Origin of the sequence: Mycolicibacterium arenosum (assembly GCF_024320865.1) — a bacterium.
Taxonomy (GTDB): Bacteria; Actinomycetota; Actinomycetes; order Mycobacteriales; family Mycobacteriaceae; genus Mycobacterium; species Mycobacterium arenosum.
In genome coordinates this window covers 210,198-325,540 of sequence record NZ_JANDBD010000009.1, presented here as the reverse complement: position 1 = coordinate 325,540, position 115,343 = coordinate 210,198, and the positions used below count along the sequence as shown (strand labels likewise).

Below are 115,343 nucleotides of genomic sequence, written 5' to 3'. Positions count from 1 at the left end.
GACTACATGTACAAGTTCGTGTCGAGCAAGAAGGTGCAGCCCGGTACCACGCCGGAAGCCATGGCGCACAACATGTCCCTGCTCGACGAGGGCACGCTGTACGTCGCGAAGCTCAGCAGCGAGATCCCGGCCGGCGAGATCGACGGTTCCGGCACGCTGCCCGCCGGCGGTGCGTTCGAGGGCAGCGGGACCTGGCTGCCGCTGCTGACGTCCGGCCCGAACGGGCAAGGCGAGTCGATGGTCGACGGCTTCACCGCACAGGAGGTCGCCGTCTTCACCCGGCTGGCCGCCGATAAGGCGGGTGCGACCAAGATGGACCGGCCCGAGGACTTCGAGGCGAACCCGAAGACCGGCAAGGTCTACGTCGCGCTCACCAACAACAGCGAGCGCGGTGCCGAGGGGGAGGCCGGCGTCGACGCGGCGAATCCCCGCAACGACAACAAGAACGGTCAGGTTCTCGAGTTCACCGACGACCACGCGGGCACGACGTTCCAGTGGAACCTGCTGCTGGTCTGCGGTGATCCCGCCGCCGCCGACACCTACTACGGCGGGTTCGACAAGACCAAGGTCAGCCCGATCTCCTGCCCCGACAACCTGGCGTTCGACAGCCACGGCAACCTGTGGATCTCCACCGACGGCAACGCGCTGGACTCCAACGACGGACTGTTCGCCGTCGCGCTCGACGGCCCCAACCGCGGTGAGACCAAGCAGTTCCTCACCGTGCCGCTCGGTGCGGAGACCTGCGGCCCGGTCGTCACCGACGATCTGGTGACGGTGTGCGTGCAGCACCCGGGCGAGAACGACGAGAACAGCATCGACGACCCGCTGTCGCGCTGGCCCGAGGGCGGCAACGGCACCGCGCGGCCCTCGGTGGTGGCGGTGTGGCGCGACGGCGGCAACATCGGGGTCTAGTTTGCGTCTGTTCGCGGGAGATGGGGTAAGGAGAGACACATGACCTCCACTCCCCGGCCGATTCGCATCGGCGTCCAACTGCAGCCTCAGCACTCCCCCAACTACGGACCGATGCGCGACGCGGTCAAGCGCGCCGAGGACATGGGTGTCGACGTCGCGTTCAACTGGGATCACTTCTTCCCGCTGTACGGCGACCCGGACGGCGCGCACTACGAGTGCTGGACGATGCTCGGCGCCTGGGCGGAGCAGACGTCGCGCATCGAGATCGGCGCACTGGTGACGTGCAACTCCTACCGCAATCCGGAGTTGCTCGCCGACATGGCCCGCACCGTCGACAACATCTCCGACGGTCGGCTGATCCTCGGCATCGGCTCGGGGTGGAAGGAGAAGGACTACGAAGAGTACGGCTACGAGTTCGGCACCGTCGGCAGCCGACTCGACGACCTGGCCCTGGCGATGCCCCGCATCGTGTCACGCCTGGGTAAGCTGAATCCCGCTCCGGTGCGCGATATTCCGATCCTCATCGGCGGTCAGGGCGAGCAGAAGACGCTCAAGCTCGTCGCGCAGTACGCCCACATGTGGCACGGCTTCACCACCCCCGAGACCTACCCGCGCAAGGCCGAGATTTTGGCGCAGCACTGCGAGCAGATCGGCCGCGACCCCGACGCCATCGAGCGCTCGGCCGGAGTGGAGAACAACAGCGGCGTCGCCCGCGGCGAGGGCCTCGACGCGCTGATCGCCAACGCGGAGGCCCTCGTCGGCCTCGGCGTCACGCTGCTGACCGTGGGAGTCAACGGCCCGGACTACGACCTGTCCACCGCCGAGGCGCTGGTGCGCTGGCGCGACGCGCGGAGCTGATCACCACATCAGTCCGCGGATCATCTCCACCGGCGGAACATCCTCCACCGCAACGATGCCCACGGGCGCGCGGCAGACCCAGTCGATGACGTTGACCACACGGGCGGCCGTCGACATGCAGCCGGCATCGGTCGTGTCGTACACGGGATGCGAGACGTGCGTGTTGACCTCGACGCGCGGCTCCCCCTCCACGAGGACGCGGTGCACACCGGTCTTGCCGTCCGGTGGGTAGTCCCACTCCGGTGCCGCCGCGGCGGTGAGGCGATTGATGTGCTCCATCGTGATGACGGGCACCCCGTTGCGAACGCCCTCCACCGCGAATCGCGCGGCGGCCATCCCGCCGGGTTCGACCGTGGTCATCGTGCAGTCGATCCGTTCGGTGGCGAACCAGGGTTCGACACGCTGCCGGAGTTCGTCGAGTTCGATCCCGAGGTGCCCGGCGAGGCTGCGGACCGGGCCGCCCCACATCGAGGTGAGCACCCCCGGCAGGAACAGCATCACCGATTCCATCGCATCGGCCGGCATGCCGAATCCCATTGCGTTGCCGGTGAACTCGTAGTCGTCGTAGTTGGCGTAGTCGAAGATCTCCTGCACGGTGATCGACCGCGCCCTGGTCACCAGGCTCAGGGCGGTGTACACCTCGGTGTCACCGGAGAAGCCGGGGTCGATGCCGTTGACGTACAGCGACGTTCCGCCCGCCTCGCACGCCTGCTGCAACGGATCGCGCAGCCAGCCGTCGGCCTGCCGCGGAGCGACGAGCCACACCATCGACGTCGCCACCACGTTGACTCCCGCGGTGAGGAAGCCCGCCATCTGTTCGATGGCCTCCATCGGCCGCGTCTCGCCCTGCGACGTGTAGACGACGCAGTCCGCGCCGAGCGTCAGCAGTGCGTCGACGTCGTCGGTCGCGATGACCCCCGTCGGGTCGGGCCACCCGCACAGCTCCGCGGCGTCGCGGCCGACCTTACCGGGATTCGACGCGTGCACGCCGACGAGCTGCAGGTCTGGCCTCCCGATGATCGCCCGCAGCGAGTGCCGCCCGACATTGCCAGTCGAGAACTGGATGACCCTGCGAGCTTCGCTGACCATAGTCAGTGAGTCTATCCGCTGGTAACTTCTGGGGAGCAGGGTTCAGTCAGGTCGGCAGGCGGGAGGCACGCGATGGCGACGTCGGAGGGCCTGTCGGTCCGAGAGGCGAAGCGGCTCCAGACGCGTGAACGACTCTTCGGCGCCGCGGTCGCCGAGTTCAAGCGCGCGGGAATGGCCGAGGCCGACGTCGGCGCGATCGTCGCGTCCGCGGGCGTCGCGCACGGCACGTTCTTCTTCCACTTCCCCACGAAGGAACACGTGCTACTCGAGATGGAGCACCGGGAGGAGGAGCGCATCGCCGGCCAGTTCGGCCGTTTCGTCGCCAAGGACCACGACCTGGCCGACGCGTATCGGGAGGCGGTCCGGCTGGTCATCGCGATCGAGCGGAGATTCGGCGCGGTGCTCTTCAAAGACCTTCTAGCCCTGCATTTCTCGCCCACCCGTCCGCAGTCGGAGGGTGCCGAGGACCACGCGCTCATCGTCCTGGTGGCCCGCGAGCTCGACCTGGCGAAGGAACGCGACGAGGTGGCCGCCGACGTGATTCCGATCAACAGCGCGGTGTTCTTCCTGCTCGGTCTCTACGCGTTGTTGACCACAACGGCGAACTGGGAGCTGCGCGACGACATGATCGCCGACTACGTCAAGCGCAGCCTGCAGGCCGTTCGCGCTTAACCGCCCATCAGGGGCTGCCCGGCTGCTGAGCGGCGGCCTCCCGCGCCACCCGCTCGTCGTGCCGCCGCACCAGTTCGCGGAACCCGAGCCGTTCGTACTGCGGCGTCGGCTGGATGCCCCACTCGTCCCGGGCGGTGTCCTTGCCCTCAGCGCCCTCGGGCGGGCCGAGGATCGGGTAGGGGAACTGGCACTCCAGCGCGTCATCGGAGTACCGGACCTTCAGCAGTTCGCTGCAGATCTGGGTGAGGCTCAGCGTCGGATAGCCGTAGTAGACCGCCATGAAGGGCAGCGTGAAGGCGCCCTCCAGGACGAGCGCGACGAGGCACACCAGGACCGCGCGCTTGATCCACTTGTGCATGTTGGCGTAGTACGGCGTGGTGCCGGGCGGGAGGTCGTCGGCCGACTCCTGGGTGGTGTCCGGGGCAGTCACAGTGTCTCCTTCAGTCCGAGAAGATCTCGCGGTTGACGGTGTGCAGGTACGGGATGGCCAGGAACGGCGTGATGTAGAAGATGTCGTAGAGCCACCAGCCGATGACGGGGAAGATGGTGCCCGCGTAGCGCACGTCGGCGTACATGGTCATGTTGAAGACGTAGAGGATCCAGATGAGCACGCCCATCCAGCAGGTGACGATCATCCACTGGTGGCCCCAGCGTTTCAGCTGCAGGAAGCCGATCGCCGCGGCACATCGCATCGCGAACACGGTGAGGATCATTCCGAAGACCATCGACTTCTCGCCCGGCCCCGCGGCGCCGCCCACCCACGCCTCGTTGTAGTGCCAGAAGTAGCCGGCGTCGAACATGTAGCCCCAGCCCACCATCAGGACCCGGTTGATCAACGTGTGGTTGGCCACCAGGTCCAGCGCCCAGCCCAGGCTGTTCAGCATGCCGTCGATCAGCACCAGATAGCCGATCAGCGTCACGATCATCGGCCGCACCGACAGCCCGGCCCGAAGCGCCTGGCGCTGCAGGTACACCCCGCGCAGGAAGATCGGCAGCCCGATGACGCCCGGCGCCCACATCCCCATCAGCCCGGCACCGACGATCATCCACTTGTCGGCTCGCCGCTGCGCGCTGCGCGATTCGTCGTGGTGCTCGTCGTGGCCGACGGATTCCCCTGTGTCGCTGCGTCTTCGAAGCAGCGGCAGGTTCACAGGTCCCACCACCCCCGCGCGAACGACATGTACAGCTGGATGCCGAACATGATCAGCAGGTAGCCGTAGATGAAGATCTGGAAGACGATGAGCGCGCGCTTGCGCTTGCGTTCCCTCTGATCGACCACGGGGGCTCCCTTCCTAGAGCAGGCTGGCCGCCGCGACTTCGCGGAGACCCTCGGTGATGGCGCCGTCGGTGCTGAGCGGCGCGAGGATGCACGCCTCGGCGGCGTCGAGTTCGCTTGCGCCCGCGGTGATCAGCTGGGCGGCGGTCACGAGCACCCTGGTGGACGGCGGCTCGAAGTGGAACGCCGCGTCGGCGGTTCGAATGGCGTTGGCGCACTGAACCAACCGGTGCGCCGCGGCGAGCTCGATGCCCGTCTCCGCGACGACCACCTCCGCCTCGCGGTCGCTCGGCAGATATCCCATCGGGAGCGTCGCGAAGCGCTGCCGGAACGACGGCTTGAGCTCCTTCAGCGAGCTGCGGTAGGCGGGGTTGTACGAGCACACCAGCATGAACTCGTCCGGTGCGTGCACCACCTCGCCTGCGCGGTCGAGGTAGAGCGCGCGACGGTGATCGGTCAGCGAGTGCAGGATCGCGAGCGAGTCGTGCCGCGCCTCGACGACCTCGTCGAGATAGCAGATCGCGCCCGTCTTGACGGCTCTCGTCAACGGACCGTCGGTCCACACCACGTCGCCGCCGGTGACCGTGAAGCGCCCGACCAGGTCGGAACTCGTCAGGTCGTCGTGGCAGCTGATGGTGACGACGGGTCGACCCAGCAGGGTGCCCATGTGCTCGACGAGTCGGGTCTTCCCACATCCGGTCGGGCCGGTCAGCATCACCGGAACCCTGCGGTGGAACGCCTGCTCGAAGAGCCGAACCTCGGTGCCGCCCGCGTAGTACGTGTCGTTGCTCATCGTTCCTCCTCAGGCCGAGACCAGTTCGCGGTGCACGTGCGCCAACACCCGAGGCAGTTCTTCGACGCGCCGAATGCGTTGCGAGCGCCTGGGTCCGAACACCTCGGGCAGCGGATCCACCCGGGTCGGTCCGACGCCGACGTAGTAGACCGAGACACCCGCGTCGTTGGCCTCCTCGACGGCGTGCGCGGCGTCGGCCCAGGCGTAGCGCCCCTCGTATCCCTCGTCGGAGATCATGCCGTCGCCGATCACGATCAGCAGCCGGCGTTCGGACTGCTGGGCGAGGAGCCGACTGGTGAGGTGGCGGATGGGCGCGCCGAGACGGGTGTATCCGCCGGTGACCAGACCCGCGCCACTGGGCGGGAGGAAACGCGGGTCGGTGAAGTCCTTCAGACACGTCACCTCGACGCGGTGCCGGGTGTTCCCGGTGAACACGAAGACGCCGTGCCTCTCGCGAGCGCGCGTCATCGCACGGGAAAGGGCGTCAGCACAGGACAATTCGAGCCGGAACACCCGCCCGCCGTGCACTCCGAGCGACGAGCTGCCGTCCAGGAGCAGCGCGGTGGTGACGTCGCGATTGCTCGGCAGCAGCTCGCGGAACACCCGCGGCTCCCCCGCCTCCCCCGTGCGCACGTCGAGGTAGTGGCTGACGTAGCGATCGACGTCCAGGTCCGAGCCGTCCTCCAGGCCTCCCGTCATCGAGCGGTGGGTGTGCTCCTCGAACCACTCGCGCAGGTCGGCCGAGGACGTCGTGGCCCGCCCGACCGCGGTGTCGCGAGGGCGTTCGAGCACCGCGACGTGATCGGTGAGGAACGTCTTCGTCCACGCGTTCCACTCCGGGTACGGAATCCCCGGCCGGTGCTCGGGGGTTCGGTCGATGTCGTTGTCCTGCGGCCGACTCGGCGGCGGCAGGTTCGGGTTGCGGACTCCGCCGTCGCCGCCGACGGGCACCGAGTACGGCTGCGGCATCCGTTTCTGCGTCGTGGTCCACGGCATCCTGCCGAAGCGCCGCACCAGCTTGTCGGTCCATCCTGTGGGCGCCGTGGCGGCCGTGGACAGCCGGCCGAGCAGTGGGTTGACGTCCTGGCCGTCGTCGTCGGCGCGGGCCAGGTCGATCGCGCGCCGGACCATGGCCTCGGCGTCGGTGTCGGCGTCCCCCGGCTCCAGCTCGGGTGCCACGCGCTGCACTTCGGCGACCAGTCCCGGCCATCTCGCCGTTATCCAGCCGAGTGCGACGCCCGCCTCGACGCGGGTCAGCGCACGCAGTTCGCGTGCGGACAGCTCGTTGAGGTGGAACTGCGCGAGCCGTTCCTTGGACGGTGAACACTGCAGGGCGACACCGCACGTCACCGTTCTGCGAGTCCAGCCACGGGGTATCGGATACGGCACGTGCACGGTGTGGCCCGACGCGTTGAGGCTGAAGGCGCGGTTCGTCCCGGTGACCAACCGCGCCCCGTCGCGGCGTTCGCCGCTCAGCGCGACGGCAGTCAGAGCGCAGCTGCGTTCGAACGCCATCGCCGACGCGTCCGCGAGCTCAGCCACGGTTCGCTCCCCGTGGTGTCAGAACGTCCCGATGTTGGAGAACATCCAGTACCAGAACCAGATGATCAGGCCCGTTCCGCCCCAGGCCGCGACGTAACGCAGGATCTCCCACACGTAAGCCATCTATCGACCTCTCCACGATCGCTTCTTTGTAGTCGTGTCAGTGACTTCAGTCAATACAACCACTCCGGTCAGTCCGAGAAGATCTCGCGGTTGACGGTGTGCAGGTACGGGATGGCCAGGAACGGCGTGATGTAGAAGATGTCGTAGAGCCACCAGCCGATGACGGGGAAGATGGTGCCCGCGTAGCGCACGTCGGCGTACATGGTCATGTTGAAGACGTAGAGGATCCAGATGAGCACGCCCATCCAGCAGGTGACGATCATCCATTGGTGGCCCCAGCGCTTCATCTGCAGGAAGCCGATCCCCGCCGCGATCCGCATCGTGAAGACGGTGAGGATCATTCCGACTTCCATCGCCTTCTCGCCCGGCCCCGCGGCGCCGCCGATCCAGAGCTCGTTGTAGTGCCAGAAGTAGCCCGCGTCGAAGAAATAGCCCCAGCCGTTCAACAACACTCGCGCCAACAGGCTGTGATTGGCCATCACGTCCAGCGCCCACCCCACGGTGTTGATCGCGGCGTCGATGATGACGAGGTACCCGATCAGCGTCACGATCATGGGCCGCACGGAGAGGCCTTCGCGCTGCGCCTTCCGCAGCAGCCAGATGCCGCGCAGGAACAGCGGAAGCCCGAAGAGCCCCAGCACCGCGGTGCCGATCAGCAGCGACCCCGCGATGAGCCACCTGTCGGCCTGCCGCTGGGCCGCCCGCGACCGTTCGTCGTGATCGTCGAAACCCGACGAGTCGACCGGACGCCGTGAGGCGGAGTCGGACGCGCGCCACGGCGTAAGAGATGCCAAGGGGTTCCTCCGGAGTGTCGTCAACCGCTTCGATTGCTGACCTTAGTCAACGACTTGGCGTTCGGGAAGCACCATCAGGGGTTGCGCGTCGGGCGCGGCAGCGTGAGACACTTCAGCGGCCATGCCCAAGAAGTACGGGGTCAAAGAGAAGGACCAGGTCGTCGCGCATGTCGTGAACCTGATCCTGACGGGGAAACTGCGCTCCGGCGATCGGTTGGACCGCAACGAGGTCGCCAGGGAACTCGGGCTGAGTCGCGTCCCCGTGTCGGAGGCCGTCGTCCAGCTCGAGCACACGGGCGTGCTGTCGACGCGCTACCACCGCGGTGCCTACGTCGAACGCTTCGACGAGAGCGTCCTGATCGAGAACCACGAACTGCACGGGGTGCTGAGCGGCATCGCGTCGGCGAGGGCGGCCGCCCATCCCACTCCCAAGATCGTTCATCAACTCGAGAAGCGTCTGGACAAGCTGCAGGCGAGCGTCGAGACACGCCTCTTCCACGAGAACGCGTGGCGGTACCGCAAGGTCATCAACGAGGCGTACGCGGGTCCCCGGCTCACCGCGGCGATCAACGCCGCGCAGATCTTCATGCCCCCCGAGTTCTGGTCCACCTATCTGGGCAGCCACGACGAGATCCTGCCCTTCTACGAGGCCGAGACAGCGGCCATCGCCGCCCGCGAACCAGGTGCCGCCCGCGCGGCGTGCGTCGACCGCTCCGAGGTGCTCGGCCGGATCATGCTGAGCGAACTGATCAGGCGGCGCGTCCTCGGTCCCGACACGATGACCGACGGAGCCCTCGCCGGAGTGCTCTGAGTGAGCCCAACCCGTGGCACGCGCCGCGCGGGACGCTACGTTTCGAACATGACGCGACTACGGAAGTCGGCTGTCCTGGCGCTGATCGCGCTGGCGGTCCTCACCCTCACCTGGGCGCCGCCCGCCGCGGCCGACGATCAGTGCGCACCGCCGGGCGTCGAGAGCGCGAGCGCGCTGCCCACCAACCTCGCCGCCGCGGCGGGTGGGCCCGGTGAAGATAAATACACGACACCGAACGTCCAACCGCTGGCCTCGGTGAACCGCGACGCGCTCGGCCTCGGCACGCCGGGGGTGCTCACCGTCGGCACGCTCTCGGACGCGCCGCCCAGCATCTGCATCGACGCCGCGGGGCAGTTCACCGGGTTCGACAACGAGTTGCTGCGGGCGATCGCCGAGAAGCTCGGTCTGCGCGTGAACTTCGTCGGTACCGAGTTCTCCGGGCTGCTCGCCCAGACGGCGTCGCGCCGCTTCGACGTCGCCTCGTCGTCGATCACCACCACCGACGCGCGCCGCCAGACCGTCGGATTCACCAACGGCTACGACTTCGGCTACTTCTCGCTGGTTGTGCCAACGGGTTCGGCGATCACCGGGTTCGACGAGCTCGCGGCGGGCCAGCGCATCGGCGTGGTGCAGGGCACGGTGCAGGAGGCCTACGTCGTCGACACGCTCGGCCTCGATCCGGTGAAGTTCCCCGACTACAACACCGTCTACGCGAGCCTGAAGACACGGCAGATCGATGCGTGGGTCGCGCCGTCGCAGCAGGCGTCGGGCACCGTGCAGCCGGGCGACCCCGCAGAGATCATCGAGAACACCTTCAGCCTGGACAACTTCGTCGCCTACGCGGTCGCCAAGGAGAACAAACCGCTCATCGACGCGCTGAACTCCGGCCTCGACGCCGTGATCGCCGACGGCACGTGGGCCAGGCTCTACTCCGACTGGGTACCGCGTGCCCTGCCACCCGGCTGGAAGCCCGGCTCCAAGGCGGCCCCGCTGCCGCAGTTACCGGACTTCGCCGCGATCGCCGCCGAGCAGCAACCCGGCGCCGGCACCGACACCGCCGTCGGCCCCAAGTCCACACTGTCCCAACTGAAGGACTCGTTCCTCGACTGGGACCTGTACAAGCAGGCGATCCCGGACCTGTTCCGCACCGGGCTGCCCAACACGCTGATCCTCACGGTGTGCGCCAGCGTCATCGGCCTCGTGCTCGGCATGCTGCTTGCGGTGGCGGGCATCTCGCGCTCGCGGTGGCTGCGCTGGCCGGCCAGGGTCTACACCGACGTGTTCCGCGGGCTGCCGGAGGTGGTGGTCATTCTGGTCATCGGGCTGGGGGTCGGCCCGGTCGTCGGCGGGCTCACGGGCAACAACCCGTATCCGCTCGGCATCGCCGCGCTCGGCCTGATGGCGGGCGCCTACGTCGGCGAGATCCTGCGCTCCGGTATCCAGAGCGTCGAGGCGGGACAGCTCGAAGCCTCTCGCGCACTGGGTTTCAGCTACTCGGTGTCGATGCGGCTGGTCGTGATCCCGCAGGGCGTGCGCCGCGTGCTGCCCGCCCTGGTGAACCAGTTCATCTCGCTGCTGAAGGCGTCGTCGCTGGTGTACTTCCTCGGCCTGATCGCCAGCCAACGCGAGCTGTTCCAGGTCGGCCGCGATCTCAACGCGCAGACCGGCAACCTGTCCCCGCTGGTCGCCGCCGGGCTGTTCTACCTGATGCTGACGATCCCGCTGACACACCTCGTCAACTACATCGACAACCGCCTGCGCCGGGGGCGCGCCGTCACCGAACCCGATGACCCATTGGACCCGGCCAGCCCGGCACGAACCCAGGAGATGGTGTGAGCGCGCCAACACTCGAGCCGGTTTCGCTGGCCGCCAACGACATTCACCTCTCCTTCGGTCCGAACGCGGTGCTCCGCGGCGTCGACCTCGACGTGCCGGCCGGGACGACGACCGCGGTCATCGGACCGTCCGGCTCCGGGAAGTCAACGCTGCTGCGCACGCTCAACCGGCTCTACGAGCCGGATCGCGGCGACATCCTGCTCGACGGTCGCTCGGTGCTGAAGGACAACCCCGACGAGTTGCGGCAGCGGATCGGCATGGTGTTCCAGCAGTTCAACCTCTTCCCGCACCGCACGGTGCTGGACAACGTGACGCTGGCACCCCGCAAGCTCAAGGGCATGGCCGTCGATGCGGCGCGCGAACTCGGCCTCGCCCAGCTGGAGCGAGTCGGACTGCGCCACAAGGCAGATGTCCGGCCGGCCACGCTGTCGGGCGGCCAGCAGCAGCGCGTCGCCATCGCCCGCGCCCTGGCGATGAGTCCGCAGCTGATGTTCTTCGACGAGGCCACCTCGGCGCTGGACCCCGAGCTCGTTAAGGGCATCCTGTCGCTCATCGCCGAGCTCGGTGCCGACGGGATGACGACGGTCGTCGTCACCCACGAGATGGGCTTTGCTCAGTCGACGTCGGACGCGGTCGTCTTCATGGATCGCGGCCGAGTCGTCGAGTCGGGGCCACCCGCCAGGATCTTCGAGGCCGCCGAGACGGATCGGCTGCAGCGATTCCTGTCACAGGTTCTGTAAACCCGGTCATTCAGCCTCGCTCGGACGACAACAGGTTAGACTGCCAAAATTATGGTGGACACCGAACCGCAGGTCACTGAGCTGGCAGGAGAGCTCCAGGCGACGCTGTCGAAGCTCTTCTCGGTGCTCCGCCGTACCGACTCCAATCGCAGCGCGAGCGAGCCCGGCGCGGATTTGACGCTCGCGCAGCTGTCGATCCTGCTGACCCTGCTGGACCAGGGTCCGATGCGGATGACCGAGCTGGCCGCCCACGAGCGGGTACGGACCCCGACGACCACCGTGGCTATTCGCCGCCTCGAGAAGCTCGGCCTGGTGAAGCGCTCCCGTGACCCGTCGGACCTGCGCGCCGTTCTCGTCGACGTGACGCCTCGCGGACTGGTCCAGCACCGTGAGGCACTCGCGACCCGGCGTGCCGCGCTCGGAGCGATGCTGGGCAAGCTGACGACGGAGGAGCGCAGCACGCTCGCCGCCGCCCTGAAGCCGCTGGCCCGGTTGGCCGAGCAGGCCGAGGGCTGAGCCCAGCAGCCGAAATGTGCGGCTAGCCCAGCCAATCCAGGACGGCAGCCGCGGTCCACGACTGCTGCATGCTGCCGAGCGGCTCGCCGGAGAACGGCTCGTAGTACTCGGCGAAGGTCCCGTCGCTGGCCTGCCGGAGCCCCTCGCGGCGCAACATCGCCGACCGTTCGGCCCAGCCCCGCCGCGCGAAGCACCAGGAGAACAGCCATGTCGTCACCGGCCACACCGGGCCGCGCCAGTACTCGCGCTGCCGGAAGTCACGGGACACCGGCGACGTCGACGGGATGCACGCGTACTTCAGGTCGGGATGTCCGCAGAAACGCGGTCCCTCCAGCAGTCGCAGCAGCGCGCGCTCCCTGTCGTGCGGCAGCCCGCCGCACAACAGCGGGGCGAACTGCGCGATGGTCTCCGTCGCGATCCACCGCTCGGCGCGCAGATCGTAATCCCTTGCCGCACCGCTACGTTCGTCGGTCGTCTCGACTACTCCGCGGCGGAATCGCTCGGCCCAGCCGTACAGGTCGCGCACGTCGGAGTGCGGACGCTTGTAATCCTCGCCGATCTCGGCGAGGACGGTGCACGCCACCGAGAGGATCGCGGAGACGAACACGTCCTCTACCGCGAAGCTCATCACCTTGGGCAGCAGTTCGTCGTCGTAGCGCGCCGACTTCATCTCCTCGAGCAGCCACAGGTACCGGTCGTACTCGGTGTCCGACGGACGCTGCGAGGCGTCGGTGTTGATCTTGTTGTCCTCGCGCTGATACTCGGGCACGTTGCCGGGAATCACGTTGGCGTAGGCGCTGTCCCACCGCGGCGAGTTGTCCATGCCGGATTCCCAGCCGTGGTACACGGTGACGCGGCCGCGGCCGTTCGGATCACGGGCCTCGGCCAGCCAGCGATGCCAGCGCACCAGGTCGCTCCACCGCCGGTCGAGGAACGACTCCGCCACCGCCCGCGTGGACCGGCCGCGGGTCTTCGCGTGGTCGAGGATGCGCTGGACCGCGATCGCGTGCACGGGAGGCTGCGTGATGCCCGAGGTGTGCCTCGTCTTGGGTGCCGCAGCGGCCAGCGCCGACGTCGCCCAGCGCGCCGGGCCGGGAAAGTACCCGTCGACGCCGTTGGCGAACACGATGTGCGGGATCATCCCGTTGGACCACTGCGCCGAGAGCAGCGTGTCGAGTTCCACGACCGCCCGCTCCACACTCAGCGGCGCCAGCCCGATCGAGACGAACGCCGCGTCCCAACTCCACATGTGGGGGTAGAGCAGCGGCGCCGCGGTGGTCATGGCGCCCAGGTCATTGCCGCGCAGCAGATAGGCGGCGCGGGCCGCGAGCTGGGTGGGCGCGAAGCTGGGATCGGGTGGCATTCCCTCAATGATGCGACGTGCGGGCGGAAATCGCAGGTCGGTAGGGTCGGTTCTATGCCTACCGCGATGATCACGGGTGCCTCCGCGGGCCTTGGCAGGGCCATCGCGACCGCGCTGGCGCCCACCCACACCCTGTTCCTGGCCGGCCGGCCGTCGAGTCGGCTCGATCGTGTCGCCGAGGAGTTCGGCGCCACGACCTGGCCCGTCGACCTGGCGAACACCGAGGACATCGAGACGGTCGTCGAGCCCATCGTCGAGCTCGACGTGCTCGTCCACAACGCCGGTGTCGCCTATCCCGGCCGCGTCGGCGAGTCCGCGGTCGAGGAGTGGTCGGCCACCATGGCTGTCAACCTGCTCGGCCCGGTGGCACTGACGCTGGCGTTGCTGCCCGCGTTGCGCGCTGCCCGCGGGCACGTGGTGTTCATCAACTCCGGATCGGGCATCAACGCGTCGCCGGGGCTGGCGTCGTACTCGGCGAGCAAGTTCGCCCTGCGCGCCTTCGCCGACTCGCTGCGAGCCGACGAACCGGCGCTGCGCGTGACGTCCATCCACCCCGGCCGCATCGACACCGACATGCAGCGCGACCTCATCGCCTACGAGGGGCGCGAGTACGTGCCCGAGCAGTTCCTCACCCCGGAGACGGTCGCGGCCGCGGTCGCGCAGGCGGTGGCGACGCCGCTCGACGCGCACGTCCACGAAGTGGTCATCCGGCCGCGATGAACGTTCACGAGGCCTCGATCGCGGAGTTGCGCGCGGCGCTGGAATCCGGGCGGACCACGGCCGTCGCCCTGCTCGACGCGTACCTCGCTCGCATCGCCGCCTACGACGCCGAGCTCACCGCGATCGTCGTCGCCGACCCCGGCGCACGGGCCGCCGCCGAGGCGTCCGACGAACGCCGCCGCGCCGGCAACGTGCTGAGCCCGCTCGACGGGATCCCCTACACCGTGAAGGACAGCTACCTGGCTCGTGGGCTGATCATCGCGGCGGGCAGCCCGGCGTTCGCCGAGCTTGTCGCGCAGCACGACTCGTTCGCCGTCGGCCGGTTGCGCGCCGGGGGTGCGGTGCTCATCGGGCTGACCAACATGCCGCCGATGGCCAACGGCGGTATGCAGCGCGGCCTCTACGGCCGTGCCGAAAGCCCCTACAACGCATCGTTTCTCACCGCGCCGTTCGGCTCCGGCTCGTCGAACGGCTCCGGCACCGCGACGGCGGCGTCGTTCTGCGCCTTCGGCATCGGCGAGGAGACGTGGTCGTCGGGACGCGGGCCCGCGTCGAACAACGCCCTGTGCGCCTACACCCCGTCGCGGGGCGTCATCTCGACACGCGGCGGGTGGCCGCTGGTTCCGACGATGGACGTCGTCGTGCCGCACACCCGCTCGATGCCCGATCTGCTCGAGGTGCTCGACGTGCTGGTCGCCGCCGACTCCGACACCCGCGGTGATTTCTGGCGGGCCCAGCCGTGGCTGTCGATCCCGGCAGTCGACGACGTGCGGCCGGCGTCGTACCCGGCGCTCGCGTCTGGGCCGGAAGTGTTGTCGGGCAAGCGGTTCGGCGTGCCCCGGATGTACGTCAACGCCGACGCGGACGCGGGTGTGGGCGCGACCGGCATCGGCGGACCGACGGGTCAGCGCATCGAGACGCGGCCGTCGGTGCTCGACCTGTTCGAGGACTCCAGGGCCGACCTGCGCGCCGCGGGGGCCGAGGTCGTCGACGTCGACTTCCCGGTCGTGACCAACTACGAGGGTGACCGCGCGGGTGCGCCGACGCTCGCGACGCGGGGCTGGGTGACGCCGGAGTACCTGCGGCGCGAACTCGTCGACCTCTCCGCCTGGGCGTGGGACGACTTCCTCGCCGCCAACGGCGATCCCGCACTGAACCGGCTCGCCGACGTCGACGGCGCCACTATCTTCCCGCATCCGCCCGGCGCGCTGCCCGACCGCTACACCGGATTCGACGACGACATCGCCGGTTACCCGGCGTTCGTCCGGGCCCATCCGCGGTCGTCCTTCGTCGACATCCCCGACCTGGCAGCGGGATTGACGGCGCTGGAGCGAACCCGGCGCGCCGACCTCGAGGACTGGATGGACGAACTGCGGCTCGACGCGGTGATCTTCCCCGCGGTGGCCGACGTCGGGCCCGCCGACATGGACGTCAACCCGGCGTCAGCGGACCTGGGCTGGCGCAACGGCGTCTGGGTCGCGAACGGCAACTTGGCGATTCGGCACCTCGGCATCCCCACCGTCACGGTCCCCATGGGCACGATGGCCGATACCGGCATGCCGGTCGGGCTGACCTTCGCGGGCCGCGCCTACGACGACAACACCCTGCTGACCTACGGCACCGCCTTCGAGGCGCTCGGCAGCCGCCGCACCGCACCGGCGCGCACACCACCCCTGTGATCAGAGGACGATGTTCACCATGCGTCCGGCGACGACGATGATCTTCTTCGGGGTCTTGCCGTCGACGAACGCCACGACCTTCTCGTCCGCCAGTGCCGCCGCCTCGACCGCGTCGGCGTCCGCGTCGGCCGACACTGTGATTCGGCTGCGGACCTTGCCGTTGATCTGCACCGGGTACTCGACGGTGTCCTCGACGAGGTACGCCGGGTCCGCCACCGGGAACGGGCCGTGCGCCAGCGACGTGTCGTGACCCAGCCGTCGCCACAGCTCCTCGGCCAGGTGCGGCGCCAGCGGCGCGACCATGAGCACCAGCGGTTCGATCGCGGCGCGCGCCGTCACCCCCTCCTTGGTGAGGTGGTTGGTGTACTCGATCAGCTTGGCGGCCGCCGTGTTGTTGCGCAGTGCCGCATAGTCTTCCGAGACTCCGGCGATGGTCTTGTGCAGCTGGCGCAGCGTCTCGTCGGTCGGCGACCCGTGCTCGGCGACGCGCTCCTCGCCGGTCTGCTCGTCGACGACCACGCGCCACACCCGCTGCAGGAAGCGGTGCGCACCGACGACGTCCTTGGTCGCCCACGGTCGCGACGCCTCCAGCGGTCCCATCGACATCTCGTAGACCCGCAGCGTGTCGGCGCCGTACTCGTCGCAGATCTCGTCGGGTGACACCGAGTTCTTCAGGCTCTTGCCGATCTTGCCGAACTCCTGGTTGACCTGAATGTCTCCGGATGATCCTGGTAGATAGAACTTCCCGTCGCGCTCAACGACGTCCGCAGCGGGCACATAGCTGCCGCGCGAATCGGTGTAGGCGAACGCCTGGATGTAGCCCTGGTTCACCAGCCGGCGGTACGGCTCGCGCGACGTGACGTGGCCGAGGTCGAACAGGACCTTGTGCCAGAACCGCGAGTACAGCAGGTGCAGCACCGCGTGTTCGACGCCGCCCACGTACAGGTCGACACCGCCGGGGTCGTCGGGGCCGTGCTCGGCGGGCCGCGGCCCCATCCAGTAGGCCTCGTTCTCCTTGTCGCAGAACGCTTCCGAGTTGTGCGGGTCGGCGTAGCGCAACTCGTACCAGGAACTGCCCGCCCACTGCGGCATCACGTTCGTGTCGCGGGTGTACGGCTTCAGACCGTCACCGAGGTCCAGTTCGACGTTCACCCAGTCGGTGGCCTTCTGCAGCGGCGGCGACGGTTCGGTGTCGGCGTCCTCGGGATCGAACTGCACCGGGGCGTAGTCGGGGATGTCGGGCAGCTCGACCGGCAGCTGCGACTCCGGCAGCCCGTGCGCGCGGCCGTCGGCGTCGTACACGACGGGAAACGCTTCGCCCCAGTACCTTTGGCGGGCGAACAGCCAGTCCCGCAACTTGTACTCGATGCGGGCGCGGCCGTGGCCGTCGGCCTCCAGCCGGGCGATGATCGCCTCCTTGGCCGAGGTGACGCTCAATCCGTCGAGATAGCCGCTGTTGACCATGGTGCCGTCCCCGCCGTAGGCCGCCAGGGAGACGTCGCCACCCGTGACCACCTCGACGATGGGCAGCCCGAACTCGGTCGCGAACTCCCAGTCGCGCTGATCCCCGCTGGGCACCGCCATGATGGCACCGGTGCCGTAGCCGATCAGCACGTAGTCGGCGATGAAGATCGGGATCCGCGCGCCGTTGACCGGGTTGGTGGCGTAGGCGCCGATGAACACGCCGGTCTTCGACTTGTGTTCCTGGCGTTCCAGATCCGTCTTCGCGGCGATCGACGCGCGGTAGGCGGCGACGGCCTCGCCCGGGGTGGCGGCCCCGAACGTCCACCGCTCGTCGGTGCCGTCGGGCCACCGCGCGGCGACCAGGGTGTCGACCAGCTCGTGCTCGGGCGCCAGCACCATGTACGTCGCGCCGAACAGCGTGTCGGGCCGAGTGGTGAACACCTCGATGTCCGAGGCGTCGGTGCCGAACCGGACCTCGGCACCCGTCGAGCGGCCGATCCAGTTGCGCTGCATGGCCTTGACCTTGTCCGGCCAGTCCAGCACGTCGAGATCCTCGAGCAGCCTGTCGGAATACGCGGTGATGCGCATCATCCACTGCCGCAACCGCTTCCGGAACACCGGGAAGTTGCCGCGATCGCTGCGCCCCTCCGAGGTCACCTCCTCGTTCGCGAGCACGGTGCCCAGGCCGGGACACCAGTTCACCATCGAGTCCGACCGGTAGACCAGCCGGTAGCCGTCGATCAGATCGGCGCGCTGCCCCGCCGACAGCTCCGCCCAGACACTGCCGTCGGCCGGGGTGCGGGCACCCGAGGAGAACTCGTCGATCAGCTCGTCGATGCGGCGGGCGCGGTTGAGCTCGGGATCGAACCAGGCGTTGTAGATCTGCAGGAAGATCCACTGTGTCCACTTGTAGAAGTCCACGTCCGTGGTGGCGAAGCTACGCCGCGAGTCGTGGCCCAGCCCCAGCCTGCCGAGCTGGCGACGGAAGTTGACGATGTTGGCCTCGGTGCGCGTGCGCGGATGCGTACCGGTCTGCACGGCGTACTGCTCGGCGGGGAGACCGAACGCATCGAACCCCAAGGCGTGCAGGACGTTGCGCCCCGTCATCCGGAAGTACCTGGCGTAGACGTCGGTCGCGATGTAGCCGAGAGGGTGCCCGACGTGCAGTCCCTCACCCGACGGGTACGGGAACATGTCCTGGACGAACATCTTGTCGGCGGGCACCGCGGACGGGTCGTCGGGCGCCAGCGAGCCGACGGGGTTGGGCACGTGGAAGGTACCGAGGTCGGCCCAGGCCTCCTGCCAGGTCCGCTCGATCTCGCCCGCTAGCGCCGCGCTGTAGCGGTACGGCGGTGTGTCCTGCCCAGCGTCTTGCCCGTCTGTCACGCGATCAGGGTAGTCAACGGCGTTGGTATCGGTTCCATTGCAGACCGGTCAGAGCATGGTTGCAGGTCCGGTGCGCACCTAGTGACGGGCGGTTCGGCCTGGTTACAGTCGGCGCCTGACCTTGGGTACGCGTGCCCGTGTAGACCGTGGAGAGCTCGGAAGGACCGCCACCAGATGTTCGAGAACCCCCGCCGATGGCGACTAGTGGCAGGCGGAGTCGCAGCCGGGCTGGCGGGCGTCGTCGGCTTCGCGGGCACCACGGCCTCGGCCGAACCGGTCGCGCCACAACCCCCGCTGCCCGCCCCCGCGACGGTCACGCAGACGGTGACCGTGCAGGCCGCGGCCCCCGGCCTCAGCCCGCAGCAGCCGGCGGCGACCCCGGCCTCGCTCCCGGCGGCCGGCGCGCTGACCCCGGCGGCACCGGCGGCCCCCGCCGCCCCGACGATCGTGCCCGCGACGTCGCAGTCCATCGCCGAGTTCCTGCGGAGTAAGAACGTCGCCATGGAGCCGCAGAAGGCCCCCGGCTTCACGGCGCTGAACATCGTGCTGCCCATGCCCACCGGCTGGAGCCACGTCCCCGACCCGAACGTGCCGGACGCCTTCGCCGTGATCGCCGATCGCGTCGGCGGCGACGGCCTCTACACGTCCAACGCCGCGCTGGTCGTCTACAAACTGGTCGGCGATTTCGACCCCAAGGAAGCCATCAGCCACGGCTTCATCGACAGCCAGCAGCAGCCGGCCTGGCGCGCCACCGACGGCTCGCTCGCCGATTTCTACTCGATGCCGTCGGCGATCATCGAGGGCACCTATCGCCAGAACAACATGACGCTGAACTCCTCGCGCCGCCACGTGATCGCGCAGTCCGGCCCGGACCGGTACCTCGTCACCCTCACGGTGACCACCAGCGCGCAGGTGTCGGTCGCCTCCGGTGACGCCACCGACGCGATCGTGCGCGGCTTCCGCGTCGGCTCGCCCACCGCGGCGCCACCCGCCGCGCCGCCGGCCGCCGCACCGGTGCCGGCAGCCCCCGCCGCGTCGACGGCCCCCTCGCCGGGGCTCGGTGCACAGCCCGTCAACCGGCTTTTGGGGCTGCCCAACTAGGTCTCGTATTCTGAGGCCATGCTGATCGCCGCGCTGTTGACCCTCTGCGCATCCGTGGCGACCGCCGCTGCAGCGCTGTGGTCGCTGGCGCGCATCCCGGCGGACAGTCCGGACAGGCAGGTGCTGCGGGCCGTCGCTCCCACCCAGCTCGCCGCCGCCGTGATGCTGGCTGCGGGCGGCGCGGTGGCGTTGGCCGCGCCGGTGCACATCGGCGTCATGATGCTGGTGATGTGCGTCGTCGGCGCCGTCGGCACGGTCGCCGCGGGCTGCTATCAGAGCGCCAAGACGGTGGCCCGGCGCGAGATCGCCGAGTCCTGCGCGGGCGCCTGCGCGTCGTGCACGCTGTCGTGCAAGTGATCCGAAGCGGCTAGTTGCGGCTGACGTCGATGGGATGGGTCGCCAGCATCGACAGCGGAAGCGGCTGACGACGCAGCACCCGTGCCCACAGGTCGACGCGCGGCTCAACCAGCACGTCGGAAGGCAACGCCGACAACACGATCCAGTCGTCGCGCTCGATCTCGCCGTCGAGTTGGCCGATGGTCCACCCCGAGTAGCCCGCGTAGATGCGGACGCCCTCGACGGCGGGCGCGATCGAGTCCGGATCGGCGTCGAGGTCGACCATCGCGATCCGGCCCTGGACCGGCCGCAGCCCCGGAATCCCGCTCGCGTCGATCCCGACGCGCACGGTCGCCAGGCACAGCGCGGCGTCGCGTTTGACCGGACCGCCGATGAACATCGTCTTGGGCTTCGTCGCGAGCTTGGTCCACTGCGGCAGCACGTTGTAGACGGCGGTTTCGCTCGATCGGTTCAGCACCACACCGAGGGTGCCGCCGTCGTTGTGCTCGACGATGTAGATGACACTGCGCCGGAACGTCGGCTCCAGCAGATCGGTGTTGGCGAGCAGCAGGGTGCCCGCGCGCACCCGGTGCGCGGCGGGGGCGAGATAGTCCTCCGGGTCTTCTGACTGCGCCACCCGTCCATCATGGCACCAGCGCACATCGGTTGCCGCGAACGGGCGCAGGCACGTCGGGATTGTTACGAAATCATTTGTAGGCTGGATCGGGTTCCCCCGAGATCGGATTCATCAGTGGCCGCCGCCAGTGCACCCGTCGCCCTGTGGCGCACGGTCAGCGCGTTACCGGAATTCCGCCGCCTACTCGAGCTCCGCGCGGTGAGCGGCTTCGGCGACGGCGTGTTCCAGGGTGGTCTCGTCGGTGCCCTGCTGTTCGATCCGGAGAGCGCCGCGAACCCCTGGGAGATCGCCGGATCCTTCGCCGCACTGTTCCTGCCCTACTCGCTGCTCGGCCCGTTCGCCGGAGCGCTCCTCGACCGATGGGACCGGCGCGGTGTCCTCATCGTCGCCAACCTCGCCCGAGTGGTGTTCATGGTCGTGGTCGCGCTGCTGCTCGCGTTCCACGCCAACCAGCTCTGGATTCTGTTGGGCGCGTTGATCGTCAACGGCTTCACGCGGTTCGTGACCTCCGGACTGTCCGCCGCGCTGCCGCACGTCGTGCCCCGTGAGCAGGTGTTGACGATGAACTCCGTCGCCACGGCCGTCAGCGCGATCACGCTGTTCCTCGGGGCGATCTTCATGCTCGTGCCGCGATCGCTGCTGGGGGCGGGCGCAGCCAGTTCCGCGGCCGCCGTCTTCCTCGCCGCGGCGGCCGTGTCGGTGGCGCTCTACCTCTCGGTCCGCTTCCAGCCGCACGTGCTGGGTCCCGACGACTCGGCCCGCGCCGTCCACGGCTCCGTCGTGTACGCGGTGGCAACGGGATGGGTGTACGGCGTGCGCACCGCGGTCGCCGTGCCGAGCGTGGCCGCGACGCTGTCCGGCGTCGTCGCGCACCGCATCGCGTTCGGCATCAACACGCTGCTGGTATTGGTGATCGTGCGCCACACCGGCTCCGTGAGCGTCGCGGGCCTCGGCGTCGCGGTGCTGTTCGCCTCCGTCACCGGACTCGGCTCGTTCCTCGCGAACATGCTCGCGCCCGTCGTCGTTCGGCGGTGGAGCCGGTACACGGCGGGCAACCTCGCACTGGCCGCCGCCGCGGTGATTCAGCTGAGCGCCGTGGGACTTCACCTGCCGGTGATGATGGTCTGCGGGTTCCTGCTGGGGATGGCCGGCCAGATCGTGAAACTGTGCGGCGATTCCGCGATGCAGGTCGACGTCGACGACGCTCTGCGCGGCCACGTGTTCACCGTGCAGGACGCGCTGTTCTGGGTCGCGTTCGTCACCTCGATCACCGTGTGCGCGTCGATCGTGCCGGTCGACGGACACTCGCCCTGGCTGGTCGTCGCCGGTGCCGCGGTCTACCTCGCGGGACTCGCCGTTCACGCCACCGTGGGGCGCAACCGCCGCGGGCGCGCCATCCCCGGCGAGTTACTGTGACGGCATGGCAGGCGCTGACGCGGTGGTGGCCGACCTCAGGGCGGAAAGCGACCAACTCGACGCGCTGGTCGCGGGGCTGACCCCGGAGGGTTGGGCCACCGACACCCCGGCTCCCGGCTGGACCATCGCCCACCAGATCGCGCACCTGTGGTGGACCGATCGGGTCGCCGTCGTCGCGGTCACCGACGAGGCCGGCTTCGGTGCGCTGCTCGCCGAGGCGGCGAAGAACCCGACCGGTTTCGTCGACGCGGGCGCGGAGGAGTTGGCGGCCACACCGCCCGCCGAGCTGCTCGCCGAGTGGCGCTCGACGCGCGCCCGGCTGCACGACGAGCTGGTGCGCGTCGAGGACGGCCGCAAGCTGCCGTGGTTCGGGCCGCCGATGAGCGCCACCTCGATGGCCACCGCCCGGCTGATGGAGACCTGGGCGCACGGTCTCGACGTCGCCGACACGCTCGGAGTCACGCTTCCCGCCACGGCGCGGCTGAAGTCCATCGCCCACATCGGCGTTCGGACAAGGGATTTCGCGTTCACCGTGCACGGGCTCGCGGTACCCGCCGAGCCCTTCCACGTCGAGTTGCGCGCGCCCGACGGGTCGACGTGGTCGTGGGGGCCTGCGGACGCCGCGCAGCGCGTCACCGGCTCGGCCCTCGACTTCTGCGAGCTGGTCACCCAGCGGCGGCCGCGCGCTGACCTCGACGTCACGGCCGTCGGTGCCGACGCCGAGACGTGGCTGACGATCGCGCAGGCGTTCGCGGGCCCGCCGGGCGCCGGCCGCGGCTAATCGGCGTGCTCAGCGAGGCCGTCCCCGTCGGTGTCGCTGAGCGTGACGTCCCACCGTCCGTCGCCATCGGTGTCGACGTAGGCGCGCTCACCGGCGAGCACCCGATCGGCGGTGCCGTCACGGTCGCCGTCGAGCAGTCGATCGAGTGCGCCGTCGCCGTCCACGTCGACGACCGGGCCACCCGTCGCCTCCACCCCGTCCAGGCCGAAGAACCTCAGCTGACCGCCCCGCTCGACGCTGACCGCCCACGTACCCGACCCGTCGTCGGTGAACGCCGCCTCCCCGTCGGCGCCGACGTCGAACACGACGTGGTCCGCCAGACCGTCCCCGTCGAAGTCGGCGATGGCGTCGTCGAGGTGGTTGTCGGCGTCGAAGTCCAGCGCGATGCCGTCGAGAACACCGTCACCGTTGACGTCGAGATCGGGTTCGGCCGACCAGACGCCCGCCATGCCGTCGCCGTTTCCCAAGCAGTAGTCCATGACAGTTGGACGCACCGCTAGCCCGTGGCGTTCCACCACTTCAGAAGTTCGGCCGTGGCCTCGTCGCGGCTCAGCGGACCGCGCTCCAGCCGCAGCTCCTTGAGGAACGTCCACGCCCGCCCCACCTGAGGCCCCGCGGGGATGCCGAGGAGCTCCATGATCTCGTTGCCGTCGAGGTCGGGCCGGACCCGCTGCAGGTCCTCCTTCGCCGCGAGCTCGGCGATGCGGTGCTCGAGGTCGTCGTAGTCGGCCTGCAATCGGGCCGCGCGCCGCTTGTTGCGCGTCGTGCAGTCGGCCCGGACCAGCTTGTGCAGCCGGGAGAGCAGCGGGCCGGCGTCGGTGACGTAGCGCCGGACCGCCGAATCGGTCCACTTGCCGTCGCCGTAACCGTGGAAGCGCAGATGCAGGAACACCAACTGCGAGACGTCGGACACCATCTGCTTCGAGTACTTCAGCGCCCGCATCCGGTGCCGGGTCATCTTGGCGCCGACCACCTCGTGGTGGTGGAAGCTGACGCCGCCGTCCGGCTCGTGCTTGCGGGTCGACGGCTTTCCGATGTCGTGCAGCAGCGCGGCCCACCGCAGGACCAGGTCGGGGCCGTCGTCCTCCAGGTCGATCGCCTGTCGGAGCACGGTCAACGAATGCTGGTACACGTCCTTGTGCTGGTGGTGCTCGTCGATCGCCATCCGCATGCCGCCGACCTCGGGCAGCACCACCTCGCCGAGGCCGGTGTCCACCATCAGCTCGACGCCCGCGACGGGATTGCGGCCGAGCAGCGTCTTGTCGAGTTCGGCGGCCACCCGCTCGGCGGTGATCCGGCTGAGCTCCGGCGCCATCCGCTCGAGCGCCTCTCGGACGCGCGGCGACACCGTCACGCCCTCGAGCTGGGCGACGAACCGCGCCGCCCGCAGCATGCGCAGCGGGTCGTCGCCGAACGACACCTCGGGCTCGGCCGGCGTGTCCAGCACCATCGCCCGGACGTCGGCTAAGCCGTTGAGCGGGTCGACGAATTCGCCTGCGCCACTGGGGATCACGCGGACAGCCATCGCGTTCATCCTGAAGTCGCGACGGACCAGATCGCCTTCCAGGGTGTCGCCGAACCGCACCTCCGGGTTGCGCGTCACGCCGTCGTAGGTGTCGGCCCGGTAGGTGGTGAACTCGAACTGGTTGCCGCCCTTGGCCGCGCTGATGGTGCCGAACGCGATGCCGGTATCCCACAGCGTGTCCGCCCAGGCGCCGATGATCTGCTGAATCCGTTCCGGCCGGGCGTCGGTGGTGAAGTCGAGATCCATGTTCAGCCGCCCGAGCAGGGCGTCGCGGACGGTACCTCCGACGAGGAACAGGTCGTGGCCGGCGTCGGCGAACAACCGCCCCAGCTCGCCGAGCACGACGGAGTGCCGGTTGAGGGCGACTGCCGCCGCTGCGAGCAGTTCGGCGTCGGTGGACGTGTCGTTCGGCACGCCTGGTGATCTTTCCATCCCCGTCCAAGCGGCTTCGCACACTGCTCACAGCACCGTAACGACTCTGCATAGGTAGCGCGTCGCGGTCGGCGCGAGTGCAGTGGAAACGCGAGTGGCAGCTACTCTGGCTTGGGTGTCGGAGGGCGAACGAGCCAAACCAAGACGGCGCCGTGGGCGGCGTCGCGGCCGACGCTCCGCCGGTCCGGCCGATCCCGCTCAGCAGGCCGGCTCCCCCACCCCGGCAGCACCCAACGGCGACCGCGCCAAGGCCGGTCCGACCCCCGGCGAACCCAAACCGCGACCACGACCCAACCGGCAACCGCAGGTTCGACTGCGCACCGTGCACGAGACGTCCGCGGGCGGACTGGTCATCGACGGCCTCGACGGACCCAAGGACGGTCAGGTGGCCGCCCTCATCGGTCGCATCGACCGCCGCGGCCGTACGCTCTGGTCACTGCCGAAAGGGCACATCGAGATCGGGGAAACCGCAGAACAGACCGCCATTCGCGAAGTCGCCGAGGAGACCGGCGTCCGGGGTGACGTCCTCGCGGCACTCGGCAGCATCGACTACTGGTTCGTGACCGAGGGCCGGCGCGTGCACAAGACGGTGCACCATTACCTGATGCGATTCCTCGGCGGTGAACTCTGCGACGACGACGTCGAGGTCAGCGAGGTGGCCTGGGTACCGCTGGCGGACCTGCCGTCGCGGCTGGCCTACGCCGACGAACGCAAGCTCGCCGAGGTGGCCGGCGAGCTCATCGACAAACTTCACGAAGGCGGCCCCAGCGCCCTTCCGCCGCTGCCGCACTCCTCACCCCGGCGTCGGCCCCAGACGCACTCGCACACACGCAACCGTCGCCCCGACGACTCCACTCAGCCCCAACCCGGCCGACGGGCGAACGGCTGCGGCCAGGGACCATGACGCGCCAGGGCGCAGCCTCGGTGCTGGCGCGCCTGCTCGCCGCCGTCGCGCTGGTGACTCTCGTCGTCCTACCCGCCGTAGTGCCGCGTGCCGCCGCCGGAGAACCCGGTTCAGGCTCCTTCGTTCAGATCCGCATCGACGACGTGACCCCCGACGTCGTCAGCACCACCAGCGACCCCGTCGTGACCGTCGTCGGCACGGTGACCAACGTCGGGGACCGACCGGTCCGCGACGTGATGGTGCGCCTCGAGCACGCCGCCGCCGTCACCGCGTCTCCGGGACTGCGCACGAACCTCGCGGGTTCCGTCGAGCAGTACGAGGCGGTCAGCGACTTCATCACCGTCGCGCCCGAACTCCAGCAGGGCCAGCGCGCGTCGTTCACGCTGTCCTACCCCGTGCAGTCGGCCGACCTGCCGTCGCTCAACATCGAGGAGCCGGGCGTCTACCCCGCGCTGGTCAACGTCAACGGCACCCCCGACTACGGCGAGCCGGCCCGGCTCGACGACGCCCGCTTCCTGCTCCCGGTGCTCGGAGTGCCCCGCGATCCGGCGGCGCCCGCGGGTGACTCGCTGTCGGCGGTGACGCCACCGGATACGTCTCGTCCCGTGCGGATGACCGTGCTCTGGCCGCTGGCGGACAAACCCCGGCTGGCTGCCGGCGTGCCGGGTGGCACCACCCCCGTGCGGCTCGCCGACGACGACCTCGCCACGTCGCTGGCCAGCGGCGGCCGGCTCGAGACGCTGCTCGGGGCCGCGGAGTTCGCGACCAGCGACCCGGTCGACCCCGGTGGGCAGTTGCGCAGCTCCCTGTGTCTGGCCGTCGATCCGGACCTGCTGGTCACGGTCAACGCGATGACGGTCGGCTACGTCGTCAACGAGAACCCGTTCGGCGGTATCGGGTCACCCACCCGGCCCGGTACGGGCCAGGCCGCCGCCGCCGAGTGGCTCGACCGGCTCAAGGCGCTGGCACAGCGGGTGTGCATCGCACCGACGGTGTACGCGCAGGCCGACCTCGGCGCACTTCGTCGAGTGGGCGACGCGGGGCTCACCGCCACCGCCGTCACCGAGCCGAACGACATCGTCGATCAGATCCTCGGGGTCACGTCGGTGCGCGGCGCGACCCTGCTCGGGGACGGGGCGCTGACCGGGTCGGTGGTCGGGCTGCTGTCGGACGCCACCCCGGTGGGTCAGACCGTCGCCGTGTCGGCCGCCGCGCCCAGCCCGCAGGACGCCGCGAGCGACGTGGTGCCGCCCGTCGACGTGACACCCCGCCGCTACTCCCCTCAGGTGGTCGCCGCGCCGTTCGATCCCGCGCTCGGTGCCGCGCTCGCCGGGGCGGGCGCCGAACCGCGCACGCCGTCCTACCTCGACTCGGAGCTCGCCGTCCCGGTGCGACAGGACTCGGAGGTCGCCCGCCGCCAGGATGCCCTGGCCGCGCTGCTCTGGCGCGGGCTGCGACCCGACGCCGAGCCCCGCACGCAGATCGTCATGCCGCCGCTGACGTGGAACCTCAGCGCCGTGGACGCGCAGGCGATGCTGACGACCGCCGCCACGGCCATCCGCTCGGGCCTCGCCGTGCCGCGACCGCTGACGGCCGTGATCGCCGAGACGGCCGCGCTGCCCCCGGCGGCCGCTCCCCCGCCGGAGGAGCCCGCGGGCAACCCGAATGCGCGCTTCTCCGATGGAGTCATCGGCGCGATCGGCGGAACCACCGGCCGGCTGTGGGGGTTGACGGCCGCGCTGACCGTCGACGAGCGCACCGGCCTGACCGGCCCGCAGTACACCGCCCCGCTGCGTGAGGACATGCTGCGCGCGCTGAGCGAGTCGGTGCCGCAGAACGCCCGCAACGGCCTGGCCGAACAGCGGGTGCGCACGGTCACCGACACCGTCGACGACCTCTTCGGCGCCGTCACCGTCGTCAACCCCGGCGGTTCCTACACCCTCGCCACCGAGCGCAGCCCGCTTCCGCTCGCCTTGCGCAACGACCTGCCGGTGCCGATCCGGGTGCGGCTCGACATCGACGCGCCGCCCGGCATGACCGTCGACGACATGGGCGTGATCGAACTGCCGCCGGGGTTCCTGCCGCTGCGCGTGCCGATCGAAGTCCACTTCACCCAGCGGGTCGCCGTCGACGTGTCGCTTCGGACGGCCGACGGGTTGCCGCTCGGCGAATCGGTCCGGCTCTCCGTGCACTCCAACGCGTACGGCAAGGTGCTGTTCTTCATCACCCTGTCCGCCGGTGCCGTTCTGTTCCTGCTGGCGGGCCGCAGGCTGTGGCACCGCTTCCGCGGCCAGCCCGACCGTGCCGATCTGGACCGGCCCAGCCGGCGTCCCGATCCGGTCGACACGGCGCTCGCCCACAGCCCGGACGATCCGTGACGGCCACCCCCTCCGAGCGCAGGAGGCCGCAGGAACTGTCCGACGCCGCAGTGGTCTCCCGATCTTGGGGAATGGCGGTCGCGACGCTCGTCAGCCGAATCACCGGCTTCGTCCGCATCGTGCTGCTCGCGGCCATCCTGGGCGCCGCGCTGTCGAGCGCGTTCTCGGTGGCCAATCAGCTCCCCAACCTGATCGCCGCACTGGTGCTCGAAGCGACGTTCACGGCGATCTTCGTGCCGGTCCTCGCCAGGGCCGAACGCGACGACCCCGACGGCGGCACGGCCTTCGTGCGCCGCCTCGTCACGCTGGCCACCGCGCTGCTGCTGGTCGCGACCGTGCTGTCGGTGGCGGCCGCACCGCTTCTCGTCCACCTGATGCTCGGCGACGACCCGCAGGTGAACGAGCCGCTCACCACGGCGTTCGCGTATCTGCTTCTGCCACAGGTGATCTTCTACGGGCTGTCGTCGGTGTTCATGGCGATCCTCAACACCCGCAACATCTTCGGGCCGCCGGCGTGGGCGCCCGTCGTGAACAACGTGGTCGCCATCGCGACGCTGCTGGTGTACCTCGTCGTGCCGGGCGAGCTGTCGCTGGATCCGGTCGAGATGGGTAACGCCAAGCTGCTCGTCCTGGGCATCGGCACGACCCTCGGCGTGTTCGCGCAATCCGTCGTGCTGCTCGTCGCGATCCGCCGGGAGCGGGTCAGCCTGCGCCCGCTCTGGGGTCTCGACGAGCGGTTGAAGAAGTTCGGGACCATGGCCGCCGCGATGGTCCTCTACGTGTTGATCAGCCAGGTGGGCCTGGTCGTCGGCAACCAGATCGCGAGCACCGCGGCGGCGTCCGGGCCGGCCATCTACAACTACACGTGGCTGGTGCTGCAGCTGCCGTTCGGGATGATCGGCGTGACGGTGCTGACGGTCGTCATGCCCCGGCTGTCCCGCAACGCCGCGGCGAACGACGTCCCCGCGGTGCTCGCGGACCTGTCCCTGGCCACCCGGTTGACGATGGTGACGCTGATCCCCGTCGTGGCGTTCATGACCGTCGGCGGCCCCGCGATCGGCAGCGCGCTGTTCGCCTACGGCAATTTCGGCGACACCGACGCCGGCTACCTCGGGATGGCGATCACGCTGTCGGCGTTCACGCTGATCCCGTACGCGCTGGTGCTGCTTCAGCTGCGCGTGTTCTACGCGCGTGAGCAACCGTGGACGCCGATCCTGCTGATCGTCGTGATCACCGCGGTGAAGATCGTCGCCTCGCTGTTCGCCCCGCACCTCACCGACGACCGCGAACTCGTCGCCGGCTACCTGGGGCTGGCCAACGGACTCGGCTTCCTGGCGGGTGCGACGGTCGGCTACCTCCTGCTGCGGAACAACCTCAAGCCGCCCGGCGGCAAGCTCATCGGCCTGCAGGTGGTGCGCACGATCCTCGTCACGATCTCCGCGTCACTCGTCGCCGGGCTCGTTGCGCACGTGATCGACCAGCTGCTCGGGCTGGAGGAGCTGACCACGCGCTTCGGCGGGCTCGGCTCACTCCTGCGACTGATGATCCTGGGCGTGATCATGGTGCCGATCATCGTGGGCGTGCTGTGGGCGGCGCGCGTCCCCGACGCCCACGCCGCCGTCGAGGCGGTGCGACGACGGTTCAACCGACGTGGCACACCCGCCGCCACCACGGCCAAGACGAGCATGGCGGCACCCACCGCACACTCCGTCACGCACGCCGACCGGCCTCCCGGGCTGGTGCCCCTGCCGTACGCTGATGACATCACGCGCCCGCTGTACCTGCGGCCTTACCTCGGGACCGACGGGCGAGTACCTCCGGCAGAAGCTGCCGGAGGCCCTACTCGGAGAGGACGGCCGGTGACCGACGACTCCGCGGGCGTGCCAGGCTCCGAGAGCGGTGCCACGACGCGCATCCCCGTGCCCTCTGCTGACGACTTCCAGCCCGACGTGCCCGACGAGCCGTCGTTCCCCGACCGCGCGCCCTCCGACTACACCGGCGGCTCGCGTCGCGAGGCCCTGCCGTTCGAGGCGCCGCACGACGCCGCACACGACGACGACCCCCACCTGATTCCCGGCGCCACCATCGCGGGCGGCAGGTATCGCCTGCTGGTGTTCCACGGCGGCCCACCGCACCTGCAGTTCTGGCACGCCATGGACATCGGTCACGACCGTCAGGTCGCGCTCACCTTCGTTGACCCCGAGGGTGCGCTGCCCGACCGCGAGGTGTCCGAGATCCTCTCCCGGACCATGCGGCTGAGCCGGATCGATCACCCAGGTATCGCCAAGGTGCTGGACGTCGCCCAGACGGGTACCGGCGGGCTGGTGGTGTCCGAGTGGATTCGCGGCGGCTCCCTCGCCGAGGTCGCCGACACCCAGCCGTCCGCCATCGGCGGTGCCAGGGCCATCCAGTCGCTCGCCGCCGCCGCCGACGAGGCGCACCGGTCCGGCGTGGCGCTGTCGATCGATCACCCCGGACGCGTCCGAGTCAGCATCGACGGCGACGTCGCGCTCGCGTTCCCCGCCACGCTCGCGTCGGCGTCGCCCGAAGACGACATCCGCGGGATCGGCGCGGCGCTGTACGCCCTGCTCATCAACCGCTGGCCGCTCGCCGAGTCGGGGGTGCGCAGCGGAATGGAGGCCGCGGACCTCGACCCGGCCGGACAGCCCGTCGAACCGCGCTCCGTCGACCGGTCGATTCCGTTCCAGATCTCGGCCGCGGCCGCGCGCGCCGTGCAGGAGAACGGCGGCATCCGCAGTGCGCCGACGCTGCTGAACCTGTTGCAGCAGGCGACCGCCGTCGCCGATCGCACCGAGATCATCGAGCCCGTCGACGAACCCGAGGACCAACCGCGCGCCCGGTATCGCGACGACCCGCCGTCCGAGCATCCACCCGTGCGGCGCAAGGGGCTCCTCATCGGCATCGCCGCGGGTGCGGTGGTGCTGGTAATCGCCCTCGTCGTGCTGGCGTCGGTGCTGAAGGGGATCTTCAGCGACGTCGGCGGCGGTCTCGAGGAGGGCCTCGGGCTCAACGACTCCGACAGCAGCGAGACCTCGCCGGCCGAGAACACCTCCGTCGTGAAACCCGTTCGCGCAACGGTGTTCTCGCCCGGCGGCGAGGCTGACAACCCGCAGGACGCCGGCCTCGCCATCGACGGCAATCCCAGCACCGGCTGGACCACGGACACCTACACCGACGCGGTGCCGTTCCCCAACTTCAAGAGCGGCGTCGGGCTGCTGCTGCAGCTGCCCTCGCCCACCACGGTCGGCGAGGTGACCTTCGACCTCAACAGCACCGGCACGTCGGTCCAGCTGCGCTCCGCGCAGTCGGCGACGCCCGCGTCGCTCGAGGAGACGACCGAGCTCACGCCGCCTCAGCCGATGAAGACCGGCGCCAACACGATCACGGTGGCCAATCCGACGTCGACGACCTACCTGCTGGTGTGGATCACCACACTCGGCTCCGTCGACGGCCGCAGTGAGGCGATGATCTCCGACATCACCGTCACGAAGGCCGGCTGACACCGTTCATCCCCAGGCGGTGAAGCACGTTGCCGCAGGCCAGTCGGCCGCGCGAAAACTGGTGTCGGGACGCCCGCCCCGGCCTCGTTAACGTTCGGCCGTGGGGAGCTTCGGGGGCGTCGACCAACCTGGACCGTCGGATGAGGAGTTACTCGACGCGCACATCGCGGGCGATCCCTACGCCTTCGAGGCGCTGCTGCACCGCCACCGTCGGCATCTGTCCCGACTCGCCAGGGTCACCAGCTGCAACCCGGACGACGCGGACGACGCACTGCAGGACGCGCTGCTGTCGGCGCACCGCAACGCCACCCGGTTCCGACGAGACTCCTCGGTGAGCAGCTGGCTGTACCGCATCGTCGTCAACGCGTGCCTGGATCGTCGGCGCCGCAACAGGTTTCACTCGACGGCCGCACTCGAGGACGACGTGCACACCGACGGCGACCCGACCGCGGGCATCGACACCGCCCTGGCCGTCGAACGCGCCCTGCGGGGGCTGCCCGAGGACCAGCGGGCGGCCGTCGTCGCCGTGGACATGCAGGGCTACTCGGTGGCCGAGGCCGCGCTGCTGCTCGGGGTTCCCGAGGGCACCGTGAAGAGCCGCCGCGCGCGGGCGCGCAGCAAGCTGGCGCAGGCGCTGGACCACCAGTCCTGACCGCGTCTTCGGCTGCCCGCTGCACTCACTCGCTCCCACCCAGCCGCCCGCAGGGAACAGCTACACCTACGCTGGTGTTATACGCGTGCCGGAGAAGCGCCGTAGAACGGAGAAAGGTAGGTCATGACTCTCAGCGAGACCGTCCATGACGTGATCATCATCGGTTCCGGACCGGCCGGTTACACGGCGGCGGTGTACGCGGCCCGTGCCCAGCTCAAGCCCCTCGTCTTCGAGGGTGTGCAGTTCGGTGGCGCGTTGATGACCACCACGGAGGTGGAGAACTACCCCGGCTTCCGCGAAGGCATCACCGGACCCGAGCTCATGGACCAGATGCGGGAACAGGCCCTGCGATTCGGCGCCGACCTGCGCATGGAGGACGTCGACGAGGTGTCCCTCGAAGGCCCGATCAAGACCGTCACCGTCGGCGACGAGACCTTCCAGGCCCGCGCGATCATCCTCGCGATGGGTGCGGCCGCGCGCCACCTGGGCATCCCAGGTGAAGAGGAGCGCATCGGTACCGGTGTCAGCACCTGCGCGACGTGTGACGGCTTCTTCTTCCGCGACCAGGACATCGCCGTGGTCGGTGGTGGCGACTCCGCGATGGAGGAGGCCACGTTCCTCACCCGCTTCGCCAGGAGTGTGACGTTGATCCACCGGCGCGAGGAGTTCCGCGCGTCGAAGATCATGCTCGAGCGCGCCCAGGCCAACGAGAAGATCACCATTCTCACCAACACCGTTCCCACCGAAGTGGAGGGTGCGCCCACCGTGTCGGGGCTACGGCTCAAGGACTCCGTGACGGGCGAGGAGTCGAAGCTCGCCGTCACCGGCGTCTTCGTCGCGATCGGCCACGACCCCCGTTCGGAGCTGGTGCGCGGACAGATCGAGCTCGACGACGAGGGTTACGTCAAGGTCCAGGGCCGCAGCACCGCGACGTCGATCGACGGCGTGTTCGCCGCGGGCGACCTCGTCGATCACACGTACCGCCAGGCCATCACCGCGGCCGGCAGTGGCTGTGCCGCGGCGATCGACACCGAGCGTTGGCTCGCGGACCACGAATAGCGATCCACCTCAACGCTTTTCAGCTACGACAAAGGAGCAACAGATGAGTGAGACAGGTGCGACGGTTGCCGTCACCGACGATTCCTTCAGCGACGACGTCCTGACCAGTTCGACCCCGGTACTGGTCGACTTCTGGGCAACCTGGTGCGGGCCGTGCAAGATGATCGCTCCGGTGCTCGAGGAGATCGCCACCGAGAAAGCCGGCGAGCTCACCGTCGCCAAGATCGACGTGGACGCCAACCCCGGCACTGCGCGCGACTTCCAGGTCGTGTCGATCCCGACGCTCATCCTGTTCAAGAACGGCGAGCCGGTGAAGCGGATCGTGGGCACGAAGGGCAAGGCCGCGCTGCTGCGCGAGCTCGCTGACCACCTGTAACGGCGTTACGAGGCGGCATATCGCGGATCGCCCGCTGTCCTGGAGTTTTCCGGATTCGCGCCGACGTCTGCGACAATACAGACGAGTTTCTGTCCTGCCACTGACGTCGCCGTGGCACCCCCACGGCGTGGATCACCGAGAGGCCTGGTTATGTCGTTGCTGCGTCGCGGTGACCGCGGGGGTGCGGTCACCGAGATACGGGCGGCACTTGCAGCGCTCGGGCTGATCGGCAGCGCCGACGACGACATCGTCACCGGCAGGCACGTCGCGCTGGACGCCTTCGACGACGAGCTCGACCACGCTGTCCGCGCATTTCAGCAGCACCGCGGTCTCCTGGTCGACGGCATCGTCGGCGAAGCCACGTACCGCGCCCTGAAAGAGGCCTCCTACCGGCTCGGTGCGCGCACGCTCGCCCACCAGTTCGGCGCCCCCATGTACGGCGACGACGTCGCGACGCTGCAGGCCCGGCTTCAGGATCTCGGTTTCTACACCGGTCTCGTCGACGGCCACTTCGGACTGCAGACGCACAACGGGTTGATGTCCTACCAGCGCGAGTACGGGCTGTACCCCGACGGGATCTGCGGCCCGGAGACCCTGCGCTCGCTGTACTTCCTCGGCTCGCGTGTCACCGGCGGCTCACCTCACGCCATCCGCGAAGAGGAACTGGTGCGCCGGTCCGGTCCGCGCCTGTCCGGGAAGCGGGTCATCATCGATCCGGGCCGCGGCGGTGACGACCACGGACTCATCGTCAACGGCCCCGGCGGTCCGATCAGTGAAGCGGACATGTTGTGGGACTTGGGTAGTCGCCTCGAAGGCCGGATGACCGCGATCGGCATGGAGACGTTCCTGTCGCGCCCGGTCGGGCGTAGCCCGTCGGACGCCGAGCGAGCGGCCACCGCGAACACCGTTGGCGCGGATCTGATGATCAGCCTGCGGTTCGCGAGCCTGCCCGGCGAATCGGCCAACGGCGTCGCCTCGTTCCACTTCGGCAACTCGCACGGCTCGGTGTCGACCATCGGCCGCAATCTCGCCGACTTCATCCAACGGGAAGTGGTGGCCCGCACCGGTTTACGTGACTGTCGGACGCACGGCCGCACCTGGGATCTGCTTCGGCTGACCAGGATGCCCACCGTCCAGGTCGACGTCGGCTACATCACCAACCCCCACGACCGCGAGCTCATAGTGTCACCGCAGGCGCGCGACTCGATCGCCGAGGGCATTCTCGCCGCGGTCAAGCGTCTCTACCTGCTCGGCAAGAACGACCGCCCCACCGGGACGTTCACGTTCGCCGAACTGCTGGCCCACGAGCGGACCGTCGAAGCCGCACGCGGCCAGGCGTAATCCGCTCTCACGCACAGGACGCGGCGCCGGCACCCACCGGCCGCAACTGAGCACTCTCCAAGAGCCGCTCGAGCGCAGCCTCGACATCGGCCTTCCAGCCGAGCCCCTGCTCCAGCTCCAGCCGCAGTCGGGGGAAGTACGGATCCGGGGCCACCACCACGAAGCCGGCATCGAGAAGGAAATCGGAATCGATGACGCACTGCTCCACCGAGCAGTCGCCGAGTGCCACGACCGCGGGCCGCAGTCCCGGCGACACCACCAACGGGTCCGACAGCTCAGCGGCATCGGCGGTGCGCCCGAACGCTTCGAGCGCGCGCACCCCGCGGCGCACCAGATCGCCGACGACCGCCGCCATCAACTGTCGGGTCAGCCCGTCGGCCTCCGCCGGCGCCTCGACTCCCAATGACGTCAACAGCACGGCGTCGGCGCTGACGGGCGCCGTCGGGAAGAGCGTCGCGCGCGGCACGGCCCGCGGCGGTGCGTAGAACGCATATCCAAGGCAGGGCGCGTCGGTGGAGACCGCGGCGTCGTCGGCTCCACACTCCACGGCCAACTGGCCGCACGACCCCCACTCGAGCATGACCATCGACAGCCACGCTTCCTTCTCGAACTCGGGGTCGGCGAGGTGATCCCCGCGTGGGAGCGTCGACGGATCCAGTTCCCAGAACACACAGCGCCGCGCGTGCTTGGGCAGCTGCTCGAAAGACTCGAGCCGGAGCGGCGTGATTCGAGCTGGCACTACGTACTCCGGTCTTCGGTGGGTTCCGCCGTCGATGGCACCTCCAGAATAGGAGAGCGCGACGCATCAAGCCCGTTTTCGGACGACGGTGCCACTTTCATCACCGCGACTTTCGAAACATGTTGATACACAAGCGGATTCCTTCAGGAGAGCGCGTCGCGGTGCGGGTGTGTCACAGTGACGTAATTACCTCGTGTGGTTGGTCACGGCTTCGCAGCGTTCATAAGGTCGACTATGCGTTGTAGGTCGTCGACGGACCCGAACTCGACGACGATCTTGCCTTTTCGTTTGCCCACGCTCACGGTGACCCTGGTGTCGAACGCCGTCGAGAGCTTCTCAGCAACGTCCTGCAGGCCCGGCATCTGAATCGGCTTACGGCGCGGAGCGGTGGGACCCGTCGACCCGGAGTCGTTCCGGTTAGCCAGCGTGACGGCCTCTTCGGTGGCCCGCACCGAGAGCCCCTCGGCGACGATCCGCGCCGCCAGTTCCTCCTGCTTGTCCGACCCGCCCTCCAGGGAGAGCAGTGCCCGCGCGTGCCCGGCCGACAACACACCGGCGGCGACACGGCGCTGCACCGGAACCGGCAGGCGCAGCAGGCGGATCATGTTGGTGATCACCGGACGCGAGCGCCCGATTCGCGCTGCGAGTTCATCGTGGGTAACCCCGAACTCGTCGAGCAGCTGCTGATAGGCCGCCGCCTCTTCCAAGGGGTTCAGCTGTGCCCGATGGATGTTCTCGAGCAGTGCGTCGCGCAGCATGCTCTCGTCCGCGGTCTCGCGGACGATCGCGGGAATGGTGGCCAGCCCCGCCTCCTGCGCGGCCCGCCACCTCCGCTCCCCCATCACCAGTTGGTAGCGGGATCCGGAATCGGCTCCCGAGAGTGCACGGACGACGATCGGTTGCATGAGCCCGAACTCGCGGATGGAGTGCACGAGTTCCGCGAGCGCATCCCCGTCGAACACCTGGCGCGGCTGCTTCGGATTCGGCTCGATGGCCGTCGGATCGATCTCGCGGTAGACCGCGCCGACGTCTGACGCCGGCGGGATGACGGCCGCGGGCGTGCTGCCCCCGAGCACCACATCGGCGGCGGCGTCGCCCATTCGCGGACCCATCTGACCCGCGCCGGACTCACCCTCTCCCGGTCCGGTCGGGATGAGCGAGGCGAGACCGCGACCCAATCCGCTGCGCTTCTTCTGGGGCTGCGTCACGACTGATTCCTTCCGCGCTCGGCCAACTCGCGGCTCGCGTCCAAGTAACTGAGCGCACCACGGGAGCCGGGGTCGTAGTTCAAGATGGTCATTCCATAGCCCGGCGCCTCGGACACCTTCACGCTGCGCGGAATCACGGTGCGCAACACCTTCTCACCGAAGTGCGCGCGAACGTCCTCCGCCACCTGATCCGCGAGCCGGGTGCGTCCGTCGTACATGGTCAGGATGACGGTCGTGACGTCGAGTAGAGGATTGAGGTGCGCCTTCACCATCTCGATGTTGCGGATCAGCTGACCCACCCCCTCCAGCGCGTAGTACTCGCACTGAATCGGGATCAGCACTTCGGGCGCCGCAACAAGTGCGTTGATGGTGAGCAGCCCGAGAGACGGCGGGCAGTCGATGAACACGTAGTCGAAGTCGTAGGCGTGCAACGAGGCGAGCGCGTTCCGCAGCCTGCCTTCGCGCGCCACCATGCTCACCAACTCGATCTCGGCACCGGCCAGATCGATGGTGGCCGGAACGCAGAAGAGCCGCTCGCTGTGGGGGCTCTGCTGCAGAGCCTCCTCGAGGGTCATCTCCCCGATCAGCACTTCGTACGAGGACGGGGTGCCGGGGCGGTGTTCGATGCCGAGGGCGGTGCTGGCGTTGCCCTGGGGGTCGAGATCGATGACGAGCGTCTTCAAGCCCTGGAGCGCCAGCGCCGCTGCGATGTTCACCGCCGTCGTCGTCTTGCCGACGCCGCCCTTCTGGTTGGCGATGGTGAACACGCGTTGCTGTGCCGGCTTCGGTAGTTCGCGACCCTTGGCGCCGTGCAGAATGCGAACCGCCCGCTCGGCCTCCGCCCCGATGGGAGTGTCCGCGGCTGGGTCCGGCCAAGCCGGCTCGGCGGCACCGGCCGGCCATGTTTCACGTGAAACATCGGGTGTGGGTGATGGGGAACCCATCGGTGTTTCAGGGCCGTCCTGAGGTGGCGGCATCATCCCGACTTCCTCCGTGACCGTGAGGCCCGGTTGGTTGTATCCGACCGTCTCGCGCGATGCGCTACGACCACGGTTACGGGTGGAGTCAAATAGTCCACGCCACATTTCACCACCTTCACGTCGACTGCACCTAACGAGCTGAGCGCCCTCTGGTGTTCGACGATTTCCTCCGCGGCACGCTCACCTTTGAGGGCCAACATCCGTCCGCCGTCCCGCAGGAGCGGCATCGACCATTTCGTCAACTTGTCCAGCGCGGCGACCGCCCGGGACGTCACTGCGTCCACCGCTCCGACCTCAGCCCGCACGGCGCGATCCTCCGCCCGGCCGCGAACGACCGTGATCGGCAGGTCCAACTCGGCGACCGCTTCGCGCAGGAATTCAGCACGGCGCAACAGCGGCTCGACCAGAATCACGCGGACGTCCGGTCGGACGAGCGCCAGCGGGATGCCCGGCAGCCCGGCTCCACTCCCGACGTCGGCGACGGACTCGCCCTCCTCGACGAGTTCGCCGAGTGCCGCGCAGTTGAGGAGGTGGCGCTCCCAGAGTCGGGGCACCTCCCCCGGTCCGATCAGACCGCGCTCGATACCAACACCGGCGAGAAGCGCGGCGTATCGCTGTGCCTTCTCGAAGCCGTCGCCAAAAACTCCGGCGGCTGCCGGGGGTGGCTCCGGAGCCTCGTCATGTTTCACGTGAAACATTCCTCCGAATCCACGACCCGGCAGCCGCCGGAACTACATGGGTGTAACTCGGTGCTGACGATCAGTCCGCCAACACGACGACGCGGCGCGACGGCTCAGCGCCCTCGCTCTCACTCCGGACGCCGTCGACGGCCGCGACCGCGTCGTGCACGATCTTCCGCTCGAACGGTGTCATCGGCTGCAGCTCTTCCCGTTCACCGCTCTCGAGGACGCGACGGGCCACCTTCTCACCGAGCGCCGCCAGTTCGTCCCGACGACGACGACGCCACTTCGCGATGTCCAACATCAGCCGGCTTCGCTCACCCGTCTTCTGGTGCACGGCCAACCGGGTCAGCTCCTGCAGCGCGTCGAGCACCTCGCCCTTGCGGCCGACCAGCTTGGTGAGGTCGTCGCCTCCGTCGATGCTCACGATGGCGCGGTCCCCTTCGACGTCCAGATCGATGTCGCCGTCGAAGTCGAGGAGATCCAACAGCTCCTCCAGGTAATCGCCGGCGATCTCGCCCTCGGCAACCAAGCGATCCTCGGGGTCCTCCCCCTTCGACACCTCGGTGTCGCGCTCGGCGGTATCTGCGTCAGTCATGGTTGTTCGTCCTTCCTAGTGATGCACCTGCATCTCGGCGGATGGCCGCCTCAGCGGCGTCCGCGGGGTTCTGAGGCGAAGCGCTGCACCCTGGCTAGGGCTTTCGCTTTCCCTTGCTCGGTCGGTTGTTCCGACGCGGGGCGTTCTTCGCGGGCGCCGAACGACTACCTGCCGCCTTAGCCGCGGGCTTGGCCGGAGTCGCGGGCTTGGCCGGAGTCGCGGTCGACTCCTCGGCGGTGCTCTCGGTGATCTCCTTCGCCAACGACGGCGTCTTGCTCGCAGCCCCGTCGGCCGCCGCTGTCGGCTTCACGCCGGGCTTCGGCTTGCGCGCCGGCTTCTTGCCCGGTGCCGGAGCGTTGGCCGCACGTCGGGCCAGTTCCTCTTCCTTCTTCTGCTCTTCGCGCTTCTCGATCTTGCCGAAGACGTAGTGCTGCTGACCGAAGGTCCAGATGTTGTTGGCCACCCAGTAGAGGATGATCGCCAGCGGCAGGAACGGACCACCGACGACGACGCCGAGCGGGAAGACGTACAGCGCGAGCTTGTTCATCATCGCGGTCTGCGGGTTGGCCGCGGCCTCCGGACTCTGACGAGCCACCGACGCACGGCTGTTGAAGTAGGTGGCGATACCCGCGAGGATCATCAGCGGCACGCCCACCCCGATGATCGCGGCGCGGCTCACGTCGAACCCGATGAAGGCCTGCCAGCTGCTCTCCGACTGAATCATCGTCGCGCCCAGCGGGGCGCCGAAGAAGTTCGCCTGGAGGAAGTGCTGTACGTCCGCAGCGCTGAAGACGTAGTTCGGCAGTTCCTTGTTCAGCTCGACGTTCAGTCCGAGCTCACCGAAGTTGTTCCCGGTCCGGTTGAAGGACCGAAGGACGTGGAACAGGCCGAGGAACACCGGCACCTGCGCGAGCATCGGCAGGCAGCCCAGGATCGGGTTGAACCCGTGTTCCTTCTGCAGCTTCTGCATCTCCAGGGCGAGCTTCTGCCGGTCCTTGCCGTACTTCTTCTGCAGCGCCTTGATCTGCGGCTGCAACTCCTGCATCTGGCGCGTCGTCTCGATCTGACGGACGAACGGGCGGTACAGGATGGCACGCAGGGTGAACACCAGGAACACCACCGACAGTGCCCACGCGAAGAAGTTGGTCGGGCCGAGAATGAAGGCGAAGAGCTTGTACCAAACCCACATGATCGCGGAGACCGGGTAATAGATGTAGTCGAGACTCAACGGATTAAACAAGCGAATCGCTCCTCATGTCGGGGTCGCTGTCGATCCCCCGGGTCTCTTGCCGGATCGCCGTCCGATCCGGAATGGGATCCCATCCACCACGATGCCAGGGACCGCACTTGGCCAACCGCACGATCGCCAGCCACGACCCGCGGAACATCCCGTACTCCTGCAGCGCGTCGACGGCGTACTCGCTGCACGTCGGCATGAACCGGCACGAGGCGGGCCGAAACGGCGAGATCATGTTGCGGTACAGCTGCACGACGAACACCATCGCGCGAACGACGGCCCGCGGCCGGTTGGCTGTGCTCATCGTCGGCTCGTCTCAACCTCGGTGACGCGGCGCAGTGCGGAACGCAACTGCTGCTCCAGGCGCGCTGAGATCGCGCGGGTGCTGCCCGGCAGCGCCCTGATGACGATCCGGTCACCGGGTCGCAGCTCCGACAGAACCGTGCGTGCGACGTGCCGGAGCTTCCTCGACACCGCGTGACGTTGCACCGAGGAGCCGACGGACTTGGAGACGACGAGCCCGATCTTGGGCGCGCTCGACACGTCGTCCGGCGTACGCAACGCATGGACGACCAGATCGGGTTGGGCGGCTCGGACTCCTCGGTTGACCGTGAGGCCGAAGTCTGCGGACCGCGTCATCCGGTATTGAGCCGGAAGCACCTCGCTAGTCCTGCGTCAGATCACGCAGTGAGCGAGCGACGGCCCTTGCTGCGGCGGCTCGACACGATGGCGCGACCAGCACGCGTGCGCATCCTCAGCCGAAAGCCGTGCACACGTGCGCGACGCCGGTTGTTCGGCTGGAAGGTCCGCTTGCCCTTGGCCACGGCAGTATCTCCTCATTCACACCATGCGGCCGAGTCCAACACCAACGCGCGGTGCAGACACGGCCACGGATAGGCTCGTTCGTCTTGCTTGCTAGCCCCGGCGCGGTGCCCCGGAACCCCGGGTCGCTGCCGTATCGCCACGTGCGGGCGACTGTTCGAGGGTACTGACGAGATTTCCCTAGGTCAAACCCACATCGGGAGGCAGGCGAGCGACCACACCAGTCACATCGTTCACCCTCGATCAGCCGCTGTCGAGCGCCGTCCAGATGATCACCGGAGAATGTTGCAGAACTGTTGGCACCCGGCTGGAAACCTGTTAGCTTCTGGCAGTGCCGATTCGGAGACGAAGCGGCGATAGACAACACAGCGAGGATGGACACCCAACCGCGAGCCCGCAGAACACTGTGACGAGCCCCGGGGCGTGACCGCCGCGCACGTACCATTGACGACGCGAAGACGACCGTCCGCTATCCACAGACTGTGGATAACCATGTGGACACTTCGTCTTCGGCTATTCGGCCATTGACCGATCCGGCCGCGAGGGGGTCCTGTTGGCAACGGACCCCGACCCACCATTCGTGGCGATCTGGGACCAGGTCGTCGCTGAGCTCAACGGCGATCTGCCGCTCAACGGTCACGACGGAACCACCCTCACTCCGCAGCAAAGAGCATGGCTCAAGCTCGTCAAACCCCTGGTCATCACCGAGGGATTCGCCCTGCTCTCGGTTCCCACCGCCTTCGTGCAGAACGAGATCGAACGTCACCTCCGCGAGCCCATCGTCAACAGTCTCAGCCGCCACCTCGGACAGCGTGTCGAGCTGGGCGTCCGCATCGCGTCGCCCGAGCCGACGGCCGAGTCCGACGCTCCGCAGGCCGACGTGCTTCCGGACCCCGATGAGGTCGACGAGGACGAGGAGGCCCTCGCCAGCGCTGAGGCCGCCTGGCCGAGCCACTTCACCAACCGTCCGCAGAAGGACTCCACCGACGACGTCAGTCTGAATCGGCGCTACACCTTCGACACGTTCGTCATCGGCTCGTCGAACCGCTTCGCTCACGCGGCGACCCTGGCGATCGCCGAGGCGCCGGCGCGGGCGTACAACCCGCTCTTCATCTGGGGTGAATCCGGACTCGGAAAGACACACCTGCTGCATGCGGCGGGCAATTACGCTCAGCGCCTCTTTCCGGGGATGCGGGTGAAGTACGTCTCCACCGAAGAGTTCATGAACGACTTCATCAACTCGCTGCGCGACGACCGCAAGGCCACGTTCAAGCGCAGCTATCGCGACATCGACGTGCTCCTCGTCGACGACATCCAGTTCATCGAGGGCAAGGAAAGCACTCAGGAGGAGTTCTTCCACACCTTCAACACGCTGCACAACGCGAACAAGCAGATCGTCATCTCCTCCGACCGGCCGCCCAAACAGCTCGCGACCCTCGAGGACCGGCTGCGCACGCGCTTCGAGTGGGGCCTGATCACCGACGTCCAGCCGCCCGAACTCGAGACCCGAATCGCGATTCTGCGCAAGAAGGCTCAGGTCGACCGGCTCAACGTGCCCGACGACGTGCTGGAGCTGATCGCCAGCAGCATCGAACGCAACATCCGCGAGCTCGAGGGCGCGCTGATCCGCGTCACGGCGTTCGCGTCGTTGAACAAGAGCGCGATCGACCGGTCGCTGGCCGAAATCGTGTTACGCGATCTGATCTCGGATTCCAGCACCATGCAGATCAGCATCGCGACCATCATGGCCGCCACCGCCGAGTACTTCGAAACCACCATCGAGGAACTCCGCGGCCCTGGAAAGACCAGAGCGCTGGCGCAGTCCCGGCAGATCGCGATGTACCTGTGCCGCGAGCTGACGGATCTGTCCCTGCCCAAGATCGGCCAGGCGTTCGGGCGCGATCACACCACGGTGATGTACGCCGAGCGCAAGATCCGCGGCGAGATGGCGGAGCGCCGTGAGGTTTTCGATCACGTCAAGGAACTCACGACGCGCATCCGGCAGCGCTCCAAGCGCTGAACCGCGCTCGGTTACCGCCCGCTTCGTCCGGCAATCGCGAAAAACTTCAGTCGCGTTCGCACCACTGGTCACACTCCAACGCTGTGGATCACTCGTGTACAACCGGTGGGCAACGACCCGCAGGAATTCCCCGTCGATGCACGAGCGGCGACCTGTGCACAGTCATCCGCAGTCGGCCCCCGAATACTCCACAGCTGACTCACACCCTTTCACCGCGCCTCACCTGCCAACCAGCACGTCCATCCCCGGGTTGCACAGCCCCTATTACTGTTACTTCCTTCATCACTAGATATCTCTTACAGAAGAACAGGCCCGGGGAAGGACTGAAGCAAGCGGTCAGAGCCACCCTCGGCCGCCGAATGTCTGCTCGATCGATTAGCTTTCAAGTTGGAGCGGAAGGCTCTACGGTGGTTCTTCGGCAGCCAGTGCGGTCATCGAATCGAGGCGCGGTGAGACACCCGTAGTTCGCTGCTCCGGGGTTGAGAGTTTGGTGTTTCACCGAAGGGACGCTATGGACGTGGTGACGACGACTGTCGGTCTCACCGATTTGAAGTTTCGCCTGGTGCGAGAGGACTTCGCCGAAGCGGTGGCGTGGGTGGCCCGCATCCTGCCGAGCCGGCCGACGGTCCCGGTGTTGTCGGGCGTCTTGCTGACCGGCTCCGAGGACGGGCTGACGATCTCGGGCTACGACTACGAGGTGTCGGCCGAGGTTCGCGTGGCAGCTGAAATCGCTTCTCCCGGAAGCGTTCTGGTGTCCGGACGGTTGCTGTCGGACATCACCAGGGCACTGCCCGCGAAGCCCGTCGACGTCAGCGTTGAGGGCACCAGGGTCGCGCTGAGCTGCGGGAGTGCACGTTTCTCGCTGCCGACCATGGCGGTTGAGGACTACCCGACGTTGCCGGCACTGCCGGATGACACCGGCGTCGTCGGTTCCGAGGTTTTCTCGCAGGCGATCAGCCAGGTCGCCGTCGCCGCAGGGCGCGACGACACGCTGCCGATGCTGACGGGCATCCGCGTCGAGATCTCCGGTGAGAAGGTCGTGCTGGCCGCGACCGACAGGTTCCGCCTCGCCGTGCGGGAGCTCACCTGGTCCACCGAGGCGGCGGGGGTGGAGGCGGCCGTGCTGGCGCCGGCCAAGACCCTCGCGGAGGCCGCGAAGGCCGCCACCGACGGCGGTGACGTGCATCTTTCGTTGGGGTCCGGGGAATCCGTCGGCAAGGACGGACTGCTGGGCATCCGCAGCGGGGGCAAGCGCACGACGAGCCGTCTGCTCGACGCCGAGTTCCCGAAGTTCCGTCAGCTGCTTCCGGCGGAGCACACCGCGATCGCGACGATCGGCGTCGCCGAACTCACCGAGGCGATCAAGCGCGTCGCCCTGGTGGCAGACCGCGGCGCCCAGGTCAGGATGGAGTTCTCCGAGGACGCCCTGCGCCTGTCGGCGGGTGCCGACGACGTGGGTCGCGCGGAGGAGGACCTGCCCGTCGAGTTCTACGGCGAGCCGCTCACCATCGCGTTCAATCCGACGTATCTCACCGACGGGCTGGGCTCGCTGCATTCGGAGAAGGTGACGTTCGGCTTCACGACACCCAGCCGTCCCGCAGTGTTGCGCCCGACGGGAGATGATGATGGTCAGGTCGGCTCGAGTGGTCCGTTCCCGGCCGCTCAAACCGACTACGTATATCTGTTGATGCCGGTTCGGCTCCCCGGCTGACCGGCCGATCTCCACGGGAGAGGCGCACATGCAACTGGGCTTGGTCGGACTCGGCAAAATGGGTTTCAACATGCGCGAGCGGTTGCGTCAGGGCGGTCACGAGGTCGTCGGGTACGACCCTCGCCCCGAAGTCACCGACGTCCCGGACCTCGCAGGGCTGGCGGCCGCGCTGTCGGCGCCCAGGGTGGTGTGGGTGATGGTGCCGTCCGGCGACGTCACGCACGACACGATCGTGTCGCTGTCCGAGGTGCTGTCCGAGGGTGATCTCGTCGTCGACGGCGGCAACTCGCGGTACACCGAAGACGGACCGCACGCGGAACTGTTGGGAGCCAAGGGAATAGGCTTCGTCGACGCCGGCGTGTCCGGTGGTATCTGGGGCCTGACGGAGGGGTACGGCCTCATGGTCGGTGGGTCGGACGCGGACATCGCGACGGTCATGCCGATCTTCGACACGCTGCGACCGCCGGGGCCCGTGGAGGACGGCTTCGTGCACGCCGGTGACGTCGGTGCCGGGCACTTCACCAAGATGGTGCACAACGGTGTCGAGTACGCGCTGATGACGGCCTACGCCGAGGGTTACGAGATGCTGTCCGCCGAACCGCTCGTCAAGAGTCCCCAGGCGGTGTACCAGGCGTGGACCAACGGCACTGTGGTGCGGTCGTGGTTGCAGACCCTGCTGGCGAAGGCCCTCAAGGAGGACCCCGACCTCGCGGAGATCAGCGGTTACACCGACGACTCCGGTGAGGGACGCTGGACGGTCGAGGAGGCCATCCGGTTGCGCGTGCCGGTGCCGGGCATCGCCGCTTCGCTGTTCGCGAGATTCCTGTCGCGACAAGAAGATTCGCCGACGATGAAGGCCGTCGCGGCGCTGCGGAACCAATTCGGTGGGCACGCGGTCCAGCGGGTAAGTAAGTCGGGATAGTTGTACGTTCGGCATCTCGGACTGACCGACTTCCGGTCGTGGCCACGCGTCGACGTGGAACTGTCGCCTGGGCGCACGGTCTTCGTCGGCTCCAACGGCTACGGGAAGACGAATCTCGTTGAAGCGCTGTGGTATTCGGCGACACTCGGATCGCATCGAGTGGGGACCGACGCTCCCCTGATCCGGGAGGGCGCCGACCGGGCGGTGGTGTCCACGATCGTGGTCAACGAGGGCCGGGAGCTGGCGGTCGATCTCGAGATCGTCGCGGGGCGGGCGAACAAGGCGCGGTTGAACAGGTCGCCGGTGCGCAGCGCGCGGGAGATCCTCGGCGCGATCCGCGCGGTGCTGTTCGCACCGGAGGATCTGGCGCTGGTTCGCGGCGACCCCGGCGAACGCCGCCGATATCTCGATGAACTCGCCACGACGCGGCGTCCGTCGATCGCCGGGGTCCGCGCCGATTACGACAAGGTACTCAAGCAGCGCACCGCACTGCTGAAGTCGGCATCCGGTGCCCGATTCCGCAGTGATTCAAGCGCATTGGACACTCTCGACGTGTGGGACCGCTATCTGGCGGCCCACGGGTCGCGGTTGATCGCCGCGCGGGTCGAGCTGGTGCACGCGCTGGCGCCCGAAGTCGAGAAGGCCTATCAGACGCTGGCACCGGCGTCGCGGTCTGCCGGTATCCGGTACCGGAGCGGAGTCGAGGCCGTCGAAGCCGACGCCGCGGCCGGTGGTGTGGACAGCGAGCGCTACGAGGCCGCGTTGCTCGACGAACTCGCGCGCAAGCGCACCGCCGAACTCGAACGCGGGGTCTGCCTCGTCGGGCCCCATCGCGACGATCTGGAACTGCGGCTCGGCGATCAGCCGGCGAAAGGCTTCGCGAGTCACGGGGAATCGTGGTCGATGGCGTTGGCACTGCGACTCGGCGCCTACGAGCTGCTGCGGTCCGACGGCGGGGACCCGGTGCTGCTGCTCGACGACGTGTTCGCCGAACTGGACGTCTCGCGTCGCCGCGCCCTGGTGACGGCTGCCGAGTCCGCCGAGCAGGTACTGGTGACGGCGGCGGTGGCCGATGACGTCCCCGGCGACTGGGATGCGCGCAGAATAGAGATCGGCATGCGCGACGGAGACTCCGGACGCTACTCGGAGGTGATCGGGTGACATCCCAGGACGACGACGATCCGACCCCGATCGGGCCACCGGATTCACTGGCCGGACTGCACGGGATGGACCTGGTCCGTCGGACCCTCGAGGAAGCCCGCGGCGCCGCCCGCAGCCAGGGCAAGGACGTCGGGCGGGGTCGCGCGTCGCAACCCCGTGCGAGGAATCCCGTGCAGGGAAAGCGCCGCAGGTGGTCCGGCCCCGGACCGGACGCCAGGGATCCCGAGCTGCTGGGTTCGGCGACGATGGGCCTGGCACACACCCGGGGCTGGACGACCAAGGTCGCCGAGGGCTCGGTGTTCGGACAGTGGGAGTCCGTGGTCGGCGAACAGATCGCCGAGCACGCGATGCCCGCTTCGCTGACCGACGGGGTGCTGACCATCGAGGCGGAGTCGACCGCGTGGGCGACCCAGTTGCGGATGGTGCAGGCGCAGGTTCTCGCGAAGATCGCGGCCGCGGTGGGCGACGGTGTGGTGACATCGGTGAGGATCGTGGGGCCGAAGGCGCCGAATTGGCGCAAGGGGAAGTTGCACATCTCCGGTCGCGGGCCACGGGACACCTACGGATAGTCGTTTCCCTACCACTGGCTGAGAGCGCCGACAAGGGTTTGTCCACAGTTCTCAAGCGTCGCCACGCACCGATCACCGAGAAATTCCGCGCACGGCTCAAATAGGTATCTGGAAACGCAACCTCAGAGTCAGTCCTGACGGTACCGAGCGGTAGACTGGCCTGTGATCCGCGCGAGGCCGTCGCCCCGTGCTTGCGAAACCCCAAGGAGACGCGTCCAACGTGGCTGCCCAGAAGAACAGCGCTTCGAATGAGTACGGCGCCGAATCGATCACCATTCTCGAGGGTTTGGAAGCCGTCCGCAAACGCCCGGGAATGTACATCGGCTCCACGGGGGAGCGCGGTCTACACCACCTGGTGTGGGAAGTCGTGGACAACGCCATCGACGAGGCCATGGCCGGCTACGCCACCAGGGTCGATGTCAAGATCCTGGGTGACGGCAGCGTCCAGGTCGCCGACGACGGCCGCGGTATCCCGGTCGCCATGCACGCCACCGGTGTCCCGACCATCGACGTCGTGATGACGCAACTGCACGCAGGCGGCAAGTTCGGCGGCGAAAACAGCGGGTACAACGTCAGCGGTGGCCTGCACGGTGTCGGTGTCTCGGTCGTCAACGCCCTGTCGACTCGGTTGGAGGCGACGGTTCTGCGGGATGGTTCGGAGTGGTTCCAATACTACGACCGTTCGGTGCCCGGCACCCTGAAGCAGGGTGGTCCAACGAAGAAGACCGGAACCACGATCAGGTTCTGGGCCGACCCGGACATCTTCGAAACCACGGACTACGACTTCGAGACCGTCGCGCGGCGCCTGCAGGAGATGGCCTTCCTCAACAAGGGCCTGACCATCGATCTGATCGACGAGAGGGTCACGGCGGAGGAGGTCGTGGACGAGGTCGTCAGCGATACCGCGGAGGCGCCGAAGTCCGCCGACGAGAAGGAAGCCGAAGCCAAGGGCCCGCACAAGGTCAAGCACCGCACCTTCCACTACCCCGGCGGCCTGGTCGACTACGTCAAGCACATCAACCGCACCAAGACCCCGATCCAGCAGAGCATCATCGACTTCGACGGCAAGGGTCCCGGCCACGAGGTCGAGATCGCGATGCAGTGGAACGCCGGCTACTCCGAGTCGGTGCACACCTTCGCCAACACGATCAACACCCACGAGGGCGGCACGCACGAAGAGGGTTTCCGCTCGGCGCTCACCACGGTGGTCAACAAGTACGCCAAGGACAAGAAGCTGCTGAAGGAGAAGGACCCCAACCTCACCGGCGACGACATCCGCGAGGGACTCGCCGCGGTCATCTCGGTGAAGGTCAGCGACCCGCAGTTCGAGGGCCAGACCAAGACGAAGCTCGGCAACACCGAGGTGAAGTCATTCGTGCAGAAGATCTGCAACGAGCAACTGCAGCACTGGTTCGAGGCGAACCCGGCCGAAGCCAAAACCGTAGTCAACAAGGCGGTCTCGTCGGCGCAGGCTCGGCTGGCCGCGCGCAAGGCACGAGAGTTGGTGCGCCGCAAGAGCGCAACCGATATCGGGGGGCTCCCCGGCAAGCTCGCGGACTGCCGCTCCACCGACCCGGTTCTGTCGGAGGTCTATGTGGTGGAGGGCGACTCGGCCGGTGGCTCGGCGAAGAGCGGTCGCGACTCGATGTATCAGGCGATCCTTCCCCTGCGCGGCAAGATCATCAACGTCGAGAAGGCGCGTATCGACCGCGTTCTGAAGAACACCGAAGTCCAGGCGATCATCACGGCGCTCGGAACCGGTATCCACGACGAGTTCGACATCACGAAACTGCGGTATCACAAGATCGTGCTGATGGCTGACGCCGACGTCGACGGCCAGCACATCTCCACGCTGCTGCTGACCCTACTGTTCCGATTCATGAAGCCGCTCATCGAGAACGGGCACGTTTTCCTGGCACAGCCCCCGCTGTACAAGTTGAAGTGGCAGCGCAGCGAGCCCGAGTTCGCCTACTCCGATCGCGAGCGTGACGGACTGCTCGAGGCGGGCAAAGCCGCGGGCCGAAAGATCAACACCGAAGACGGTATCCAGCGTTACAAGGGCCTCGGCGAGATGGACGCCAAAGAGCTGTGGGAAACCACAATGGATCCCACCGCGCGAGTGCTCCGTCGGATCACCCTCGACGACGCCGCCGCAGCCGACGAACTGTTCTCGATTCTGATGGGCGAGGACGTCGAAGCCCGTCGAAGCTTCATCACCAGGAACGCGAGAGACGTTCGCTTCCTGGATGTTTAGTCTTCCCAACCGATTTCAAGCTGCTCATAGACGAGCGAGGAGCACATGACAGACACCACTCTGCCCCCCGGCGGCGAGGACGGCACGACCACCGATCGCATCGAACCGGTCGATATCCAGCAGGAGATGCAGCGCAGCTACATCGACTACGCGATGAGCGTCATCGTCGGGCGCGCCCTACCCGAGGTGCGCGACGGCCTCAAGCCCGTACACCGCCGCGTGCTCTACGCCATGTACGACTCCGGCTTTCGACCTGACCGCGGACACGCGAAATCCGCACGCTCCGTTGCCGAGACGATGGGTAACTACCATCCCCACGGCGATTCGTCGATCTACGACACCCTGGTCCGGATGGCGCAGCCGTGGTCGCTGCGTTACCCACTCGTGGACGGGCAGGGGAACTTCGGCTCGCCGGGAAACGATCCGCCGGCGGCCATGAGGTACACCGAGGCACGCCTCACGCCCCTCGCGATGGAGATGCTGCGCGAAATCGACGAGGAGACAGTCGATTTCATCCCGAACTACGACGGTCGGGTGCAGGAGCCGACAGTCCTGCCCAGCCGGTTCCCCAACCTGCTGGCCAACGGCTCCGGCGGCATCGCAGTCGGCATGGCCACCAACATGCCGCCGCACAACCTGCGCGAGCTCGCGGAGGCCGTCTTCTGGTGCCTGGACAACCACGAGGCCGATGAGGAGACCACGCTCGCCGCGGTCACCGAGCGGGTCAAGGGTCCGGACTTCCCCACCTACGGTCTCATCGTCGGTTCGCAGGGCATCCACGACGCCTACACGACGGGCCGCGGCTCCATCCGCATGCGGGGTGTGGTCGAGGTCGAGGAGGACTCGCGGGGCCGCACGCTGCTGGTTATCACCGAGCTCCCCTACCAGGTGAACCACGACAACTTCATCACCTCGATCGCCGACCAGGTGCGTGACGGCAAGCTCGCGGGCATCTCGAACATCGAGGACCAGTCCAGTGATCGTGTCGGACTGCGGATCGTCGTCGAGGTCAAGCGCGATGCCGTGGCGAAGGTGGTGCTGAACAACCTCTACAAGCACACCCAGCTGCAGACCAGCTTCGGGGCGAACATGCTGTCGATCGTCGACGGTGTCCCCCGCACCCTCCGCATCGATCAGCTGATCCGCCTCTACGTCGTCCATCAGTTGGACGTCATCGTGCGGCGCACCACCTACCGGTTGCGCAAGGCGAACGAGCGGGCCCACATCCTGCGCGGACTGGTCAAGGCGCTCGATGCGCTCGACGAGGTCATCGCGTTGATCCGGGCGTCGCAGACCGTGGACATCGCCCGTGCCGGCCTGATCGACCTGCTCGACATCGACGACATCCAGGCCCAGGCGATCCTCGACATGCAGTTGCGGCGCCTCGCGGCCCTGGAACGTCAGCGCATCGTCGACGACCTCGCGAAGATCGAGGCCGAGATCGCGGACCTTGAGGACATCCTCGCCAAGCCGGAACGTCAGCGCGCCATCGTCCGCGACGAACTCGCGGAGCTCGCCGAGAAGTACGGCGACGACCGGCGCACCCGGATCATCCCGGCCGATGGCGACGTCGCGGACGAGGATCTGATCGCGCGCGAGGACGTGGTGGTCACGATCACCGAGACCGGCTACGCCAAGCGCACCAAGACCGACCTGTACCGCAGCCAGAAGCGCGGCGGCAAGGGTGTTCAGGGCGCCGGCCTCAAGCAGGACGACATCGTCAACCACTTCTTCGTGTGCTCGACCCACGACTGGATCCTGTTCTTCACCACGCAGGGCCGGGTCTACCGGGCGAAGGCCTACGAGCTGCCGGAGGCGTCCCGCACGGCGCGCGGTCAGCACGTCGCCAACCTTCTGGCGTTCCAGCCCGAGGAGCGGATCGCCCAGGTCATCCAGCTCAAGAGCTACGAGGACGCGCCGTACCTGGTGCTGGCCACGCGCAACGGTCTGGTGAAGAAGTCCAAGCTGACCGACTTCGACTCCAACCGCTCCGGCGGCATCGTCGCGGTGAACCTTCGCGACGGCGACGAACTGGTCGGCGCTGTGCTGTGCTCGGCGGACGAGGACCTGCTGCTGGTGTCCGAGAAGGGCCAGTCGATCCGGTTCTCCGCGACCGACGAGGCGCTTCGGCCGATGGGTCGCGCCACCTCCGGTGTGCAGGGCATGCGGTTCAACGAAGAGGACAAGCTGCTCTCGCTGAACGTCGTACGTGAGGGCACGTATCTGCTGGTCGCGACGGCGGGCGGGTACGCCAAGCGCACCGCGATCGAGGAGTACACGGTCCAGGGCCGCGGCGGCAAGGGAATCCTCACGATCCAGTACGACCGCAAACGTGGCACTCTGGTCGGAGCGTTGATCGTGGACGACGAGACCGAGCTCTACGCCATCACCTCCGGTGGCGGCGTAATCCGGACGGCCGCACGTCAGGTACGGAAGGCCGGAAGGCAGACTAAGGGCGTGCGCTTGATGAACCTCGGTGAGGGCGCAACACTGATTGCCATTGCGCGCAACGCCGACGAGGACGCCGGTGAAGATCTCGACGGCGACGAATCGGACGCGACGTAGTGCGACCCCGGCTGCCGCACGCAGTCGGCCCGAAGTTAAGGAGCCGTAGGTGACTTCACCGAACGACCAGGGACCAGCGCGTCCCGGCGACGGACCCGGCGGCACCAACGGCTCGAACGGTGCCGCCGACGTTCCGACTCGCTCGGGTCCGGTGGGTACGCCCGAGTCGGGTGGCGAGGTACCGCCGTGGCAGCGGGGGGCGGCGCGCAGCCGGCCGCCGCAGCCGCCGCGCGCCACCGACACCCCGGCCGACGGTGGCCGGGTCGGCACCTCGGCGGGGCACTCCCCCACGGCGGACGCGGCGCGGCTGAACAGGTTCATCTCGGGCCAGGGCGGCGGAAGCACACCGCCCCGCGAGGCGGAGGCCGCGCCGGCCGCGACGCGAGCGGAGCCCGGTAGGCCCGAGGCGAACCGGCCCGAACCCAGTAGGCCGGAACCGAGCCGGACGTCGGAGACCTACGCCAGCGAGCTCCCCGACCTCTCCGGCGGTGCCCCGCGTCCCGTGACCCGCAAGCCGACCGAGCGGACCACCCCGGAGCCCGCGACGCGCACGGCGCGGTCCTCGGTCGCGAACCGCACGCAGGGTCCCGTGCGCGCGAGCATGCAGGTGCGGCGCTTCGATCCGTGGAGCGTGCTCAAGGTCTCGCTGGTGCTGTCGGTCGCGTTGTTCTTCGTGTGGATGATCGCCGTCGCGTTCCTGTATCTCGTGCTTGGCGGCATGGGCGTGTGGGCGAAGCTGAACAGCAACGTCGGCGATCTGCTCACCAGTGCGAGCGGTAGCGGCGGGGAACTGGTGTCGAGCGGCACGATCTTCGGCGGCGCGGCCCTGGTCGGCTTGGTCAACATCGTGCTGTTGACCGCGATGGCTACCTGCGGCGCGTTCATTTACAACCTCACCACCGACCTCGTCGGGGGCATCGAGGTGACCCTTGCGGATCGCGACTGACTAACGGTTTGGGCGCAGGGCTGCGCTTACGGTAATCTCGTCGCTCGGTCCACAAGGATGTACGGGCCTGTAGCTCAGGTGGTTAGAGCGCTTCGCTGATAACGAAGAGGTCGGAGGTTCGAGTCCTCCCAGGCCCACGGTGTGCCTTTCGAAGGAAGGTGTCCAGTGAGGTTGTTCGTGGTACTGGCCGTCCTAGTGGCGGGCGTGTTGGTCATTCGATCGCGCACTCGCGTCGAGGTATGGCACGTGGCCGCCGACCAACCCAGCTGACCGCCACCGAAGGGGCCTTAGCTCAGTTGGTAGAGCGCTGCCTTTGCAAGGCAGATGTCAGGAGTTCGAATCTCCTAGGCTCCACAAGCATTTCGATTCATCGCGGACTCTGACAACTAACACTGAGCACCTACAGCGCTTCCTCGCGATACAGCCCGAGCGACTGCAGGATCGGCCGATCCGACATCTCCAGCAGGTTCGAGACCTCGGTGGGACTGTGTCGCAGCGGGAGCCACGACGGCACCACGAAGATGTCGCCCGCCGACCACTCGAACTCCTTGTGCCCGACCGTGGTCGAACCGCGACCGTTGAACACCACGAAGATCGAGTTGCCGGTCTTGCGCGTGGCGGCGGCCCGAAGGAGCGGTCCCATCCGGTGCATCCAGCAGTCGAAGGTCAGCGCGATGACACCACCGGTGATGGGGTCGGTGAACTGAACACTCGCGACGGTCGTCGGATCCCTGTAGAGCTCCGCGAGCATCCGGTCGGTGTCGGCCCACGGCCGGTGCAGCGGGCTCGAGCCGCTTCTGCTCGGCACCTTCACCGAGGGACCGCCGTCGAACACCGCCGACTCCAACCGGGCGGCCACCGGGAAGTCGAGGCCGTCGAACCAGACCATCGGGCTGTCGGAACTGTTCTCGTACTCGTGCCAACTCCAGTTCGGCGTCAGGATCAGGTCGCCCGCCGCCAGCGGGTGGTCGCTACCGTCCGCGGTGCGGTAGGAGCCGTTGCCGGACAGGATGAATCGCATCGCCGAGGGGGTGTGCCGATTGGCGGGCACGGCGGCGCCTCCCGGCAGTGACTGGACCGCGCCCTGCAGCGTGGTCGTCGTGAAGGGGCTCGGACTCAGTGCCGGGTTGGTGAGCAGCAGCGCGCGACGGTCGTCGGCCACCTTGATCCGGCCGGCTTCGTGGGCCAGCGGCTGCACGTCGTCACCGCGCCAGTGCCACGCCTCCGTCACCGGCGTAGGGGTGGTGGGGATCGCGTCGGGTGGGAGCTGCCAGAGCCCGCGCAAGTGCAGTCGGGCCAGCATGTCGTGCAAACCGGGGGGCGTCATGACGTCGGGGCCGTTCATCGCTTCGACCGAGCGACACCCGACGCGCGGGCGGTGAGTGCGTTCACACCTGAATCGTGTGACGCACGCAACCCGCGGGCACGCGTAGTGCGCTACTCGTCTGCGGCAGCGCGGCTACGTGATCGTCAGGGCTTGGGCGTGACCTCGACGCTGGGTGGCAGCGGCGACGGTTCGGGCTGGGTCGACCGCCGCACGATCGAGAAGGTGACTGCGCCGACGCCCAGCACGGCGACACCGGCGACGGCCAGCACCCACGGCCGCGGGCGGCGCTTGGTGCGGCGGGCGTCCTTGATCGTGGCGGGCAGCGCGGCCACCGCTTCCTGGGCCGCTGTCACTTCGGTGAGGAGCGCCTCCTGCGCGGCGGCGAGGTCCTCACGCAGCTGGCTGGCGATGCGACCGCGGCGGTACCGGTTGCGCACCCACGAGGCCGAGGACTGCACGGAGCCGAGCCCGACGCCGAGCGCTCCCCTCGTCACGTCGACCGGTCCGACCGCGGAGTACTTCAGCCCCCGTGCCAGCCGTGCACTCGACGTCAACCGGTCTTCCCTCGTCCTCGAGCTCATGGCGCCAACCCTATGACAGGCCCCTTGCGAGGGGGTCCGACTTGGCCGTGAACCCACAAATGGCACACTGAAATCCGTGACGAGCCCCATTCAGACAGCGACCGCGACCCTGCACACCAATCGTGGCGACATCAAGATCGCACTCTTCGGCAATCACGCACCCAAGACGGTCGACAACTTCGTCGGGCTGGCTCAGGGCACCAAGGACTACAGCACCCAGAACGCAACCGGGGGTTCGTCGGGACCGTTCTACGACGGCGCCGTGTTCCACCGCGTCATCGACGGCTTCATGATTCAGGGCGGCGACCCGACGGGAACCGGCCGCGGCGGACCCGGCTACCAGTTCGGCGACGAGTTCCATCCCGAGCTGCAGTTCGACAAGCCGTACCTGCTGGCGATGGCCAATGCGGGCCCCGGCACCAACGGCTCGCAGTTCTTCATCACCGTCGGCAAGACGCCGCACCTCAACCGTAAGCACACCATCTTCGGCGAGGTCGTCGACCCGGACTCGCAGCGCGTGGTCGATGCGATCGCCACCACGGCGACCGGACCCGGTGACCGTCCGACCGACGCCGTGGTCATCGAGTCGATCACCGTCTCCTAGACACCCACGACACCTCGCCGAGTGTTGGCTTCTGCCACGCCTCGGCGCGGTTTCGCGTGGCGGTAACCAACGTTCGGCCGTGGTCAGCGGCCGGCGTATCCGGCGTCCGTGAGGGCGTCGAGGACGTTCAGCGGGTCGGTGCCCAGATCCCATCGGGTGAACACCAGCAGGCTGTCGTCGGCCGTGTCGATCTCCAGCAGCCGGACTTTGCGCGCCAGTCTGCGGAACTCGGTGATGCGGATCGCGGCGATGTCGGGTCGCGTCAGCACCCTGGTGCCGAACCAGCCGCGGACGGCGAGACCGTCGTCGGTAATTGCCAGTTTGGGGCGTGCGCGCCACGACACCGTTGCAAACGCCAGCAGTCCGATTGCGGCAATGCCGGCCAGCGCACGTCCCGGCACGTCTGTGACCACGGTCACAGCACCTATAGCCATGGTCAGCCCGATAGCTGCGCAGATCGCGATACCCGCAGTCGGCGGGCTCCACTGAGTTTGCTGCATCTGGTCGACGTACCCTCTACGCGTGACGGATGGGGTTATCCACAGGTGCTATCCCCAATGGGGATGAATCACATTGATGTGATTGGGTGACACGCAGGTGGCGCAGCGGGAAACGCGCGGCGTCCACTTTGAATTCATCTGGACGCGGATCCGGGTTACCGCCACCGCATGGTGAGCAAAAGTCCGGTGATCATGAAGGCAAACGCAATCGCGTAGTTCCACTGCGCGAGGTTGGCCATCCAGTTCAGGAAGCTCGGCGCGTCCACCGGGTTGGTCGCGGCCAGCTGGAAGACGAGCAGCCACAGCAGGCCGATCAGCATCAGTCCGATGAACAGCACGACGAACCACATGCTCGAAGGGCCGGCCTTCACCTTCACCGGGGTCCTGCTGACCGGGTTGATGGTGAAGTCGTTCTTCTTGCGAACCTTTGACTTGGGCATGGGTACCTTCGTAGCTGCTGGCGATGGTGCAATTGCTTCCGAAAGACTAACCCAGTGCGGGGAGGAGACCCGAATGGCGAGGCAGCGTTCCGCCTGGCGCTTCGGCGTTCCGGCCGTCTGCCTGTGCGCGGGTCTCCTGCTCGCGACCACGCACACCGTGTCCGGAGGCGACGAGATCCGCCGCAGCGACGCCCCGCGGCTCGTCGACCTGGTGCGCGAGGCACAGCAGTCCGCCGACCGCCTCACCGCACGCAGGGACGCGCTCGCGGGCGAGCTCGAGACACACCACGGCGGTGCGGTCGACGACGGCGCCGTCACCGGCATCACCCAGCGGGCGGACGAACTCGCGGTGGCCGCCGGGATGTCGCCCATGCGCGGCCCCGGCCTCGTGGTGACGTTGACCGACGCGCAGCGCGACGCCGAGGGCCGCTTCCCCGGTGACGCGTCACCGGACGATCTCGTGGTGCACCAGCAGGACGTCGAGGCGGTTCTGAACGCCATGTGGAACGCCGGCGCCGAGGCGATCCAGATGCAGGATCAACGCATCGTCGCGACGTCGGCCCCGCGCTGCGTCGGAAACACGCTGCTGCTCAACGGCCGCACCTACAGCCCGCCGTACGTCATCACCGCCATCGGCGACGTGCCCGCCATGCAGGCCGCGCTGGCGGCGGCGCCGCTGGTCGTGTTGTACAAGCAGTACGTGGTGCGGTTCGGCCTCGGCTACACCGAGGAGGTCCGCAGCGACGTCGAGGTGGTCGGCCACCCGACGCCACGGCTGCGGTTCGCCCAGCCGGCGGGCCCGCTCGGTTACTGAGGCGACGGCGCCCCCTGCCACTCGGTAGCCTGTGCCGATGCGGGTTCTGGTCGTCGACAACTACGACAGCTTCGTGTTCAACCTGGTCCAGTACCTGGGCCAGCTGGGCGTGCACGCGGCTGTCTGGCGCAACGACGACGAGCGGCTGTCGGACGCGGATGCCGTCGCGGCCGGTTTCGACGGGATCCTGTTGAGCCCCGGCCCCGGCACCCCCGAGCGTGCCGGGGCGTCCATCCCCCTGGTGCGCGCGTGCGCGGCCAGCGCCACTCCCCTGCTCGGCGTCTGCCTCGGCCACCAGGCCATCGGCGTCGCCTTCGGTGGCACGGTGGACCGCGCGCCCGAGCTGCTGCACGGCAAGACCAGCCGAGTCCACCACGCGAACATCGGTGTGCTGAAAGGACTTCCGGATCCGTTCACCGCGACGCGCTACCACTCGCTGACGATCCTGCCCGAGACCGTGCCCGCCGAGCTCGAGGTCACGGCCCGCACCGAGGGCGGCGTCATCATGGGCGTGCAGCACCGCGAGCTGCCCGTCCACGGTGTGCAGTTCCACCCCGAGTCGATCCTCACCGAGGGCGGGCACCGGATGCTCGCCAACTGGCTGGCCGTGTGTGGCGAGCCGCCCGCGGAGAACCTGGTCCGTCAGCTCGAGACCGAGGTCGCCGACACCGTGCGCGCCGCTACCAGCGGTGCCGCCGCGGTCTGACGGCTACCGGGCGAAGGTCAGCGTGATCGTGGCGTCGGTGCGGATCGCCGTCCCGGTGGGTGGATCCTGAATCAGGACGCTGGCCGACTTCGCCCCGTTGCCCTCGACATCGGGCAGCTTGTTCAGCGTCCCCGTCCAACCCATCGCCGCGAGACGCGGGTAGGCGTCGTCCCAGACCTGACCGACGAGATTCGGCATCGTGAACTGATTTCCGCGCGAAACCTGAAGAGTGACAGGGGTGTCCACGGCGACGGGCTCGTTCGGATTCGCGGCGGGTACCGATCCGACGACCTGGCCCTCCGTGCCGCGGAGCCCGTCGACCTCGACCACGATCGGCGGCACGGTGAATCCGTTGCCGACCAGGATCCGGGTGGCGTCCTCGGGGGTGAGGCCCTTCACGTCGGGAAGCGGCTTGCTGTCGGGGCCGGAGCCGACCACGATGATGATCTGGTTGGTGATCGCCGTCGTGGAGTTCGCCGTCGGGTTGGTCTCGATCACCTTGTCCTTCTGCTCCGGTGTCGACGCTGACGGCGATATCCGGCTGTTGTCGAAGCCGGCGGCCTTGAGCCTGCGCTGAGCCTCGGTCGGGATCAGCCCCTTGACGTCGGGAACCTCCCGCTGCTCGGGGCCGCTGGAGACGTTGATGGTGATCTCGTCGCCCGCCGACACCGACGACTCGGCCGCGGGGTCGGTGTTGATGACCTTTCCGGGTTCGATCTCCGAGTCCGACTGGTTGTTCCTGCGGGTCTTGAACCCCAGGTTCTGCAGCATCGCCGTGGCGTCGTCGAAGCTCTGGCCCTGCACGTCGGGCACCTGCACGTCGCGGGGACTGCCGCTGATCATGTTGATGCCGACGGTGACCACGACGGTCAGGATCGCGAGGATCGCGACCGCGATGACCCACCGGCCGATCGCGACCCGGCGTTCGGGCTCGGGCTGGTGAGTGCGGTGCGCCGTCGGAATGCGGTCGGCGTGATTGGGCCGAACCCCCGGCACGGGCGCCGAGGTGAGCGACGTGCGCTCGGCGTCGGTGAACACCTTCGGAGCGTCCGGCGCCTCGCCGCTGTGCACGCGGATCAGGTCGGCGCGCATCTCGGCGGCGCTCTGGTACCGGTTCTCGGGGTTCTTCGTCAGCGCCTTGAGCACGACCGCGTCGAGTTCCGGCGAGATGCCCCGGTGCCGGGTCGACGGCGGCGTCGGGTCCTCCCGGACGTGCTGGTAGGCCACCGCCACGGGCGAGTCGCCGACGAAAGGGGGCTCCCCCGTGAGGATCTCGTAGAGCACGCAGCCCAGCGAGTAGACGTCCGAGCGCGCGTCGACGGTTTCGCCGCGGGCCTGCTCGGGCGAGAGGTACTGCGCGGTGCCGATCACCGCGGCGGTCTGCGTGACGCTGTTGCCCGCGTCGGCGAGCGCCTTCGCGATGCCGAAGTCCATCACCTTCACGGCGCCGGTCTTGCTGATCATGATGTTGGCGGGCTTGACGTCGCGGTGGATGGTGCCGTGCTGATGGCTGAAGTTCAGGGCCTGACACGCGTCGGCGATGATCTCGATCGCCCGTCGCGGCTCGATCGGACCGTCGGTGTGCACGATGTCGCGCAACGTGACGCCGTCGACGTACTCCATCACGATGTACGGCAGCGGCCCGGTGGGCGTCTCCGCCTCACCGGTGTCGTAGACCGCGACGATCGCCGGGTGGTTCAGTGCGGCGGCGTTCTGCGCTTCACGCCGGAAGCGAAGGTAGAAACTCGGGTCCCTGGCCAGGTCCGCGCGCAGCACCTTGACCGCGACGTCGCGGTGCAGCCGCACGTCGCGGGCGAGGTGGACTTCGGACATCCCGCCGAACCCGAGGATCTCTCCGAGCTCGTAACGGTCTGACAGGTGCTGGGGGGTGGTCATCTGTTCGTCTGTCTCATGGGGTCTCACTGGGCGGCGGCGCATCCGCAGGCGACGGCGGCACGGTGACCACCGACGTACTGGTGTTCGTCGGCCGCTGTTCCAGCTGCTTGTCCTTGTTGTCCTGGGCGCTGAGCACCAGCATGATCGCGATGATGATGGCCAGCGAGCCGAGCACGCCCGCCGCCCACAGCAGCGCGCGCTGACCCGACGAGAACGTCCGGCGCGGTGGCGGGGGCCGGTGGTTGCCGGTCGCGGGCCGCTGGCGCGTCGGCGGCGCCTGCTGCGGCTTGGCGTAGGTCGCCGCGGGCCGCATGGCGGTCGCGCCGGGAATCGCGGCGGGGGTGGCCCGGGTGCCGCCGATGGTCGGCGCCTGGTTCGGCCGGGGTGGCCTACGCCCCGAGCGGACCGCGGCGACGGCGTCGGCGAAGGCGCCGCCGGTGCGGTAGCGCAGCCCCGGCTCCTTCTGCAGCGCGATCTCGATGAGCTCGCGCACGTTGGGTGGCACGTTGCCGGGCAGCGCCGGAGGCTGCTCCTTGATGTGCTTCATCGCGACGGTCAGCGCACCGTCACCCGTGAAAGGCCTTCGGCCCGCGACGGATTCGTAGCCCACGACGCCCAGCGAGTACACGTCACTCGCGGCGGTGGCGTCACGGCCGAGCGCCTGCTCCGGGGCGATGTACTGGGCGGTGCCCATCACCATGCCGGTCTGCGTCACGGGAGCGGCGTCGACGGCCTTGGCGATGCCGAAGTCGGTGAGCTTCACCTGGCCCGTCGGCGTGATCAGGATGTTGCCGGGCTTGACGTCGCGGTGCACCAGGCCGGCGTTGTGCGCGACCTGCAGGGCGCGGCCGGTCTGCTCCAGCATGTCGAGCGCGTGCCGCAGCGACAGGCTGCCGGTGCGCTTCAGCACGGTGTTCAGCGGTTCGCCGTTGATCATCTCCATGACGAGGTACGCCGTGCGGCCCTCACCGTCGATGTCGGTCTCGCCGTAGTCGTAGACGCTCGCGATGCCGGGGTGGTTCAGCATGGCCACCGTGCGGGCCTCGGCGCGGAACCGCTCGATGAACTCGGGATCCGACGAGAACTCCTGCTTCAGCACCTTGACGGCCACCTGGCGGCCCAGTCGCGTGTCCAACCCCTCCCACACCTGGCCCATGCCGCCCGTGGCGATGTGCCGTTGCAGTCGGTATCGGTCGGACAGCGTCGTCCCGACGCGCGTGCTCATGATCCCTCCCGCAGCGCAGCGGCAATGGTTGCCCGTCCGATCGGCGCGGCGAGCGCACCGCCGGTGGCGGACAGTCGGTCGCCCCCATTCTCCACTAGGACGGCGATGGCCACCTTGGGTGCCTTGGCCGGGGCGAATGCGATGTACCACGCGTGGGGCGGGGTGTTGCGCGGATCGGTGCCGTGCTCGGCCGTTCCCGTCTTCGATGCGATCTGGACGCCGGGAATCGTCCCCTTCTGCTGGGCCGCCGCCTCCGCGTCAATCATCAGGTCCGTCAGTGTAGTTGCGACCTGCGAAGACACTGTGCGACGTAGCTCGCGCGGCGCCGTCGTCTCGATGGTCGACAGGTCGGGCCCCTTCAGGTCCTCGACGAGATACGGCTGCATCGCGACGCCGCCGTTGGCGATGGAGGCCGCGACCAGCGCGTTCTGCAAAGGGGTCAACGCGACGTCCTTCTGGCCGATGCTGGTCATACCGAGGGCGGCGTCGTCCGCGATCGGTCCGATGGTCGACTCCGCGACGGGTAGCGGAGTCGGGGGCAGTGGCGAGTCCAGCCCGAACGCCTCGCCCGCCTTGCGCATCGCATCGGCGCCGGTGTCGACGCCCAGTTCGACGAACGCCGTGTTGCACGACCGGGCGAACGCCTCGCGCAGCGTGGTCGTCGGACCGGAGCCGCAGGACGACCCGCCGTAGTTCTCCAGCGTTGCGGTGCTGTTGGGCAGCGGCACCCTGGCCGCCGCCGTGACCGGGGTCGACGGGGTGGCACCCGCCTCCAGCGCGGCCGCGGTGGTGACGACCTTGAACGTGGAGCCGGGCGGGTAGGTCTCCGAGATCGCCCGATTGAGCAGCGGCGCATCGGGGTTGTCCTGCAACCGCCGCCACGCGTCGGTCTGGATCGTGCCGTCGTGGGACGCCAGCAGGTTGGGGTCGTACGACGGTGACGACACCATCGCGAGGATCTTGCCCGTCGACGGTTCGAGCGCGACCACGGCGCCCTTGCACGGTCCGGCGTTGCAACCCTGCTCCATCGCGTCCCAGGCCGCCTTCTGCACCTGCGGGTTGATGGTCGTCGCCACGTTGCCGCCGCGAGGGTCGCGGCCGGTGAAGAAGTCGGCGATCCGCCGCCCGAACAGCCGCTCGTCGGAACCGTTGAGGATGGAGTCCTCGGCGTTCTCGAGGCCCGAGCTGGAGTACTGCAGCGAGTAGAAGCCCGTCACCGGCGCGTACTCCTCCGGGCTCTGATAGACGCGCAGAAAGCGGAAGTGGCCGTTGGTCGATGTCGAGTACGCCAGCAGCTGGCCGCCGGCCGTGATCTGGCCACGCTGCCGCGAGTACTCGTCGAGGAGAACGCGCTGATTGCGGGGATCGGAGCGCAATCCGTCGGCGGTGAAGACCTGGGTGATCGTCGCGTTGGCGAGGAGCAGCACGATGAGAGCCATGATCGCGGTGGCGACGCGGCGCAGCGAGGTGTTCATACCTTCGAGATCACCTCCGTGCTCGCGCTCGCGATCGGGGTCGCGTTCACGGGTTTGGTGGTGAGCGGGCGCCGCGCGGCGTGCGAGATGTGCAGCAGAATCGCCAGCAGCACGTAGTTGGCGAGCAACGACGAACCCCCGTAGGACATCCACGGCGTCGTCAGTCCGGTCAGCGGAATCAGTTTGGTGACACCGCCGACGACGATGAAGAGCTGGATGGCCAGCGTGGCCGCCAGCCCGGCGGCCAGCAGCTTGCCGAAGCTGTCGCGGATGGCGATGGCGGTGCGCAGGCCGCGGATGATCAGGATCGTGTACAGCATGAGCACGCCGGCGACGCCGACGAGTCCGAGCTCCTCACCGATGGCCGCGACGATGAAATCGGTCGACGCGGCGGGCACCGTCCCCGGCTGGCCGTTACCGAGGCCGGTGCCGAAGACACCGCCGGTGGCGAAGCTGAACAGCGACTGCACCATCTGATACCCGGCGCCGTCGGGGTCGGCGAAGGGGTCGAGCCAGTTCTGCACGCGAACCTGGACGTGGGAGAAGGTGTGGTAGGCGATGACGCTGCCGATGGCGAAGAGCGACAAGCCGATCAGCACCCAGCTGATGCGGTCGGTCGCGACGTAGAGCAGCACCAGGAACGTCGCGTACAGCAGCAGGGAGGTGCCGAGATCCTTCTCGAACACCATGACCCCGACCGACGCGATCCACGCGACCAGTAGCGGCGCGAGGTCCCGCGGCCGCGGCAGATTGAGTCCGAGGACGTGCTTGCCCGCGCTGGTGAACAGGCTGCGCTTGGACACCAGGACCGAGGCGAAGAAGATGAGCAGCAGGATCTTGGACAACTCGGCCGGCTGAATCGAGAAGCCCGGCAGGCGAATCCAGATCTTCGCACCGTTCGACTCCGAGATGGAGCTCGGCAGCACCGCGGGGATGATCAGCAGGATCAGCCCGGTCAGGCCGCACACGTAGCCGTACCGCGCCAGGATCCGGTAGTCCTTGAGGAACACGATGACGAGCGTGAACGCCGCCACCCCGACGAGCGTCCACAGCGTCTGCTGGTTGGCTCCCGGGCCGCCGGAGTTGTCGGCGATGGGTCCCACCGCGAGGTCGAGGCGGTGAATCATCACCAGCCCCAACCCGTTCAGCAGAGCGGCGAGTGGAAGCAGGAGCGGATCGGCGTACGGGGCGAACCGGCGCACCGCCACGTGCGCGGTCCCGAACAGCGCCAGATACGCGAGGGTGTACCGGGCCAGATCCCAACTGAGTCCCTGCTCCTGGTTGGCCTCGACGATCAACAGCGCGAGCGTGGTGATCAGGGCCGCGAAGCCGAGCAGGAACAGTTCGGCGTTGCGCCGGTTGGGCAGGGGCGGGGTGACGGCGACAGCGGCTTGGGGTTGCGTCGTCATGAGGCCGCTCGGCAGTTGATGCCCAACTCCTGCTTCGGCGTCAGCGTCGGTGGGGGCGGCGGAGGTGGCGGGGCGGAGGTCGTGGCGGGCGGTGCCGGTGAGGTGACGGTCCGCGGCACCTCGGGACCGCCGGATTCCGTTGGGCCAGCGGATGGTTGGCTGGACTCACCGGTGGTCGCGTCCGGCTCGCCCGACGCCGACGTCGTGGTGCTCGGCGGCGGGGGCGGCGGAGTGCTCGGCGGAGGCGGCGGAGCGGGCGGCAGGCAGACGGGCATCCGCTTGGCGGCCAGTTCCATCAGCTGGGCCATGGCGTTGTCTTCGCTGCCCGTGGGAAGACCGGCGGCGACCGAGTTGCGCGCGTCGGGGAACAGGTCGTCGACCTTCAGCGGCTGACATCTGCCGCGCGGTTCGTCGGCGGCGATGATCGACACCGCACCGCGGTCGTCGACGCAGCCGAGGCGATAGGGCTCGTTGAGCGGGACGCCCGGCACGCTGCCGGGGAGTCCGCGCATGACGTACACCTCGCCGTCGCGTTCGGCGACGTAGAAGTTCGTCCGGATGAAGTAGTAGCCCACCCCCAGGGCCGCCAGCAGCACGAGCACGATCAACAGGACGACCAGGATGATGTTGCGCCTCGAACGGGGTTTACGGGCAGGCGGTTCCGGCTCGACGGCCGGTCGCTTGGCGGCGGCGGCCGCGGCGCGCTTCGGGTTGAACGCCGACGCGCGCCCGGCGGCGGTGTTCGGCGGCGCGCTCTGATCGTCGTCACCGGAGACGGCGCCCGCGAGGATCGGCTGAGTCTGCCCGACGCCGTAGTCGACGACATCGGCGACGACCACGGTGACGTTGTCCGGACCGCCGCCGCGCAAGGCCAATTCGATGAGCCTGTCCGCACTTTCGGCGACATCGGGGATCTGCAGCGCTTCCGCGATGGTCTCCTGACTGACCGGATCGGACAGGCCGTCGGAGCACAGCAGGTAGCGGTCGCCCACACGCGCCTCGCGCATGATGAGCGTCGGCTCCACCTCGTGGCCCGTGAGTGCGCGCATGATCAGCGACCGCTGCGGGTGGCTGTGCGCTTCCTCCGCCGTGATGCGCCCCTCGTCGACGAGTGTCTGAACGAAGGTGTCGTCCTTGGTGATCTGGGCCAGCTCGCCGTCGCGCATGAGGTAGCCGCGGGAGTCGCCGATATGGACGAGGCCAAGGCGATTGCCCGCGAACAGGATTGCGGTGAGCGTCGTGCCCATGCCCTCGAGTTCGGGGTCCTCTTCGACGTGCGCCGCGATGGCGGAGTTGCCGTCGTGGACGGCGACGTTGAGCGCGCTGAGCAGATCCCCGCCGGGTTCGTCGTCGTCGAGGTGGGCCAGCGCGGCGATGACGAGTTGCGAGGCCACCTCACCCGCGGCGTGGCCGCCCATGCCGTCGGCGAGCGCGAGCAGCCGCGCCCCGGCGTAGACGGAGTCCTCGTTGTTGGCGCGAACCAGACCGCGGTCGCTGCGCGCCGCATACCGCAGCACGAGTGTCATATCGCTCCTCGCGTGGGCGGCGTCACGGCCGTAACTCGATTACCGTCTTGCCGACCCGTACGGGCGTGCCCATCGGAACCCTTACCGCCGTCGTCACCTTCGCCCTGTCGAGGTATGTGCCGTTGGTCGATCCTAGATCCTCGACGTACCACTCGGAGCCTCGCGGCGACAGGCGGGCGTGCCGTGTCGAGGCGTAGTCGTCGGTCAGCACCAGGGTGGAGTCGTCCGCACGGCCGATGAGGACCGGCTGCGTGCCCAGCGTGATCCGGGTCCCCTTCAGGGCGCCCTCCGTGACGATCAACTGGCGGGCCGCGCCGCGCTGCTGCCTGCTCGGCAGGAGGGTGCCGCGCAAGGCCAGCCCGCGCCGCACCATGACGGCACCCGTGGGGGCGTACAGGTCCGTTCGGAGGATGCGCAGCACGGACCAGATGAACAGCCACAGCAGGAGGAGGAATCCGACGCGCGTCAGCTGCAGCACTAGTCCCTGCATCCGACGTCCTCTCCGTCACCGTCCCATTGTCGCCGCGGTCGCACCTTCGCCGATCCGGTTGGGAAGTCGGCTACCTCCGGCAACGTCACGATACTTGGGCGGACAACGGCGTGAGGGCGAAGCGAACAGCTTCTCCCCGACCGTGACCGACCCGTGTTCGCGAGGTCAGTGCACCCGGACGATGATCTCGGAGTGGCCCAGCCGGATGACGTCACCGTCGGCCAGCTGCCATTCCTGCACCGGCGCGTTGTTGACCGTCGTGCCGTTCGTCGAGTTCAGATCGGCGAGCAGCGCCATCTGGCCGTCCCATCGGATCTCCAGGTGACGGCGTGAGACGCCGGTGTCGGGCAGCCGGAACTGGGCGTCCTGGCCGCGGCCGATCACGTTGGCGCCCTCACGCAGCTGGTAGGTGCGCCCGCTGCCGTCGTCGAGCTGCAGGGTGACGGTGGCGCCCCCGGCGTAGCCCTGGCCGTAGCCCGGCTGGGCGGGCTGCTGGCCGTAGTCGTACGCACCGGGAGCGGCGGCCGCGCCGTAGCCCGCGTCGCCGTATCCGGCCGGCTGAGCCGGTGCGGCCGGCTCCGCGTAACCCTGGCCGTAGCCCGGCTGGGAGTACCCCTGAGCGCCATAGCCCTGGTCGTAGCCGGCCGGCTGAGCGCCGTAGCCACCCTGATCGGCGTAGCCCTGGTCGCCGTAGCCCTGCTGGCCGCCGTAGCCGCCCTGGTCGGGGTAACCGCCCTGGGCCGGGTAGCCACCCTGGGCGGGTTGACCGTAGTCGGGCTGCGGGGGTGCGGCCGGTGCCCGGCCGTAGTCGTAGTCGGCCGCGGGAGCGCCGTAGCCGCCGCCGGCCGGAGCGGGCGGAGCGGGCGGCTGGCCGTATCCGCCGGGAGCCTGCCCGTACCCCTGCTCGGGGTAGCCGCCCTGCTGGGTCGGGTAGCCGCCCTGGTCGGGGTATCCACCCTGGGCCGGGTAGCCGCCCTGGTCGGGGTAACCGCCCTGCGCCGGGTAGCCGCCCTGCGGCGGGTAACCGGGCGCGGGCGCGCCCTGCGGCGGGTAGCCGCCCTGCTCGGGGTAGCCGCCCTGGTCGTAACCCGGCTGGCGGGGCGGCGGGTAGCCCGGCGGCTGCGAGCCCTGGGGCGGGTAGCCGCCCGGCTCGGGCGGGTAACCGCCGCGGTCGTCAGCGGGACGGTTGTAGTCGTAGTACTCGTCGCCGGGTTGCCCCTGGCCCTGGCCGCCGCGGTAATTCGGATCGTTGGTCATCGGTGGTACTCCTGGTTCTGCGGTGTCCGTGCGGTCTCGTGGTACCGGGGCGGGTTCGCTCGCGGTTGAGTCTGGGTTGACCGCTCCACGTGTGCGGAACTGGCCTGTGTGTAAGTTAGGTGCGGCCTCGAATTTGACGACCACCTCACCATACGTTTGCCACCCTTGGTCACGGATGTATCCCTCCAGGTATCTGGCAAAAGTGGTCGGTGTGAGGTCTGGATCGGCGCTCACCTTCTGATAGTCGGGCACACTGAGGGTAATGACGTAGTCGTTGGAGGCCAAAATACGGCCGCCGCCGACCTGCCGTGCGCTTGAGTCGGCTTCCCGCTGCAACATCGCTTCAACCTCGGCGGGCACGATCGATCCGCCGAACACGCGCGCGAAGGCGTCACCAACCGTGGATTCGAGCTTGCGCTCGAACCGGTTGACAAGACCCATGTCACGCACCTGCCTCGCTGTCAGTCGTCGCGGGGTGCGCTGCGGCGACGCGCGTGTCGCGCGCCTGATCACCCCGGTACGCATGGTATCGGCCCTCCCCGGCGCAGCGCGCACGCCAACGGTCCAAGGAAACACTGAGAATCGGATCGCGGCAGGTCAGCGCTCGATGCCGAGGTGGGCTCAAACGGTTTGGGGAACGAGCGGGCGTGCTGATAACCTTGCCCGGTTGTTGGGGCGAGTGGCGGAATGGCAGACGCGCTGGCTTCAGGTGCCAGTGTCCTTCGGGACGTGGGGGTTCAAGTCCCCCTTCGCCCACAACGAGCGGTTCTACGCAACCGCGGCGTAAAGGTCACGATCCAGAAATGGGTCGTGACCTTTGTGTTTGTACGCCCAGCATGGGCATTCGCTTGGAGGTGTGAGTCCTCTGGAGGTGAAGGTGGTTTAACTCCTAGTTGATGGCAACTGCGTCACTGTGAGGTGGGGTGGGAAGGAAGCCGGAGACGAAAGTCTGCACTGAGGAACACGAATCGCATATGAGGCATGCCGGTCGGGGTGAGCCAGCAAGAGATGGCGAAGCCCGTTCCACCGAAGCGGTCGGTGTGTAAATGCGGCAGCGGCAGACGGACAGTGAATGTTCTTATCTGGGGAGATCTGTCCCAGTGCGTCGACCGGTGTGTCGGCGCGGCGTCGTCCGTGAGGGCGGTGCTGATGGGGCAGAAGTCAGCAGAGGTCGTAGTACCAGCGGGAATTGTGAGTGCTGGGAAGGGCTGAACGCTGGGAATTGATGTGTTGACGTGGCACTACTCGTGGAGATCGCGGTGATCGCAGCCAACCCACCTCTGGTGGGGCAGTCCGATGGGAGGTACCGGTGAATCCGGAAGGGCCCTCGGCTGTGCGTAGTGATCTCTCGGCGGGTGCCGTGAAGGACATCAGGGGCGATCAGGATTTGTGGGAGCAGGTGTTTGCTCCGTCGAACTTGGTCGTCGCGCTGGAACGTGTCGAACGTAACCGGGGCGCGGCGGGTGTGGATGGCATGACGACGCAGCAACTGCGTGGGTGGTGTCGTGAGCATTGGGCTGGTGTCCGGGCGGCGTTGGATGCGGGTACGTACCGTCCGTCGCCGGTGCGTCAGGTGATGATTCCCAAACCTGATGGTGGGCAACGGAAGTTGGGGGTGCCGACGGTGTTGGATCGGTTGATCCAGCAGGCGGTCGCGCAAGTGCTGGTCCCGGTGTTCGATCCGGGGTTTGTGCCGGTGTCCTATGGGTTCCGGCCGGGCAAGAGCGCCCATGATGCTGTGAAGGTCGCGCGGTTGGTGATCGAGCAGGGGTATCGGTGGGTGGTCGAGGTGGATCTGGATGCGTTCTTTGATCGGGTCCACCATGACGTGTTGATGGCCCGGGTTGCGCGGAAGGTGAAGGACAAACAGCTGCTGAAGCTGATCCGCCGCTACTTGGAGGCGGGGATCATGGCTGATGGGGTACGGCAGGCGGTATCGGAGGGGACCCCGCAGGGGTCGCCGTTGTCGCCGTTGCTGTCCAACATCATGCTCGACGATTTCGATCAGGAGTTCTGGGCTCGCGGGCACCGGTTTGTTCGGTATGCCGACGATATCCGGGTCTTCGTGAAGTCGAAACGGGCGGCGCAGCGGGTGCTCGAGCAGAGCACCGGGCTGCTGGAGCAGCGGTTGAAGTTGAGGGTGAACAGGGCCAAGTCCTCGATCAATCCGGCGACGACAGCTGTGTTGCTGGGTTTCGGGTTCTACTTCACCACGGCGGGGGTCAGGATTCGGGTCGCGCCGAAGGCGTGGCAGCGGATGAAAACCCGTCTCCGGGAGTTGACCTCGCGGCGGTGGAGTGTGGCCATGGGCTACCGCATCATGCGGTTGAACCAGTACGTCCGAGGATGGATGGGGTATTTCCGCCTGGCGGACACCCCCCGGAAGTTCCGGGATCTCGATGAATGGTTCCGCTGCCGGTTGCGCCAAGTCCGTTGGAAGGAATGGAAACGCCCCCGAACCCGGGTCGCGAATCTGCGTGCCCTCGATATCCGGGCCGATCTGGCCTGGCAGTGGGGTATGAGCAGTCGCGGCTATTGGCGGATCGCGGGCTCTCCGATCTTGCAGCGGGCGCTTCCCAATCTCTACTGGGAGCAGTTAGGCCTCATCTACTTTCACCACGCCTGGACTCGATTCCAAGCGACCTAGCGAACCGCCGGATGCGAGGCCCGCACGTCCGGTGGTGTGAGAGGGGGCCGGTCAACCCGGCCCCCTACTCGATTGTGGGTACGCGGTCAGGCTCTCCGTCAACTGGCGGTGACCGGGGATCTGTTGACGCAAGTCCCCATCACGGGCAACTCGGGTCGCGATCTACCGCGTGTCGCCGCACAATTCCGATCGAACTACTACATACATTCGCGCATGTACTTCTACACCGGCCGGATGCGATCGCCGTAGCGTGCGGATTCTTCGCCGGCATTGCCCCGGCAACATGCGACGATGCTTCCGGACGGACTCACATCGAAACCCCGACGAGGAGGCGCGTTTTGGCCGCTATATGCAGTTACGCAGAGGTGGTTCAGCTGGAGTCTTCAGACGCAGTCGGACCGCGGTAACTCTTTGATGCTCGGGAATGGAACGCTTGGATGGTGAGAAGTGAGCACCAACAGCGCCTTCTGCGTGTAAGTACGGCGCCGAAGAAGACGCTGGATCTGCTGTCCGAAGGAGTATCTCTAACTGCGACATTCGGACAACCAATCGAGGATCTCGTTCAGCAAGCTGCGGCGGACCGCCTGAAGCTTGGCTTGCGCTTTCTTCGAGTGGGAATGCGGATGAGTGCCACCACTCGTCCAGACTGGCGGTCGGTAATCGGGCGGTTCTATTACGCGATGTATCACTCGATGCGAGCGGTGTCATATTACTCGCACAATGGTGATGATCACCAGGAACACAATAAACTGCCTGGAGCTTTACCAAACGACTTTCCAAATCGCGACATCAGATCAAACGACTTGAAAGATGCAAGAGTTCGTCGGAATGAAGCCGACTACGACCCCTATCCGAACGATAGCGCCTACTTCAGGGAAGACAGCAAGAGACCTAACACCAGTGGCGACAATATTTGTGTCGGACTGCCGCGATTATCTAGGGCAAAGAGGATGTAAGTTCCTATGACAATGTCGAGTTCAGATCTGGGGTTAAAGCTAGTCCGCAACGTGCTTGAAGCCGTAGGTGTAAGAGTAGAAGACATTCAGGTACGCGAGTACCCAGGGGAGAAGAACTACCTAGTATTCGTGCCCAAGGAATCTGTTCCAGAGGCGGCGAAGCATTCCAGTGACTTGGAATCCCGGTTAGCTGTCGACGGTAGTGAAGTTTACGTCATCATCCGTCCGTATGCGGACCCGAAGGGTCCAGCGAAGGTGAAGCAACCAGCCCTGACCAGTCTCGCGGATAAGCGAGTCACGGAACTAGTAGCCCTTGTTAGCGCGCGATCCCGGGTATCCGCAGCGGAGCCAAGCTTGATTTATGTGCCGAATGCCCGCGGCAGCCTATCCGCTGTAACCGCAGCACGGCACCACTTAATATTTGGTCGGCGGGGTGCGGGAAAGACTGCTCTACTTGTAGAGGCGAGACGTAGTGTTGAGACAGGCGGGGCTGCAGCAGCATGGGTCAATATCCAGACTTACCGACGTGAGCCGGGGCCCAGAGTTGTGCTCTACACTTTGAGCAAGATCTTCGAAGGAGTCCTGTCGGGTGAGGACATACTTCCTCCGAGTCATTCAGCGAGTATCGCTATTTCTAATTGCTACAGCCTAGTTCAAGCCATGCTGACCAAAGAGGTCAATACAGAACTTGAAGTTACTCAATTAGTACCGAAGGCTCAAGGGGCACTGCAAAGATACCTTGAGCTAACAAATATGACTGTCTATGCGTTCCTTGACGACTTCTACTATGTACCCCGAGCAGATCAACCGGCAATACTTGACATGTTGCATGGCGTTACGCGTGACTCGAAAATCTGGCTAAAAATCGCATCGATAAAGCACCTCACGAGGTGGTGGGTTAGTTCCCCGCCCACTGGGTTACAGACGGGGCAGGACGCTGAGGTCGTCGATCTTGACGTGACTTTGCAGGACCCGAGGCAAGCAGGAGAATTTCTAGAAGCGGTTCTTGACGGCTATGCAAAAACAGTCGGTATTTCGTCGCTGTCGAGGATTTTTAGCCGCGGCGCATTAGACCGATTGGTTCTAGCATCTGGAGGAGTTCCGCGAGACTATATGGTGCTCGCCGCAAGCGCGGTGACGAGAGCTCAGCAACGTCCAGGTGCGAGGCAGGCCGGGGTACAAGAGGTTAATCAGGCTGCGGGCGACGCCGCGGCGGCCAAAATTAACGAATTGGAAGAGGACATGGCTTCAAATCCAGGTTCTGCGGATAAGACCGTTGAGACACTAAAGATTGTGAGGCGGTTCTGCCTCGAAGATTCTGGATATACCTATTTTCTAGTTAGCTTTCGCGACAAAGAAGACCACCCGCTTTGGTACAGCCTGCTTACGGATTTGATGGACGCCCGGATGGTCCACTTGATTGATGAGGGAGTATCGGACCCACATTCAGCAGGGCACCGTTCGGAGGCGTTTATGTTGGACTTAAGCCAGTACTCGGGCGCGCGCCTCAAACAACGAATCCATGTACTCGATTTCGTTGGTGGAAACTATGTTGCAAGGCAAACGCGCGGCAGTGAGAAGGCAAGAATTGGCTCCACCTCAAGACAGTTAACGGCGATCCTGCGGAGCGCGCCCAGGTTGAAGCTCGAGGCCTTCAGCGGCGTTTCCTAGCGAAGGCAACCAGAGAACCCTTCGTAGTCGGTCGCGAACTGTCGATGAGCGTGGCGCCTAGGTGCATAGGTACGGTTGCTGTGAGCACCGACATCGTGCGTCGTGGACATCAGCCTCGGCGCGCCGAACTCCCTAACATTGTCGCGTCCGCGAGTATGTTTGCCGCAAGAGCTCGGGGTTCATGCTGGCTTCCGCGGTCGAGTTTGCCGCAGTTCGCCGGGTGTGGGGCTATACCGCGGCAATGATGGCTAGCGTTGACGACGGCGATAGATTCGAGGGGGCCTGTGGACGTCTTTCGCGTGCATCGGGAGTTGATCGACGACTACCGCTCGTTCACGACCAGCGAAGTCGTTCCGCTCGACCCGCGAATCCACCAGCACGTTCAGGAGGAACTGGCCGAGGGCAAGCAGTGGCCGGAGCCGTGGCTGTCGCTGAACCCGATGTTCGCTTCCGGGGGATCGATCAACGACCTCATCGCCGAGGGTCTCCTCGACCAAGAGTGCTCGACGATCTTTCGCCCGAAGCGGCGGATGGACGACGCCGGCGCACAGCCGATTACCCTGCACCGCCATCAGCGCGAGGCGGTGGAGATTGCCCGGTCGGGCAAGAGCTATGTCCTGACCACCGGTACCGGTTCGGGCAAATCGCTGGCCTACATCGTGCCCATCGTCGATCGGGTGTTGCGCCAAGAACCCCGCGAGCGGGGCGTGAAGGCAATCATCGTCTATCCGATGAATGCGCTCGCCAACAGCCAGGTCGGTGAGCTGGAGAAGTTCCTGCGCTTCGGCTACGGCGAGGGCAACGAGCCCGTGACCTTCGCCCGCTATACGGGTCAAGAACAGGGCGAAGAGCGCGAAGCCATCCTGCGCAACCCGCCGGACATCCTGCTCACCAACTACGTCATGTTGGAGTTGATGCTCACCCGGCCCGAAGAGCGCCGCAAACTGGTCGAAGCCGCCAAGGGCCTGCACTTCCTGGTGCTCGACGAACTGCACACCTATCGCGGTCGCCAGGGCGCCGACGTCGCGATGCTGGTCCGACGGGTGCGCGATGCCTGCCAGTCACCGGACCTGCAATGCGTGGGCACCTCGGCGACCATGGCCAGCGCAGGGACAGCCAAGGACCAACGCCGAGTGGTGGCCGAGGTCGCATCAGCCCTCTTCGGCGCCGAGGTCACCGCTGAACGCGTTATCGGAGAAACGCTCGACCGTGCGACCGCCGGCGATCCGGACGACACCGACGGGTTGCGCCGCGAAGTCCGCCAGGGTGGCGCCACCGGTGACTACAACACGCTCGCCAAGTCCCCGCTGGCCACCTGGATCGAGATCAAATTCGGGCTGGCCACCGAGAAAGAAACGGGCCGCATCATCCGGGAAGCTCCCGCCAAGGTCCGCGACACCGCGGCCCGGCTCGCAGACTTGACCGGGACGACGGTCGACGAGTGCGAGCAGGCGATTCGCGCCACGCTGCTGGCCGGCTCGGCGGCCAAGCATCCGGTCACCAACCGTCCGCTGTTTGCATTCCGGCTGCACCAGTTCCTGTCCAAGGGCGACACCGTGTACGTCTCGATTGAACGCGAGGCACGGCGCCATATCACCTCCCAGTACCAGGTCACCGTGCCTGACCGCCCCGCCGATCTTCTTATGCCCCTGGCGTTCTGCCGGGAATGCGGACAGGAGTACCTGGTGGTCGCGAAAACCACTGAAGGATCAACGGTTTCCTACCGTCCGCGCCGGGACCGCGACGCCAGCGGCGGCGACCAGGCCAACGGCTACCTCTACATCTCGACAGCTCAGCCATGGCCCGTCGACCCGTTGCCGGAAGGACGGCTGCCCGATTCGTGGCTCGTCGACGGAACCGTCGCGGACCGTCGCCGCCCGTACCTGCCCCACCGTGTCCGTGTCGACACCACCGGCACCGAAGTGACATCCGGCGGGACCGACGCGGCCTTCGTTCCGGCCCCGTTCCGGTTCTGCCTGCGCTGCAAGGTGTCCTACGAGCAGGCCCGCGGCAGCGACTTTGCCAAGCTCGCCACCTTAGATGCCGAAGGGCGAAGCTCCGCCGTCTCAGTCCTCAGCACCTCAATAGTGCGTGCCCTCAACAAAATTCCCGAAGCCGAGCTGACCGCCTCCAGCCGCAAGCTGCTGACATTCGTCGACAACCGGCAGGACGCCAGCCTGCAGGCCGGGCACTTCAACGACTTCGTACAAATGACACAGCTGCGCGGCGCGTTGAACCAGGCCGTGCAGCGCAGCGCGTTGCGGCACGATGACGCCGCCGAACGTGTCGTGGACAGTCTCGGTCTGCAGTTCGAGGATTACGCGGCCAACCCCGAAGCGGTCTACGGGGCGAGAAGTTCGGCGCAACGGGCGTTCAAGGAGTTCATCGAATACCGCCTGTACACCGACCTGCAGCGAGGCTGGCGGGTCACCATGCCCAACCTTGAACAGACCGGTCTGCTGCGCATCGGCTACGAGTCACTGACCGAGATAGCCGCCGACACCGCGCTGTGGTCATCGGCGTACCCACCGCTTCGCGACGCGCGGGCAGGTGAACGAGAAGAACTGTGCCGCATCGTGCTTGACGAGTTTCGCCGGGAACTCGCGGTGGATGTCGAGTGCCTGACGGACGACGGGTTCGACCGGATCAGGAGGCAGTCAGACCAGCACCTGAGCGGACTATGGGCGATCCCGCCGCGTGAGCCGCGACCGCGACCCGGTGTGGTGTCCACGCAGTCCGGAGCTCCGGGACGGCCTCGCGCAGACGTCCGACTCACCGGGCGTTCGGCGTTAGGTCGATACATCCGGGAAGCGAGCGGGTTGACCGTCGCCGGCGACCCACTGGACGCCGGCGACGCGCAGAAGGTGATCGAAGATGTGCTGGCCACCCTCGAAAAAGCTGGACTGTTGACCGCGATCGAGCTGCCCCGGCTGCCCGGACCCAACTACCGACTCAAGGCGTCCGCGGTTATTTGGCATCCCGGCGACGGTGTGTCAGGGGCTCCCGACCCGCTCCGGAAGGGCTTCGATCCCGAACAAGGCACCCGGGTCAACCCGTTCTTCCTAGACCTGTATCGAAATATCGCGCCCCAGCTGACCGGAATGTACGCCCGCGAGCACACCGCCCAGGTGTCACCGCTGGACCGCGAGGAACGCGAAAAGCAGTTCCGCCGAGGCGATCTCAAGGTGATGTACTGCTCACCGACGATGGAGCTGGGCGTGGATATCGCCAGCCTCAACGCCGTCGGACTGCGCAATGTGCCGCCCACGCCGGCCAACTATGCCCAGCGCAGCGGCCGAGCCGGTCGCTCAGGCCAGCCCGCCCTGGTCACCACGTACTGCGCCACCGGAAACGCCCACGACCAGTACTACTTCCGGCGGTCCGCCGACATGGTCGCCGGCTCGGTAGCGGCACCCCGGCTGGATCTCACCAACGAAGCATTGCTGGCCTCGCATTTGCATGCGCTGTGGCTGTCGGAGACCGGGGCAAACCTGCGGTCCCGCATGCCTGACCTGCTCGACATCGACCAACCCGGAATGCCGTTGACCGGTGACCTGAAGAAGGCGCTCGACAATCCCGATGCGGTGCGCCGTGCTACCGGGCGGGCCCGCCAACTCATCGCCGAACTCATCGAAGAACTAGGCACTACCGCGTGGTGGCACGACGAGTGGTCAGACGCCATCATCGGCAGCGCCCCACAGGCTTTCGACGACGCCTGCAACAGATGGCGCGAGCTCTACCAGTCGGCCCTCGATGACCAGCAGGAACAAAACCGCATCGTGCTCGACGTCTCGGTCAACCGCCGATCGCGCGACGCCGCGGAAGCGAGACGCCGGGAAGCCGAAGGTCAGCTTCGGTTGCTCCGCAACGAGGACACCGACCGAATGCACTCCGACTTCTACACCTACCGATACTTCGCATCCGAAGGTTTCCTACCGGGCTACAGCTTCCCGCGTCTGCCGCTGGCCGCATACATCCCCGGCGTGCGCAGCGTCGCGGGCCGCGGGGATGGCGGCGACTACCTGCAGCGGCCAAGGTTTTTAGCGATCAGCGAGTTTGGGCCCGGCGCGATCATCTACCACGAGGGCGCCCGCTACGTGGTCAAGCGGATCCAGGTGCCGATGGCATCGGGCGGCATCGGCACCGTAGAAACCCAGGACGCCTATCGGTGCGAGTCGTGCGGTTACCACCATGTGCGGCGGGCGGGCCTGGACGTCTGCGAGCACTGCGGCGGTGCGCTGGGCGTACCCCAGTACGGGTTGATGCGGATGCAGACGGTGTTCACCCGGCGCCGCGAACGCATCTCCAGCGACGAGGAGGAACGGCGCCGGGCAGGCTTTGAACTGCACACGTCCTACCGGTTCAGCCAGCACGGCCCCCGCACCGGCCGCCTCGACGCCATCGTCGGGTCCGGCGCCGGCAAGGATGCGACGGCCTTGGCGACAGTGAGTTACGGCGACACCGCGACAGTTCGGGTGACCAACGTCGGCCGGCGCCGACGCAAGCATCCCGGGGATCTCGGCTACTGGCTCGACACCGTGAAGGGGGAGTGGCTTTCCGAGAGGGAAGCCGGGGACGTCACTCCGCAGGAGGATGAGCTGCAGGATGCGGCCGACGCGCCGTCGAAGCAAAAGGTGATCCCGTACGTCGAGGACACCCGCAACATCCTGGTGTTCCGGCTGGCCCGGCCGGTCAGCGATGAGGTGGCAGCGACCCTGCGCTATGCGCTGGAACGCGGCGTGGAAGCCGAGTTCCAGCTGGAGGATTCGGAGTTGTCCAGCGAAGCGCTACCGGATAACGACGGGCGGGCTCGGATGTTGTTCACCGAGTCAGCGGAGGGCGGAGCCGGTGTGCTCCGCCGGCTCCATTCCGAGCCGGGCGCGCTGGCGCAGGCAGCCCGAAAGGCCCTCTACATCGCCCATTTCCACCCCGATGGCACGGACGCCGGCCAGGCTGATGGGGCGCGGGAGCGCTGCGAGAAAGCGTGCTACGACTGTGTGCTGTCGTACGGCAACCAGACCGACCATCAGTACATCGACCGTCACGCGATCCGCGACCTACTGATGGAACTCGCGGCGGCGACCACGTCGCCGACTGTCGCAGCAGCCCCCGCGGGTGAGCGCATCGACCAGATCCACGCTCAGACCGAATCGCAACTGGAACGCGACTTCATCGATCTGCTGGTCGAACACGACTTCGCCCTACCCGACGGGATCCGGGAGCCGATCGAGTCCACCACTGTGCGGCCGGACTTCATCTACCGCTCTGCCGATGCCGCATTGGCGGTATTCGTCGAGGAGGAGACCCCGGCCGACGCCGGGGACGTGGAGGATGCCCTGATCGACATCGGGTGGTCAGTACTGCGGTTGAAAGCCGGCGAGGACTGGGTGGCCCAGATCCGCCAGCATGCCTACGCATTCGGTGAAGGGAGATAGCGGGCAATGGGTTTCGCACCGGGCAATCTGGTGACAGCGCGGGGACGCGAGTGGGTGGTGCTGCCCGACAGCACCGACGACTTCCTGGTCCTGCGGCCCCTCGGGGGCATCGACGACGACATCGCCGGCGTCCTCATCAGCGAGGGTGTGACCGCTGCGACCTTCCCTCCGCCGGTGCCCGACGACATCGGCGATCACCTGAGCGCATCGATGCTGCGCAGCGCGCTGCGGATCGGATTCCGCTCCACCGCAGGGCCGTTCCGCAGCCTGGCTTCCATCGCCGTCGAACCACGCGCCTACCAACTGGTGCCGCTCATGATGGCACTACGCCAGGACGTCGTTCGGCTGTTGATCGCCGACGACGTCGGCATCGGCAAGACCGTCGAAGCTGCGCTCATCGCCGCCGAACTGCTACAAGTGGGTGACGCACGCGGCCTGGCCGTGCTGTGCAGCCCCGCGCTAGCCGAGCAATGGCAAAGCGAACTGCGCGAAAAGTTCGGGTTCGAAGCCGAACTGGTGTTGCCCAGCACCGTGAAACGACTCGAACGCGGGCTGGTCGGCGCCGAGTCGATTTTCGAGCGCTACCCGATCACCGTCATCTCCACCGACTTCATCAAAAGCACCCGGCGCCGCCACGAGTTCCTGCGCACCTGCCCCGACTTGGTGATCGTCGACGAAGTGCACACCTGCGTCGCCGATTCCACCTCGTCGGGATCCGGACGCACCCAGCGCTACGAGCTGATGCGCGACCTCGCCGCCGACCGGACCCGGCACCTGATCCTGGCCAGCGCCACTCCGCACAGCGGCAAGGAAGAAGCGTTCCGCAACCTTCTGGGCCTGCTCGACCCGCAACTGGCCACCGTCGACCTCGAAGACCGCCGCGGCCGCGAAACCCTGGCCAAACATTTCGTCCAGCGCCGCCGCGCGGACATTCGTCGCTACCTCGACGAGGACACGCCGTTCCCGAAGGACCGTCTCACCACCGAAGTGCCCTACACCCTCAGCCGTGAATACGACGCCCTGTTCACCAAGGTGCTGGACTACGCCCGAGAAACAGTGCGCAGCGGTGACGGCGGGCTGGCCCGGCGGGTGAACTGGTGGTCGGCACTGGCGCTGCTGCGCGCGCTGGCCTCCTCACCGCGCGCCGCCGCCCAGACGCTGCGCACCCGCGCCGCGGCCGCGGCCGCGGACTCGCAAGAGGAAGCCGACGCCATCGGCCGCGCCATCGTGCTCGACCAACCCGAAGACGAAGCACTGGAAGCCGCCGACACCACACCCGGCGCAGACCCCAGCTCCGGGCCGACCGACGCGAAGTCGCGACGGCTACGCGGGTTCCTCGCCGACGCGCAGAAGCTGGAAGGCAGGCCCGACAACAAGATCGCCGCACTGGTCAAGATCGTCAAAGAAGTCCAGGCCGACGGCTGCGACCCGATCGTGTTCTGCCGCTTCATCGACACCGCCGAATACGTCGCCGAACACCTCGACTCCGCACTCGGCAAGAACGTCACCGTGCGTGCGGTGACCGGCAGCCTGCCAGCGGACGAACGCATCACCAGGATCGAGGAACTCGCCGCAACACCGGGCCGCCACGTCCTGGTCGCCACCGACTGCCTGTCCGAAGGGGTGAACCTGCAGGAGAACTTCCAGGCTGTCATCCACTACGACCTGGCGTGGAACCCCACCCGCCACGAACAACGCGAAGGCCGCGTCGACCGCTTCGGACAACGCGCCCAAACCGTGCGCGCGGTAACTCTCTACGGCCGCGACAACCAGATCGACGGTATCGTCCTGGAAGTCCTCTTGCGCAAACACGAAGCGATCCGCAAGGCGACCGGCGTGTCCGTGCCGGTCCCCGACAGCACCGACGTGGTGGTTGAGGCCCTGATGGAAGGACTGCTGCTACGCGGCCGCGACGCCGAACAACTCGGCCTCGAACTCGACATTCAGGACAAGCAGAACAACCTCTACACCCAATGGGATTCGGCCGCCGAACGGGAACGCGTCGCCCAGACCAAATACGCTCAACACGGGATCAAGCCCGAGGAAGTTTCCGCCGAACTGCGCGAGTCCCGGGCTGCCCTGGGGACTGGTACCGAAGTCGCCGACTTCGTCCAGCACACCTTGAGGTCGCTGCGATCCACCTGCACCACAACGGAATCCGGGTTCACCGCAACGCTGACGCCGCTGCCACTCGGCCTACGCGACACCCTTCCACCTTTCCGGCGCGACCCACTGGTGTTCGCCTCAGATCTGCCGGTGGCCCGCGGCGAGGCCGTGCTCAACCGCACCGACGCCAGCGTCGAGGCCATCGCCAACTACGTTCTGGAATCCGCGCTGGACACCGAACTTCCCGCCGAACAACGGCCGGCACGTCGCTGCGCCGTGGTCCGGACGCGCGCGGTGGCCACCCGGACGACATTGTTGTTGGTGCGTTATCGCTTTCACCTCGAACTGCCGTCCCGCTCGGGTGCCCGGCAACTGGTGGCAGAGGACGTCGCCACCCTGGCGTTCGAAGGCGCACCCGCACAGGCGAACTGGCTCGAACCCGAATCGGTCGCCCCACTGCTGGACGCCATTCCCTCGGGCAACGTGCCACACCCACAGGCACAACAGTTCCTCAGCCGAAGCCTCGACGGACTCGACGACGTGCGCGCCCATCTCGAAGGCCACGGTGAACTGCTGGCCAAACGACTCCTCAAATCGCACCGCAGGGTGCGCCAAGCCTCCGCCGACGTCATTCGTGGGCTCAAGGTCACCGTCGAACCGGTCGCCGACATCCTCGGCGTCTTCGTCTTCGTCCCCCCGACGGGAGGTACCAAATGAGCACCGAGGCGGCAGCGACATTCGTCGGCATCCGCATCCAGGGCGGGCTGCTGCCCGCCGACCTGCTCGCCAAACTGGCCACCGGCACCGACCTGCCGGGACTGACCTCCGCGGACTATCACCTGCCAGCGGGTGAATCCGTCCGAGAGGCCGCCAACCGGGTCTGGGCCTACCTGCGCGGCGCATGGGCGACATACCGCCAAGCCCTCAATAACCTGCCTGAGGACGAATCGGCGACGTCGTTGACCCGGGAGCGGTTCCTGCTGGTGGTGCTGGATCAACTCGGCTACGGCCGCGTCCCCACCACCGGCAAGGGTGGCATCATCGTCGGCGAGCAGCATTACCCGGTCTCCCATGTCTGGGGCAGTGTGCCGATCCATCTGCTGGGCCGCGTGCCGTTGGACACGCGCAGCAAGGGCGTCGCCGGGGCGGCCGGTGCCTCGCCGCAGTCCTTAGTGCAGGAGCTGCTGAACCGCTCCGATGAGCATCTGTGGGCGATCCTGGCCAACGCCACCACTTTGCGCCTGCTGCGCGACTCGACCTCGTTGGTCGGCGCTGCCTATGTCGAGTTCGACCTGGAAGCCATCTTCGACGGCGACCTGTTCGCTGACTTCCTACTGCTGTACACGCTGTGCCATGTGTCCCGCGTGGAACCCCGCGACCCTGAGGTCGGGCCGGCATCGTGCTGGCTCGAACAATGGCGCCAAGAAGCGGTCGAAACCGGTTCGCGTGCCCTGAACCTGTTGCGCGACGGCGTCGTCGAAGCTCTGCAGACCCTCGGCGCAGGATTCCTCACCCACCCCGACAACGCGGCACTGCGCGAGGATTTGGCAGAGGGGCGACTGTCGGTCGACGATGTCCACCACGCATTGTTGCGGGTGGCCTATCGCATGTTGTTCACCTTCGTCGCCGAGGACCGTGGGGCGCTGCTCGACCCGCACGCCACACCCGAGGCCCGTCAGCGCTACACCACCTACTTCTCCACCGACCGACTGCGGCGCACATCGCGGCGCCGGCGCGGCGGACGCTACGGCGACAAATGGCAAGCGCTGGCGCTGATCTGGCGGGCACTGGGCAGCGTCGACGGACTACCAGAACTGGGCCTGCCCGGCATCGGCGGATTGTTCGAAAAGGGGGAACTGGACTTTCTTTCCGACTGCGCGCTGAGCAACCAGGCACTGCAATCGGCGGTGCGCTCGCTGTCGGTGGTCCGCGAACCCAGGTCGAACGTCCTGCGCGTCGTCGACTACCGCAACCTCGGCGCCGAGGAACTCGGCAGCATCTATGAGGCCCTGCTGGAATTCGTGCCGGCCTGGGACGCTGCGATTAAGACCTACACCCTGTCCATTGCGTCGGGCAACCAGCGCAAAGACACCGGCTCCTACTACACCCCCACCTCGCTGGTCGAGTCGCTATTGGACACCGCCCTAGACCCGGTGCTCGACGACGCGGAGAAATCCTCCGACGACGCGATCGAGGCACTGCTGAGCGTCACTGTCTGCGACCCGGCCTGTGGCAGCGGCCATTTCCTCGTCGGCGCGGCCCGGCGCATCGCGAAGCGAGTCGCCGCCCTGCGGACCGGTGACCCCGAGCCCACCCCGGAGTCAGTGCGCTCGGCGATGCGCGATGTCGCCGGCCGCTGCATCTATGGCGTCGACGTCAACCCCTTGGCCGCCGAACTCGCCAAAGTATCGTTGTGGATGGAGGCCCTCGAACCCGGGCGCCCGCTGACCTTCCTCGACGCGCAGATCAAAGTAGGCAACGCCCTGGTCGGCACCACGCCGAGCCTGCTAGCCGAGGGCCTGCCCGATGACGCGTTCAAGCCCATCGAGGGCGACGACAAGAAGATCACCAGCACGTTGGCGAAGCAGAATAAGGCCGAGCGCAGCGCGCAGGGCAGCCTGTTCGACGTCGACATGGTGGCCGCCAACACCAAACTCGGTGAACAGGTGCTGGATGTGGTGGCCGCGCCGGCGCTGTCCCTGGCCGATGTCCACGTTCAGCAGCAACGGCTCCGGGCCTACGCCGAGTCCGAGGACTACCGCCGCCAACGACTGGCTGCTGATGCCTGGTGCGCCGCCTTCGTCTGGCAGAAGACAGCAGGTGCGCCCAAGGCGATCACCCACCGCACCATCACCAGGCTCACTGATGGCGAGGACCCGCTCGACGAACGCAGCTGTACCGAGATCGAACGGCTCGCCGCCGAATACCGGTTCTTCCATTGGCACTTGGAGTTTCCGCATATCTTCCCGACCGCACCGAGCAAGGGCGATACCGTCAATCCCGTCGCCGGTTGGGCGGGCGGCTTCTCGGCGGTGACCGGCAACCCGCCCTGGGAGCGAGTCAAGCTGCAAGAGCAGGAGTTCTTCGCAGCGCGTGACCCGGAGATTGCGACGGCACCCAACGCGGCCGCACGCAAGCGTCTCATCGCGAAGCTTCCCGAGACTAACGAACCGCTGCACTTGGCGTTCGTCGCCGAGAAGCGCCGGGCGGAAGGGATTTCGCACCTTATGCGCACCTCGGGCCGTTACCCGCTGACCGGCCGGGGCGATATCAACACCTATGCAGTGTTTGCGGAAGCGGACCGCAACTTGCTCGCCGGTAGTGGGCGTCTCGGGGTGATCCTGCCGACCGGCATCGCAACCGACGCGACAACCCAGTACTACTTCAAGGATCTTGTGGAGAACGGATCCATTTCGAGCCTGTACGACTTTGAAAACCGCAAACCATTGTTCGAGGCGGTGGACAGCAGGTTCAAGTTCTGCCTGCTTACTCTCGTGGGCCGCGACATGAGAGAACCCGAAGCCAGCTTCGCCTTCTTCGCCCACGACCCCACCGACCTGCAGCGCGCCGGCGTGACCTTCGTGCTGACCCCCGAAGAGATCACGCTACTGAATCCCAACACAGGAACCTGTCCGGTGTTCCGCAGCCGCCGCGACGCGGAGATCACCCTCGGCATCTACAAACGAGTGCCCATCCTCATGCGCGAGGACGATCCCGACGGCAACCCCTGGGGCATCAAGTTCATGACGATGTTCCACATGTCCAACGACTCGCACCTCTTCCGCACCCGCGACGAATTGGAAGATGGCGGCTGGGAACTCAATGGCAACGTCTTTGAGCGCGGTGATAAGCGGATGCTGCCGTTGTACGAAGCCAAGATGATTCATCATTATGATCACCGCTGGGCTACTTACGAGCGGGACGGAACCGTCCGCGACGTGACGTTGGAGGAGAAGCAAGACCCGGATTTCCTTGCGGTTCCGCGATACTGGGTCGAAGAGCAACAAGTCGACACAAAGCTGCGGGGGCAGGATGGCGAATGGCTATTGGGCTGGCGAGACATTAGCCGCAGCACCGATGAACGCACGCTTATCGGAAGCGTATTCCCCCGCGCCGCGGTTGGTAATCAGCTGCCTGTCGCCCTAGTCAACGGTGCAACGTCTGAGGGCCAATTTGATCTGCAGGCGTGTATGTCTGCCTTCGTCGTTGATTTTGTTGCACGGCAAAAGCAGAGTTCGACGCACATGAACTTTTTCATCTTTATGCAGCTACCGCTGATCACCCCGCAGTTGCTTGTCGACAGTGCTCTACCGGGTGTCGAAGGCGAGACGACCACATGGATCGCCAGCCGTGCAGAGGCACTGCGATATCAGTTCGACCCGATCTTACGACAGTGGAGAAAGGCTGAACTCGACGCCGCGTTCTTCCACCTGTACGGCATCGAACGTGACGACGTCGACTACATCATGGAGACGTTCCCGATCGTTAAGCGCAAAGACATTGCCGCACAAGGCGAGTACCGGACGAAGCGGATGATCTTGGAGATCTACGACGCGATGGCCGAAGCCGAAGAGACCGGTGTGCCGTACGAATCGCAGTTCGACGATCTGGCGGCGCAAGGATAAGGGGCACGACACATGAGTGATGTCGAAGTGGGGACATTTGCCCGTGAGGCTGCGCCGAGAATCGAGGCGATCGGCCGGCGGCTCATCGATTGCGTGTTGGGCAAAGACGATTCACTGCTGACGCCCGGAGAGCCGGTTTGGAGCCTCGAGAATCTCGAGCAGCTCAAAAGAGAGTATGTCGATAAGCCCGACATGGGTGCCGGAGACTTCTTTGAGAAGCTGAGGCACCAACTCGCCGAAACTTCGCCTGCGGCGACCCAGTTGTTCGCTGAAGTGCTCATCCTCAACGTGCTACCGATCCTCAACATGGGTGGCTTGCTGAAGGTGAAGCAGATCACGAACGTTCTGGATATGAGCAGCGTGCATGTGGCGATACCGGCCGATGTGGAGGAAGCCTTGCTCGGTGGCGGCGTCTTCAACGGCGGCCAGGCGTTCACCTCCTACAAGTGGGCACAGATCGGTTACCTCATCGAGGTCGCGCGCCACTTCAAATCGCTACCTGACGACCGACGCGCCGGGGCCCTCGCCGACCCGCTGAGATTCCGCGAGGAGATCGACACGGTGCCGACCGGCCAAGCAGCACAACGACAGTCACTGCTCTATCTGGCCTTTCCGCACTTCTTCCTGCCGGTGGTCAGCAACGCCCACCGCACCACGATGCGCGACGGACTGGCCGCCGACTACCTCGACAGTCCATCCGGCGACGTCGACATCGACCTGGCCCACATCTATGAAGCGCTGATCGACGCCGAGGGCGGCCACGTCGACCTCTACTCACCCGAATGGAAAGCGAAGTGGGAGAAAGGCACGCCCCCGAAGCCCGAACCGACACCGGATGTTCAGCACGCCTGGAAGGTGCACGGCTCCAACGTCAAAGGCCAGGACATGATCCCGGTCTGGCGCGAGAAGCAGTCGCTGTCATTGGCGGCGAGCCTGCTGCGACCGGTCGACCCCGACGTCACTCGGGAAGAACTCAAGGCATTCGTCGACGAAGACTACCGATCGTCCGGGTATGCGGCACGGCAGGAGAAATTCGACGAGTTCTACGCATTCCTGAAACGAATGCACCCCGGCGACCTCGTCGTCACGATCAGTCAGGGCGACGTCCACTTCGGCACCATCACCGGTGACCCCTATTCCGTGACTAGCAGCGACGGACGTTCCAACCTCCGCCGCTCGGTGAAGTGGTACCAGCACCCCTGCCGGGTGTCGGATCTGCCCGGCGACGTCGCCGTCCGTCTCAACGCTCAAGGCGAAGTTCTCGACTTGAGCCAACACCTGGAGACACTGACCGCCCTGGCCGAGCGTCGGCCGCCGAGGCCGAAGCACGGCGACGTGCATCTGCCTGACGCCTCCGCCGAACTGGCGCAACAACTCCACGTGGGAATCGATTGGCTACAAGATTGCGTGGAACTGCTCCGTGACCGCCGCCAACTCATCTTCTACGGCCCGCCGGGCACCGGGAAGACCTACATCGCCCAGAAGCTGGCTCGCCACATCACCGACGAAGCGAACATCAAGTTCGTACAGTTCCACCCCGCCTACTCCTACGAGGACTTCTTCGAGGGCTTCCGCCCCCAGGGCGAGGCCGGCGGCCAGATCGGATTCACACTGAAAGCCGGACCGCTGCGGTCCCTGGTCGACAAGGCCGTCGACAACCCCGACGCAGTGTTCGTCCTCATCATCGACGAAATCAACCGCGGAAACCTACCGAAGATCTTCGGCGAACTGTACTTCCTGCTCGAATACCGAGACCAGGCCATCGATTTGATGTACTCCTCGGACAGCGCAGAACCGTTCTCGCTGCCCAAGAACATCTACGTCATCGGCACCATGAATACCGCCGACCGCTCCATCGCGCTAGTGGACGCGGCCCTGCGACGCCGGTTCGCGTTCCTGCCGCTGCACCCGTCGGAAGCCCCGACCAACGGGATCTTGCGCAGTTGGCTGGCCGCCAAGGGGTTCCCGATGACACTCGCTGACCTGCACGACGAACTGAACAACCGCATCAGCGACTCCGACTTCAAGATCGGACCGTCCTATTTCATGAGGGACCGGCTCGCTGGCGACCTCACCGGCGCAGCTCTGAAGCTCATGTGGCGCACCGATATTCTTCCCCTACTCGAAGAACACCACTACGGCGAACGCACCGTTGATGTCCACAGCCGCTACGGTCTGGACGCGCTGACCAAGAGCCTGGCCTCGACAGCGGCGGCCACCGATGGCGACGGCTTAGTACTGGATACCGAACCGGGCGACGATGAGTCCAGCACCGCTGATCCTTACTGAGGGCGGCCCCGCCCTTTCGGTGTCCCTGAGCGGCACGGAGTATCGCGCGTTGACCGCGCTGGGGATCGTGACGGTCACCCTGACACCCACCGAAGGCATCTACGAGGTTGCAGCCGGTCGAAAAGTGGGCGCAGTGGTTATCGGGGATCGCCCGCTGATCGTGCGGCCAAAGATCACCGACCTGAACCGTCTGCTGTTCCTGCTCGGTTACGCCCATAACCCGGCGATCTGGCGCGATGACCCTATCGGTCTGGCCGGCGCCGACGAACTCCTTCCGGGCGTCGCTGAGGCCTTTGCCCGATTGGCCACCCGCGCCGTCGAGCAGGGGTTACTACAGGGATACCGCAGGATCGCCGACGTGCTGCCGGTGCTGCGTGGGCGAGTCCTGGCCGGTGAGCAGATGAGCCGGCTCTACGGGCTTCCCGTCCCGCTGGCAGTGGAGTACGACGACTTCACCGTCGACATCCCCGAGAACCAGCTGCTCGCGATGGCGACGATGCGGCTGCTGAGAGTGCCACGTGTCAGCGAGCCCGCGCGGCTGCTGCTGCTGCGACTGCGGCGCACCCTGGCTGACGTCTCGGTGCCGACACGTGGCTCCGCCCTGCCGGCCTGGCAGCCCAGCCGCCTCAACGCCCGCTACCAGACGGCGCTGCGGTTGGCTGAGATCGTCTTGGCCGCCGAATCGTTCGAGCACCATCTGGGCGGCGTTACTGTCACGGGCTACATGTTCGACATGTGGCGGATCTTCGAAGACTTCGTCACCACTGCACTGAACGAATCCCTCACTGGCCGGGGCTGGCGATGCACGACACAAGCGGCGTTGCATCTCGACGAACAACGCGAAGTCGACATGCGGCCCGACCTGCTCTGTCGCCGCAACGGGGCGGTGCGCGCGGTCGTCGACGCCAAATACAAGGCCGAGCGCCCCGACGGATTCCCCAACGCCGACCTTTACCAAATGCTGGCCTACTGCACCGTTCTCGGACTTGACGACGGACACCTCGTCTATGCCAAAGGCAACGAACCGGTGAGCATCCACTCCGTGCAACGCAGTGCCGTGACGATGCACTGTCACGCCCTCGATTTGGCTTTGCCCCCGGCGGCGTTGCTGCAGCAAGTCGACGAACTCGCTCTGGTGATCGCCGGCGCACGATGACGCGTCTAGGAACTGGGCGCCACAACGATGAGGAGAGGTTGACCATTGCCAGAAGGAACCAGCACCAGGCTTGACACCGTCGACACCGCGGTCGTCTCAGGATGGCACGTGGACTCGACAGACGAGTCCGACGTCTTCAGCAAGAGCCACATCAGAATTGAAGTCCGCTACTCCGGCGACGACACGATAGACAGCGCCACCAAACAGGGCGAACACGGTGACCTCGACACGATCGGCAACCACATGGAAGCGAAGGTCGACCACCTTCGCTCCTGGCTCACCGGCCGACCAGTGAGTACTGGCGCTCCTGTCCGCTACCCGGAGGCTGACTCCACGGCCGAGCCCGGCGGATGGACCCGGCGGGAGTTCGTCGCGGCCATCGACGACGCGGGTGACAGAGCATTCCTTCAGAGGTTCCTCCAACTGATGGACGCCAACGGCCAACGCCGATGCGAGGGAACGCATGCTCGGCTGACATTCGGCAAGAAGCCGGGAGGTGCGCTGTTCGTGTACCCCTTCGGCAGGAGATTTCCGCCCTTCAAGTTCTCGGTGAAGAACGGGCAACTGATGATCGCGGGCTGCTGGAAGGGCAACTTCAAAGCTGCGGGCCACTCCGGATTTGGCGAGATCGCATCCCTGTTGGGCCAGAACGAATCCGGGCCAGCCAAAGCGGTACCGGTCGCGGGACTCGATCCCGACGAGCTATGGGCCGTGGGGGACAGAGTTTCCCGCGCAGTCAACCAGTAAGGGCATCGGCGGCTGGTCGGGAAGTCGACGGGCCCAACTTGTCGGCAGCAGCGCCTATCGTCACCGGGACAGGCAGAGGTCAGCGGCTGACGGCGGTGCGGAGCGAGCAAAGGCACGGCAGATTGGAGGAGGGTCTGTATGAACAATTCCGAGGCGATCGCGGCGATCGCGGCGGTCGCGGCCGAGCGTGGGCTGGGCCCGCACTGCTACACGGCCCACCAGGCTCCGGCCGGATCGATGCACGACGGCCTCTGGTACGTCAGCGAGTGCGATCCCGAAGAAATGCCCATTGACGACTGCGTCTGGATCGTGTTCTCAGACGGCTGCGTCACCCGGGGGATCCCCGTCGGCAACCCGATCAACTCGCCGACGCCACCAGAGAGTCTCCGTGTTCGCCCGTGAACTGGCAGCGGGTGGGACAGCCAGCCTCCCGTAGATGCCCGAAGGGACCAAAAAGGCGCCGTGAGAATTAGGTTAGGAGACGAGATGGCCAAGCGACGCTCTCAGCGTGCGAAGTGCGTCGAGTGCGGCAACCGCGTTACGGTTCGCGACGACGGGACGCTCGGGCCGCACTATCGAGGTGAAGGCGGCCGCATCCGGTGGAACAACGAGCGTCGGTGCCCTGGCGGATTCAACCCGGGCGGCGGTGGCGCGATCCGGCCCGTCGGGCAGGCCAATAAGACGTACGCGGCGCCGCCGCCCAGTGAGGGCGAGTACAGCGTGCGCACCGTCAGCGGTGGCCTGCCTTCATCAGGGCGTAGGCACCGTTAGCTGAAACTCGTCCTCTCGGTGGACCCCGCGTTGTCGGAAGGGCAATCGACGTGCAGGACGTCTGTCTACTTGCTGCCGGACCCTAGGCCGCCTTGCACGACCCGGATCGGTTTCCGCTTCTCCGCAAATTGCTTCTCCGCGCGTCGATCGGACTTCTTCTTCTCGCGAAGGTTTTTCCGAGCTTCCGGGCTGCGGAGCAACCACTGGCAGCGCGGGCACGTCTCGACGTTGTGTGCTGGGTTCTTCAGATTGCAGAGACGTGGTGTGCGTCCGGGCTTGCTCACCGCTATGACGGTATCCGATGAGTCTCAGGGCTGCCGCACAACAGCATCAAACATGCACGTGCCAGACGATCATCGCAAACGTGCTGGCGCTGTCACCATCCAGTGAACCAACAAGGTCTTCGGTGCGCACTTCATCATCGAGTATGGGACGAGCGGGGGATCGTCGTGATCAGAAAGGGGCTCGATCGGGTTCGGCTTCGCTATCGGCGCTCGATCGGGTTCGGCTTCGCTATCGGCGGAGGGGCAATACGGTGAATGCTCGCGGAGTCGTCAAGACCGCCAAGATGGTATGCGATTCGGCGGACGCCGTGAATCAGGACGATTCGACTGGAAGAGACGCAATTGACCGGCGTGACTAGGGAAGTCGCACCTCGCGAGTATCGGCACTCCCCCGCTGCCGCCGTCCCCGCTGGTCCACACCCCCGTTCTTCACCATGCCCTGCACAAGCTTCGATACCGTGGCTGTTTGTAGGTCAAACGCTGCAGCTACGCGGTCGGTGATGTCGCAGCATCGGTGCCAGTGGCCGTCAGCGAGGATGGCGAGGATCATGCGACAGGCTGGCGCAATACGGCCGGGCGCATCCCAGGAGAAGCCGGGCCATGGGATCGGGTCTGGACGCGTGGACGAGCGCGTACTGGTTGCGCTTAGCGGCGGCGGGCATGCACCGGCCGTCCACGGGCATAGGGACGGTTCGTAACGCCTCTCGCGGATGTGATTTGTGTAGGTCCACCCTGGATAGCCACCACGGGGATCCAGCCACCGTGCGACGGCCATTACCGACACGATCTGCGCCCCAGCTTGTTTGAGCGCAGTGGCGACAGACGCTGCGTGTCCGCCAGTCGTCCAGGTGTCATCGATGACCACTACGTGGCTTCCGTCCGGGACCAGACTATGCACGTCGTAGAAGTCTGGCCGTACTTCCCGCCGCTGCGCATCAGCGGCAAATCGGGAGGCCATACTCGCAGAGATCTCGATTTCGTCATCGCCATCGAGAACCGAAAGTAAGATCTCGCGGAAACGATGCGCTGCACCAGTAGTTTTCAGCGATGGGACCGTCGCCCAGTATCGCGTTGCGCTTCCCACAAGCGCGTCTGCGCAGCTGCGGTGCTGCAACCCTATGGCCGTCACCATGGCCACGATCTGAATGTCGGTCGGTGTTGCCTGAGGTCGCTTGTAGCGATGCATCAATGCGCCGCTCTCCAAACCTCTGCAGCCGTAGATCATCGAGCCGACAAGATCAACCGTTGCGGATCCAGTAGTAGAAGCGCAACGGTCACAGCGTGCTGTTCTTCCGTTCAAAAGTCCGCCGCGGCACACCTCACAAGTACGCCGTGGGATGTGAATAGTGTTGTGAAACTCATGGGCTGCCGCTTGGGCAAGAAACATTGCGAGTGGGTCATTTGCGTCGTGTTGCCCGATCACTTGGCATCGCCTGGGTCTGGCTCCCTGCGCGTGCCTGGCGTGATCTGTTGAACTATCTCCGCGAGCTCTGCCAGGCTGGCAGCCCTGTACACACCGGAAGCCGACAGTAGTTGCTGTGCCCAATCATTGGCGTCGGCGACAAGATCGGTGAGGATCAGCGGCCGACCTAAGTCGACGGCATGCCGTGCGAGGTTGCGAGCGCCACTGTGCTCTCCGGCTTCGACGATTATTGCCGCCGATGCGTACTGTGCGATGGAGTTGTTGCGCAGCAGAAAGTTTGTCTTCTGGGGTGGGGCTTCCGGCCAGAACTGCGACAGGAGCAGGCCGCGTTCGCCGATCGCGTGCTGAGTCGCGCGATTTGCCGCCGGATAGCTTTTGGTAATGCCCGTGGCGATGAATGCCACGGTGCGTCCTCCGGTGTGCAGCGCAGTCTCGTGTACAGCGGAATCTATTCCAGCTGCCAAGCCGGAAACGACAGTAAGAGACTGCGCTACAAGGTATTCAGCGATTGCCGTCGCCAGCTGAATTCCACGCACGGAAGCGTCCCGCGAACCAACGACCGCAATGGCGGGATCATGGTCTTTCAAGCTTCCCTGGGCGAACAGGAATGGCGGAGTGTTGGCGGTACCGACCATTGACGGTGGAAAGCTGACGTCTATCGCGCTGAGGAATTGCAGGCCGGTCCGCTCCCACGCTCGAAGGTCTGCCTCTGCATCTGCCAGGAAAGCCCCCTCCGTGCTGATGGGGAGCAAACCATCAGGATGGTACTTGCGCCAGACTTCGACAGCGCTGCCACATGAGAGGACCTGTGCGGTGAGCTTTCGCCACGTGAGGTTGCCTGGCCTGGCGCGCAGAAGGGCGACAAGCGCCGCGTGTTCTGCGAACGACTCCAATGGAGGCCCCTCCTGCGATCAGCCTCGGCATACCTGACGAGAACACTCGTTGTGGGCGGTCTCGTGATGTCCGTCCCCCGAGAGTCTAGGTCGCCAACGTGCCGTTCAATGCCTCGCCGACGACCAGCCACTGCTGTGCGCCGTCTTGGTCGACGTATCGAAAGACCTGCTCGAACGCAAAGACCGGCTTCAGCGTCACCTGGGTCTTCCCTGGTTGGGTGTCGACGCCGTTCTCCTCGGTCATCGGCGTCCACCTCCGCCGTTATCGGGGTCATCGGCCACAAGCTGCTCGACGACCTTGATGATGCCGCGCAGCGCCTCGTCCTCGGTGGGTGCCAACCAGGACAGTGAGGGGAACTCGGCGACCAGGCCCACGAACTCGTTGTCCGCCGGCGACCACTCGACCCGGTAGGCGTAGTCCGAGCAAGCGGTGGCCTCGGCGGTCCGCGTGTGCCGCAGATGGTTGCGGATGGTGGTGACGATGAACGCCGCCCGCTCCCGGGGGCTCTGCCCATATCCGGGGGCGGTGATTGTGCCGGTGGCGATGCGCTCTCCCCGGGTGATGGCGGGCTGCTGCTCGTGCAGGTCCAGTTCGATGTCCCAGTCCCCGCCCCGTTCGCGGAAGTAGAAGCTGTGCCCGTCGACCTGGCCCTCCCACTGCTCGGGCACCTGCCCGCCGTGGCGGCCCACGACGACGCCCGACTGATCGTCCAACCAAGCCTGCAGGTCGGCCTCGGAGGCCTGTTGATCGGCCTGAAGCTGCTGGCCCTGCGGTGAACGCCGGAACTCCTCCATGTGGTCGAGAAACCCCTGGAAGGTCTGTGCTGATCGCCACCGCCGGTCCTCGGGCGCTTTCTCCATATCGTCGGGCATCAGACAATCACTTCTGCGGCGGGTCGAGCAGGGCGCGGGCGTCTTTGATCAACAGCAGCAGGTGCAGCGGGTCGGTCGGTGAGGGTTCGAAATCGAAGTGGGCGTAGAACGCTCGGGCCTGCTCGTGCAGCGCGTGTACCAGCAGTGCCCGCACACCGATGATCTCCGCAGCGGCCACCGCGCGAGTAATCGCGTCGCGCAGCAGCTGGGCGCCCAATCCCTTGCTCTGTTCCTTGCGGTCGATCGCCAGCCGCGACAACAGGATCACCGGCACCGGATCGGGCATGTTGCGCCGCACCCGCCCGGGTGTTCCCCTGCGCTCCACCGCCGCCGAGGCCAGCGCGTAGAACCCGACGACACGGCCGTCGCGGCACGTCACGAAGCACCGGGAGGCACCTTCGACGTGGTTGGCCAGGGCGCGGCCTCTCAGGTACTCATCCAGGGTGGGCTCGCCGCTGTCGAAGTCGGCGACCACATCGTGCTCGCCGATCGGCCGGGGCGCGCTATAGCCGCTCACTCGTCGAAGATCGAGGGCTCCGCGAACAACTTCTCCAGCCGCGGCTTCTGCGACACCGGCCGGTCCAGCACCGACACGAACTCCGACCAGGCCGACGCGTCGAGCATGAACAGCCGCCGATCGGCGAGCACCTCGCGGGCATGAGCCAGCGTCGCGGTCACCGTGAAGTTGGTCAGATCGGTCCCCTCCACTTCGGCGGCACGACGAATCAGGGCGTCCTGCTCAGCAGTCAGGCGCACCGCGAACCGCTCCGTCTTCGTGGCCATGCCAATCATTGTGTGCCTATCAGGCACACAATGCAACGGGGTTTCGTTTATGCCGCTGACCAGCATTGATGCACTTCGCACCTGCAAAGCATGCTCTGACTCACAGGAAGTTATGCCGGGGCCAGTCGGGTCGCGGTGGGACGGCCACGGCTGTCTCGTCGCTTTCAACCCCTGTGAGGGGGAGGCATGTCTTCTCATCTGCTGACCGCGCTCAAGCTTCTGCTGATCACGGTAGTCGTCATCGTCGCGTTTTGGCTGGCGGTGTGCATCGTCGCGATGTTCACCGGCCACACCGATGTTCTGCCCGCCATCGGTGCGGTGCTGGTCGACCTGATCGAAGCGCTCGTCACAAGCCCTTTGCACGACCTGGCCACTATGGCGTCCTAGTCGTGGACGGGGACGTCCTCGATACCCTTGACCGTCATCGTGCGCCCGGGGCGGCCAACCCAGTCCCACTGCACCTGCACGGTGATCTGACCGCGCTTACCGGCGTGGAAAGGTCGCCGATCACCGTGATCCCGGGCGGCGGCATTCTCACTGATCCCGGCGCGCCGCGGCCGGCTTGAGACCAGCACGGCCCATAGCCGCCTGGCGGTGGGCGCGGCCTGGTCGACCCCTTGTGGTGTGGTGCCGAGGTGCTCCTCGCCCGTCTCGCATACCTGTCACTGCTGCAGGCGAGACTGGCGTGTATGACGGATACCGAACGACAGTGGCGGCATATCTGCGAAGTGTGCGGGGTGGAGGAGATCCTGACTCCGAGCGATGCGTTTGATCTCGGGTGGGACTACCCGCCGCGCATGGGCAAGTTCGGCGTCGTCGGCCCCCGATGTTGTCCTCGATGTCCCAACGTGAGAACGGTGTGGTGGGCTCTCGTGATCGATGGCTATACCGAGGACATGCTGACCGTAGTGCAGCAGGAGACTGTAAGACGGATCGTCGGTGAACCAGACTCCGTTGCCGTGGTTGATGATTGAGCGGAACCATCGGATTTGGCGACGAGCGAAGCTGCATCTCCCGTGTCCCGTCCGGACTCTCGCCGCTGTCGATGTGTCAGCGCCGGCGACACGCGCGCAGAATGCTGTTTGCGAAGAGTTCTCCGAAGCTGTAGCTGGATGTTTCGAATTGCATTGTCGCGTCCCGTGCGCAGGAACTAACGGCGGTCGTCGAGTTTGATCAATCATGAGGCGTTGCTTGCTCTCAAGACCTCGAAATATGTTGTTCAGCAACGGGTATGTGCACAGAGCGCGTATATCGAGTGGAACCGTGACCTGAACAAGAACCATCTTCGCCGCTACGGCGCCTGGCTTTCGAAGTTCTCCACATACGGTAAAAGCTCACACCGTCTCTTGCGATAAGCCCTCAACAGCAACGTATTCAGCGTGACATGTCGGTTAATCTACGGCCGGGAATCTCTCGACAAATCTCCGGGACTCGATGGGAGCTGCGATGGGCAGGCCACGGAACAGGCGCCTTTCACGGGTGCGAGTCGAGTTCAGCTTGCCGCCGGCAATCGCCGACGCCGTATACACGTACGCGGACTGCGCCGACATCACGTTGTCGCAGGCCGGCAGTGAACTCCTGAAGCTGGCGCTGAGCCAGCGGGGAGTCGATCGTGGGGAGTCGATCAAGAATCGACTGAATCCTGTTGCTCCCGAACGGAATTTGGGAGGTGCACCGAACACCTAGTTTGAGTGCGGTAACGGTACTTCCCGCGGCATGTGCCGCCCAAGAAATGCCGAAAGCCGGGTTGCAGCCCGGCTTCCAGACAAACAAAGAGTTCTGAGGCTCTTCAACCCTCCAAGGAGGACTGTGTTCATTTCAGCGTGCCCACGCACGATTGTCAACCGTCCACGCCGTGTGGTCGGTGGTGGTCGCTGATGGCCCGATTCAAGGGTTTCACCGCGGCGGATGCGTCGGTGAGTGTTCCTGACGGGGCACCGCCCGAGCCGCTACTGGAAGCGGCATCGGCGTTCATGCAACGCGCTGCCCTGACGCCGGTGCCGGAGCCGGGTCCCGATCTCGAAGAGCGCATGGCCATGCTTACCGCGATCTCTATCCGCTACCCGGACCCCGAGATCGCCAGGGAAGCGGTTCTGGAGGCCGCGAAAGTCCAGTGCATGACCGAGTTCACCACCGCAGCGACCGACAAGAAGTCGTGCGCTGAGGTGGCCAGGCATCTGGCCTGGGCCGCCGTCGGTGGCGTCGTCGACGCCAAGAGAGCTCTCAAACGCGGACCTGTCGACGAGCGACTGGAGGTCACCGGAGCGCAGAGCCCCCGGGGTCATCGGCAAGTCCGTCACATCCTCTACACCGCGGGACGCTTGTTCCATCCCCGGGAGTACCCGCCAGAGCGGGTAACGCCGGTGGCGCGGACGAAGCGGAAGGCAGCCAGTTACGAGGAGATCCGCTCTTTCTACAGGGTCGTCTGGGAACTGCCCACCCCGCTGGGGATGCGAGCCCTGGCGTTGGCGGATCTGAGCTACGGCGTCGGTGCCCGCGCGTCCGACTTCAAGGTCCTGCGAGGAACGGCGATCACCACCGTGCGCTCACATGGCCGCGCGATCTGCGTCGTCGCCCTGCCCAACGCCGCCGGCGGTGCGCGGCAGGTACCGGTCCTGGAACCCGGCATCAACTCCCGGCTCATCGAATTGGCGGCCCGAGTCGGCGACGGCCTGGTGCTGGCCCCCAACGCCGAGTTCGCTGAACGCAACATCGTGAACCGCATCAGCGAAAAGCTGACCAACAAGGGATATCCACCCGTCAGGGCGGCGGCGCTGCGCAACCGGTGGATTCTCGACATGGCCGAACGACGCATACCAACCGCGCTGCTGTTGCAGCTTGCGGACGTTGCAGACCTGAGGGTGTTGAGCGATCTACGAAAAGAATTGCCACACTTCAAAATCCGGCACGCTATCACCATTCAGCAGGAGAGCCTGCGATGATCGCCGCACGCAAACCGGAGTGCATCATCGCCGACGACCTCTTCAACTACGCCCGCCACCTGGTGTGGGAATCCGGGGTAGCCGAACTCATCGACGATCAACACCCTCATCGTCGAGAGGCCGTCGGGCGACGCCCACAGGGCATCGCCTATACGACCACCGCAGTTCTGGTATCGCTTCTCATCAGAGTCATTATGAAACGCCCTCCCACACTGACGGGCATCCTGCAGACGATTGCGGAGCTCACCCCGGCCCAACTGACCGCAGTCGGCATGCACGACCAGGATTGCTCGCGGATCTGGCGACAACACCATGCGGAGTACAAGCGCTTCACCGCCCGGTGGACACGCAGACTCAGGCCTTTCGATTCCTGGGCTGACCTGCCGGCCCGGCGCATGACCAATGCCCAATATCTCGCCCGTCTCGAAAAGCGCACCGATGAAGAACGCGAGCATGCTGAACGCGCCGCACGACTTGTGCACCTGGCCATCAACCGCCTCGTTGCGGCGTCCGTGGAGGTCAAGAACCCAGAAGGCTGCCGGGGAGACCTCGTCGTCGACGGCACCCTGTACCTCGTCGCCAAACAAGACGGCACGATCGGCGTCGCCGACGACAAGATGCGCGGCGCCGTACCGAGTGCGAACTACCACGTGCGCGACCGCAAGTCTGCGGCCGGCGACGGCACGGGCACCACCCGCCAGATCACCTATGCGGGGATGACCCTGGAAATGACCGCACTGACCCGCATCGGCAAGCCCACCGCGATGCACGCCGTGGCCCCGGTCTTCGTCGGCATCGCCATCCACTACGGCACCTCAGGAAGCCCGGAAGGCATGGCTGATGCGCTCGAACAAGCCGAGGCCAACGATCTGACCGGACGTCCCGAAAGCCTCCGGGCCAAGTGGCCGTTCATGACATCGGACATGGCGTACAACACGAAGGACAAAACTGCCGACATCCTGCTCGAACGTCGCTACAACTTCGTCGGCCGGTTCCCCAAGGGCTGGGGGATCGAATGCCCCTCAACGAAACCTGCCGGAGCGCCCGCCTCCGAGCTCGAGCCAGGCGCTCTCCAATGGGCCGGGGCGTTCTTCTGCCCCGCAGTCCTGGCGAAAATCAAAGGCCACAGTGCACCGAAGATGGAGCACCTCCTAAGCAACGATCAGTTCCGCCTCCACGACAAGCGGTTGCGGCGCATCCTGCCCTACCTCATGGGCTACAACTCACGGCCCTTCTACGCACAAAGCGGGCACGGCAGGCCCGTTCTGGGTCGCTCACGCAAGCAAGTGGTGAAGGTCAAACTGGTCTGTCCGGCGGCGCTGGGGAACGTCATCTGTCCACTCAAACCCGAATCCATGCAGTACGGCCGTCGCGGAGTCCCGGTCGCGGAGCCGACCTGGAAGGCCCACGAACGTGGGTGCTGCGCCAAGTCCAGCGTCATGGTCACCCTCACTCCGGATCAGTTCAAACGCGCGCAATGGGATCTGGTACCCGGGAGCTGGGAACACGCGGTGTACTTCGAGGCAGCTCGCGCGCTCACCGAGCAGCGGTTCAACCACCTCAAGTCGGCCCACGTGACGGGGCTGAGCAAACTCACCGATGGGCCGCGACGCGACCCGATGATCAAGCTGACCCTGGCCATGGCAGTCGTCGCCTCCAACCGGGAAAGCCAAGCAAACTTCGACCCCGCCAAGGTCAGAGAAGAATCCATCGACATTCGGATGCGTCAGCTCGCCGCCGACCTCGGCCACGAACCTGCCCGCACACCCCCAAGAACCTAGAAGCATCTCCGCACGATGGACCGCGCCCAACCGGCGCGGTCCATCGCCATGTCTGCACCCGGAAAAGTCGGTGGAATGAAACGGCACAACTTCACCGAACCGCTACAGAACGCACGCTGCCAGCGGAAACGCCAGGCTCACACTTTGCTCCGAGGAACGCTGACGAAACCAGACGCGACCGAACGAAGGCCAGAGCGGCACCACCGAAGTTGTTCTCTGATCCTGGATAAAGTCGGTGGAAAAATCGCAAAAAGTCGGTGGAATCAACCGCCGTATTCGCACCCTGACCTGCATTTGAGATCCACACACAACGAGCGGTTCTACGAACTGCGGGCATAAAGGTCACGAACCAGAAATGGGTCGTGGCCTTTGTGTTTGGCGGGGTGGCCGGGCCCGCAAAGGAGTTGGACCGCTGCTCAGCCCGTTGTTGATTTCCGTGTGATGACCGGCGGGTTGCGCGGGATGTCGTCGCGTCGCAGATTGCCCGGATAGCAGGGTGACGCGGCGATGATGCTGGGTGGGTAGGTCGGAGGATAGCTGGCGGTGATCTGGAGGACGTAGCCGTCCGGGGCGTATCCGAAGCGATTCGGCTTCTCGTATCCGTCGCGCTCGATCACTTGCCAGCCCCAGCTTCTCCACAGGTCACCGACCTCACTGACGAGCTCGGTGAAGTCCGTCTGGGCTGGCGTCTGGATGTCGCGCCAGTCCGAGAATCGGACGGGTGCATCAGGCCCGCTTGGATCATCGTCGCAATGGCGTGTGTCACCGCCGGCGACGTAACGGGTCCCGTCCAGACTGCTGCCCGGCGGCAGTGCGTTCACGGTGTCCTGCAGATACCGCAGCACAGTATCCTGCGCTTCCTGTTGGCTCGCAGGAACTTTCGGCGATGGGACGGCAGGCGTAGCTTCCAAGGGTCCTCCAGGGATGGGGGTAACGCCGGAACTTTCCGGAACGGACGGTGCCTCTGCTGGGTTACTCGGCGTACACGCAGCCAGCGAGACGCCGACGAGAACGGCGGCGAGGAATGCCTTCTGATACGTCCGAGGGGATTTCACGGTGGCGTCACGTCCGTTCTACCGGCGATGATACGGCCGAAGTTGATCAGGGCTGGATTGTTCATGTTGTCCCAGTAACTGCTGTGCGCCTCGACTGAGGGCAGGCCCAACGGCCAAGCCCTCCCCGGTGCTGCTTCGAACGCGATCGCACCGAACGTCCCCGACACCGGGTCCGGGCCCAGCGTCATGCCCGTGGCGAGCGTGATGATGTCGTTTTCGGCGCGGGTGGCGAAGACGTTGGCGCCGTCAGGAAGATTCAGCTCGCCCGCGTTGCCGGCCAGGATCCCCGGACTACCCACAGCGACAACGTTATTGGCATCCAGGTAACCGTCAACCCCGGCGGCCCCCATCAGGGTTGATCCGTAGCTGTGGCCAATGACCGTGTTGGTCGACGGTGCCAAGGCTCCGTCATGGGTGACGCGGAGGCCGGATTGGAAATCCTGCAGCGCTTCAGCACCGTTGTGGGCGTAACTCGGTGACGCTGCGTCCCACAACTTCATAGGTCGGTCGTAATCCATCCAGGTCGTGACCGAGACATCTCCCTGGCGCAGAGAACGGTCGGCGCTCATCGTCGCCTCGTACATGGCACGGGACTTCTCGGCGCTGAACTCGAAGCGCGAGAGGTCTTGACCGGTGCCCGGTACGAAGGTCGCATGGCGTACTGCCTCATCCGGGTTGTTGATGGACACCGCAGCATGCCCCTGGTCGTCGAGGATGCCCAGATAGCGGGGCAAACCGTCGGGCGACTCGAGTCCCTTCTGCACCTGACCATATTGCTGGCTGACCCCGGTCGCCTCGTCTAACCGCTGCTTCCACTCCCGATAAGCCGGCGGATTCGGATTGGGCGCCGCCGGCGGCCCCGAAGCCCACTGCGGATGTTCTGCTGCGATGCGGTCAACCTCGGCTTGCGCTGAGCGCGACAGCTCGTCCAGATGCATCCGGTTGTAGTGATCCTTGTCCTCGAACGGCATGCCGGGGTGGTTACCGATGAAGGGGTCCTGCTCATACAGCCAGTCCTTCTGCTCATCGGACAGCTGTTCCCACGCGTCCTGAAACCTCCGGGGGTCCTCCGGCGGGTCCGTCAGAATCTCCTGCACTGCAGGATCATTCGTGTGGGGACCCTCCGGGATGGGTTCAGCGCCCGTAGCCATGGCGATGGCACTGGCGAGTTCCTGGTCGACCTGAGCGGCGTCGGCCAGTAACGCGACCAGCCGGGTCTGCAACTCCTGGCGCATCGCCTCGGCGGCGAGCGCTCCGACCATGTTGGCTTCCAGCGCAGGACCCAGCACCACGACGTTGCCGATCGGGTTGATCTCGAAGCCTGCGCTCACGGCATCGGCCCGCAGCTGCGCCAGGCTGGACTTCACCGCGTCGATGTCATCAGCGGCCTTGCGGGCTGCCTGCGCCACCGCCAATGCCTCGTTGCCATGTGCGTCCAGATCTCTGCGGGTCTGCCCTATCGATTCTCGGGCAGCGTCGGCGGCGTCGCCGCCCCACGTGCCGAAGGCCGGCAGTTCCGCGATTCCGTCGGATGCCTCGAACGCTGCTTCGGCCCTGCTACGCGAGGCATTGAAAACCTCCCGGACGTCGCCGGAATCCCAGCGGTCGATGTCCTCGATGGAGACGGTCACGCGCTGGTCAGAGGTCCACCTCCGGACGGATCTGATTGCCCACCGCGTTGACCGCAGCCCCGCTCTGAGTGTCGGTGGACACGTAGGCCACCGCACTTGTCCGCAGACCAGTGCTGTGGTCGACCATTCTCGCGAAGATCGCCGTGCTGTCGGCCTGCCATCTGGCGACGGTGCTGGTCAACATCGCTGCGGAGCCCGCCGGGAGTCCCCGCTGCGCACCCTCGATCCGATAGTCGGCGCGAGCGTGCGTCACGCGGACGGAGTCGGCATGCATGTCGACGGTCGCAGCGGACAGATGTAAATCCTCTGGCACTACGTGGACGTTCTTGGGCACAGACCCTCCTTCTGTACGACAACAACGGCTCGTCCGACGCTACCGCGGCCTCACAGCCCGCTCGCGCACCAAAAGACGAGCGAGCAGCTCTCAGAACACACCAGACGGTCACCACACCCGACCTGTCGGTGGCGGCGTTCATCATGGGCGGTGTCACGGGGGGAGCGCTCGACATGAGCAAGAAGGATTCGTCGGAAGGCGGCGCGGGGGTCATCGGCTTCCTCGTCCTCTTCGTCATCGGTCTGTTGATGAAGATCCCGCCGGAGGTCTGGATCGGACTCGGCGTCATCGTCGGGGTGATCGCCGTCATCGGACTTCTCGTCTGGGTTCAGAACGCCGCGGAGGGACACCGCGCGGCTGCGGAGATGCGCGCGGCCGGCGAGCGCGCGGCCCGCGCCGCCGCCGAGAGGAAACGCCGCATCGAGACGCTCGGCCGGGACAACGCCTCGCTCGTCGAATCCGCGCTGGCGTCGGTGCACCGGGTGACCGAGTCGGACGCCGCCCGCGAAGGTTGGCTCGGCGACGTCGATTTCGCCGCTGATCTGGGGGGCGTCGTCGACGGCTTCCGAAGGGCGCACGAACTGCGCGCCGTCACAGACAAGCTCTCCGCGCTGCGGAAGCCGAGCCCCGACGATCGCCGGCTGCTCGCCGAGGCACGGACCACCGTCGCCAATCTGGAACGCGCGGCGATCGAGCGCGTCGAGTTGATCGGCAAGTGTGCGAAGGAGGCCGACCTCATCGACACGTCCCTGCGTGCCGAGCGCGAGGACGCACGGGTCGCAGGTCAGCGTGCAGAGTTGCACGCCGAGTTGAGCGCGATGCTCTACGGCATCGATGCGACGCCGGACGTCACGCCGACGACGTCCGCAGCGGACGCGGTGCTGGCGAGGGTCCAGGCGTACCGGGAGCTCAAGGAATCGATTCGCGCGCGATGAGCCGCGTGAGCACAATGCGCAGAACCAACCGAATCGTGGCTAATACCGGGTAGCGAGCACAAGCACGACACCGCGTCACGCGATCCATAGCGTCGGATGCACGACGTCATCTCCGAACTCACCGGATGACCGAAACCGCAAGGAGCATCACGATGTTGAACACCCATAACACCGAGCAGTGGTGGGAGGACCGCACGCAGGCCGCGCCCGCGTGCACGGACCCGACGACGGCCAACGAGACGATGGCGGCCCCGTCGCGCGCCTTCGCCTGGTCGGCCGAGCCTGCCGCGATCACCTATCCGGAGCCGACCCGGCGCTGGCCGCGGGTGGCCGCGCTGGCCTCAGCGGGCGCCGTCGCCGCGGCGGCGGCGATCGCCGGCCTGGTCCTCGCGTTCAGCGGATCCGACGCGCAGACCGCGACGCCCAACACGTCGCCGGTCGTCGCGAGCACGCCCGCACCCGCACCGACGCCGGCGCCCGCTCCCCCGGCCGCACCGGCCGCTCCCCCCGCTGCACCGTCGGCACCGAAGCAGGCGACCTACAGTCGGTCCACGACGTCGACGCCGGTCACCCACACCTCGTCGTCGCAGCCGTCGAGCTCCTGGCACCCGTCGACGTCCGACGATGACTCGTACCGCGACTCCACGTCTCACCAGCAGTGGCACAACTCGTCGTCGAATCAGTGGAACTTCCTGCGGCCGTATTTCGACCGCTCCGAGCACCGTCGCAGTGACGACGACTCGTTCACCACCCACCACCGCAGCGACGACGACTCGTCGTCGCACGGCCACGGCCACAGCGACGATGACCGCTCATGACGACGATGACGGTCGCCGCACCGGCGACGCGTAACGACGTCGGCAGCCAACTCGACGCGCTGCCAGTCGGCCGGGTGCACCGCAAGGTGGTGATCGCGATCGGGCTCGGACTGTTCTTCGAGGTCTACGAGATCTTCGTGTCCAGCTCGATCGCGACGGCGCTGAAGACCGAGTACCACCTCGGCGGCACGACGCTGTCGCTGCTGATGGCGTCGTCGTTCATCGGGATGTTCATCGGCGCAGCGGCATTCGGTCGGATCGCCGACCGGATCGGCAGGCGTCGGGCGTTTCTTCTGAACCTGGTGTGGTTCTCGGTGTGCAGCCTGCTGGCCGCGATCGCCCCCACGCCGGCACTACTGGTGGCGGCGCGCTTCCTGGCCGGCATCGGCATCGGCGCCGAGTATCCGGTGGCCGATTCCTACCTCTCCGACGTGCTGCCCAAGGATCATCGCGGGCGGCTCGCGGCGTGGGCCTACACCTGTTCCTTCCTCGCCGTCCCCGCGCTGGGCTTCCTGACGCTGGGGCTGTCCGGCCGCACCGTGTTCGGCATGGAGGGCTGGCGGGTGCTGCTGCTGATCGGCGCCGTCGGTGCGGTGTTCGTCATGTTCCTTAGGCGCGGACTGCCGGAGTCGCCGCGGTGGTTGGTGGCGCAGGGCCGGACGCGGGAGGCGCAGGACGCCCTGCAGGAGCTCGCGGACGGCTCCCCCGTCGCGCCGATCAGCGCCGAACCGGCGTGCGTGACCGCGAATCCCGTTGCCCGGCTGCGGCAAAGGCCGTATCGGGCTCGGGTGGGGATGTTGGCTGTCTTCCACCTGTTCCAGCCGTTCGGCTACTACGGTTTCGGCACGCTGGCCGGCCTGGTGCTGCTGGCCCGCGGCTTCGACGTGAGCGCCTCGTTGCTGTTCACCGCGCTGTCCTTCTTCGGCTACCCGCTGGGGTCGTTGCTCTCGATCCCGCTGTTGGCGCGTGTCGAACGCAAGTACCTGGTGCTGGCCAGCGCGGCGGCGATGGCGGGCTGCGGGATAGCCTTCGCGACCGTGAGCGACCCCGCGCTCATCGTCCTGTTCGGGGTGCTGACCACCACGGCGGCCAACGTCTTCTCGAACGTTTACCACGTCTACCAGGCGGAGATCTTCCCGAGCGACGTGCGCGCCACGGCGGTGGGCTGGACCTACTCGCTGTCCCGACTGTCCAGTGCGGCAATGCCGTTCGTCCTCATCCCGGTGCTCGACCACTACGGCGCCACCGCGATGTTCTCGGTCGTCGTCGCGGCACTGGTGATCGCGATCGCCGTGCTGATGCCGCTGGGTCCGCGGACCACGGGCCGGAGCCTCGAGGAGATCAACCCCGTCTAGGCCGCCCCGCGGGTAGGCTTGCGGGCCATGGCCTTCAGGGTCCGCATCGACCCGCGGCTCGCGACTCAGGTGCTGGTGCTGCAGATCGCAGTCGTCGCGATGACCATGGTCATCGCGTTCGGCATGTTCGCGTTCTTCAGCCACCAGCGGCTGGCCTACGAGTACGGTGTCCGGGCCCTCGACATCGCCCGCGTACTGGCCGCCGCGCCCGCCGTCAGGACCGGCGTCGCCGGGTACGACGACCAGACCGGTGCGCTGTCCGCCGACGCACTGGCGAGGGGTCCGCTGCAGCTGATCGCCACCGAGGTCCGCAAGCGCACCGACGTACTGTTCGTCGTCATCACCAACGACCGCGGGCTCCGGCTGACCCACCCGGACCCGGCCGAGCTCGGCAAGCCGACGAGCACGGACCCCGCGATGGCGCTGGCCGGTCGTGAGGAGGTCGTTCACGAAACTGGCACGCTGGGCCCGTCGGTGCGAGCGAAAGTCCCTGTGTTCGCACCGGATTCGCAGCGAGTGATCGGCGAGGTCAGCGTGGGGGTCTCCACCAGGGCCGTCCACGAACAGCTGTGGAGCAATCTGCGGTGGGCCGCTCTCCTCGGCGGCGGGGCCCTGCTGATCGGCACCGTCGGTTCGGTCCTGCTGGCGCGCCGGTGGCGTGCGCTGACCCTCGGCCTACGCCCGGCGGAGATGGCCGAGATGGTCCGCGGTCAGGCGGCGGTGTTGCACGGCATCGGGGAGGGTGTGCTCGCCGCCGATGCGGACTGGCGGACGACCTTCGTCAACGACGAGGCGTGCCGCCTGCTGGGGATCACCGCGGAGGCGGGCCGCCCAGTCGACGACATCGGGTTGACGCCACGTGTGCTCGCGGTGTTCCGCGCGGCGGACCCGACACCGACGCTGGCGACGGTCGACGAGCGGATCGTGGTGGTGTCGGCACGGCCGGTCTCCCGCGACGGGCGCGACCTCGGCACGGTGCTGGTGGTGCGCGACCGCACCGACGTGGAATCGTTGACACGACAACTCGACGCCGTGCAGCTGATGAGCACGGCGCTGCGGGCACAGCGCCACGAGTTCGCCAACCGTCTGCACCTGCTGAACGGGTTGTTGCACGTTGGGCACACCGAGGAGGCGGCACAGTACGTCGAGGACCTCCTCGGCGCCGGTCCGCTGGGATCGACGGTCCCCGGCATCGACACGGTGCGCGACCCGTACCTGCAGGCCTTCCTGGCGGCGAAGGCCGCGGCCGCGCGCGAGGCGGGGGTCACGTTGACGGTCGGCGCGAACACCTGGGTGGCGGGCCGGTTGGCGCTCCCCGTGGACGTCACGACGGTCCTCGGCAACCTGCTGGACAACGCGATCGACGCGACCAGGGGTACAACCGGTGACCTCAAAGAGGTGGAAGTCGAACTGCTGCAGGAGAACTCGACGCTGTACATCACCGTGGCGGACAGCGGCACCGGGGTACGACCCGAGTTCGTCAACCAGCTCTTCGTCGAGGGGACGACGACCAAACCGGATTCCGGTATCCCCGGTGGGCGCGGCATCGGTCTCGCGCTGTCCCGCCAGCTGTGCCGTGGGCTCGGCGGCGACCTGCGGCTGTCGAGTGCCGGTGACGCGGAGAGCCGGCTGCACGGCGCGGAGTTCATCGCGCGGCTACCGGGTGTCATGATCGAGGAGGAGGCACAGTGGACGGCTCGGAGCTGACGGTACTCGTGGTCGACGACGATTTCCGCGTGGCGAACATGCACGCCGAGATCGTCAGGGCGCTACCGGGTTTCACCGTGACCGGTACGGCGAACACGCTGGCCGCCGCACGTGCGGCGGCGCCGGTCGACCTTGCCCTCGTCGACGTGTACCTGCCGGACGGCTCGGGCGTCGACTTCGTCCGCGAGTTCTCGGGTGACGCGATGATGCTGACCGCGGCCACCGAACCGCAGACGGTGCGGGCGGCAGTCGCCGCGGGCGCGCTCGGCTATCTGGTCAAGCCCTTCCAGCCGCCCGAACTCGCCGCCAGGCTCGCCGGTTACGCCCGGTATCGCAGGATTCTTGCGACGCCGTCCCTCAGTGCCACCGCCATCGACGCCGCACTGGATGCGTTGCGCCCCAAGCTCGCTCCCCCACCCAACTCGCCGTCCGCGGCGCCGTCACCCACCAGGAAGCTGGTGCTGGAAGCGCTCGCCGCCGCCGAACACCCCCTGTCGGCCGCCGAGGTGGCGGAGGCGACGGGGGTGTCCAGGGCGACGGCGCAGCGCTACCTGGCGACGCTCGCCGGTGCGGGCGAGGTGACCGTCGGGTTGAGGTACGGCACCACCGGACGACCGGAGCAGGAGTTCACGGCCGCTCCCCCGGCCCGGCCCCGGCGCTGAGACAGCCAGCCGACCAGTTTGGGGATCATGCCCGCCGCGACGACCATCGTGATGAGCCGCAGCACCTGAAGCGTCACGACGATCGGACCCGAGTGCACCTCGTTGGCGATGGCCAGGACGCCGTAGATGCCGCCGGGCGTGGTCGCCAGGTACGCGTCGCTGAGCGACACCCCGGCCCAGTGGCTCACGATGACGGCGACGCCGAAGCAGGAGCCGATCGTCAGCGCGATGAAGCCCAGTGTCAGCGGGATCAACCGGACGAACCGGCGCAGCACGTCGACCGCGAACCCGCCGCCGGCCTGCCACCCGATCACCACGTAGGCGACGTCGGTGATCACCGTGGTCGGGCTGACGAGCGTCGCGAGGGACGGGTCGGCGACGGCCAGCGCCGCGGTGACCACCAGCGGGCCGAGCAGAAATGGGGCGGGCAGCCTGATCAGCTTGGCGCCTCGACCGGCGGCCACGATCAGGGCGGCCATCGCCACCAGGCCCACGACGCTCCAATGGTCATGCGCGGCAACCAGCTCGGGGGCGGTGTCGCGGGTGCCGAGGGCGCTCAGCACCACCGGCATCGTCAGCACGACGATGGTCAGGCGAAGGTACTGCGAGAGCGCGACGTACCGTTCGTCGGCGCCCAGTTCCTTCGCCATGCTCGAGATCGTGCTCGCGCCACCCGCGATCAGGGACAGGTTCGCGGTGGCCGCACCCAGGTCCTTGGCCAGCCGCGCCAGCAGCAGGCCGAGCACCACGCTCAGCGTCAGCGTGACGCTGACCGAGAAGGCCGCGCAGCCGGCGAAGTGGACGAGGTCGGACGGGGTCAGCTTCGTCAGCGGTTCCACCGCGACGACGCCGATGACGCCCTGCGCCGCGGACATCGCCTTGGCGGGCGGGGTGAGTTCGCGGCGGGACAGCAGCGCGACGCTCGCCGCGCCGAGCATTCCGGCGATCAGCCAGCCCGCCGGTAGGTCCAGGTAGGTGAACAGGGCGCCGAGCGCGATGACGACAACCGCCGCCGAGATCCATCGGGAGTAGTTCGTCACGGTGATCACCGGATCTCCACGAACGCGGTGCCGTCGAACAGCTTGCGGGCGGTCGAGGTGATGGTGGCGCCGACGGGCGCATCGCCGTCCAGGGTGACCGCCAGCTCGAGCACACCACCGGGGTGCTCGATGCCGATGGCGGAACCCGTTGTGGTGCTGTGGAACTCGTCGGCCACCGTGCCGTGGATCGACAGCGTGGACGCGAGATTGATCGCGCCGGACACGGCGTGTGCGGGGTGGCATGACGTCGGCACCAGGTAGCGCGAACGGATGTCGGCGGTGTCCGACGCGGAGATCAGCATGACCTTCGGAACGACGCGGCCGGTGACGTCGCCCAGCCCCATGAGCTCACCGGCCTTGCGACGGATGCGTTCGACGCGGTCGAGCAGGGCCGAGTCGGCGTTGATCTCCGCCGGGCTCTCGCCACCGGTGATGCCGAGGTCGGTCGCCCGCATGACGATCGCGCATACACCGGCGTCGACGCAGCTGACCTCGACGCCGTCGATGTGGTCGATGCGATGCCCCGTCGGGAACAGGGTCCCCGCGGTGCCGCCCGCGAAGTCGGTGAACGTCAGCTCCACGGGGGCGGCGCTGCCGCTCACGCCGGCCAGGGTGGTGTCGCCCGAGTAGTCGACGGCACCGTCGGGCGTGCGCACGGTGGCGACCACCCTCGCGCCGGTGTTGACCAGCCGGATGCGGACGACGGTGGTGTCGCCGCTGACGGGCACCAGGCCTCGTTCGATGGCGAAGGGCCCGACGCCGGCCAGGATGTTGCCGCAGGTGGGCGTCCGGTCGACCCGCCCGGTCTTCGGGTCCACCTGGACGAAGAGGTAGTCGACGTCGACGTCGTCCTCGATGGACGGGCTGACGACGGCCACCTTGCTGGTGGTCGTGGCGTCGCCGCCCAGACCGTCCAGCTGGCGGGGTGCGCCGCCCATGAGCGCCGACAGCACGGCGTCGAGTGGGTAGCGGGCGAGGTCGTCGCCCAGCAGGTACACGCCCTTGGACGTGCCTCCGCGAATCTGCATGGCCGGCAACGTGATCAACATGCCGTAACTCCGTCTTTGGTAGGTTCCCCGAGGGGCTCTACCTGCGAAATTACGAAGTCGCGGCGCTGAAGTCGCGCTTGTGCGCACTACCCGCGCAACGGGCGATTACCGCCTTCTGCGCATTGTGCTCATGCACCTACTCGACGATGAAAACCGGGATCTGCCGCGTCGTCTTGGTCTGGTACTCGGCGTACGGGGGATAGGCCTCGACGGCGAGCTTCCACCAGTGCTCGCGCTCGTCGCCCTCGATCTCCCTGGCGGTGCCGGTGGACACCTTCTCGCCGTCCTGGACCGTCACCTCGGGGTGGGCCTTGACGTTGAAGTACCAGCTCGGGTGCTTGGGATCGCCGCCCTTGGACGCCACCATGGCGTACTTGCCGTTCTCCTCCACCCGCATGAGCGGCACGTACCGCTTCTTGCCGGATTGAGCGCCGGTGGTGGTGAAGAGGACGATCGCGCGGTCGAGGACCTCGACGCCGTCGGTGGTGCCCTGCGCGATGATGCGGGCGGTCTGGTCGCGAACCCAGTCGGTGGGGCTCAGTTCGGGTTGGTCGGTCACGGACACGCCAACGCGGCAACCCAGCGGGCTATTCCAAGCGCGAAACGGCCCGCCACCCCTCGGGGCGACGGGCCGCTCTCACGCCGTGTGTCAGCCGGCCATGAAGGTGGTGTAGGCCGCCGCGAGATCCGGCGGCAGCACCTGCACGTCGCACGTCCGCTGCGTGTCGCCGATGGGCGACAGGATGCCGCGCAGTTCGTAGTACTCCTGCGGGTTGGCGGTGAAGTACCCGCGCAGGTTGGCCTCCGCGTCCGGCCGCGACTGACTCTTGGCGGCGGTGACCGCCTGATTCGCGCCGGGGTGGGCGTTCAGGTAGTCACGGGCCTCACCCGACACCGTGCTGACGGTGTTCGCCACACCGCTGGCAGTGCAGTCGGGTGCCGCCGTCGCCACGGGTGCCACGACGAGTGTCGCCGCGGCGAGTCCGCCGAGTAGCCCGGCCGCTGAGATAGCGCTGAATTTCATGATCACGTTCTCCTTCCCAAGCGATCGGATCGCCTGTCGTACCCCGAACCGGTACCCACGGTAGGTGCACGGAAACAGTGCGGCGCCGATCGTCTGCGGCCGAGAAACACGATGCTCAGGGCGTTACGCCTGCGGACCGTGAGTTAGCTCTCAGTTCGCGCTGATTCGCTGAGAACAACGGCGAATCGCTTAGAACGCAGCGCGAATCCTTAAGTGATCGTGATCTGAGACGTTACGAAATCGTTGCCTGGCGGGCGGGCTACTTGAACCGTGCGGAGCAGAGGTCCTCGTCGCCGCTGAGTCCGGAGCGGTAGGCCACGATGCGGGTGAAGCCCGCAGGCACGGTGTCACCGTTGACGTTGCTGGCCACCAGACCATTCGTCAGCAGGCCCGCGACGGCCTCGTCGAGGTCGCCGGCGGACAGCGTCAGGTCGCCCTCCTGTGACATCGCGGCCTGTGCGACGCCGGTCAGGCACGCGGTGCGCAGCGCGGCGGTCGGGGTGTCGAGCGACTCGCCGCGTTCGTGCTGGACGGCGAGCGCATAGCGCGACGTGAGCACCGACAGCGCGGTGTTGTCACCCTGGATCAGGACGTTGTTCTGCTCGCTGGCGGGCTCACCGAGCTCCTGCATCGCCGACAGGTCGACCGAGATGGTGTTGGTGGCCGGGCAGTACGACGCTGGGGGACTCGGCGTGGCGTCGGCGCACTCCTCCTCGTTGAACGACAGCGTCGGCGGGTCGTTCGGCTGGTAGATCGTGCCGAGCACGTCCATCAGCAGCTGGAGGCTCTCCTCGGTGATCTCCATGTCACCGCTCGCCACGCCTCCGGTGCTGCTGTCGTAGGGCAGCGCCATCGGCAGATCGCCGCGCCGCTGCTCGATGTCGTCCATGTCGATCGCCGCGCAGTCGGACGGACTGCCCGAGAACCCGATCTGGAACGCGCTCACCCGGTCCAGCGCGGTACCGTGGCCCTCTTCGAGCATCTCGGCGTCGCCGGGCTCGAGAATCGGGTCGCGCAGGGTAATCGCCGCTGCCAGAACGTGATTGAGCCCATCACCGGTGCTCAGCTTGAATCGCGGGGACTTGCCCTCCGCGACCCAGCGGATGTAGCTGCCCGCGAAGCAGTCGGCCTGCTGCTCGCTCACCACGGTCGGCGTCGACCGATCGACCAGGTTGGCCATGTGCTGGACCGCGTGCCCGTACTCGTGGCCGAGCAGAGCCGCCACAGACACGTCGCCGAAGTACTTCATGCCGGTGGGCACGAGGACCCCGCGGTCCCAGGCCATGCTCTCGTCGGGGATGCAGTACAGGGCGTTGGGGACGTCGTAGGTCTCCATGCCGCAGATCTCGGGCGAACTCGGGTCGTTCGCGTCCCACGACTGGAGTATCTCGATGGGCTGGAAGCTGCCGTCGAGGTCGCCGTAGTTCTCCTGCCAGTACTCCTCGACGTCGTCGACCGCCTGCGCGGCCATGCGGTCGATCGGGCCGTCGTCGGTGAACTCGACCTCTCGCTGGGGATCCGGGGCGTCGTCGCGCACGCCGCTGTCACCGTCCTCCGCGGGCAGTCCGCCGACCCGGAACGGGTCGTATACCGGGGAGACGGCCTGACCCTGGGTCACGCCGCCACAACCGGCGAGCAGCAGCGCCGCGAATGCGAGCGCCATCGACGTCTTCAATGCCGTGGACCGTTGCCTCATGTCCTGCTTTCGGGAGTGAGGGGGTGCGCTGGATACGCGGTGAGGTTATACCGAATGCTAATAGCGCGAGAGCACTCCGCGAAGCACGAGTTGCGTGAGCTCGGCTGCCGCCCGATCGACGTCGCCGACCCGGCGCACGCAGACCGCGTACCAGGCGCCGCCTGCGATGACGTCCATCAGGGTGTCGGGATCCACCGCGCGCGCCGTACCCGCTGCGACGGCGCCGTCCAGTCGGGTCGCGAGCTCACCGCGGGCCGCCGCCTCGAGCCGGTCGCGGAGCACCACCCGCAGCGGCCGGTTGGCGCGCAGATCGGTGAGCAGGCCGGGGATCGCCTCGCGCACCGCGGGGTCGCTGTACATGCGGATCGCGCCGTGGCACAGCCGGGTGATCTCGGCGGTGAAGTCATCCCGAGGCGAGTCCGGTCCGAGGTCGGGGAACACCGCCTCGTGCACCAGGTGGGCCTTCGACTCCCAGCGCCGGTAGACCGCGGGTCGGCTGACTCCTGCGGTGGTGGCGATGAGGTCGATGCTGGTGGCCGCGTAGCCGCGCTCGACGAGGAGCCGACGGGTGGCGGCGAGCACCGCCGTGTCGATGGCCGGGTCCTTGTGCGGGCCGAGGCGTCGGTGCCGCGACGTCGCCGTCCGTTCCATTCGCGTCCCCTCCGGCCGACCAGTCGATACAGTGTGTCACGACAACTCCGCCGACGAGGAGGTCTCCCATGGCGGACGGCCGGCACCTGTACACCTGCCCGCTGTGCGAGGCGATGTGCGGCCTCGAGATCGAGGTCGCCAACGGCCGCGTCGCGAGCATTCGGGGCAACCGCGACGACGAGTGGAGTCACGGCCACCTCTGCCCCAAGGGCGCGACGCTCGGCGCGGTGCACCACGACCCGGATCGCATTCGCGCGCCCATGATCAAGGTCGACGGCCAGTGGCGCGAGGTCGGCTGGAACGAGGCCTTCCGGCGATGCACCGAGATCCTCGCCCCGGTGATCGAGAAGCACGGCATCGGCGCGGTGACCGCGTACGTGGGCAACCCGCTGGCGCACTCGTTCTCGTTGGCGCGGTATTCCGGTGTGCTGCTGGGGATGTCGGGGATGCCGATCACGTACTCGCCCGGCACCGTCGACCAGTGGCCGAAGAACCTGAGCTCGCATCTGATGTACGGCGGCTGGTGGACGTTCGGAGTTCCCGACATCCAACGCACCGACCTGTTCGTCGTGATGGGGGCGAACCCCGCGGCCTCGCAGGGCTCGCTGCTCGCCGCGCCGGACGTGATGGGCATCATCGACGGAATCCGCAAGCGCGGCAAAGTGATCGTCGTCGACCCGGTGCGCACGGCCACCGCGGCGCGCGCCGACGAGTGGCTGCCGATCACCCCCGGCACCGACGCGGCCTTCCTGATGGCCGTCGTGCACACGCTGTTCGACGAGGGGCTGGTCGCGCTCGGCCACGTCGAGCCGTATCTCGACGGGCTGGACCGTATGCGCGAGGTCGCCGCGGAGTGGTCACCAGACCGCGTCGAGCCTGCGACGGGGATTCCCGCCGAGCGCATCCGCGACCTGGCGCGCGAGCTCGCCGGGACGCCGCGCGCGGTCCTCTACGGCCGAATCGGGTTGTGCAATCAGGAGTTCGGCAGCCTGGCCAGCTGGCTGGTCGACGTCGTGAACATCTTGACCGCGCACTTCGACACGCCGGGCGGGCTGATGTTCGCGCGGCCAGCGGCGTGGTCAATCACCGTGCAGCCCCAGCCGGGTCTCGAGGACGGGCTCGCTCAGTTCGGCCGCTTCCAGACCAGGGTGCGCGGCGCCAAGGAGGTGCTCGGCCAGGTGCCGGTGTCGTGCATGGTCGAGGAGATCGCCACGCCGGGCGACGGCCAGTTGAAGGCGCTCATCACGGTCGCCGGCAACCCCGTGTTGTCGACGCCGGCCGGGCACAAGCTCGACGAGGTGCTGCCGATGCTCGACGCGATGATCTCGGTGGACCTGTGGCTCAACGAGACGACGCGGCACGCCGACGTCATCCTGCCAGGGCTGTCGCCGCTGGAGCAGGCGCACCACGACGACCTCATTCTCAACTTCGCCGTCAACAGCATCGCCAACTACTCCCCGCCCGTGTTCGCGCCCGAGGATCCCGATCGGCCCGAGGAGTGGGAGATCCTGATCCGACTCACGGGACTGTGCACCGGCGTGCCCGCGGAGGACGTCGACGTCGCCGCCATCGACGACGGGTTCTTCGACTACATGGCGTTCACCCAGGGGCTCGACGGGGCGGAAGTACGACGACGCTACGACGGGTGCGATCTGACGGGCGGACCCGAGCGGGTGCTCGACCTGACGCTGCGCACCGGGCCGTTCGGTGACCGGTACGGCGAGAACCCGGGCGGCCTGACGCTCGAGAAACTCAAGCAGCACCCCAACGGCATCAACTTCGGGCCGATGGTGCCGCAGCTGCCCGACATCCTCGGCACTGCCGACCGGAAGGTCCGGCTGGCACCGCAGTACCTGCTCGACGACCTGCCCCGACTGGCGGCCCGGCTCGAGCGCGCGCCGGACGCGCTGGTGCTCGTCAGCCGCCGGCACCTGCGGTCCAACAACTCCTGGCTGCACAACGTCGCGCCGCTGATGAAGGGCAGGGACAGGTGCACCCTCGTGATGCACCGCGAGGACGCGGCGAATCGGGGAATCACCGACGGTGCCACCGTCACGGTGACGTCGTCGGCGGGCAGCCTCGAGGTCCCCGTCGAACTGACCGACGCGATCAAGCCCGGAGTGGTGTCGATGCCGCACGGGTGGGGCCACGGCAAGGCCGGTACCCGGATGTCGGTGGCCAACGGCTCCCCCGGCGTGAACACCAACGTGCTGTCGCCGCCGGACTTCCTCGACGAGCCGTCGGGTAACGGCGCACTCAACGGGATCCCGGTGACCGTCACCGCGGCGGGTGCCTGATAGGCATTGCTG

Annotated in this window: 96 protein-coding genes, 3 tRNA genes and 1 pseudogene (1 of these 100 only partly in view); 54 read left to right on the top strand and 46 right to left on the bottom strand. The window is 67.1% G+C overall.

Annotated features, from left to right (window positions below):
• Positions 1–912: the final stretch of a PhoX family protein gene (locus NM203_RS22465; RefSeq protein ID WP_255062648.1), read on the top strand. The gene continues 1,167 nt to the left of window position 1, outside the view; the window shows 912 of its 2,079 coding nt (coding positions 1,168–2,079); the start codon falls outside the window, past its left edge; it ends in the stop codon at positions 910–912.
• A gap of 39 nt (positions 913–951) precedes the next feature.
• Positions 952–1,770, top strand: a complete 819-nt coding sequence (locus NM203_RS22460) for an LLM class F420-dependent oxidoreductase (RefSeq protein ID WP_255062647.1) — start codon at positions 952–954, stop codon at positions 1,768–1,770.
• On the opposite strand, the gene NM203_RS22455 is transcribed toward NM203_RS22460, so the two are convergent.
• Positions 1,771–2,859 carry an NAD(P)H-dependent amine dehydrogenase family protein gene (locus NM203_RS22455; protein WP_255062646.1) on the bottom strand — a complete coding sequence of 363 codons (1,089 nt, stop codon included), beginning with the start codon at positions 2,857–2,859 and terminating at the stop codon, positions 1,771–1,773. It lies immediately after the preceding gene.
• A gap of 72 nt (positions 2,860–2,931) precedes the next feature.
• Here NM203_RS22455 and NM203_RS22450 point away from each other — a divergent pair, with 72 nt between their 5' ends.
• Positions 2,932–3,531, top strand: a complete 600-nt coding sequence (locus NM203_RS22450) for a TetR/AcrR family transcriptional regulator (protein ID WP_255062645.1) — start codon at positions 2,932–2,934, stop codon at positions 3,529–3,531.
• 7 nt (positions 3,532–3,538) lie between these two features.
• On the opposite strand, the gene NM203_RS22445 is transcribed toward NM203_RS22450, so the two are convergent.
• From NM203_RS22445 to NM203_RS22420, 6 genes are all read right to left on the bottom strand, one after another.
• The gene (locus tag NM203_RS22445; RefSeq protein WP_408633394.1) at positions 3,539–3,889 is read right to left on the bottom strand and encodes a hypothetical protein; all 351 of its coding nucleotides are present in this window, start codon (positions 3,887–3,889) and stop codon (positions 3,539–3,541) included.
• 82 nt (positions 3,890–3,971) lie between these two features.
• Entirely contained in the window at positions 3,972–4,682 is a 711-nt protein-coding gene (locus NM203_RS22440; protein ID WP_255062643.1) for a hypothetical protein, read from the bottom strand.
• Positions 4,679–4,810, bottom strand: a complete 132-nt coding sequence (locus NM203_RS22435; protein ID WP_255062642.1) for a hypothetical protein — start codon at positions 4,808–4,810, stop codon at positions 4,679–4,681. The genes NM203_RS22440 and NM203_RS22435 overlap by 4 nt, the downstream gene beginning before the upstream one ends.
• A gap of 13 nt (positions 4,811–4,823) precedes the next feature.
• Entirely contained in the window at positions 4,824–5,600 is a 777-nt protein-coding gene (locus NM203_RS22430) for a CbbQ/NirQ/NorQ/GpvN family protein (RefSeq protein ID WP_255062641.1), read from the bottom strand.
• Positions 5,601–5,609: 9 nt separating this feature from the next.
• On the bottom strand, positions 5,610–7,115 hold the full coding sequence (locus tag NM203_RS22425; RefSeq protein WP_303625058.1) for a nitric oxide reductase activation protein NorD: 1,506 nt from the start codon (positions 7,113–7,115) through the stop codon (positions 5,610–5,612).
• A gap of 218 nt (positions 7,116–7,333) precedes the next feature.
• The gene (locus NM203_RS22420; protein ID WP_408633393.1) at positions 7,334–7,936 is read right to left on the bottom strand and encodes a hypothetical protein; all 603 of its coding nucleotides are present in this window, start codon (positions 7,934–7,936) and stop codon (positions 7,334–7,336) included.
• A gap of 244 nt (positions 7,937–8,180) precedes the next feature.
• Between NM203_RS22420 and NM203_RS22415 the strand changes: the two genes are divergently transcribed.
• The 4 genes from NM203_RS22415 to NM203_RS22400 are packed head-to-tail and all read left to right on the top strand — an operon-like array spanning position 8,181 to position 11,962.
• On the top strand, positions 8,181–8,870 hold the full coding sequence (locus NM203_RS22415; RefSeq protein WP_255062638.1) for a GntR family transcriptional regulator: 690 nt from the start codon (positions 8,181–8,183) through the stop codon (positions 8,868–8,870).
• A 48-nt stretch (positions 8,871–8,918) separates the two neighbouring features.
• Positions 8,919–10,706 carry an ABC transporter substrate-binding protein/permease gene (locus tag NM203_RS22410; RefSeq protein WP_255062637.1) on the top strand — a complete coding sequence of 596 codons (1,788 nt, stop codon included), beginning with the start codon at positions 8,919–8,921 and terminating at the stop codon, positions 10,704–10,706.
• Entirely contained in the window at positions 10,703–11,446 is a 744-nt protein-coding gene (locus NM203_RS22405; RefSeq protein ID WP_308212844.1) for an amino acid ABC transporter ATP-binding protein, read from the top strand. The genes NM203_RS22410 and NM203_RS22405 overlap by 4 nt, the downstream gene beginning before the upstream one ends.
• Positions 11,447–11,497: 51 nt before the next feature.
• Positions 11,498–11,962: a MarR family winged helix-turn-helix transcriptional regulator gene (locus NM203_RS22400; RefSeq protein WP_255062636.1), complete on the top strand. Its 465-nt coding sequence runs from the start codon at positions 11,498–11,500 to the stop codon at positions 11,960–11,962.
• 22 nt (positions 11,963–11,984) lie between these two features.
• Here NM203_RS22400 and ggh read toward each other — a convergent pair whose 3' ends face one another.
• Entirely contained in the window at positions 11,985–13,325 is a 1,341-nt protein-coding gene (gene ggh / locus NM203_RS22395; RefSeq protein ID WP_255062635.1) for a glucosylglycerate hydrolase, read from the bottom strand.
• Positions 13,326–13,379: 54 nt separating this feature from the next.
• On the opposite strand from ggh, the gene NM203_RS22390 reads away from it, so the two are divergent.
• Positions 13,380–14,045: an SDR family oxidoreductase gene (locus tag NM203_RS22390; protein WP_255062634.1), complete on the top strand. Its 666-nt coding sequence runs from the start codon at positions 13,380–13,382 to the stop codon at positions 14,043–14,045.
• A complete protein-coding gene (locus tag NM203_RS22385) occupies positions 14,042–15,724 on the top strand; it encodes an amidase (RefSeq protein WP_255062632.1) in 1,683 nt (560 codons plus the stop codon). Before NM203_RS22390 ends, NM203_RS22385 begins: the two co-directional genes overlap by 4 nt.
• Here the strand turns inward: NM203_RS22385 and leuS are convergent, their stop codons facing one another.
• The gene (leuS, locus tag NM203_RS22380) at positions 15,725–18,574 is read right to left on the bottom strand and encodes a leucine--tRNA ligase (protein ID WP_255062631.1); all 2,850 of its coding nucleotides are present in this window, start codon (positions 18,572–18,574) and stop codon (positions 15,725–15,727) included. It abuts the gene before it with no gap.
• A gap of 174 nt (positions 18,575–18,748) precedes the next feature.
• Here leuS and NM203_RS22375 point away from each other — a divergent pair, with 174 nt between their 5' ends.
• Together NM203_RS22375 and NM203_RS22370 are read left to right on the top strand one after the other, a co-directional pair.
• The gene (locus NM203_RS22375) at positions 18,749–19,675 is read left to right on the top strand and encodes an LpqN/LpqT family lipoprotein (RefSeq protein WP_255062630.1); all 927 of its coding nucleotides are present in this window, start codon (positions 18,749–18,751) and stop codon (positions 19,673–19,675) included.
• An 18-nt stretch (positions 19,676–19,693) separates the two neighbouring features.
• Positions 19,694–20,032 (top strand): hypothetical protein, encoded by a 339-nt coding sequence (locus NM203_RS22370; protein WP_255062629.1) that lies wholly within the window; start codon positions 19,694–19,696, stop codon positions 20,030–20,032.
• A gap of 10 nt (positions 20,033–20,042) precedes the next feature.
• On the opposite strand, the gene NM203_RS22365 is transcribed toward NM203_RS22370, so the two are convergent.
• Positions 20,043–20,648, bottom strand: a complete 606-nt coding sequence (locus NM203_RS22365; protein ID WP_255062628.1) for a YqgE/AlgH family protein — start codon at positions 20,646–20,648, stop codon at positions 20,043–20,045.
• Between the two features lie 114 nt (positions 20,649–20,762).
• On the opposite strand from NM203_RS22365, the gene NM203_RS22360 reads away from it, so the two are divergent.
• Positions 20,763–22,064 (top strand): MFS transporter, encoded by a 1,302-nt coding sequence (locus tag NM203_RS22360; RefSeq protein WP_255062627.1) that lies wholly within the window; start codon positions 20,763–20,765, stop codon positions 22,062–22,064.
• A 4-nt stretch (positions 22,065–22,068) separates the two neighbouring features.
• Positions 22,069–22,845 carry a TIGR03084 family metal-binding protein gene (locus NM203_RS22355; protein WP_255062626.1) on the top strand — a complete coding sequence of 259 codons (777 nt, stop codon included), beginning with the start codon at positions 22,069–22,071 and terminating at the stop codon, positions 22,843–22,845.
• Here NM203_RS22355 and NM203_RS22350 read toward each other — a convergent pair.
• On the bottom strand, positions 22,842–23,324 hold the full coding sequence (locus NM203_RS22350; protein ID WP_255062625.1) for a pullulanase: 483 nt from the start codon (positions 23,322–23,324) through the stop codon (positions 22,842–22,844). The two genes, NM203_RS22355 and NM203_RS22350, sit on opposite strands and share 4 nt — an antisense overlap.
• Before the next feature lie 17 nt (positions 23,325–23,341).
• Positions 23,342–24,802 carry a CCA tRNA nucleotidyltransferase gene (locus NM203_RS22345; RefSeq protein ID WP_303624997.1) on the bottom strand — a complete coding sequence of 487 codons (1,461 nt, stop codon included), beginning with the start codon at positions 24,800–24,802 and terminating at the stop codon, positions 23,342–23,344.
• 115 nt (positions 24,803–24,917) lie between these two features.
• On the opposite strand from NM203_RS22345, the gene NM203_RS22340 reads away from it, so the two are divergent.
• The 7 genes from NM203_RS22340 (at position 24,918) to NM203_RS22310 (ending at position 35,033) form a co-directional block, all read left to right on the top strand.
• Positions 24,918–25,706, top strand: a complete 789-nt coding sequence (locus NM203_RS22340) for an NUDIX hydrolase (protein ID WP_255062621.1) — start codon at positions 24,918–24,920, stop codon at positions 25,704–25,706.
• Positions 25,703–28,084 (top strand): DUF6049 family protein, encoded by a 2,382-nt coding sequence (locus tag NM203_RS22335; protein ID WP_255062620.1) that lies wholly within the window; start codon positions 25,703–25,705, stop codon positions 28,082–28,084. The genes NM203_RS22340 and NM203_RS22335 overlap by 4 nt, the downstream gene beginning before the upstream one ends.
• A complete protein-coding gene (gene murJ, locus NM203_RS22330) occupies positions 27,979–31,605 on the top strand; it encodes a murein biosynthesis integral membrane protein MurJ (RefSeq protein WP_408633389.1) in 3,627 nt (1,208 codons plus the stop codon). Before NM203_RS22335 ends, murJ begins: the two co-directional genes overlap by 106 nt.
• 100 nt (positions 31,606–31,705) lie before the next feature.
• On the top strand, positions 31,706–32,257 hold the full coding sequence (gene sigM, locus NM203_RS22325; RefSeq protein ID WP_255062618.1) for an RNA polymerase sigma factor SigM: 552 nt from the start codon (positions 31,706–31,708) through the stop codon (positions 32,255–32,257).
• Positions 32,258–32,380: 123 nt separating this feature from the next.
• Entirely contained in the window at positions 32,381–33,316 is a 936-nt protein-coding gene (trxB, locus tag NM203_RS22320) for a thioredoxin-disulfide reductase (RefSeq protein ID WP_255062616.1), read from the top strand.
• Positions 33,317–33,359: 43 nt separating this feature from the next.
• A complete protein-coding gene (gene trxA, locus NM203_RS22315; RefSeq protein ID WP_255062615.1) occupies positions 33,360–33,692 on the top strand; it encodes a thioredoxin in 333 nt (110 codons plus the stop codon).
• 150 nt (positions 33,693–33,842) lie between these two features.
• Positions 33,843–35,033 (top strand): N-acetylmuramoyl-L-alanine amidase, encoded by a 1,191-nt coding sequence (locus NM203_RS22310; RefSeq protein ID WP_255062614.1) that lies wholly within the window; start codon positions 33,843–33,845, stop codon positions 35,031–35,033.
• A 7-nt stretch (positions 35,034–35,040) separates the two neighbouring features.
• On the opposite strand, the gene NM203_RS22305 is transcribed toward NM203_RS22310, so the two are convergent.
• From NM203_RS22305 to rpmH, 9 genes are all read right to left on the bottom strand, one after another.
• A complete protein-coding gene (locus NM203_RS22305; protein WP_255062613.1) occupies positions 35,041–35,772 on the bottom strand; it encodes an acetyltransferase in 732 nt (243 codons plus the stop codon).
• 203 nt (positions 35,773–35,975) lie between these two features.
• Positions 35,976–36,980 (bottom strand): ParB/RepB/Spo0J family partition protein, encoded by a 1,005-nt coding sequence (locus NM203_RS22300; protein WP_255062612.1) that lies wholly within the window; start codon positions 36,978–36,980, stop codon positions 35,976–35,978.
• Positions 36,977–37,924 carry a ParA family protein gene (locus NM203_RS22295; protein ID WP_303624996.1) on the bottom strand — a complete coding sequence of 316 codons (948 nt, stop codon included), beginning with the start codon at positions 37,922–37,924 and terminating at the stop codon, positions 36,977–36,979. Before NM203_RS22295 ends, NM203_RS22300 begins: the two co-directional genes overlap by 4 nt.
• Before the next feature lie 32 nt (positions 37,925–37,956).
• Positions 37,957–38,649, bottom strand: a complete 693-nt coding sequence (rsmG, locus tag NM203_RS22290; RefSeq protein ID WP_255062611.1) for a 16S rRNA (guanine(527)-N(7))-methyltransferase RsmG — start codon at positions 38,647–38,649, stop codon at positions 37,957–37,959.
• 70 nt (positions 38,650–38,719) lie between these two features.
• Entirely contained in the window at positions 38,720–39,238 is a 519-nt protein-coding gene (locus NM203_RS22285) for a Jag family protein (RefSeq protein WP_255062610.1), read from the bottom strand.
• Between the two features lie 94 nt (positions 39,239–39,332).
• Positions 39,333–40,478, bottom strand: coding sequence for a membrane protein insertase YidC (gene yidC, locus NM203_RS22280; RefSeq protein ID WP_255062609.1), 1,146 nt, complete (start codon positions 40,476–40,478; stop codon positions 39,333–39,335).
• The gene (gene yidD / locus NM203_RS22275; protein WP_308212843.1) at positions 40,471–40,779 is read right to left on the bottom strand and encodes a membrane protein insertion efficiency factor YidD; all 309 of its coding nucleotides are present in this window, start codon (positions 40,777–40,779) and stop codon (positions 40,471–40,473) included. The genes yidC and yidD overlap by 8 nt, the downstream gene beginning before the upstream one ends.
• Positions 40,776–41,135 carry a ribonuclease P protein component gene (gene rnpA / locus NM203_RS22270; RefSeq protein WP_255062608.1) on the bottom strand — a complete coding sequence of 120 codons (360 nt, stop codon included), beginning with the start codon at positions 41,133–41,135 and terminating at the stop codon, positions 40,776–40,778. Before rnpA ends, yidD begins: the two co-directional genes overlap by 4 nt.
• Before the next feature lie 20 nt (positions 41,136–41,155).
• Complete coding sequence (gene rpmH, locus NM203_RS22265) at positions 41,156–41,299, bottom strand: 50S ribosomal protein L34 (protein ID WP_070355130.1); 144 nt, start codon at positions 41,297–41,299, stop codon at positions 41,156–41,158.
• Positions 41,300–41,850: 551 nt separating this feature from the next.
• Between rpmH and dnaA the strand changes: the two genes are divergently transcribed.
• The 10 genes from dnaA (at position 41,851) to NM203_RS22215 (ending at position 53,799) form a co-directional block, all read left to right on the top strand.
• Positions 41,851–43,317 carry a chromosomal replication initiator protein DnaA gene (dnaA, locus tag NM203_RS22260; RefSeq protein ID WP_255062606.1) on the top strand — a complete coding sequence of 489 codons (1,467 nt, stop codon included), beginning with the start codon at positions 41,851–41,853 and terminating at the stop codon, positions 43,315–43,317.
• Between the two features lie 517 nt (positions 43,318–43,834).
• Positions 43,835–45,028 carry a DNA polymerase III subunit beta gene (gene dnaN, locus NM203_RS22255; protein WP_255062604.1) on the top strand — a complete coding sequence of 398 codons (1,194 nt, stop codon included), beginning with the start codon at positions 43,835–43,837 and terminating at the stop codon, positions 45,026–45,028.
• A 28-nt stretch (positions 45,029–45,056) separates the two neighbouring features.
• Entirely contained in the window at positions 45,057–45,950 is an 894-nt protein-coding gene (gnd, locus tag NM203_RS22250; RefSeq protein ID WP_255062603.1) for a phosphogluconate dehydrogenase (NAD(+)-dependent, decarboxylating), read from the top strand.
• Complete coding sequence (gene recF / locus NM203_RS22245; protein ID WP_255062602.1) at positions 45,951–47,111, top strand: DNA replication/repair protein RecF; 1,161 nt, start codon at positions 45,951–45,953, stop codon at positions 47,109–47,111.
• A complete protein-coding gene (locus tag NM203_RS22240) occupies positions 47,108–47,680 on the top strand; it encodes a DUF721 family protein (RefSeq protein ID WP_255062601.1) in 573 nt (190 codons plus the stop codon). The genes recF and NM203_RS22240 overlap by 4 nt, the downstream gene beginning before the upstream one ends.
• A gap of 220 nt (positions 47,681–47,900) precedes the next feature.
• A complete protein-coding gene (gyrB, locus tag NM203_RS22235) occupies positions 47,901–49,934 on the top strand; it encodes a DNA topoisomerase (ATP-hydrolyzing) subunit B (RefSeq protein WP_255062600.1) in 2,034 nt (677 codons plus the stop codon).
• Between the two features lie 45 nt (positions 49,935–49,979).
• A complete protein-coding gene (gene gyrA, locus NM203_RS22230) occupies positions 49,980–52,499 on the top strand; it encodes a DNA gyrase subunit A (RefSeq protein ID WP_255062598.1) in 2,520 nt (839 codons plus the stop codon).
• A 49-nt stretch (positions 52,500–52,548) separates the two neighbouring features.
• Positions 52,549–53,445 carry a DUF3566 domain-containing protein gene (locus tag NM203_RS22225; RefSeq protein ID WP_255062597.1) on the top strand — a complete coding sequence of 299 codons (897 nt, stop codon included), beginning with the start codon at positions 52,549–52,551 and terminating at the stop codon, positions 53,443–53,445.
• Between the two features lie 63 nt (positions 53,446–53,508).
• Positions 53,509–53,582, top strand: a tRNA-Ile gene (locus NM203_RS22220).
• Positions 53,583–53,726: 144 nt separating this feature from the next.
• Positions 53,727–53,799: transfer RNA gene (locus NM203_RS22215), tRNA-Ala, on the top strand.
• Positions 53,800–53,845: 46 nt separating this feature from the next.
• On the opposite strand, the gene NM203_RS22210 is transcribed toward NM203_RS22215, so the two are convergent.
• Together NM203_RS22210 and cwsA are read right to left on the bottom strand one after the other, a co-directional pair.
• Entirely contained in the window at positions 53,846–54,790 is a 945-nt protein-coding gene (locus NM203_RS22210) for a cupin domain-containing protein (protein WP_255062596.1), read from the bottom strand.
• A 125-nt stretch (positions 54,791–54,915) separates the two neighbouring features.
• Entirely contained in the window at positions 54,916–55,353 is a 438-nt protein-coding gene (cwsA, locus tag NM203_RS22205; RefSeq protein WP_255062595.1) for a cell wall synthesis protein CwsA, read from the bottom strand.
• Between the two features lie 67 nt (positions 55,354–55,420).
• Between cwsA and NM203_RS22200 the strand changes: the two genes are divergently transcribed.
• On the top strand, positions 55,421–55,957 hold the full coding sequence (locus tag NM203_RS22200; protein ID WP_255062695.1) for a peptidylprolyl isomerase: 537 nt from the start codon (positions 55,421–55,423) through the stop codon (positions 55,955–55,957).
• 83 nt (positions 55,958–56,040) lie between these two features.
• On the opposite strand, the gene NM203_RS22195 is transcribed toward NM203_RS22200, so the two are convergent.
• Both NM203_RS22195 and crgA read right to left on the bottom strand, forming a co-directional pair.
• Positions 56,041–56,457: a PH domain-containing protein gene (locus NM203_RS22195; protein ID WP_255062594.1), complete on the bottom strand. Its 417-nt coding sequence runs from the start codon at positions 56,455–56,457 to the stop codon at positions 56,041–56,043.
• A 155-nt stretch (positions 56,458–56,612) separates the two neighbouring features.
• Positions 56,613–56,897 carry a cell division protein CrgA gene (gene crgA / locus NM203_RS22190; RefSeq protein WP_255062593.1) on the bottom strand — a complete coding sequence of 95 codons (285 nt, stop codon included), beginning with the start codon at positions 56,895–56,897 and terminating at the stop codon, positions 56,613–56,615.
• A gap of 73 nt (positions 56,898–56,970) precedes the next feature.
• On the opposite strand from crgA, the gene NM203_RS22185 reads away from it, so the two are divergent.
• Positions 56,971–57,711 (top strand): DUF881 domain-containing protein, encoded by a 741-nt coding sequence (locus tag NM203_RS22185; protein WP_255062592.1) that lies wholly within the window; start codon positions 56,971–56,973, stop codon positions 57,709–57,711.
• Positions 57,712–57,748: 37 nt separating this feature from the next.
• A complete protein-coding gene (locus tag NM203_RS22180) occupies positions 57,749–58,417 on the top strand; it encodes an aminodeoxychorismate/anthranilate synthase component II (protein WP_255062591.1) in 669 nt (222 codons plus the stop codon).
• A gap of 3 nt (positions 58,418–58,420) precedes the next feature.
• Here NM203_RS22180 and pknB read toward each other — a convergent pair whose 3' ends face one another.
• The 7 genes from pknB to NM203_RS22145 form a co-directional block, all read right to left on the bottom strand.
• Positions 58,421–60,313 carry a Stk1 family PASTA domain-containing Ser/Thr kinase gene (gene pknB / locus NM203_RS22175; RefSeq protein ID WP_255062590.1) on the bottom strand — a complete coding sequence of 631 codons (1,893 nt, stop codon included), beginning with the start codon at positions 60,311–60,313 and terminating at the stop codon, positions 58,421–58,423.
• 13 nt (positions 60,314–60,326) lie between these two features.
• On the bottom strand, positions 60,327–61,538 hold the full coding sequence (locus NM203_RS22170) for a protein kinase domain-containing protein (RefSeq protein WP_303624993.1): 1,212 nt from the start codon (positions 61,536–61,538) through the stop codon (positions 60,327–60,329).
• Positions 61,535–63,013 carry a D,D-transpeptidase PbpA gene (gene pbpA / locus NM203_RS22165; RefSeq protein WP_255062589.1) on the bottom strand — a complete coding sequence of 493 codons (1,479 nt, stop codon included), beginning with the start codon at positions 63,011–63,013 and terminating at the stop codon, positions 61,535–61,537. The genes NM203_RS22170 and pbpA overlap by 4 nt, the downstream gene beginning before the upstream one ends.
• The gene (locus tag NM203_RS22160; protein ID WP_255062588.1) at positions 63,010–64,422 is read right to left on the bottom strand and encodes a peptidoglycan glycosyltransferase RodA; all 1,413 of its coding nucleotides are present in this window, start codon (positions 64,420–64,422) and stop codon (positions 63,010–63,012) included. Before NM203_RS22160 ends, pbpA begins: the two co-directional genes overlap by 4 nt.
• Positions 64,419–65,948: a PP2C family protein-serine/threonine phosphatase gene (locus tag NM203_RS22155; protein WP_255062587.1), complete on the bottom strand. Its 1,530-nt coding sequence runs from the start codon at positions 65,946–65,948 to the stop codon at positions 64,419–64,421. Before NM203_RS22155 ends, NM203_RS22160 begins: the two co-directional genes overlap by 4 nt.
• Positions 65,949–65,970: 22 nt before the next feature.
• Positions 65,971–66,438 (bottom strand): FHA domain-containing protein FhaB/FipA, encoded by a 468-nt coding sequence (locus NM203_RS22150; protein ID WP_255062586.1) that lies wholly within the window; start codon positions 66,436–66,438, stop codon positions 65,971–65,973.
• Positions 66,439–66,603: 165 nt separating this feature from the next.
• Entirely contained in the window at positions 66,604–68,136 is a 1,533-nt protein-coding gene (locus tag NM203_RS22145; protein ID WP_255062585.1) for an FhaA domain-containing protein, read from the bottom strand.
• Positions 68,137–68,368: 232 nt separating this feature from the next.
• On the opposite strand from NM203_RS22145, the gene NM203_RS22140 reads away from it, so the two are divergent.
• The 11 genes from NM203_RS22140 (at position 68,369) to NM203_RS22090 (ending at position 89,729) form a co-directional block, all read left to right on the top strand.
• Positions 68,369–68,451: transfer RNA gene (locus tag NM203_RS22140), tRNA-Leu, on the top strand.
• Between the two features lie 604 nt (positions 68,452–69,055).
• Positions 69,056–70,342 (top strand): group II intron reverse transcriptase/maturase, encoded by a 1,287-nt coding sequence (gene ltrA / locus NM203_RS22135; protein WP_255062584.1) that lies wholly within the window; start codon positions 69,056–69,058, stop codon positions 70,340–70,342.
• Between the two features lie 437 nt (positions 70,343–70,779).
• Positions 70,780–71,298, top strand: coding sequence for a HEPN domain-containing protein (locus NM203_RS22130; RefSeq protein WP_255062583.1), 519 nt, complete (start codon positions 70,780–70,782; stop codon positions 71,296–71,298).
• 6 nt (positions 71,299–71,304) lie between these two features.
• Positions 71,305–72,969, top strand: coding sequence for a hypothetical protein (locus NM203_RS22125; RefSeq protein WP_255062582.1), 1,665 nt, complete (start codon positions 71,305–71,307; stop codon positions 72,967–72,969).
• Positions 72,970–73,253: 284 nt separating this feature from the next.
• Positions 73,254–78,404, top strand: a complete 5,151-nt coding sequence (locus tag NM203_RS22120) for a DEAD/DEAH box helicase (RefSeq protein ID WP_255062581.1) — start codon at positions 73,254–73,256, stop codon at positions 78,402–78,404.
• Positions 78,405–78,410: 6 nt separating this feature from the next.
• The gene (locus tag NM203_RS22115; RefSeq protein WP_255062580.1) at positions 78,411–81,227 is read left to right on the top strand and encodes a DUF8741 domain-containing protein; all 2,817 of its coding nucleotides are present in this window, start codon (positions 78,411–78,413) and stop codon (positions 81,225–81,227) included.
• A complete protein-coding gene (locus tag NM203_RS22110; protein ID WP_255062578.1) occupies positions 81,224–85,135 on the top strand; it encodes an Eco57I restriction-modification methylase domain-containing protein in 3,912 nt (1,303 codons plus the stop codon). The genes NM203_RS22115 and NM203_RS22110 overlap by 4 nt, the downstream gene beginning before the upstream one ends.
• 12 nt (positions 85,136–85,147) lie before the next feature.
• A complete protein-coding gene (locus tag NM203_RS22105; RefSeq protein ID WP_255062577.1) occupies positions 85,148–87,424 on the top strand; it encodes an McrB family protein in 2,277 nt (758 codons plus the stop codon).
• A gap of 49 nt (positions 87,425–87,473) precedes the next feature.
• Complete coding sequence (locus NM203_RS22100) at positions 87,474–88,580, top strand: McrC family protein (protein ID WP_255062576.1); 1,107 nt, start codon at positions 87,474–87,476, stop codon at positions 88,578–88,580.
• Between the two features lie 108 nt (positions 88,581–88,688).
• Complete coding sequence (locus NM203_RS22095; RefSeq protein WP_255062575.1) at positions 88,689–89,327, top strand: hypothetical protein; 639 nt, start codon at positions 88,689–88,691, stop codon at positions 89,325–89,327.
• Positions 89,328–89,465: 138 nt separating this feature from the next.
• Positions 89,466–89,729 carry a hypothetical protein gene (locus NM203_RS22090; RefSeq protein WP_255062574.1) on the top strand — a complete coding sequence of 88 codons (264 nt, stop codon included), beginning with the start codon at positions 89,466–89,468 and terminating at the stop codon, positions 89,727–89,729.
• A 2,072-nt stretch (positions 89,730–91,801) separates the two neighbouring features.
• Here NM203_RS22090 and NM203_RS22085 read toward each other — a convergent pair.
• The 5 genes and pseudogenes from NM203_RS22085 to NM203_RS22065 all read right to left on the bottom strand — a co-directional run.
• Positions 91,802–92,698, bottom strand: a complete 897-nt coding sequence (locus tag NM203_RS22085) for a DNA-processing protein DprA (protein WP_255062573.1) — start codon at positions 92,696–92,698, stop codon at positions 91,802–91,804.
• Positions 92,699–92,783: 85 nt separating this feature from the next.
• On the bottom strand, positions 92,784–92,942 hold the full coding sequence (locus NM203_RS22080; RefSeq protein ID WP_165617843.1) for a hypothetical protein: 159 nt from the start codon (positions 92,940–92,942) through the stop codon (positions 92,784–92,786).
• Positions 92,939–93,571, bottom strand: coding sequence for a hypothetical protein (locus tag NM203_RS22075; protein ID WP_255062572.1), 633 nt, complete (start codon positions 93,569–93,571; stop codon positions 92,939–92,941). The genes NM203_RS22080 and NM203_RS22075 overlap by 4 nt, the downstream gene beginning before the upstream one ends.
• A gap of 7 nt (positions 93,572–93,578) precedes the next feature.
• Positions 93,579–94,088 carry a GNAT family N-acetyltransferase gene (locus NM203_RS22070; protein ID WP_255062571.1) on the bottom strand — a complete coding sequence of 170 codons (510 nt, stop codon included), beginning with the start codon at positions 94,086–94,088 and terminating at the stop codon, positions 93,579–93,581.
• Positions 94,085–94,390: pseudogene (locus NM203_RS22065) on the bottom strand (type II toxin-antitoxin system TacA family antitoxin); the annotation flags it as partial. The gene NM203_RS22070 and the pseudogene NM203_RS22065, both read right to left, overlap by 4 nt.
• A gap of 150 nt (positions 94,391–94,540) precedes the next feature.
• Here NM203_RS22065 and NM203_RS22060 point away from each other — a divergent pair.
• The 4 genes from NM203_RS22060 to NM203_RS22045 all read left to right on the top strand — a co-directional run bounded on the left by NM203_RS22060 (position 94,541) and on the right by NM203_RS22045 (position 99,077).
• A complete protein-coding gene (locus NM203_RS22060) occupies positions 94,541–94,741 on the top strand; it encodes a hypothetical protein (protein WP_255062570.1) in 201 nt (66 codons plus the stop codon).
• 302 nt (positions 94,742–95,043) lie between these two features.
• Positions 95,044–95,328, top strand: a complete 285-nt coding sequence (locus tag NM203_RS22055; RefSeq protein WP_085139188.1) for a hypothetical protein — start codon at positions 95,044–95,046, stop codon at positions 95,326–95,328.
• 903 nt (positions 95,329–96,231) lie between these two features.
• Positions 96,232–97,296, top strand: coding sequence for a hypothetical protein (locus NM203_RS22050; protein WP_255062569.1), 1,065 nt, complete (start codon positions 96,232–96,234; stop codon positions 97,294–97,296).
• The gene (locus tag NM203_RS22045; RefSeq protein ID WP_255062568.1) at positions 97,293–99,077 is read left to right on the top strand and encodes a hypothetical protein; all 1,785 of its coding nucleotides are present in this window, start codon (positions 97,293–97,295) and stop codon (positions 99,075–99,077) included. The genes NM203_RS22050 and NM203_RS22045 overlap by 4 nt, the downstream gene beginning before the upstream one ends.
• 416 nt (positions 99,078–99,493) lie before the next feature.
• On the opposite strand, the gene NM203_RS22040 is transcribed toward NM203_RS22045, so the two are convergent.
• The 3 genes from NM203_RS22040 to NM203_RS22030 form a co-directional block, all read right to left on the bottom strand.
• Complete coding sequence (locus NM203_RS22040) at positions 99,494–99,922, bottom strand: hypothetical protein (RefSeq protein ID WP_255062567.1); 429 nt, start codon at positions 99,920–99,922, stop codon at positions 99,494–99,496.
• Between the two features lie 206 nt (positions 99,923–100,128).
• Positions 100,129–101,763, bottom strand: a complete 1,635-nt coding sequence (locus NM203_RS33360) for an alpha/beta hydrolase (RefSeq protein WP_255062566.1) — start codon at positions 101,761–101,763, stop codon at positions 100,129–100,131.
• A 7-nt stretch (positions 101,764–101,770) separates the two neighbouring features.
• Positions 101,771–102,076 carry a hypothetical protein gene (locus NM203_RS22030; RefSeq protein WP_255062565.1) on the bottom strand — a complete coding sequence of 102 codons (306 nt, stop codon included), beginning with the start codon at positions 102,074–102,076 and terminating at the stop codon, positions 101,771–101,773.
• Positions 102,077–102,270: 194 nt separating this feature from the next.
• On the opposite strand from NM203_RS22030, the gene NM203_RS22025 reads away from it, so the two are divergent.
• From NM203_RS22025 to NM203_RS22005, 5 genes are all read left to right on the top strand, one after another.
• A complete protein-coding gene (locus tag NM203_RS22025) occupies positions 102,271–103,032 on the top strand; it encodes a hypothetical protein (protein WP_255062563.1) in 762 nt (253 codons plus the stop codon).
• A 152-nt stretch (positions 103,033–103,184) separates the two neighbouring features.
• The gene (locus NM203_RS22020) at positions 103,185–103,850 is read left to right on the top strand and encodes a hypothetical protein (RefSeq protein WP_255062562.1); all 666 of its coding nucleotides are present in this window, start codon (positions 103,185–103,187) and stop codon (positions 103,848–103,850) included.
• On the top strand, positions 103,847–105,205 hold the full coding sequence (locus tag NM203_RS22015; RefSeq protein ID WP_255062560.1) for an MFS transporter: 1,359 nt from the start codon (positions 103,847–103,849) through the stop codon (positions 105,203–105,205). Before NM203_RS22020 ends, NM203_RS22015 begins: the two co-directional genes overlap by 4 nt.
• 27 nt (positions 105,206–105,232) lie before the next feature.
• On the top strand, positions 105,233–106,912 hold the full coding sequence (locus tag NM203_RS22010; RefSeq protein ID WP_255062558.1) for a sensor histidine kinase: 1,680 nt from the start codon (positions 105,233–105,235) through the stop codon (positions 106,910–106,912).
• Positions 106,894–107,574, top strand: a complete 681-nt coding sequence (locus tag NM203_RS22005; protein WP_255062556.1) for a response regulator — start codon at positions 106,894–106,896, stop codon at positions 107,572–107,574. Before NM203_RS22010 ends, NM203_RS22005 begins: the two co-directional genes overlap by 19 nt.
• Here the strand turns inward: NM203_RS22005 and NM203_RS22000 are convergent.
• The 6 genes from NM203_RS22000 to NM203_RS21975 form a co-directional block, all read right to left on the bottom strand.
• On the bottom strand, positions 107,460–108,623 hold the full coding sequence (locus NM203_RS22000; RefSeq protein WP_255062554.1) for an AbrB family protein: 1,164 nt from the start codon (positions 108,621–108,623) through the stop codon (positions 107,460–107,462). The genes NM203_RS22005 and NM203_RS22000 overlap by 115 nt on opposite strands.
• Positions 108,620–109,663: a PrpF domain-containing protein gene (locus NM203_RS21995; RefSeq protein ID WP_255062553.1), complete on the bottom strand. Its 1,044-nt coding sequence runs from the start codon at positions 109,661–109,663 to the stop codon at positions 108,620–108,622. Before NM203_RS21995 ends, NM203_RS22000 begins: the two co-directional genes overlap by 4 nt.
• 136 nt (positions 109,664–109,799) lie before the next feature.
• Positions 109,800–110,222 (bottom strand): nitroreductase family deazaflavin-dependent oxidoreductase, encoded by a 423-nt coding sequence (locus NM203_RS21990; protein WP_255062552.1) that lies wholly within the window; start codon positions 110,220–110,222, stop codon positions 109,800–109,802.
• A 90-nt stretch (positions 110,223–110,312) separates the two neighbouring features.
• The gene (locus NM203_RS21985) at positions 110,313–110,687 is read right to left on the bottom strand and encodes a heme-binding protein (protein WP_255062551.1); all 375 of its coding nucleotides are present in this window, start codon (positions 110,685–110,687) and stop codon (positions 110,313–110,315) included.
• Positions 110,688–110,946: 259 nt separating this feature from the next.
• On the bottom strand, positions 110,947–112,383 hold the full coding sequence (locus NM203_RS21980) for a neutral zinc metallopeptidase (RefSeq protein ID WP_255062550.1): 1,437 nt from the start codon (positions 112,381–112,383) through the stop codon (positions 110,947–110,949).
• 57 nt (positions 112,384–112,440) lie between these two features.
• Positions 112,441–113,034, bottom strand: coding sequence for a TetR/AcrR family transcriptional regulator (locus NM203_RS21975; RefSeq protein WP_255062549.1), 594 nt, complete (start codon positions 113,032–113,034; stop codon positions 112,441–112,443).
• Between the two features lie 68 nt (positions 113,035–113,102).
• Between NM203_RS21975 and NM203_RS21970 the strand changes: the two genes are divergently transcribed.
• Complete coding sequence (locus tag NM203_RS21970) at positions 113,103–115,331, top strand: molybdopterin-dependent oxidoreductase (RefSeq protein ID WP_255062548.1); 2,229 nt, start codon at positions 113,103–113,105, stop codon at positions 115,329–115,331.
• The last annotated feature ends 12 nt before the right edge of the window (positions 115,332–115,343 follow it).

Excerpts from the sequence above, each read along its gene's own strand:
- NM203_RS22390 (WP_255062634.1), top strand. The coding sequence starts at position 13,380 with ATGCCTACCGCGATGATCACGGGTGCCTCCGCGGGCCTTGGCAGGGCC.
- ggh (WP_255062635.1), bottom strand. The coding sequence starts at position 13,325 with ATGCCACCCGATCCCAGCTTCGCGCCCACCCAGCTCGCGGCCCGCGCC.
- NM203_RS22110 (WP_255062578.1), top strand. The coding sequence starts at position 81,224 with ATGAGCACCGAGGCGGCAGCGACATTCGTCGGCATCCGCATCCAGGGC.
- NM203_RS22460 (WP_255062647.1), top strand. The coding sequence starts at position 952 with ATGACCTCCACTCCCCGGCCGATTCGCATCGGCGTCCAACTGCAGCCT.
- NM203_RS22080 (WP_165617843.1), bottom strand. The coding sequence starts at position 92,942 with ATGACCGAGGAGAACGGCGTCGACACCCAACCAGGGAAGACCCAGGTG.
- NM203_RS21995 (WP_255062553.1), bottom strand. The coding sequence starts at position 109,663 with ATGTTGATCACGTTGCCGGCCATGCAGATTCGCGGAGGCACGTCCAAG.
- NM203_RS22125 (WP_255062582.1), top strand. The coding sequence starts at position 71,305 with ATGACAATGTCGAGTTCAGATCTGGGGTTAAAGCTAGTCCGCAACGTG.
- NM203_RS22155 (WP_255062587.1), bottom strand. The coding sequence starts at position 65,948 with ATGACACTCGTGCTGCGGTATGCGGCGCGCAGCGACCGCGGTCTGGTT.
- NM203_RS22015 (WP_255062560.1), top strand. The coding sequence starts at position 103,847 with ATGACGACGATGACGGTCGCCGCACCGGCGACGCGTAACGACGTCGGC.
- NM203_RS22410 (WP_255062637.1), top strand. The coding sequence starts at position 8,919 with ATGACGCGACTACGGAAGTCGGCTGTCCTGGCGCTGATCGCGCTGGCG.
- NM203_RS22060 (WP_255062570.1), top strand. The coding sequence starts at position 94,541 with ATGTCTTCTCATCTGCTGACCGCGCTCAAGCTTCTGCTGATCACGGTA.
- NM203_RS22160 (WP_255062588.1), bottom strand. The coding sequence starts at position 64,422 with ATGACGACGCAACCCCAAGCCGCTGTCGCCGTCACCCCGCCCCTGCCC.
- NM203_RS22370 (WP_255062629.1), top strand. The coding sequence starts at position 19,694 with ATGCTGATCGCCGCGCTGTTGACCCTCTGCGCATCCGTGGCGACCGCC.
- NM203_RS22210 (WP_255062596.1), bottom strand. The coding sequence starts at position 54,790 with ATGAACGGCCCCGACGTCATGACGCCCCCCGGTTTGCACGACATGCTG.
- NM203_RS22310 (WP_255062614.1), top strand. The coding sequence starts at position 33,843 with ATGTCGTTGCTGCGTCGCGGTGACCGCGGGGGTGCGGTCACCGAGATA.
- yidD (WP_308212843.1), bottom strand. The coding sequence starts at position 40,779 with ATGAGCACAGCCAACCGGCCGCGGGCCGTCGTTCGCGCGATGGTGTTC.
- NM203_RS22180 (WP_255062591.1), top strand. The coding sequence starts at position 57,749 with ATGCGGGTTCTGGTCGTCGACAACTACGACAGCTTCGTGTTCAACCTG.
- trxA (WP_255062615.1), top strand. The coding sequence starts at position 33,360 with ATGAGTGAGACAGGTGCGACGGTTGCCGTCACCGACGATTCCTTCAGC.
- pbpA (WP_255062589.1), bottom strand. The coding sequence starts at position 63,013 with ATGAACACCTCGCTGCGCCGCGTCGCCACCGCGATCATGGCTCTCATC.
- gyrA (WP_255062598.1), top strand. The coding sequence starts at position 49,980 with ATGACAGACACCACTCTGCCCCCCGGCGGCGAGGACGGCACGACCACC.
- NM203_RS22090 (WP_255062574.1), top strand. The coding sequence starts at position 89,466 with ATGAACAATTCCGAGGCGATCGCGGCGATCGCGGCGGTCGCGGCCGAG.
- NM203_RS22385 (WP_255062632.1), top strand. The coding sequence starts at position 14,042 with ATGAACGTTCACGAGGCCTCGATCGCGGAGTTGCGCGCGGCGCTGGAA.
- NM203_RS22055 (WP_085139188.1), top strand. The coding sequence starts at position 95,044 with ATGACGGATACCGAACGACAGTGGCGGCATATCTGCGAAGTGTGCGGG.
- NM203_RS22010 (WP_255062558.1), top strand. The coding sequence starts at position 105,233 with ATGGCCTTCAGGGTCCGCATCGACCCGCGGCTCGCGACTCAGGTGCTG.
- NM203_RS22105 (WP_255062577.1), top strand. The coding sequence starts at position 85,148 with ATGAGTGATGTCGAAGTGGGGACATTTGCCCGTGAGGCTGCGCCGAGA.
- NM203_RS22115 (WP_255062580.1), top strand. The coding sequence starts at position 78,411 with ATGGGTTTCGCACCGGGCAATCTGGTGACAGCGCGGGGACGCGAGTGG.
- NM203_RS22375 (WP_255062630.1), top strand. The coding sequence starts at position 18,749 with ATGTTCGAGAACCCCCGCCGATGGCGACTAGTGGCAGGCGGAGTCGCA.
- NM203_RS22350 (WP_255062625.1), bottom strand. The coding sequence starts at position 23,324 with ATGGACTACTGCTTGGGAAACGGCGACGGCATGGCGGGCGTCTGGTCG.
- NM203_RS21975 (WP_255062549.1), bottom strand. The coding sequence starts at position 113,034 with ATGGAACGGACGGCGACGTCGCGGCACCGACGCCTCGGCCCGCACAAG.
- NM203_RS22445 (WP_408633394.1), bottom strand. The coding sequence starts at position 3,889 with ATGCACAAGTGGATCAAGCGCGCGGTCCTGGTGTGCCTCGTCGCGCTC.
- NM203_RS22020 (WP_255062562.1), top strand. The coding sequence starts at position 103,185 with ATGTTGAACACCCATAACACCGAGCAGTGGTGGGAGGACCGCACGCAG.
- NM203_RS22425 (WP_303625058.1), bottom strand. The coding sequence starts at position 7,115 with ATGGCGTTCGAACGCAGCTGCGCTCTGACTGCCGTCGCGCTGAGCGGC.
- NM203_RS22345 (WP_303624997.1), bottom strand. The coding sequence starts at position 24,802 with ATGGAAAGATCACCAGGCGTGCCGAACGACACGTCCACCGACGCCGAA.
- NM203_RS22295 (WP_303624996.1), bottom strand. The coding sequence starts at position 37,924 with ATGGGTTCCCCATCACCCACACCCGATGTTTCACGTGAAACATGGCCG.
- NM203_RS22335 (WP_255062620.1), top strand. The coding sequence starts at position 25,703 with ATGACGCGCCAGGGCGCAGCCTCGGTGCTGGCGCGCCTGCTCGCCGCC.
- NM203_RS22150 (WP_255062586.1), bottom strand. The coding sequence starts at position 66,438 with ATGCAGGGACTAGTGCTGCAGCTGACGCGCGTCGGATTCCTCCTCCTG.
- NM203_RS22045 (WP_255062568.1), top strand. The coding sequence starts at position 97,293 with ATGATCGCCGCACGCAAACCGGAGTGCATCATCGCCGACGACCTCTTC.
- NM203_RS22195 (WP_255062594.1), bottom strand. The coding sequence starts at position 56,457 with ATGCAGCAAACTCAGTGGAGCCCGCCGACTGCGGGTATCGCGATCTGC.
- trxB (WP_255062616.1), top strand. The coding sequence starts at position 32,381 with ATGACTCTCAGCGAGACCGTCCATGACGTGATCATCATCGGTTCCGGA.
- NM203_RS22450 (WP_255062645.1), top strand. The coding sequence starts at position 2,932 with ATGGCGACGTCGGAGGGCCTGTCGGTCCGAGAGGCGAAGCGGCTCCAG.
- NM203_RS21970 (WP_255062548.1), top strand. The coding sequence starts at position 113,103 with ATGGCGGACGGCCGGCACCTGTACACCTGCCCGCTGTGCGAGGCGATG.
- NM203_RS22050 (WP_255062569.1), top strand. The coding sequence starts at position 96,232 with ATGGCCCGATTCAAGGGTTTCACCGCGGCGGATGCGTCGGTGAGTGTT.
- NM203_RS22430 (WP_255062641.1), bottom strand. The coding sequence starts at position 5,600 with ATGAGCAACGACACGTACTACGCGGGCGGCACCGAGGTTCGGCTCTTC.
- NM203_RS22130 (WP_255062583.1), top strand. The coding sequence starts at position 70,780 with ATGGTGAGAAGTGAGCACCAACAGCGCCTTCTGCGTGTAAGTACGGCG.
- NM203_RS22455 (WP_255062646.1), bottom strand. The coding sequence starts at position 2,859 with ATGGTCAGCGAAGCTCGCAGGGTCATCCAGTTCTCGACTGGCAATGTC.
- crgA (WP_255062593.1), bottom strand. The coding sequence starts at position 56,897 with ATGCCCAAGTCAAAGGTTCGCAAGAAGAACGACTTCACCATCAACCCG.
- NM203_RS22075 (WP_255062572.1), bottom strand. The coding sequence starts at position 93,571 with ATGCCCGACGATATGGAGAAAGCGCCCGAGGACCGGCGGTGGCGATCA.
- gnd (WP_255062603.1), top strand. The coding sequence starts at position 45,057 with ATGCAACTGGGCTTGGTCGGACTCGGCAAAATGGGTTTCAACATGCGC.
- NM203_RS21985 (WP_255062551.1), bottom strand. The coding sequence starts at position 110,687 with ATGAAATTCAGCGCTATCTCAGCGGCCGGGCTACTCGGCGGACTCGCC.
- NM203_RS22355 (WP_255062626.1), top strand. The coding sequence starts at position 22,069 with ATGGCAGGCGCTGACGCGGTGGTGGCCGACCTCAGGGCGGAAAGCGAC.
- pknB (WP_255062590.1), bottom strand. The coding sequence starts at position 60,313 with ATGACCACCCCCCAGCACCTGTCAGACCGTTACGAGCTCGGAGAGATC.
- NM203_RS22145 (WP_255062585.1), bottom strand. The coding sequence starts at position 68,136 with ATGGGTCTTGTCAACCGGTTCGAGCGCAAGCTCGAATCCACGGTTGGT.
- NM203_RS22400 (WP_255062636.1), top strand. The coding sequence starts at position 11,498 with ATGGTGGACACCGAACCGCAGGTCACTGAGCTGGCAGGAGAGCTCCAG.
- cwsA (WP_255062595.1), bottom strand. The coding sequence starts at position 55,353 with ATGAGCTCGAGGACGAGGGAAGACCGGTTGACGTCGAGTGCACGGCTG.
- NM203_RS22285 (WP_255062610.1), bottom strand. The coding sequence starts at position 39,238 with ATGACTGACGCAGATACCGCCGAGCGCGACACCGAGGTGTCGAAGGGG.
- NM203_RS21980 (WP_255062550.1), bottom strand. The coding sequence starts at position 112,383 with ATGAGGCAACGGTCCACGGCATTGAAGACGTCGATGGCGCTCGCATTC.
- NM203_RS22415 (WP_255062638.1), top strand. The coding sequence starts at position 8,181 with ATGCCCAAGAAGTACGGGGTCAAAGAGAAGGACCAGGTCGTCGCGCAT.
- NM203_RS22185 (WP_255062592.1), top strand. The coding sequence starts at position 56,971 with ATGGCGAGGCAGCGTTCCGCCTGGCGCTTCGGCGTTCCGGCCGTCTGC.
- NM203_RS22170 (WP_303624993.1), bottom strand. The coding sequence starts at position 61,538 with ATGAGCACGCGCGTCGGGACGACGCTGTCCGACCGATACCGACTGCAA.
- NM203_RS22025 (WP_255062563.1), top strand. The coding sequence starts at position 102,271 with ATGAGCAAGAAGGATTCGTCGGAAGGCGGCGCGGGGGTCATCGGCTTC.